General features: G+C 39.3%; 81 protein-coding genes and 9 pseudogenes. 58 read left to right on the top strand and 32 right to left on the bottom strand.

The window, feature by feature from the left end; translation table 11 throughout:
* Nucleotides 1-989: 989 nt before the first annotated feature.
* Nucleotides 990-2,267: a ubiquinone biosynthesis hydroxylase gene (locus ACFINE_RS03335; protein ID WP_375613161.1), complete on the bottom strand. Its 1,278-nt coding sequence runs from the start codon at nt 2,265-2,267 to the stop codon at nt 990-992.
* A gap of 732 nt (nt 2,268-2,999) precedes the next feature.
* On the opposite strand from ACFINE_RS03335, the gene ACFINE_RS03330 reads away from it, so the two are divergent.
* From ACFINE_RS03330 to ACFINE_RS03300, 7 genes and pseudogenes are all read left to right on the top strand, one after another.
* Nucleotides 3,000-5,441 carry a DNA translocase FtsK 4TM domain-containing protein gene (locus tag ACFINE_RS03330; protein WP_375621034.1) on the top strand — a complete coding sequence of 814 codons (2,442 nt, stop codon included), beginning with the start codon at nt 3,000-3,002 and terminating at the stop codon, nt 5,439-5,441.
* A 723-nt stretch (nt 5,442-6,164) separates the two neighbouring features.
* A pseudogene (locus ACFINE_RS03325) lies at nt 6,165-6,425 on the top strand (DNA translocase FtsK); the annotation flags it as partial.
* Between the two features lie 121 nt (nt 6,426-6,546).
* Nucleotides 6,547-7,155, top strand: coding sequence for an outer membrane lipoprotein carrier protein LolA (locus ACFINE_RS03320; protein ID WP_375621033.1), 609 nt, complete (start codon nt 6,547-6,549; stop codon nt 7,153-7,155).
* Between the two features lie 33 nt (nt 7,156-7,188).
* The gene (locus ACFINE_RS03315) at nt 7,189-8,004 is read left to right on the top strand and encodes an exodeoxyribonuclease III (RefSeq protein WP_375621032.1); all 816 of its coding nucleotides are present in this window, start codon (nt 7,189-7,191) and stop codon (nt 8,002-8,004) included.
* Between the two features lie 61 nt (nt 8,005-8,065).
* Nucleotides 8,066-9,547 carry an efflux transporter outer membrane subunit gene (locus tag ACFINE_RS03310; RefSeq protein ID WP_375621031.1) on the top strand — a complete coding sequence of 494 codons (1,482 nt, stop codon included), beginning with the start codon at nt 8,066-8,068 and terminating at the stop codon, nt 9,545-9,547.
* Nucleotides 9,544-10,770 (top strand): efflux RND transporter periplasmic adaptor subunit, encoded by a 1,227-nt coding sequence (locus tag ACFINE_RS03305; protein WP_375621030.1) that lies wholly within the window; start codon nt 9,544-9,546, stop codon nt 10,768-10,770. Before ACFINE_RS03310 ends, ACFINE_RS03305 begins: the two co-directional genes overlap by 4 nt.
* A 3-nt stretch (nt 10,771-10,773) precedes the next feature.
* The gene (locus ACFINE_RS03300; RefSeq protein WP_375621029.1) at nt 10,774-12,762 is read left to right on the top strand and encodes a MacB family efflux pump subunit; all 1,989 of its coding nucleotides are present in this window, start codon (nt 10,774-10,776) and stop codon (nt 12,760-12,762) included.
* 1,152 nt (nt 12,763-13,914) lie between these two features.
* Here ACFINE_RS03300 and ACFINE_RS03295 read toward each other — a convergent pair.
* Nucleotides 13,915-14,126 (bottom strand): annotated as a pseudogene (locus tag ACFINE_RS03295) (integrase); the annotation flags it as partial.
* A 730-nt stretch (nt 14,127-14,856) separates the two neighbouring features.
* On the opposite strand from ACFINE_RS03295, the gene ACFINE_RS03290 reads away from it, so the two are divergent.
* The gene (locus ACFINE_RS03290; RefSeq protein ID WP_375621028.1) at nt 14,857-19,809 is read left to right on the top strand and encodes a DEAD/DEAH box helicase; all 4,953 of its coding nucleotides are present in this window, start codon (nt 14,857-14,859) and stop codon (nt 19,807-19,809) included.
* 1,188 nt (nt 19,810-20,997) lie between these two features.
* The gene (locus tag ACFINE_RS03285) at nt 20,998-21,132 is read left to right on the top strand and encodes a hypothetical protein (RefSeq protein ID WP_375611713.1); all 135 of its coding nucleotides are present in this window, start codon (nt 20,998-21,000) and stop codon (nt 21,130-21,132) included.
* 19 nt (nt 21,133-21,151) lie between these two features.
* On the opposite strand, the gene ACFINE_RS03280 is transcribed toward ACFINE_RS03285, so the two are convergent.
* The 4 genes from ACFINE_RS03280 to acs form a co-directional block, all read right to left on the bottom strand.
* Complete coding sequence (locus ACFINE_RS03280) at nt 21,152-21,820, bottom strand: YdcF family protein (protein ID WP_375621027.1); 669 nt, start codon at nt 21,818-21,820, stop codon at nt 21,152-21,154.
* Nucleotides 21,821-21,824: 4 nt separating this feature from the next.
* Nucleotides 21,825-22,778 carry a cell division protein FtsX gene (locus tag ACFINE_RS03275; protein ID WP_375621026.1) on the bottom strand — a complete coding sequence of 318 codons (954 nt, stop codon included), beginning with the start codon at nt 22,776-22,778 and terminating at the stop codon, nt 21,825-21,827.
* A complete protein-coding gene (gene ftsE, locus ACFINE_RS03270) occupies nt 22,771-23,430 on the bottom strand; it encodes a cell division ATP-binding protein FtsE (RefSeq protein WP_273723097.1) in 660 nt (219 codons plus the stop codon). The genes ACFINE_RS03275 and ftsE overlap by 8 nt, the downstream gene beginning before the upstream one ends.
* A 535-nt stretch (nt 23,431-23,965) precedes the next feature.
* Nucleotides 23,966-25,909, bottom strand: a complete 1,944-nt coding sequence (gene acs, locus ACFINE_RS03265; RefSeq protein WP_375621025.1) for an acetate--CoA ligase — start codon at nt 25,907-25,909, stop codon at nt 23,966-23,968.
* 1,322 nt (nt 25,910-27,231) lie between these two features.
* On the opposite strand from acs, the gene ACFINE_RS03260 reads away from it, so the two are divergent.
* Complete coding sequence (locus tag ACFINE_RS03260; RefSeq protein WP_375621024.1) at nt 27,232-27,555, top strand: hypothetical protein; 324 nt, start codon at nt 27,232-27,234, stop codon at nt 27,553-27,555.
* A gap of 131 nt (nt 27,556-27,686) precedes the next feature.
* On the opposite strand, the gene ACFINE_RS03255 is transcribed toward ACFINE_RS03260, so the two are convergent.
* Nucleotides 27,687-28,376 carry a YggS family pyridoxal phosphate-dependent enzyme gene (locus ACFINE_RS03255; protein ID WP_375621023.1) on the bottom strand — a complete coding sequence of 230 codons (690 nt, stop codon included), beginning with the start codon at nt 28,374-28,376 and terminating at the stop codon, nt 27,687-27,689.
* Between the two features lie 167 nt (nt 28,377-28,543).
* On the opposite strand from ACFINE_RS03255, the gene leuS reads away from it, so the two are divergent.
* Together leuS and lptE are read left to right on the top strand one after the other, a co-directional pair.
* Nucleotides 28,544-31,186 carry a leucine--tRNA ligase gene (leuS, locus tag ACFINE_RS03250; RefSeq protein ID WP_375621052.1) on the top strand — a complete coding sequence of 881 codons (2,643 nt, stop codon included), beginning with the start codon at nt 28,544-28,546 and terminating at the stop codon, nt 31,184-31,186.
* Entirely contained in the window at nt 31,173-31,769 is a 597-nt protein-coding gene (gene lptE, locus ACFINE_RS03245) for an LPS assembly lipoprotein LptE (protein WP_375621022.1), read from the top strand. The genes leuS and lptE overlap by 14 nt, the downstream gene beginning before the upstream one ends.
* On the opposite strand, the gene fsa is transcribed toward lptE, so the two are convergent.
* A complete protein-coding gene (gene fsa, locus ACFINE_RS03240) occupies nt 31,766-32,419 on the bottom strand; it encodes a fructose-6-phosphate aldolase (protein WP_375621021.1) in 654 nt (217 codons plus the stop codon). The two genes, lptE and fsa, sit on opposite strands and share 4 nt — an antisense overlap.
* Before the next feature lie 1,150 nt (nt 32,420-33,569).
* Here fsa and ACFINE_RS03235 point away from each other — a divergent pair.
* The 8 genes from ACFINE_RS03235 (at nt 33,570) to ACFINE_RS03200 (ending at nt 44,716) form a co-directional block, all read left to right on the top strand.
* Nucleotides 33,570-35,765: a primosomal protein N' gene (locus ACFINE_RS03235; RefSeq protein ID WP_375621020.1), complete on the top strand. Its 2,196-nt coding sequence runs from the start codon at nt 33,570-33,572 to the stop codon at nt 35,763-35,765.
* A gap of 1,020 nt (nt 35,766-36,785) precedes the next feature.
* Nucleotides 36,786-37,367, top strand: coding sequence for an ATP synthase F1 subunit delta (atpH, locus tag ACFINE_RS03230; RefSeq protein WP_375621019.1), 582 nt, complete (start codon nt 36,786-36,788; stop codon nt 37,365-37,367).
* Entirely contained in the window at nt 37,367-38,902 is a 1,536-nt protein-coding gene (gene atpA, locus ACFINE_RS03225) for a F0F1 ATP synthase subunit alpha (protein WP_375621018.1), read from the top strand. The genes atpH and atpA overlap by 1 nt, the downstream gene beginning before the upstream one ends.
* Before the next feature lie 20 nt (nt 38,903-38,922).
* Nucleotides 38,923-39,855, top strand: coding sequence for a F0F1 ATP synthase subunit gamma (locus tag ACFINE_RS03220; protein ID WP_375621017.1), 933 nt, complete (start codon nt 38,923-38,925; stop codon nt 39,853-39,855).
* Nucleotides 39,856-39,874: 19 nt separating this feature from the next.
* A complete protein-coding gene (gene atpD, locus ACFINE_RS03215) occupies nt 39,875-41,500 on the top strand; it encodes a F0F1 ATP synthase subunit beta (RefSeq protein ID WP_375613176.1) in 1,626 nt (541 codons plus the stop codon).
* A 108-nt stretch (nt 41,501-41,608) separates the two neighbouring features.
* Nucleotides 41,609-42,025: an ATP synthase F1 subunit epsilon gene (gene atpC, locus ACFINE_RS03210; RefSeq protein ID WP_375611725.1), complete on the top strand. Its 417-nt coding sequence runs from the start codon at nt 41,609-41,611 to the stop codon at nt 42,023-42,025.
* A 23-nt stretch (nt 42,026-42,048) separates the two neighbouring features.
* Nucleotides 42,049-43,677, top strand: a complete 1,629-nt coding sequence (locus ACFINE_RS03205) for an MFS transporter (RefSeq protein WP_375621016.1) — start codon at nt 42,049-42,051, stop codon at nt 43,675-43,677.
* Between the two features lie 31 nt (nt 43,678-43,708).
* Nucleotides 43,709-44,716 (top strand): HlyD family secretion protein, encoded by a 1,008-nt coding sequence (locus ACFINE_RS03200; RefSeq protein WP_375611727.1) that lies wholly within the window; start codon nt 43,709-43,711, stop codon nt 44,714-44,716.
* A 467-nt stretch (nt 44,717-45,183) separates the two neighbouring features.
* Here ACFINE_RS03200 and ACFINE_RS03195 read toward each other — a convergent pair whose 3' ends face one another.
* Entirely contained in the window at nt 45,184-45,468 is a 285-nt protein-coding gene (locus tag ACFINE_RS03195) for a hypothetical protein (protein WP_375611728.1), read from the bottom strand.
* 850 nt (nt 45,469-46,318) lie between these two features.
* On the opposite strand from ACFINE_RS03195, the gene ispG reads away from it, so the two are divergent.
* The 3 genes from ispG to ACFINE_RS03180 all read left to right on the top strand — a co-directional run bounded on the left by ispG (nt 46,319) and on the right by ACFINE_RS03180 (nt 50,616).
* Nucleotides 46,319-47,560: a flavodoxin-dependent (E)-4-hydroxy-3-methylbut-2-enyl-diphosphate synthase gene (gene ispG / locus ACFINE_RS03190; protein WP_375621015.1), complete on the top strand. Its 1,242-nt coding sequence runs from the start codon at nt 46,319-46,321 to the stop codon at nt 47,558-47,560.
* A 501-nt stretch (nt 47,561-48,061) separates the two neighbouring features.
* Nucleotides 48,062-49,213, top strand: coding sequence for an MFS transporter (locus tag ACFINE_RS03185; protein WP_375621014.1), 1,152 nt, complete (start codon nt 48,062-48,064; stop codon nt 49,211-49,213).
* An 803-nt stretch (nt 49,214-50,016) separates the two neighbouring features.
* Nucleotides 50,017-50,616, top strand: coding sequence for a hypothetical protein (locus ACFINE_RS03180; RefSeq protein WP_375621013.1), 600 nt, complete (start codon nt 50,017-50,019; stop codon nt 50,614-50,616).
* A gap of 1,721 nt (nt 50,617-52,337) precedes the next feature.
* Here ACFINE_RS03180 and ACFINE_RS03175 read toward each other — a convergent pair.
* Entirely contained in the window at nt 52,338-53,240 is a 903-nt protein-coding gene (locus ACFINE_RS03175) for a polyprenyl synthetase family protein (RefSeq protein ID WP_375621012.1), read from the bottom strand.
* Nucleotides 53,241-53,665: 425 nt separating this feature from the next.
* Between ACFINE_RS03175 and rpmF the strand changes: the two genes are divergently transcribed.
* Together rpmF and ACFINE_RS03165 are read left to right on the top strand one after the other, a co-directional pair.
* Entirely contained in the window at nt 53,666-53,845 is a 180-nt protein-coding gene (gene rpmF, locus ACFINE_RS03170; protein WP_005774555.1) for a 50S ribosomal protein L32, read from the top strand.
* A 1,387-nt stretch (nt 53,846-55,232) separates the two neighbouring features.
* Nucleotides 55,233-55,982 (top strand): annotated as a pseudogene (locus ACFINE_RS03165) (tyrosine-type recombinase/integrase); the annotation flags it as partial.
* A gap of 331 nt (nt 55,983-56,313) precedes the next feature.
* Here the strand turns inward: ACFINE_RS03165 and ACFINE_RS03160 are convergent.
* The 4 genes from ACFINE_RS03160 to ACFINE_RS03145 form a co-directional block, all read right to left on the bottom strand.
* Complete coding sequence (locus ACFINE_RS03160) at nt 56,314-56,502, bottom strand: hypothetical protein (protein WP_375621011.1); 189 nt, start codon at nt 56,500-56,502, stop codon at nt 56,314-56,316.
* A 386-nt stretch (nt 56,503-56,888) separates the two neighbouring features.
* Entirely contained in the window at nt 56,889-57,473 is a 585-nt protein-coding gene (locus ACFINE_RS03155) for a CarD family transcriptional regulator (protein ID WP_273790499.1), read from the bottom strand.
* Between the two features lie 303 nt (nt 57,474-57,776).
* Entirely contained in the window at nt 57,777-58,118 is a 342-nt protein-coding gene (gene fdxA / locus ACFINE_RS03150) for a ferredoxin FdxA (protein WP_015856977.1), read from the bottom strand.
* 21 nt (nt 58,119-58,139) lie between these two features.
* The gene (locus ACFINE_RS03145) at nt 58,140-59,720 is read right to left on the bottom strand and encodes a hypothetical protein (RefSeq protein ID WP_375621010.1); all 1,581 of its coding nucleotides are present in this window, start codon (nt 59,718-59,720) and stop codon (nt 58,140-58,142) included.
* Nucleotides 59,721-60,296: 576 nt separating this feature from the next.
* Here ACFINE_RS03145 and ACFINE_RS03140 point away from each other — a divergent pair.
* Complete coding sequence (locus ACFINE_RS03140) at nt 60,297-61,208, top strand: RNA polymerase factor sigma-32 (RefSeq protein WP_015856975.1); 912 nt, start codon at nt 60,297-60,299, stop codon at nt 61,206-61,208.
* A gap of 305 nt (nt 61,209-61,513) precedes the next feature.
* Here ACFINE_RS03140 and ACFINE_RS03135 read toward each other — a convergent pair whose 3' ends face one another.
* Nucleotides 61,514-63,091 (bottom strand): M48 family metalloprotease, encoded by a 1,578-nt coding sequence (locus tag ACFINE_RS03135; RefSeq protein WP_375621009.1) that lies wholly within the window; start codon nt 63,089-63,091, stop codon nt 61,514-61,516.
* 147 nt (nt 63,092-63,238) lie between these two features.
* On the opposite strand from ACFINE_RS03135, the gene ACFINE_RS03130 reads away from it, so the two are divergent.
* The 4 genes and pseudogenes from ACFINE_RS03130 to rimJ all read left to right on the top strand — a co-directional run bounded on the left by ACFINE_RS03130 (nt 63,239) and on the right by rimJ (nt 67,358).
* Nucleotides 63,239-63,874 carry a thiamine diphosphokinase gene (locus ACFINE_RS03130; protein WP_375621008.1) on the top strand — a complete coding sequence of 212 codons (636 nt, stop codon included), beginning with the start codon at nt 63,239-63,241 and terminating at the stop codon, nt 63,872-63,874.
* A gap of 100 nt (nt 63,875-63,974) precedes the next feature.
* Nucleotides 63,975-64,361: a hypothetical protein gene (locus ACFINE_RS03125; protein ID WP_273790493.1), complete on the top strand. Its 387-nt coding sequence runs from the start codon at nt 63,975-63,977 to the stop codon at nt 64,359-64,361.
* Nucleotides 64,361-66,223 carry an ABC-F family ATP-binding cassette domain-containing protein gene (locus tag ACFINE_RS03120; RefSeq protein ID WP_375621051.1) on the top strand — a complete coding sequence of 621 codons (1,863 nt, stop codon included), beginning with the start codon at nt 64,361-64,363 and terminating at the stop codon, nt 66,221-66,223. The genes ACFINE_RS03125 and ACFINE_RS03120 overlap by 1 nt, the downstream gene beginning before the upstream one ends.
* A gap of 571 nt (nt 66,224-66,794) precedes the next feature.
* A pseudogene (rimJ, locus tag ACFINE_RS03115) lies at nt 66,795-67,358 on the top strand (ribosomal protein S5-alanine N-acetyltransferase).
* 538 nt (nt 67,359-67,896) lie between these two features.
* On the opposite strand, the gene ACFINE_RS03110 reads toward rimJ, so the two are convergent.
* Nucleotides 67,897-68,157 carry a DUF2312 domain-containing protein gene (locus tag ACFINE_RS03110; RefSeq protein WP_005774567.1) on the bottom strand — a complete coding sequence of 87 codons (261 nt, stop codon included), beginning with the start codon at nt 68,155-68,157 and terminating at the stop codon, nt 67,897-67,899.
* A 262-nt stretch (nt 68,158-68,419) separates the two neighbouring features.
* Here ACFINE_RS03110 and ACFINE_RS03105 point away from each other — a divergent pair, with 262 nt between their 5' ends.
* Both ACFINE_RS03105 and pyk read left to right on the top strand, forming a co-directional pair.
* The gene (locus ACFINE_RS03105; protein WP_273790491.1) at nt 68,420-68,908 is read left to right on the top strand and encodes a DUF1036 domain-containing protein; all 489 of its coding nucleotides are present in this window, start codon (nt 68,420-68,422) and stop codon (nt 68,906-68,908) included.
* On the top strand, nt 68,905-70,341 hold the full coding sequence (gene pyk / locus ACFINE_RS03100) for a pyruvate kinase (RefSeq protein WP_375621007.1): 1,437 nt from the start codon (nt 68,905-68,907) through the stop codon (nt 70,339-70,341). Before ACFINE_RS03105 ends, pyk begins: the two co-directional genes overlap by 4 nt.
* A gap of 1,481 nt (nt 70,342-71,822) precedes the next feature.
* On the opposite strand, the gene ACFINE_RS03095 is transcribed toward pyk, so the two are convergent.
* Together ACFINE_RS03095 and ACFINE_RS03090 are read right to left on the bottom strand one after the other, a co-directional pair.
* Nucleotides 71,823-72,212, bottom strand: coding sequence for a cell division protein ZapA (locus ACFINE_RS03095; RefSeq protein WP_375613188.1), 390 nt, complete (start codon nt 72,210-72,212; stop codon nt 71,823-71,825).
* A gap of 12 nt (nt 72,213-72,224) precedes the next feature.
* Entirely contained in the window at nt 72,225-72,500 is a 276-nt protein-coding gene (locus ACFINE_RS03090) for a DUF4164 domain-containing protein (RefSeq protein WP_005774573.1), read from the bottom strand.
* Nucleotides 72,501-72,834: 334 nt separating this feature from the next.
* Here ACFINE_RS03090 and tkt point away from each other — a divergent pair, with 334 nt between their 5' ends.
* From tkt to ACFINE_RS03065, 5 genes are all read left to right on the top strand, one after another.
* Nucleotides 72,835-74,841 (top strand): transketolase, encoded by a 2,007-nt coding sequence (gene tkt / locus ACFINE_RS03085; RefSeq protein WP_375621006.1) that lies wholly within the window; start codon nt 72,835-72,837, stop codon nt 74,839-74,841.
* 203 nt (nt 74,842-75,044) lie between these two features.
* Nucleotides 75,045-76,052, top strand: coding sequence for a type I glyceraldehyde-3-phosphate dehydrogenase (gene gap / locus ACFINE_RS03080; protein ID WP_375621005.1), 1,008 nt, complete (start codon nt 75,045-75,047; stop codon nt 76,050-76,052).
* Nucleotides 76,053-76,567: 515 nt separating this feature from the next.
* Entirely contained in the window at nt 76,568-77,761 is a 1,194-nt protein-coding gene (locus tag ACFINE_RS03075; protein ID WP_375621050.1) for a phosphoglycerate kinase, read from the top strand.
* A gap of 106 nt (nt 77,762-77,867) precedes the next feature.
* Nucleotides 77,868-78,899, top strand: a complete 1,032-nt coding sequence (locus tag ACFINE_RS03070; RefSeq protein ID WP_375621004.1) for a class I fructose-bisphosphate aldolase — start codon at nt 77,868-77,870, stop codon at nt 78,897-78,899.
* A gap of 662 nt (nt 78,900-79,561) precedes the next feature.
* Nucleotides 79,562-79,999 carry a hypothetical protein gene (locus ACFINE_RS03065; protein ID WP_375621003.1) on the top strand — a complete coding sequence of 146 codons (438 nt, stop codon included), beginning with the start codon at nt 79,562-79,564 and terminating at the stop codon, nt 79,997-79,999.
* Between the two features lie 1,939 nt (nt 80,000-81,938).
* Here ACFINE_RS03065 and ACFINE_RS03060 read toward each other — a convergent pair.
* A complete protein-coding gene (locus tag ACFINE_RS03060; RefSeq protein ID WP_375621002.1) occupies nt 81,939-83,729 on the bottom strand; it encodes an ABC transporter transmembrane domain-containing protein in 1,791 nt (596 codons plus the stop codon).
* A gap of 187 nt (nt 83,730-83,916) precedes the next feature.
* Between ACFINE_RS03060 and rpmE the strand changes: the two genes are divergently transcribed.
* From rpmE to ACFINE_RS03040, 4 genes and pseudogenes are all read left to right on the top strand, one after another.
* Entirely contained in the window at nt 83,917-84,138 is a 222-nt protein-coding gene (rpmE, locus tag ACFINE_RS03055) for a 50S ribosomal protein L31 (RefSeq protein WP_005774581.1), read from the top strand.
* Between the two features lie 285 nt (nt 84,139-84,423).
* On the top strand, nt 84,424-84,738 hold the full coding sequence (locus ACFINE_RS03050; RefSeq protein WP_375621001.1) for an ATP-binding cassette domain-containing protein: 315 nt from the start codon (nt 84,424-84,426) through the stop codon (nt 84,736-84,738).
* Nucleotides 84,739-84,835: 97 nt separating this feature from the next.
* Nucleotides 84,836-85,033 (top strand): annotated as a pseudogene (locus tag ACFINE_RS03045) (ABC transporter); the annotation flags it as partial.
* Between the two features lie 905 nt (nt 85,034-85,938).
* Entirely contained in the window at nt 85,939-87,216 is a 1,278-nt protein-coding gene (locus tag ACFINE_RS03040; protein ID WP_375621000.1) for a hypothetical protein, read from the top strand.
* Nucleotides 87,217-87,339: 123 nt separating this feature from the next.
* Here the strand turns inward: ACFINE_RS03040 and ACFINE_RS03035 are convergent.
* The 10 genes and pseudogenes from ACFINE_RS03035 to ACFINE_RS02990 form a co-directional block, all read right to left on the bottom strand.
* A pseudogene (locus ACFINE_RS03035) lies at nt 87,340-88,078 on the bottom strand (inositol monophosphatase family protein); the annotation flags it as partial.
* Between the two features lie 6 nt (nt 88,079-88,084).
* Nucleotides 88,085-88,876 carry an inositol monophosphatase family protein gene (locus ACFINE_RS03030; protein WP_375620999.1) on the bottom strand — a complete coding sequence of 264 codons (792 nt, stop codon included), beginning with the start codon at nt 88,874-88,876 and terminating at the stop codon, nt 88,085-88,087.
* An 11-nt stretch (nt 88,877-88,887) separates the two neighbouring features.
* Nucleotides 88,888-89,463: an elongation factor P gene (gene efp, locus ACFINE_RS03025; protein ID WP_015856958.1), complete on the bottom strand. Its 576-nt coding sequence runs from the start codon at nt 89,461-89,463 to the stop codon at nt 88,888-88,890.
* Between the two features lie 478 nt (nt 89,464-89,941).
* Nucleotides 89,942-90,292, bottom strand: a pseudogene (locus tag ACFINE_RS03020) (helix-turn-helix domain-containing protein).
* Between the two features lie 338 nt (nt 90,293-90,630).
* The gene (locus ACFINE_RS03015; RefSeq protein ID WP_375620998.1) at nt 90,631-91,029 is read right to left on the bottom strand and encodes a hypothetical protein; all 399 of its coding nucleotides are present in this window, start codon (nt 91,027-91,029) and stop codon (nt 90,631-90,633) included.
* A 630-nt stretch (nt 91,030-91,659) separates the two neighbouring features.
* Entirely contained in the window at nt 91,660-92,028 is a 369-nt protein-coding gene (locus ACFINE_RS03010; RefSeq protein WP_375620997.1) for a helix-turn-helix domain-containing protein, read from the bottom strand.
* A 375-nt stretch (nt 92,029-92,403) separates the two neighbouring features.
* Nucleotides 92,404-92,769, bottom strand: coding sequence for a helix-turn-helix domain-containing protein (locus ACFINE_RS03005; RefSeq protein ID WP_375620996.1), 366 nt, complete (start codon nt 92,767-92,769; stop codon nt 92,404-92,406).
* Nucleotides 92,770-93,375: 606 nt separating this feature from the next.
* Nucleotides 93,376-94,419 carry a tetratricopeptide repeat protein gene (locus tag ACFINE_RS03000; RefSeq protein ID WP_375620995.1) on the bottom strand — a complete coding sequence of 348 codons (1,044 nt, stop codon included), beginning with the start codon at nt 94,417-94,419 and terminating at the stop codon, nt 93,376-93,378.
* A 364-nt stretch (nt 94,420-94,783) separates the two neighbouring features.
* Complete coding sequence (locus ACFINE_RS02995; RefSeq protein WP_375620994.1) at nt 94,784-95,149, bottom strand: helix-turn-helix domain-containing protein; 366 nt, start codon at nt 95,147-95,149, stop codon at nt 94,784-94,786.
* 371 nt (nt 95,150-95,520) lie between these two features.
* Nucleotides 95,521-95,889: a helix-turn-helix domain-containing protein gene (locus ACFINE_RS02990; RefSeq protein WP_375620993.1), complete on the bottom strand. Its 369-nt coding sequence runs from the start codon at nt 95,887-95,889 to the stop codon at nt 95,521-95,523.
* A gap of 497 nt (nt 95,890-96,386) precedes the next feature.
* Between ACFINE_RS02990 and ACFINE_RS02985 the strand changes: the two genes are divergently transcribed.
* The gene (locus ACFINE_RS02985; protein WP_375620992.1) at nt 96,387-96,566 is read left to right on the top strand and encodes an antitoxin; all 180 of its coding nucleotides are present in this window, start codon (nt 96,387-96,389) and stop codon (nt 96,564-96,566) included.
* A complete protein-coding gene (locus tag ACFINE_RS02980) occupies nt 96,553-96,861 on the top strand; it encodes a type II toxin-antitoxin system RelE/ParE family toxin (protein ID WP_375620991.1) in 309 nt (102 codons plus the stop codon). Before ACFINE_RS02985 ends, ACFINE_RS02980 begins: the two co-directional genes overlap by 14 nt.
* 277 nt (nt 96,862-97,138) lie before the next feature.
* Here the strand turns inward: ACFINE_RS02980 and ACFINE_RS02975 are convergent, their stop codons facing one another.
* Together ACFINE_RS02975 and ACFINE_RS02970 are read right to left on the bottom strand one after the other, a co-directional pair.
* Nucleotides 97,139-97,876 carry a TIR domain-containing protein gene (locus ACFINE_RS02975; protein ID WP_375620990.1) on the bottom strand — a complete coding sequence of 246 codons (738 nt, stop codon included), beginning with the start codon at nt 97,874-97,876 and terminating at the stop codon, nt 97,139-97,141.
* A 311-nt stretch (nt 97,877-98,187) separates the two neighbouring features.
* Nucleotides 98,188-98,850: a thiamine phosphate synthase gene (locus tag ACFINE_RS02970; protein ID WP_375620989.1), complete on the bottom strand. Its 663-nt coding sequence runs from the start codon at nt 98,848-98,850 to the stop codon at nt 98,188-98,190.
* Nucleotides 98,851-99,214: 364 nt separating this feature from the next.
* Here ACFINE_RS02970 and ACFINE_RS02965 point away from each other — a divergent pair, with 364 nt between their 5' ends.
* The 12 genes and pseudogenes from ACFINE_RS02965 to tolB all read left to right on the top strand — a co-directional run bounded on the left by ACFINE_RS02965 (nt 99,215) and on the right by tolB (nt 111,333).
* Nucleotides 99,215-100,357: an OpgC family protein gene (locus ACFINE_RS02965; RefSeq protein ID WP_375620988.1), complete on the top strand. Its 1,143-nt coding sequence runs from the start codon at nt 99,215-99,217 to the stop codon at nt 100,355-100,357.
* A 180-nt stretch (nt 100,358-100,537) separates the two neighbouring features.
* Nucleotides 100,538-101,056 carry a DUF1465 family protein gene (locus ACFINE_RS02960; RefSeq protein WP_375620987.1) on the top strand — a complete coding sequence of 173 codons (519 nt, stop codon included), beginning with the start codon at nt 100,538-100,540 and terminating at the stop codon, nt 101,054-101,056.
* Nucleotides 101,057-101,078: 22 nt separating this feature from the next.
* Nucleotides 101,079-101,375 (top strand): annotated as a pseudogene (locus ACFINE_RS02955) (DUF1465 family protein); the annotation flags it as partial.
* Nucleotides 101,376-101,501: 126 nt separating this feature from the next.
* Nucleotides 101,502-101,624 carry a hypothetical protein gene (locus ACFINE_RS02950; RefSeq protein WP_375620986.1) on the top strand — a complete coding sequence of 41 codons (123 nt, stop codon included), beginning with the start codon at nt 101,502-101,504 and terminating at the stop codon, nt 101,622-101,624.
* Between the two features lie 973 nt (nt 101,625-102,597).
* Entirely contained in the window at nt 102,598-103,113 is a 516-nt protein-coding gene (ruvC, locus tag ACFINE_RS02945) for a crossover junction endodeoxyribonuclease RuvC (RefSeq protein WP_375620985.1), read from the top strand.
* 13 nt (nt 103,114-103,126) lie between these two features.
* Entirely contained in the window at nt 103,127-103,741 is a 615-nt protein-coding gene (gene ruvA / locus ACFINE_RS02940; protein ID WP_375620984.1) for a Holliday junction branch migration protein RuvA, read from the top strand.
* A gap of 13 nt (nt 103,742-103,754) precedes the next feature.
* A complete protein-coding gene (ruvB, locus tag ACFINE_RS02935; protein ID WP_375620983.1) occupies nt 103,755-104,849 on the top strand; it encodes a Holliday junction branch migration DNA helicase RuvB in 1,095 nt (364 codons plus the stop codon).
* 217 nt (nt 104,850-105,066) lie between these two features.
* Complete coding sequence (gene ybgC / locus ACFINE_RS02930) at nt 105,067-105,507, top strand: tol-pal system-associated acyl-CoA thioesterase (RefSeq protein ID WP_375611759.1); 441 nt, start codon at nt 105,067-105,069, stop codon at nt 105,505-105,507.
* A gap of 1,734 nt (nt 105,508-107,241) precedes the next feature.
* A complete protein-coding gene (gene tolQ / locus ACFINE_RS02925; protein WP_375611760.1) occupies nt 107,242-107,955 on the top strand; it encodes a protein TolQ in 714 nt (237 codons plus the stop codon).
* A 15-nt stretch (nt 107,956-107,970) separates the two neighbouring features.
* Nucleotides 107,971-108,423, top strand: coding sequence for a protein TolR (gene tolR, locus ACFINE_RS02920; protein ID WP_375620982.1), 453 nt, complete (start codon nt 107,971-107,973; stop codon nt 108,421-108,423).
* A gap of 106 nt (nt 108,424-108,529) precedes the next feature.
* A complete protein-coding gene (locus ACFINE_RS02915) occupies nt 108,530-109,969 on the top strand; it encodes a cell envelope biogenesis protein TolA (RefSeq protein ID WP_375620981.1) in 1,440 nt (479 codons plus the stop codon).
* A gap of 38 nt (nt 109,970-110,007) precedes the next feature.
* Entirely contained in the window at nt 110,008-111,333 is a 1,326-nt protein-coding gene (gene tolB, locus ACFINE_RS02910) for a Tol-Pal system beta propeller repeat protein TolB (protein WP_375620980.1), read from the top strand.
* Between the two features lie 1,064 nt (nt 111,334-112,397).
* On the opposite strand, the gene ACFINE_RS02905 is transcribed toward tolB, so the two are convergent.
* A complete protein-coding gene (locus ACFINE_RS02905) occupies nt 112,398-113,144 on the bottom strand; it encodes a YebC/PmpR family DNA-binding transcriptional regulator (RefSeq protein WP_375620979.1) in 747 nt (248 codons plus the stop codon).
* 367 nt (nt 113,145-113,511) lie between these two features.
* Between ACFINE_RS02905 and ACFINE_RS02900 the strand changes: the two genes are divergently transcribed.
* The 3 genes and pseudogenes from ACFINE_RS02900 to ACFINE_RS02890 all read left to right on the top strand — a co-directional run.
* On the top strand, nt 113,512-114,207 hold the full coding sequence (locus ACFINE_RS02900) for a DUF1013 domain-containing protein (protein WP_375611764.1): 696 nt from the start codon (nt 113,512-113,514) through the stop codon (nt 114,205-114,207).
* 202 nt (nt 114,208-114,409) lie between these two features.
* On the top strand, nt 114,410-114,931 hold the full coding sequence (gene pal, locus ACFINE_RS02895) for a peptidoglycan-associated lipoprotein Pal (protein WP_273790460.1): 522 nt from the start codon (nt 114,410-114,412) through the stop codon (nt 114,929-114,931).
* 52 nt (nt 114,932-114,983) lie between these two features.
* Nucleotides 114,984-115,343: pseudogene (locus ACFINE_RS02890) on the top strand (tol-pal system protein); the annotation flags it as partial.

Here is a 115,343-nt window from a genome sequence, read left to right as displayed (position 1 = left end):
AGAATTTATGACATATTTCTGAGCGTTTGTGATTAAAATTCATTTATGAGCGTTTATGAATAATGAATAAAGAGCGTATTTGAAAATAAAAGGATTGGATTATTTCTATTGAAGTTTATCTTCTTTTATGGTGTGAAATAGGGGGATGATATGCGGTTTTACAATTGTGTGTGATGGTATAGAGTACGGAATACTTTGTTATATATTGGAATATTTTTTCTAAAGTCGTGTGGTATTCCACAATAAGTTAAAGAGTTTGTCTGAGAAGCAGAATGCCCCAAACGGAATACATTTATGTTTCCAATTTACACGCTTTTTTAAAAGAAAAATTTTTCAATGCAACTAAGCTTATTTTATAGCGCTTCTCGTGAATAGTATAACGTAAAAGTCTCTATGAGCATATAAAATCCATTGTACACCACCATTTTTACTTCAATAAAAAGTATAAGCCGGTGCCATTATATACTTTACTCGCCTCCAATATTGCTAAAGTCCTTAGTTCTTGAGAGAGGGAGGCTTTTGTCGCTTTGTTTAATTGTTTTATTTATACGACACTTTCGCTTGTGATGTGCAAGCGAATGATTTTGATTGCTTCAACATGAGAGAGATTTGAAATAAGGGTATTTTATGATCTTTAGATTTCTCACTCAATATGAGAACAATGAACTTATTATTATAAATAAAAGTGTTGTGTGCTAAAAAGTCTTGTTTATTTTATTATGCCGTGAAATGGCTTCTTTTAAGGTGTGGTGATATAAAGCAACAACCTCTCTGAGATATTAAACGTTTTTTCAGTGTATGGTGAATATTCTTAGAATGTAGCTTGCTTGTCGAGTTTAATGTTAAGTGAAATATGGGAGGAGGAAGTCAAGAAAAAATTACTCGACAGGAATCCGGTTTGTAAACAGATTGGATGAGATAGGAATTTTTTGTTCTTTGAAGGAGGAAGGCAAAGGTTGTAAAAAAAGTGAAATAGTATGAATTTTTGCTTAAAGTGGGAAGCCGCGTAGAAGACGTGGGGCATTTGGAGAGAGTCCGGCAGCTTCTTGAATGAAGTATTTTTTTATTTTTGGTGCTTGATTAATGATTCCAAGGCCGGTATCGCGGAGCATCCGTAAAAGAAGGCTATCATTAGAAAAGAGTTTATTAAGCCAATCATTGCTTAAAGCCATACGGACAATTTCAAAACGTCTCCAGCTTTGATAGCGCTCTAAAGCCGTGAGGGAGCCAATGTCAAGACCTAGTCGTGCTGTTTCAATAATCACTTCAGCCAGCGCAGCGCTATCGCGTAATCCTAAATTGAGTCCTTGTCCTGCAATGGGGTGGATGGTATGGGCGGCATCGCCAACGAGAGCAAAACGTGGTTTAACGCATTGACGTGTTAAAGAAAGACTCAAAGGAAAAGCTTGACGTTCGCCATCCCAAGAGAGTTTGCCTAATCGATGGCCAATGCGTCTTTCGAGTTCTGTTTCAAAAATAAGTGTATCAGCTTTGAGATAATATTGCGCAGTTTTATGATCTTCATTCCACACAATGGCGGATCGGTTGCCTTTGAGAGGGAGAAGAGCAAAAGGACCGGCAGGTAAAAAATGTTGAATTGCTTGACCATTATGGGGTTTTTCATGTTCAACTGTGCAGATGATTGCTGTTTGTTTATAGGGATGAGAAAAATTTTTCAGACCAGCTTTTTGGCGTAATTTCGAATGGGCTCCGTCAGCTGCAATAAGCAATTTTGTTTGCCAAACCTCTTCATTATTTAAAGTGACGGTTGTATGTTGATCTTCTTGATGAAAATCAATGACACGGGTGTTTGTAATAACAGGGATATTGAGACCTTTGACACGTTTTTTTAAAGTGTTGATGAGTTCTCTATGCTCTACCATAGCAGCAAAGGGCTCGCCGGGATTAATGTCGCCTTCAAAGGTTAAAAGAGTGGGTTTGACAGGATCATTTGTGCTTGTATCTGTGATGATCATTGAATGAATGGGTTGCGCATAGAGTTTTATAGATTCCCAACATTGTAATTGTTTTAACATACGAATAGAAGCAGCAGCAAGGGCAATGGTTCGTATGTTAGAAGCAGCGGGATCTCCTTGTGGAGCAGCATCAACGATTTTTATTTTCAGATTAGGGGCTGTTTGCTTGAGTGCTATCGCTAGGGTTAAACCGACAGCTGCCCCCCCTGCAATGAGCAGATCACATTGTTTAGTTTTATGAGATTTAATTTTTTTATTGGGTTGTACATTTTTATTGCGATTAGAACACACAATACTTCTTCCATTGTTTATAGTTTGCTTTCTTTTAAAAAGAATATCTTTTTACATTGCTAAAATATCTTAACCTTTACTTTTCTCTCTGCTTTACAAAAACGAGGTTTCTTTTTAGCGCCAATCTGATGACAGATTGGTTTTTCAGAGTTTTTCTGCTTAATCATTTATGTGATTCATCTTACAGATTTATCGGATAAGCTTTTTTAAATATCTTCTTCAATTCTTTTTACACTTGGTTGATAAAAAAGAAAACTAAAAATAAACAAAGATGGTTGTGTATTTTTTTAGTTGTGTGAGTTGCTTCAGTATGCTTGTCCTGAAAGGGGCCATTTCGTTAGTATGATAGATAAAAATTGTGGTCATTCGTGATGGTTAAAACAGTATTCATATTTTGCCGTTATCATGGTGTAGCGTAAAAAATATTATTTGTTTAGGAAGGTGCCTATAGCACCCATGTAACACTTTACACATGAGGTGTTTTTTGGTTGATCGTTTGATAAATATTCAGGGAGAGCTTTTTGTGCGCCTTATGAACGATTGTCTCTTAGGGTGGTGGGTATATGAATGATATGAAGTGGTTAGAAGGTAGAACGCGCTAGATAAGAAGTCGGATTGTTTACAGGCGATTTGTTTACAAATCGGCACAGAGTTTAAGCTTCATTCTTTTTTAAGAGAGAGAGGGAGTTATAACTCTTTAAAATATGAAAGTTTTGTATTTGGAATTGATAGATGCACCGAGGTTCTTCTCCTTATGATTCATTAGAAGTGCGAAATTCTCAAGGTTCGCGTCTTATTGAGATGTTTTTACGTCAGATAGGAGTATTTATTGGGCTCGGGCTTTTGGGCTTTATTATTTTTTGTGTGTTTGCTTTGGCGACGTGGAATGTTGCGGACCCATCTTTAACCCATGCAAGTACAAATGAGGTTACAAACCTTATGGGGTGGATGGGGGCAATTTTTTCAGATTTTATTATGCAGTTTTTTGGCTTGGCCAGTCTTTCTGTTTTGTTGCCACCGTTATTTTGGTCTTTTCTCTTGTTGGCGCAAAAGAATATCTACAATTTGACTTTGCGCTTTTTTTTATGGGTGCTATCAACGATTTGTTTTTTAATTGCTTTTGCCCTTATGTCACCTGTTGCTTCTTTTACTTATTGGCCATTGCCAATGGGATTGGGAGGGGTTTTAGGAGATAAAGTTTTAAGTGTTGCTTCTTCAGTCTTTCCTCTTTTTCTTTCTCCTCCTTACACGGTGTTTTTCAGTGTTGTTTTTATTCTTTTAGGTTTTTTCACCGCTGCTTTTGCTGGTAATGTGATATGGCGGCGTCGAACAAAGAAAAGAAAAGAAAAAAGCATTCCAAAAGACGAAATCATTAATCCAGTCTTTGAGTTGGAAGAAGATACGGAATATGCCGCAGAGGAGGATCGTGAAAATCATGTTTTTTTTGCGACAACTTGTGGCGCTCTTTTGCATCTTTTTTATTTTTTACAAGCGCGTTTTTTTCGTTTATTCTGTTTCAAAAGGCGTTTTCAGAGTAAAGGGCAAGGAAAGCCATTTGATCGGATTGAGCCAACTTTTTTAGGTGAAAAAGTAAAGTGTGAGGAAAATCAAAATAAAGCCTATGTTTCTCCTGTTAAAAATCGAAAGTTTTTAACAGCTTCTTCAAAGGGTGGTTTTGTTCTTCCTCTTGTAGATTATCTTTCGGTTCCACCACCGTCTGTTAAGGATGCAAAACTTTCTCCTGCTGTTTTAAGAGCAAATTCTCAGGAGCTTGAAGGGGTTTTGTTAGATTTTGGGGTCAAAGGAAAAATTATAGATGCTTGTCCTGGACCGGTGGTAACTTTGTATGAATTTGAACCGGCTGCAGGCATTAAGTCTTCCCGTATCATTGGTTTGGCAGATGATATTGCACGCTCGATGCGTGCGATTTCGGCGCGTGTTGCGGTGGTTCCAGGACGTAATGTTATTGGAATAGAACTGCCTAATGCAAAGCGTGAGATGGTTTATTTACGAGAAATGTTGCAGGCGCAAGAATTTATTGACAGCAAAGCCAAGCTAGGACTTGCTTTGGGTAAGACAATCGGGGGGGAAGCTGTTGTTGCAGATTTAGCAAAAATGCCCCATCTTTTGGTTGCTGGTACAACAGGATCGGGAAAGTCTGTTGCTATCAATACAATGATTTTATCATTGCTTTATCGTATGACACCTGAACAATGTCGTCTCATTATGGTGGACCCGAAAATGCTTGAGCTTTCGGTTTACGATGGCATTCCCCATTTATTAACACCCGTGGTGACGGATCCTAAAAAAGCCGTGATTGCTTTAAAGTGGGCTGTTCGTGAAATGGAAGAGCGCTATAGTAAAATGTCAAAACTAGGCGTTCGTAATATTGATGGGTTTAATGCACGTCTTAGGGAAGCTGCAAGTCAGGGAGAGACAATGGTGCGGACAATTCAAGTTGGATTTGATCGTGAGACTGGTGAGCCTCTTTATGAAACGGAAACACTTGATTTTAGTCCTATGCCCTATATTGTTGTCATTATTGATGAAATGGCTGATTTGATGATGGTTGCTGGTAAAGATATTGAAGGAGCGGTTCAACGTTTAGCACAAATGGCACGTGCTGCCGGTATCCATGTAATTATGGCGACACAGCGTCCTTCCGTCGATGTTATTACTGGGACGATCAAAGCCAATTTTCCTACACGTATTTCTTTTTCTGTGAGTTCAAAAATTGATAGCCGAACAATTTTAGGCGAACAGGGGGCCGAGCAATTATTGGGACAAGGAGATATGCTCTTTATGATGGGAGGAGGACGTATTCAGCGTGTGCATGGGCCTTTTGTTGCGGATGATGAAGTGGAGCAGGTTGTTGCGCATCTCAAAGAGCAAGCACGACCTGATTATTTAGAAACAATTACGCAAGAAGTTGAAGAGGATGGTGCTGATGTTTCTTTGTCTTCTCCTTCAGAAGATGATCCCTATAGTCAAGCTGTTGCTATTGTGCTTCGTGATCGTAAGGCTTCAACCTCTTATATTCAACGCCGTTTAGGCATTGGTTATAACCGCGCTGCGACATTGATTGAGAGGATGGAAGAAGAAGGTATTATTAGTCCAGCAAATCACGCAGGGAAACGAGAAATTTTAGTGCCTGCTGAAGAAGAGCGCTTTTGAAAAATCTTTATAGTTGTTTTTTATAATACCTTATAAAATAAGTGTTTATCCTATTGTATCGTAGAAAGTCTGCATTTTCATATACCAGCTCTCAATTTGCGATAGCTCCTTGGTACTTAAGACTCCTTATAAGGGGATTCTTTATCTTATATAACTTTTATCCATACACCAACCTTGCTTGTAATGTGCAAGCAAATGATTTGAATTGATTTAATATGAGAGAGTATGTGATGAGAGAATCTTATTGTATTTGGCGTTATGATTTAAGTTAAAAAGATAAATTGTTATAAATCAATATCTTGGTATAAAATAATGTCATTGCGAGTGTAGAGGGGGGTAAAAGCATGTAAGGTTTGGTATTTAAGTGTCTTTTTAAGTGCGCTCTAAATATTTAGGGCAAGGCTGATCTGTCGAGTCTTAATATAAATGAATTATATGGGGTGGGAAGCTAAGTGAAATTTGCTAAACTCCAAACTGTTTACAGAGTGGTTCGGATGAAGATTTTTATTCTTTTGGGTGGGAAGGAAGTCAAAAAAGCATTTTTGACACTTAAAAGAGCTTTCAGGTTCGCGAGTAATATGTTTAGTCCTTAATCCATTATGTCTTGACTATAATTTATGTTGCTTCATAGATTAGGGGTGGGAAAGAATATATTATGCGTTTAGAAAATCAGCAGAAAAGCAGGAAAATTTGATGATTTCGGAAACTTAAACGCAGACTGGTTATTTGGAAACGATACCGCAAGAAATAAAAAAGGATGTTTCTTTAGCTTTTTCTTTAGCAGATGATTCCTATTGTCAAGCTGTTGCTATTATGCTTCGTGATCGTAAGGCTTCAACTTCTTATATTCAATGTTGTTTAGGCATTGGTTATAATCGTGCCGCCACATTGATCGAAAGGATGGAAGAAGAAGGCACCATTAGTCCAGCTAATGATATAGGTAAGCGAAAAGTTTTGGAGACTGTCGAAGAAGAATACTTTTAAAAATCTTTTGATATTTTTTTCAAACAATATCTTTATCTTATAAAGAAGGGTATTTATTCGTCGTTGATCACTTAAGTTATGAATTATAAAGTCAATTAAGTATTGCTTGGGAGCATTTTTTATGAAAACGTCTTTTTTACTGCAAAGAAGAGTCTTTGGGTTGGTGGGAATTATTGTCTTTTGGTGTTTAACTTTTCCTGTTTTTTCGCAAGCATCTAATAAAGTGATAAAGGCGCAAAATGTTGTGAATCACTTTGCGGCAATCAAAACAATGACAGGTGATTTTATTCAGTTTAGTCCAAAGGGAAAAATGTCTCAGGGGACATTTTATTTAGAGCGCCCAGGGAAAATTCGTTTCATTTACAAAAAAATGCCTTTACAGATTATTTCAGATGGCCAATTTGTGGGTATTAACAATCGGGCTTTGAATACTTGGAACTTTTCACAACTTTCGCAAACGCCAATGAAATTTTTGTTGGATGATAAAATTGATGTATCTTCTGGGCGCTTGTTCGCATTTCGCGAAGATCCAGGGGCTGTAACGATTGTTCTGCGTGATAAAACGATTGGGGCAGGGCAAATAAGGATGGTTTTTGATTCTAAAGGCTCTGCTTTGCGACAGTGGACAATTGTTGACCAACAAAATTTGGAAACTACTGTGCAGATTATGAATGTGCGGACAGACGTCCGGTTCGCTAATGGGATGTTTGCACTTCCTTCGAAGAAATGAAAAAAGAGTGTTACGTCATTGGGATTAAAACAAATGTTCTTTCGTATTGCGACTTGGAATATTAATTCTATTCGTTTGCGTCTTGCACAGGTTTTTCAGTATTTGGAACTCTTTTCCACAGATGTTTTGTGTCTACAGGAAACAAAATGTCCAGATGCTTTATTTCCAGTGGAGGCTTTTGAAGCAGCGGGTTATAAGCATATCGCATTGAGTGGACAAAAATCTTATAACGGGGTGGCTATTGTTTCTCGTTTGCCTTTTAAAAAGGTAGAAAAACGTTTTTTTTGTCAAAACCAAGATTGCCGTTATATCTCAGTTATTGTGGAAGCCCATGGGAGAAGCTTGCGGATTCATAATTTTTATGTTCCTGCTGGGGGAGATATCCCTGATGCTGATGTGAATGAAAAGTTTCGTCATAAGCTTGATTTTTTAGAAGGAATGTCCTCCATTCGTGCGGATCAAGGCGATGGTCTTTCTTCTCTTTTGGTGGGAGATTTAAATATTGCTCCTTTGGCAGAGGATGTTTGGTCTCATCAGCAATTGTTGAAGGTTGTAAGCCATACTCCCATTGAAACCGAGCGTTTACAGGATTTGTGTTGTCAAGGTGGATGGGTTGATCTGATGCGGTTGCATATTCCTGTTCCTACCAAGCTTTACACATGGTGGAGTTATCGTGCTCGCGATTGGGCATTTACCGATTATGGGCGGCGGCTTGACCATGTTTGGTCTTCTCAAGATTTAGCCCCTTTTGTTGTAGATCTTTCGATTTTTCGTGATGCGCGCGGATGGGAACGTCCTTCAGATCATATTCCTGTGCAAACTGTATTTGATTTTTCACGTCAAGTTTGAAATAAGAGGTAAATAAAGTATTAATATTAAATAATGATTCTGAAAGAATGCGGGAGACTGGATGTATATCAGAAATCTCAAATGGGGCGCTTCTCGTGGATTATTTTTTAGTGTCTTGTTGTGTTTGCTTTTGTCAGGATGTATGGTTGGTCCTAATTACCAGAAAACATCTTTTCGTGTTCCAGCAGTTTGGGGAGAAAAATCTGCACAGACTGCAGGGCAGCCCATTGCGCTTGCCGGATGGTGGCGGCATTTGAATGATCCTGTTCTAGATGCGTTAATGGATTACGCGATTTCTGGAAATAATAATGTTGCTGTTGCCAAAGCTCGGGTACGTGAGGCGCGTGCGGGTTTAGGACAGGTTGTGGGAACTCTTTTGCCAAATGTGTCCAATTCAATTTCAGGAACCCGTAGTCGTTCTGGACAGTCTGATGCATTGTTCAACCAGTATAGTAGTGGTTTTGATGCAAGCTGGGAGCTTGATTTTTTTGGTGGGCATAAACGTGCGGTTGAAGCGGCGCGTTATGGCCTTGATGCGGCTGTGGAAGATATGCGCGCTACCATGGTGACATTACTAGGAGATGTGGCAACAAATTATGTGCAAATGCGTGGCTGGCAACAAAAGTTGTTTATTGTGCGGCAAATTGCTGTATCACAACGTAAAACTTATGAACTGATGCGCGCTAGATTAACAGCTGGTGATGTTTCTGAGCTTGATGTTTCAAATGCGCAAGCACAAATGGCAAATACAGAAGCAGATATATCACAGATGGAAGCGAATTTAGCAATGAGCGTTCATCGCCTTTCTGTCTTAACTGGTCGTGTGCCTACGGCATTGAAGGATCTTTTACAAAAAAATGCTAAGCATGCAAAGATTCCACAACCACGCTGGCCGATACCAGCAGGAATTCCAGCCGATATTTTGTTAACACGTCCAGATTTGCGACGGGCAGAGCGTCAATATGCGCAAGCGACAGCACGGATTGGTCAACGTGAAGCAGATCGTTATCCATCACTTACTTTAACAGGTAATATTTCGACAGCAGCAACGGCAATTGATCAATTATGGAAAAATTCAACGATTGGCTGGTCTTTTGGACCTGGTCTTCGTTTTCCTCTTTTTAATGGAGGTCAGGTCGAGGCTTCTATTGCGGTAGCGCGCGCGCAGCGTGATCAAGCTTTTATTACTTATCGAGCTGCTGTGTTGGAAGCTTTAGAAGATGTAGAAAATGCGCTTGTAAGATTAACGAAGGAACATCAACGCTTAGAAAAGCTAATCGTTGCGAATAAAGCTTCTCTTCATTCCTTAAAACTTTCACGGAACCTTTTTGAGAATGGAAATACTAGTTTTCTTGAATTGTTAAATGCTGATCGCTCTTATTATTCTGCACAAATGGCGCTTAAAGATAGCCGTGTTTCTTTGGTTACGCAATATATCACGTTGATGAAAGCATTGGGGGGGGGCTGGGATGGCGTTGTTGATGTATCGCGTCCAGAAGTCGTTGATAATGCACCTCGTTCGCGTGCAAAGGTAGGGAAATGAAAAAAAACTTACTCAAAAATTTCATTACAAAACACAAAAAACTTTCCTTCTTTTTAACTGCTATATTTCTCATTCTCTTGCTGTTATGGTTACGTTCTGTTTTTTTTGGAACATCTACTCCAACTTATATAACAGCGGTGGTGAAACGTGGGGATATTGAGGAAAGTGTTTTAGCTTCTGGTCTTGTACGTCCTTACCGGTTGGTGGCTGTTGGTGCGCGAGCAACAGGGCGTGTGGTGTCAATGCATGTTTCCCCTGGAAGTGTTGTGAAAGAAGGCGATCTCTTGGCAGAAATTGATCCTACAGATCAGGAAAATGATTTAAAAAGAAAAAAAGCAGCATTATCGCATTATTATGCGAGTTTGGTAGAACAAGAAGCCTATCTTTCTCTTGCACAGAAAAATTTAGAGCGTCAGAAAAAAATGATTGAAACACGGGCGATTTCACGGGCGAACCTCGATGAGGCTGCGACACAGGTGAAAATACGCGAGGCGCAAATTGAACAACTTCGTCAGCAGATTGTGCAAGCACAAATTGATGTGGAGAGTGCAGAGGTTAATTTAGGTTATACACGCATCACTGCCCCTGCAGCGGGAACGGTTTTGGCAACAGTTGTGGAAGAAGGGCAGAATGTGAATGCGGTTCAGTCGGCGCCAACAATTGTTATTTTGGGTGATTTATCAAAGATGACGATTAAGGCGCAAATCTCAGAAGCAGATATTCTTAAAGTCCGAGCTGGACAACCACTTTATTTTACAGTTTTAGGTAATTCACAGCGTCGTTATGAAGGCGTTTTAGAAAAAGTAGAGCCGGCTCCTGAAACAATTCGTGCTGATGTGAGTATTAATCCTGGTATGGTGAGTGGTTCTAGTGCTTTAATATCATCGGCTATCTATTACAATGGAATTCTACATGTTGATAATGCGGACAATTTTTTGCGAACCTATATGACTGCTCAAGTTCATATTATCTTAGGGCGCGCACAGAATGTCTTGTTGGTTCCAAGTAATGCTTTACGCGATGAGACAAGAGAGCGTAAAGCATGGGTTTCTGTTTTGGTGGGGGAAAATAAGTTGGTTACTAAACAGGTGAGCGTTGGGTTGAATAATAAGGTTATGGCAGAGATTATTTCAGGACTTAACGAGGGTGATGTCGTCGTCACCAGTTCGTCTGATGGATTGATGCCCGAGTCTTCTAACATGCATAGCGAAGACGAGAGTTAAAGCATGAGCACAAATCAAGCAGATGCTGTCTTCGTCTTGGAAAATATTGTGCGCAAATTTCCTGCGGGCGAAGCGTTTGTTACCGTTTTGAAAAACATCAATCTTACCATTAAACGTGGTGAAATGGTGGCAATTGTAGGTGCTTCCGGTTCAGGTAAATCTACCTTGATGAATATTTTAGGCTGTCTTGACCGCCCAACTTCTGGCCGTTATTGGATCTCTGGTAAAGAAATAGCTTCCCTTTCTGCGGATGAATTGTCGGCTTTGCGACGTAATCATTTTGGTTTTATTTTTCAGCGTTACCATTTGTTGAATGAATTGACAGCTCTTGGTAATGTTGAAATTCCGGCTATTTATGCGGGAAGTGCCGTGGAAGCAAGGAAACAGCGGGCACAGGATCTTTTAACACGTTTGGGCATGGGTGATCGGATAAATCATCGTCCAAATCAGCTGTCCGGTGGTCAGCAACAACGTGTTTCTATTGCTCGGGCGCTCATGAATAATGCGGAGGTCATTCTTGCAGATGAACCAACTGGTGCATTGGACAAAAAGAGTGGGCAAGAAGTATTGCATATTTTGGATGAACTTCATCAAGAGGGACGTACTATTATCATTGTAACCCATGATATGCAGGTGGCTGAAAGAGCAGAGCGTATTATCGAAATCAGTGATGGGGAAATTATTGCTGATAAGCGGTCAAGGGTTGCAAAAACAAAAGTTGGTGGAAAATCTCTTCAGGAACAACAAAATCTAAAAGGCCAACAAAAACTGGGCTTTTTTCGTTCTTTTGTTGAGCGATTCCGTGAGGCGTTTGTGATGGCTCTGTTGGCAATGAATGCACATCGCATGCGGACTTTTCTAACAATGCTTGGGGTGATTATCGGTATTGGGGCGATTATTGCTATGGTGGCTTTAGGGAATGGTACACGAGAGAAAATTCTGGAAAATTTTAAAAGTTTGGGTGCTAATACATTAACCATTTTTCCTGGCAAAAGTTTTTCTGATCCACAAGCAGAAAAAATAACCAGTTTGGTTGAAGCTGATGCAGAAGCCTTGTCTGGGTTACCTTATGTTTCTGGTGTAACACCTCAGATTTCAACAAGCTCAAAAGTGCGTTTTGGTGCAGTTGAAGTCAATGCTGTCATTGTGGGGGTGGGAGAACAATTCTTTCAGATACAGGGGCTTAAAGTTTTCAAAGGACAGTTTTTTGATCAAAAAAGTGTCCATGATCGGGCGGTTGATCTCGTGATTGAAAAAGAAGCATTGTCTGTTCTTTTTCCCCATAGCCATGAAAGCCCTCTTGGCAAAGTGGTGCATGTGGGTAATGTTCCAGCGCGTATTATTGGTGTTGTTGATTCGCAAAATCACGCAAATGGAAATGCATCAAATACATTACAGCTTTATTTGCCCTATACAACAGTGCAAACGCGTTTTCTTGGTACAACAGAAGTTCGTGCAATTACTGTTAGGATTGCTGATGATGTCGATTCACATTTAGCGGAAAACATGGTGAAACGTTTTCTCATTATGCGGCATGGTGGAGAAGATTTTTTCATTAGAAATTCAGAATTCTTTCGTGAACGTATCATGGAGAGTACACATATCTTAACACTTTTAATTTCTTCAATTGCAGCGATTTCCCTGATTGTAGGTGGTATTGGGGTGATGAATATTATGCTGGTCACCGTTTCTGAGCGGATCAATGAAATTGGTGTGCGTATGGCAGTTGGTGCACGCCAAAGTGATATTTTGCAGCAGTTTCTCATTGAAGCGGTGTTGGTTTGTGTCATTGGTGGTGGTTTGGGGATCTTGCTTGGGCTTTCTATCGGTGGCTTGTTTCTTCTGTTTAAGGCACCTATCCATCTTATCTATACCATTGAATCGATCATTATGTCTCTTACTTTTTCAACCCTCATAGGAATATGTTTTGGCTTTTCTCCAGCGCGGCAAGCTTCACGGCTTGACCCTGTTGTCGCTCTTTCACGCGATTAAGCTTTATCAATTGGGGCATGTTTGTTCGTGATGCTTTCCACTGGATGAAGCATTTATGAAGCGAAACATGAATGGAAAAAGTTTAGCATTATTTGCTGCTCTATTTTAGAAAACGCTTTGTTCATTAAGTGGAGCGTACCACTAGAGGTGAACGTTTTATAGGGCACCCCATCATGTGAGATATGGTAGGCATATAAGCCTTATTGAGGCATTAAATGTTTTGAGAATGCATGATGAATATTTTTAAATCTTTCTTGTCGAGTCTTATGGAAGTAAATCCTATTAAGGAGAAGTTAAATGGAACCCGTTAGAATGAGATTGCTTGCAGACTGAATTTTGTTAAAAATTCTCGTCTTCTGAGATGTGAAGAGGAGAACAAATGAAATATACTGCGCGACGATTCTTAAGATTTAATCTAAAAAGAGGCGGGGGAAGTGAATAGTATATTTGCTAACAAACAAAAGAACAAAAAAGAAGGTTGATGCCAAAAACAGCTTAAACCTCCGTTCTTCCAAAAAAATGAACTGATATCGAGATAGTTGAGCAGTTTAAGAGGTTTCGTTTAGTCTTTTTAAGATTTTCGGAAAAGAGGTTATGAGGATTTCTCACTTTTAGTTTTGCAGAGGGTGGTGCAAATTATAGGTGTTTAGGTTTATGCAAATAAATTATGATCGTGCTCAAGTTTTAAAATGTGACCTAAGACACAGCCATTTTCTGTTCCTTTATGCGAGTAACTTAGCTTTCTTTAGAATATTTTGTTTAAGGCATCGCTTTTTTCTGCCTTATCTCATGATTTTGAAGCTGAAGGATAAACAAGCCATTTGAGTTTCTAGGGTAAGGATGCCGTCAGATACTCGGTAGGGGGCGTGATCTTAAGAACTAATACCGTGAGATGCGGGTTTGATTTCATGAGTTTGGTGAGGAAGACAAAAAGTTTGAGAGGCGGATAGCTTCTTATTTTGAATGATGTATGAATGAAAAGGGTTTTCATTCATTGAATAAAGAATAAGCTCATATTCAGCAGGTGTGAGATGAAGTAAGAGCATCGTAATACCAAGCTGCAGTTATGTTGCTAAAGAATATAATGGCCGCTAGTGATGAGCAATGGTATGTCTAGTTGGTATGGTATTCTCCCTCCTGCTACAAGTCCGATACAGAGCGCCATTGTGTTGCACATTGACACTCTTGTTTTAAAGAAACATTTCTCAAGGTATCCAAGCCTATTTTGCGACGCTGTTCATGGTAAATCTATTGAGCACCTCCATCTTTACGCTTATGAAGTAATAAGCCGGACACCATCATTATATTTGCCAGCTCGTGGGTGTTGCGATAGACCTTGCATTAAGACGGTTCATAAGAGCCATTTTTAGTCATTTCTTGTACAGTTTTTCTCCACACACTCATCCCGCTTGTGATGTGCAAGCGGGTGGTTTTGATTGATTCAAGATAAACAGATTTGAAATGAGAAAATCTTACGTTATTCAGAGTTCTAATTTAATATGAATGACGCTATATTATCATTATAAATCAATATATTGTACATATAAAAAAGAATTCTAAAACCACCCGCTATAAAGTATAAGAAGCGAATAATTAATCTACGAAAGAACAAAAGACAAAAAAATATTTCAAAAATCAATATTTTGAATATCACAACTAATATTTTGCGTATTTATAGTGAAATTATATGCATGATCGTTCGTAAAATGCGCTGTTTTGTGTGTGGAGTTTCTTCCTTGGTATCTTGTGTGTTCGCAGGTGTCCTATCCATTTCCTCCTCTCATTCTTAAGCTAAATCCTAAAATTATTGCGCACTTTATTGTGTATTCTTAACAAAAGGCAAAAAATATTTTCAAAATCATCACGCCTTACCGTTTATTTCCATAGGGATATAGACATCAATAAATGCATCATATGATTTGGGGGATACTCAAAAAGATCAAAAGATTCTCTCTTGTTGATTTAATTAAGCATAGAAGAAATGTCTTAAAATCAAGCAATTTTAAGCTTTTTTAAGTTTTTTGGGTAGAACAAGAGGCATTGACGAATTGGTTTAGATTCGATAGTTGAAGGTATTTTTCATTGGGGAGAAGCATGACGCTGCAATCGCTTTTACAGACATATCGTGATGAAGCGCGTACCGAACGAGATAAAGGTACATATTTTGAGCGTTTTGCTCTTGCTTATCTGATACATGATCCTCTTCAGTCTGGGTGTTATGAGAAGGTTCAAACCTTTAAAGATTGGGCTCGTGAAAATGCTTGGGATGGTCGGGATACCGGTATTGATCTTGTGGCAAAGCTTCGTGATGAAGAGGGATTTGCAGCAATCCAATGTAAATTTTATGATGCAGCTTATCGGATTAGAAAAGCAGATATTGATAGTTTTATTTCGGCATCAGGGAAAGCTCCATTCAAGCGGCGTGTTATTATAGATAGTACTGAAAGTACTTGGAGTGATAACGCTGAAACAATGATACGGGGGCAGGATATTCCTGTTATACGGATTAATCTTTCCGATATACAACAAAGTCCGATCCGTTGGGAAACTTTTGCAGCCCAGGGCAAAGTTGTTTTGGAGGATAAAAAGAAGTTGCGTCCACATCAATTGGAAGCATTGCGTGATGTGCGTACTGGGCTTGCTCAAGCAGATCGGGGGAAGCTTATTATGGCTTGTGGTACTGGTAAGACATTTATCAGTCTTAAAATTGCTGAGGATTTGGCGGGTGAAGGCAAGTTTGTTTTGTTTCTTGTTCCTTCCTTGGCACTGATGTCACAGACGGTTCGTGAATGGACAACGGATGCAGGAATCGGATTGAGATCTTTTGCTGTTTGTTCCGATACACAAGTAGGAAAGCGTCGTAAAAATAGTGATGATGTTGCTGAAATTGATGTGTTTGATCTTGCTTTTCCGGCGACAACCGATGCTGCTAAACTTGCAGAACAGGTGGCGAAGAGTGTTGCAGATAAGATGACCGTGGTGTTTGCAACCTATCAATCTATTCAGGTGATTGCTGATGCTCAGAAAAACTATGGTTTGCCAACATTTGATCTTATCATTTGTGATGAAGCGCACCGTACAACAGGGGCAACGCTGGTGGGCGAGGATGAATCCAATTTTGTTAAGGTGCATTCTAATGATGTTATTTGCGCCAAGAAACGCCTTTATATGACAGCGACACCACGCATTTTTGGTGATAACGCAAAAAGTCGCGCGAATGAAGTTAATGCCGTTCTTGCTTCGATGGATGATGAAAAGCTTTTTGGTAAAACACTTTTTTATCGGGGTTTTTCATGGGCAGTACAAAATGATCTTTTAACAGATTATAAGGTTATTGTCTTAGCAATGGACGAAAAATTGGTCAGTTCCGCTGTTCAGAAGCGCCTTAGTGATAGCGATACTGAGCTTATTCTTGATGATGCAACAAAGATTATTGGCTGTTATAAGGCTTTGACAAAACAAAATATGAAGGCTGATGTTGGTGCGGATTTATATCCTATGCATCGTGCTTTAGCGTTTTGTAAAACTATTAAAAGTTCTGAACTTGTGCGTGATGAGTTTTCTACGGTTGTTAGAGAATATCTTGATTATACGAAAGAGGATACAGAAAATGAGCATTTTCTGAAGTGTGAAATTGAGCATGTTGATGGCACTTTTAATGCGAAGGATCGTGGTGCATTACTTGACTGGTTGAAAGCTGATAGTGGTGAGGATGTTTGTCGTATTTTGACCAATGCTCGGTGTTTGTCTGAGGGGGTGGATGTTCCGGCTCTTGATGCGATCATGTTTTTAAATCCACGCAAAAGCCAGATTGATGTTGTGCAAGCGGTTGGGCGGGTGATGCGTCGCTCTGAAGGTAAAAAGATGGGATATGTCATTTTGCCAATTGGTATTCCTCCTGATACTCCAGTGGAACAGGCTTTGAACAACAATGATAAATATCGGGTTATCTGGCAAATTTTAAATGCTTTGCGTGCGCATGATGATCGTTTTGATGCGACGATTAATAAGGCATCCCTCGGGCAAGATATCAGCAATGTGATTGAGATTATTGGTGTCACGCAGAGCACTGAGTTACAGGCTGTTACGGCTGTTGTAGACAATCTTCCGGTTCGCTCACAGCCTGCACGAGCGGGAATTGGAAGTCTGGAGCATGATTGCTTTCTTACAGAGCAGGTAAACGAGGAGTTTTCTTTCTGCGTAGATGAACTTTCTCGTGCGATTTTGGCAAAGATCGTTAAGAAATGTGGGACACGTGATTATTGGGAGGATTGGGCGAGCAATATTGCTGAAATTGCTAAGAATCATATCACGCGCTTAACAGGCATTCTGGCAGAGCCAAATACTGAGGCGCGTCAAGCCTTTGACAGGTTTGTGGCAGAACTGCGTGATGACTTAAATGATGCTGTTACAGAAGCTGATGCGATTGAGATGTTGGCACAGCATATTATCACGCGTCCTGTCTTTCAGGTGTTGTTTGAAGGCTATCAGTTCACACGTGAGAATCCTGTCTCGCGTGCTATGCAGCGTATGCTTGATGTGCTTGATGAGGCAAATCTTGATAAGGAATCCAAAGATCTGGAAAAATTTTACGCAAGTGTAAAATTACGAGCCAGTGGCATTACGGATCCAAAAGCAAAACAGAGGTTGATTGTAGAGCTTTATGATAAGTTTTTTCGTTATGCTTTTCCACGCACTGTAGAAAAACTAGGCATTGTTTATACCCCCGTCGAGGTTGTGGATTTTATTTTGCACTCTGTCAATGATGTCTTAGAGCAAGAATTTGGGCAAACGCTTGGCTCACCGGGTGTGCACATCATGGATCCTTTTACTGGAACGGGTACTTTTATCACGCGGCTTTTACAATCGGGTCTGATAAAGCCAGAAGAAGTGAAACACAAATTTTGTCGTGAAATTCATGCCAATGAAATCGTGCTTTTAGCCTATTATATTGCAGCCATTAATATTGAGACGACCTATCATGGTCTGATGGGGGGCGATTATGTTCCGTTTGAGGGAATTTGTTTAACCGATACATTCCAGCTTTATGAGCAAGAAAAAGACCTGATCAGTGATTTGCTGGTGGATAACAGTACACGTCGGGCGCACCAGAAGGAACTGGATATTCGTGTTATTGTTGGCAACCCCCCTTATTCTTCTGGACAAAAAAGTGAAAACGACAATGCGCAGAATATTGGCTATCCTAAATTGGATCGTCGCATTCGTGAAACCTATGCCGCTCAATCTAAAGCAAGCAATGTTAATGGACTTTATGACAGTTATATTCGTGCCATTCGTTGGGCAAGTGACCGTATAAAAGACTGTGGTGTTATTGGTTTTGTGACAAATGCAGGTTTTATCAGTAGTTACTCTACGGATGGTTTACGAAAATGTTTAATCGAGGAATTTAGCAGCCTTTATATTTTCCATTTGCGGGGGAATCAACGAACTTCTGGAGAGCTCTCTCGAAAGGAGGGGGGAAAGATTTTTGGTTCTGGGTCTCGCGCACCTATTGCGATTTCCATTTTGGTTAAAAATCCGGATGCACAACAGCATGGGAAAATATATTTTCGTGATATTGGAGATTATCTCACAGCAAAAGAAAAGCTCCGTGAACTTCAGAGGTTGGGGAGTATTAGTGGTATCACACGTGAACACAGCTGGCAGATGATTACACCTGATGAGCATGGCGATTGGCTGAATCAGCGCAATAATGATTTTGAAAAATTTCTAGCCTTAGGTGACAAGAAAGGCAGTGATAAAAGGCTCTTTGAAAATTTTTCTGGCGGTATACAAACTAGTCGTGATGCTTGGACATATAACTCAAGTCGTGAAGCTTTAGCAAAGAATATGAGCAATATGATTGCTTTTTATAACAGTGAAGTAGAGCGTTTTAATGCTGCGTATCTACATTCTGATCGCAAAGCACGTGCAAATGCTGTGAACGATTTTGTCAATACAGATTCTAGAAAGATTAGTTGGAGTAGTAGCCTTAAAGAAGAATTAATAAGGGGGAAAGCTTTTAAATTTAAAGATACGTATATTACCCAGAGCCTTTATCGTCCTTTTACACAACAGTGGCTCTATTACAATCGTGTTTTTAACCATAGAGTTTTACAAATGCCACGTATTTTTCCTCTGGAACAAGCGGCTGAAAATAAGGTGATACAAGTTACGGGAATTGGAGCAAGCAGTGGCTTTTCTGTTCTGATGACTAAGAATTTATCTAATCTTCATGCAATGGATACTGGTCAATGTTTTCCACGGTATGTTTATGAAGATGCTGTGTCCTTGAAAAATAAGGAGGGGGATCAGGTTCATTTGTTTGCAAATTTTGCAGAGGAAAGCAAAGAAACTGGTTTAGAGCGGCGTGATGCTCTTACGGACGAAGGGTTGGCTTATTTTAAGGCAGCTTATCCTGGTGAAATGATAACAAAGGATGATTTGTTTTATTATGTTTATGGGATTTTGCATTCTGAAGATTATCGTGCTCGTTATGCGCATAATCTGTCTAAACAATTGCCGCGTATTCCAACAGTTAAAAAGGTAGAGGATTTTTGGGCTTTTGTTACAGCGGGGCGCAAGCTTGGTGATTTGCATATGAATTATGAAGAGGTTGAACCCTATCCCGTTACCTATAAACAGGGTGATCCAAGAACTTGGGTGATTTCTGATGAGAAGGGTTTTTATCGTGTTGAAGCAATGAAATTTGCTGGTAAGCGTGGTGCTATTGACAAAACCACCGTGGTTTATAATGCGAATATCACGATGCAGAATATTCCTCTTGAAGCTTATGAGTATGTGATCAATGGCAGGCCTGCTCTTGAATGGGTTATGGAGCGGCAGGTTGTCAAAACGGATAAAGCGAGTGGGATTGTGAATGATGCCAATCGCTATGCTGTTGAAACGGTGGGTAATCCAGCTTATCCATTGGAATTGTTTCAGCGGGTTATTACTGTAAGCTTGGAAACAATGAAAATTGTGCGCAACCTGCCAAAATTGGAAGTGAGAGAAACTGAAAAGGTTAAATTATCCATTGTGCGGTAAAATAGCGCTGTGTCGTAACAAACTGGCACTATCACACACCTTGTCAGCTCGTGGGTATTGCGACAGCCCTTGGCACTTGAGACAAGTCCATAAGAGGCATGTCTTTCTTGTACAGTTTTACGCTGCGCAGGCTCTCTTCCTTTGTGATGTGCAAGTCCTATGTGATGTGCAAGAAAATGGTTTTGATTGATTTAATAGAGAGCAGATTTGAAATGAGAGAATCTGATGATATTGAGAGCTCTCATTCAAGTTGTAGCGTAATAAATTTTCATTATAAATCAATATATTGTATGTGATAAAGCACCTTAGGCAGTGAGGTCGCTAAAATTATGACGCATGAGCTTTAGCGGCAGTGATGAATATTCTCAGGCAGGGTTTTCTTATCGAGCTTTATGTGAGTAAACCATATAAATGGGGAAGCTGAGTGGAACCTGTCCAGAGAAAGTGGATTGTTTACAAATCGTTGCTAATAAGAATCGTCGCCTTTTGAGATGTTGAGAGGAAATGAAAATTCTCATGAAATCTGTCTTTTGAGGTGTTCTGATATTGAAGTGAGCAGGTGGAACGCGTTAGACAAGAAGCTGAGTTATTATTGTTTACAGATCAATAGAGTTTAAAAATTTTCGTTCTTTTTGGGGATGAAACCAGACAAAAGGTGATCTTAGAGAGCGAAATGATTTCAAAAAAGATTGCGATAAAAAACGTAGGGTATTTGTCGCGGTGTGCGTTTTGAGCTTATTCCTATCTGTGATCTAAAATGCTCTTATGAAGACGCTTTGTATAATGAAGAGATTGTTTCTAATGTATTGATTTATAATGATAGTTTAACCTTCTCTCTGTTGAATGAGAAATCTAACTATTATAAATTTTCTTATTTTAAATCTATTAAAATTATTTTTTTGCATGTCATACAAGGTTGGTATGTTCGTGTTTAAGAAAGGGGTAATGCATGCCTCTTACCAATCATCCCAAGAGGTTTAAGAGCTATCGTAATACTTGGGGGGTGGCAAAATATAGGGTGAGGCGGTTTGCATTTTTTATGAAGGGTAAGACAGTGGTATAAATAGATTTTTATGACAAGTCTGGAAATCTTATGGCTGTCTGGGGGCTCTATTTACAAGAGCTTATATATTGGGATGGTATGTACAGATCCGCGCTGTGAGATATGTTTGGGATGTAAGAGATGTTTTGGGTGAACGTGCAAATACAGTGACACGTGCATTGGGATGTTCTGCGTTGTATGAGGGTAAGCTCTGTCGAGCTTTTATAGAGGCAACTCGTGTGGAAGGGTATGAAGCGGTTCGTGGGTGGCAAGGTTTTTAAAAAGTCAGAAGGATAAAGATTAGAATGCGGTTCTGATATAGACTTGGAGCGTTTTAATATATTGGAATATAAGAATGCGGATTTGATTGATCTGTTGTATTGCGCTTTCAGCATTGTTCTTTTTAACAGGATAGGCAATGAAATGGATATCAGGCATTAAATATTTAAGTTCTCGCATTGAGCGCCACACATGGTAATCATGGGTGACGATATAAAGGGTTCTATAGTGGTGTTTTTTGATCCAAGCGGCGCTTTCTTCGGCGTTTCCTCTGGTGTTAATCGCTTGATGCCCAATGTCAATACAACAGGAGATAAGCCGTGGGGTAATATGCATGTTGTGCATGAGACTTTTCAGATTGGTTGTGGTGTTTACGCCACTGATGAGGAGACGTGAACCAAACCCCCTTTGTAAGAGATTAAGTCCTGTCTCTATTCGGTTTTCTCCACCTGTAAGCACGATAATGGCATCCGCTTTGGGGAGAGGTGTTGGGGGAGAAAGTCGTTCAGTTTTTTCAGAAAAAATGATAAAACCGCTCCAGAAAATGAAAACAATGATTGAAAGAGTAAGGGTTGTCGGTGGAAAATAGCGAAATAAAAAGCAGGGAGACCAACTATTATAGTGGGGCCGTTTTGGAAGAGGACGTTCTAAATTTTTTTGCATCAATGAGTTGGGGCTGTTGTGAGTCATAAAATTAAAATAAACCGTTTTCACATTGATCGATTTTTTTCAGTTGCGCTAAAATAGTCATGCGGTTGGTAAGGGTGGTGAGAAAAGAAACGAAAATAATAAGCAGAGTGATTTTTCCGTAGGGGATGGAACTTATGGAAAGATGTCCAAACAAAGCTGTTACTTGGCTAGCTTCTACTCTTCCCAAGTTATAATTCGTCCAGAAGCAAAAGGCTGAAAACAGAAATATGCTTGTAAGACCACCATATAAAGCACCACGCAGCGCAGTTTTAAAAAAATGCCAGTCAAATTGGCGCGCAATGAAAAGAGTTTCAGTACCAAGGAAATATAAGACATTGATAATATGTGCATTTTCTGCCAATGCATTGCGGGTGGCAAAAATGATGGTGAGGATAAGAGAGCCTAAAACCAATGCTAAAATTGAAAAACCAATGAAAACAGTGGTGTGTGCCATGGTCGCAAAACGATGAACCCAAACACGGTGATCATCAAATTGACCTCCTGGAATTTGGGTTTTAATGGCGTGATTAATGGCTGAAAAATTGATTTTTTCATCCCCATTCAGGGTCACAATGATGAGGCGGGGAAGGGGTAGTTCATTGACATTGAAGCCTGTTCCAAGCCATGGCTCCAGTAACTTTTCTGTAGCTTTTTGGTCAACAATTTTTGCATCTTGTACACCAGAAAATGTTTTAACCAATTGTACGGCATCACGGAGTGCTTTGTTGATATCAACATTGTCAATGGGGCGTATTTGTATTGTTGCTTCATAGCTAATCTGATTACTCCAATTTTGGGCGGCACGTTGGACCAAATCAACACCGATTAAGGTGAGGCTTGAAAGAAATGTCATAATAGCAATCACGGCAACTAATGCTTTTCCAGAAATATTACCACTGGGAATAATCGCTGTTGTATTTTTTTTATTGCTTGTAAAAATGGGGAAAGACTTATTCATGAATCGTCATCCGTCCGTTATGGAGAAGCATACGTCGTGCTGCAACTTGTTCCATTAAGGCAATATCATGGGTAGCAATGATAACAGCTGTTCCAAAACGATTTAATTCAATAAACAAACGCAGTAGGCGTTTTGCCAAGGGCGGATCGACATTTCCGGTGGGTTCATCGGCAAGTAGAATTTCAGGTTGATCAATGAGTGCGCGTGCAATGGCTACCCTTTGTTTTTCCCCACCGGAAAGAACCGGTGGTAAAACATGAATATGATCTCCAAGACCTACCCAACAGAGAAGATCTTCCACTTCACTGCGATAGGTTGCTTCTTCTTGTCCTTTAATGCGTAAAGGTAAGGAGACATTTTCATAAGTGGTCATGTGGTCGAGTAAACGAAAATCTTGAAAAACCACCCCGATACGTTGTCGCAGCGCAGGGAGCTCTTGTCGTTTGAGCAATGCTGTGTCTGTTCCAAAGAGATCAATATGACCGCGGGTGGGTTTGAGTGCCAAAAACATAAGACGCATCAGCGACGTTTTCCCTGCTCCAGAGGCACCTGTGAGAAATTGAAATGATCCAGGAGGAATATGAAAGCTAATATCACGAAGGACCTCAGGGCCCATTCCATAGCGTAGGCCGACATTTTCAAAATGAATCACTTTTTATTATTACTCCTGATTTTATATTGCATCATTTATTCTAAAAACTCTTACTTTCATTGCTTTAGATTTTTGTTGTAAGCTTGTTTATTTTAGATTTCATGGTTTTCAATATTTTTTATACACCCTCGTTATAGATAAATATTTTTGCTCAAGAATATTATCACTTATACTTTCTTTTTTTAGCCTTATTTATGATTTTAGCAGGAATTTCAAAGGGATTCTAGCATAAACATCAGAACTATTTTTCCTTCTTACTCAGAGGCTTTTTTTGCATTGAGTGGACATTAGGTGATTTTAAAAAGCTATGTTGCTCTTTTTATCTTACTTTCTTATTCTTGTTCGCATCCCAATCCTGAGGTTTTTGCTTAAATTATTTCTTACCTGTTATGAAAAAAAGCGTTTGTTGTTAGAATGATTGAGCTTCTCGTGAATTGTTTTATTTTTTATTCTCCTCGGTGGTTTTCGTAATAATGCTGAGATAATTTTAGCAAAAAAAACAAAAACCACCGTATGTTGTATTGCGTCGTGTTTTTTAGTTTTGTCGGTTGGCAATTAGATCTTCAACAACTTGTGGTTCGGCAAGGGTTGAAATATCTCCGAGAGTATCAAAATCGTTTTCAGCGATTTTTCGTAAAATACGTCTCATAATTTTCCCTGATCGCGTTTTGGGAAGCTGTGGAGCAAACTGAATTTTATCCAATATGGCAATAGAACCTATTTCTTGTCTCACATGCTTGATAAGGTCTTTTTGCAATTCTTCACTTGGCGCTGTTCCTTCCATGAGGGTCACAAAACTATAAATTCCTTGCCCTTTAATGGGATGCGGGTAACCCACAATAGCTGCTTCTGATACAGCGGGATGAGAAACAAGAGCCGATTCAATTTCAGCAGTTCCTAATCTGTGCCCAGAGACATTGAGAATGTCATCAACTCGTCCTGTGATCCAATAATAACCGTCGCTATCGCGCCTACAGCTATCGCCTGAAAAATATTTTCCTTTATAGGAGGAAAAATAAGTTTGAATAAAGCGTTCATGATCCTTATAAAGTGTGCGCATTTGTCCGGGCCATGAATCACTGATACAAAGAGTGCCTTCTGCTTCACCTTCTAAAACATTGCCTTGGGCATCAACAATTTGGGGTTGAACACCAAAGAAAGGACGTGTGGCCGATCCTGCTTTGAGGGGGGTTGCACCGGGCAAGGGTGTGATCATATGCCCTCCTGTTTCCGTTTGCCACCATGTATCGAGAATCGGACAACGGTCATTTCCAATTATATGATAAAACCATTCCCATGCTTCTGGGTTAATCGGTTCGCCTACCGTGCCTAAAAGACGCAACGACGTCCTGTCTGAGTGTTCAACAAACGAATTTCCTGCTCCCATTAAGGCGCGGATAGCTGTTGGTGCGGTGTAGAGTGTATTGACTTGATGCTTGTCGACAATTTCCCAGAATCTGCCTTTGTCAGGAAAGGTTGGTGTGCCTTCAAACATTAAAGTGGTCGCACCATTACATAAAGGTCCATAAACCAAGTAAGAATGGCCGGTTATCCAACCAATATCAGCCGTACACCAGTAAACTTCATCGGGGTGGTAATCAAAAACATATTGGTGAGTCATCGAGGCAAAAACAAGATAGCCTGCTGTGGTATGCAAAACACCTTTAGGTTTGCCGGTGGAGCCTGAAGTATAAAGAATAAAAAGCGGATCTTCAGCATTCATGGGTTCTGCTGGACAAGCTGTTTTGGCATGAGCTATCTCTTCGTGGTACCAAAAATCACGCCCCTCTACCCATTGAATGGGTCCACAAGTCCGCCGTATAACCATGACTTGGTCCACCTGCACGTTTTGGCGCGCGGCTATCTCAATGGCATGGTCAACGTTGTCTTTTAAGTTGATCCGTTTGCCGCCACGCAAGCCGTGATCAGCGGTAATCATAAAGGTTGATTCACAATCGACAAGGCGTCCTGCTATTGCTTCAGCAGAAAAGCCAGCAAAAATAACCGAATGAATAGCTCCAATGCGAGCACAAGCAAGCATGGCATAGGCTGCTTCGGGAATCATAGGAAGATAAATGGTTACTTTATCGCCTTTCTTAATGCCACGACTTTTCAAAAGATTAGCAAAACGACAAACATGTTCATAAAGCTCGTTATAGGTTATTTTTTTATCATGATAAGGATTATCTCCTTCCCAAATGAGCGCGATTTTGTCTCCATGGGTTTTCAGGTGGCGATCAATGCAATTATAGGTAACATTTGTTATCCCATCTTCGTACCATTGAATGGAGACATCTCCGTTAAAAGAAGTGTTTTTTACTTTTGTAAAAGGTTTAAACCATTCAATGCGTTGACCATGTTTGGCCCAGAAGCTTTCTGGATCATTGATGCTTTCTCGATACCATTGTTGATAAGTTTCCTCATCGAGTAAAGTATTTTTTTTGATCTCTTCTGATATTGGATAAATTTTTTCAGTCATGTTTCCCTCTTTTTATTGTTTGGAAAAATCTGCCTCTGTATTTTTGTATGGTTATATTTGTGGCAGAGTTTTCCCAAAAGCTTTTCATTGTGAGGTTAGACTAAATGACAAAGATTAGAATAGTCAATTTTTAAAATCTGATACGTTTTTCTTAAAAAGGTATTTTATGCTTTTAGGATATTCAAATATGGCAAAGACTATTGCGGTATAGAGCTTTTTATAAACGCACAAAGGCACTAAAAAATATCATATAAAAAGGGAGATGAAGGTGCTTTATTGATTATCGCTTTAAATGTTTTTTATTTTGTATTCCCTTATTAAAAAAAGAATAAGTTTATTAATAATTAATTAAACCAAAATATCAAAAATAATGAAAAGAATTACTGTATATAAAGTTTATTTTATAGTTACTTTCCAACTGTAACTACCACTTTTAAAAACCAATAGCATATATAGGGATAAAGACAATGAGAATACAAAACATTCTTACGATTTCATAACAAATATTCATTATAAAAAAATCCTGATTATAAGATGTGATCCACAATAGATATCTCTGAAAATTATTTTATGCACAGATGTAGATATTTAATTTTGGTATATTCTTACAAATATACTTACAAAATTATTTAATTTCAGAGATATCTTTGTCGCCATATGACCGAATGTGTTGAATGAACCAAAAATATTAATTCTCCTTAATTATCCACATTAAAAGTAGTATCACAATGATACATTTCAAATGGTTATTACGTATTTTAGATCATTGTCAAAGATAAATTTTAAAAATGGAAATAAAAATACTATATAAATCATATATATGTTATGTATATATTAATATTTTTCTTAAAAAGATAATAATATTATTTACAATATTTTAAAATATAAGAAATACCCCATGGTTTTTCTTAATTAAAGTTTAAAATCAGAAAAATTGCGCATATGAAAAGTTGAAGTTTTTCTCTTTGTTTACGAGAAAGATAAAGAAATAATGATAAAGAAATATCGTTATTGGGATCGATCTCATTGCCATTGTTTTGCCTACATGTATTATGCGCATATGCATGGGATTCGTTCTTTTATTTTTCAGGCGAATATTAACCGTATTTTATGCTTTGTAGAGCATGGAAAGCCTCTATGCTATCGTTGATCTTATAGATTGCTAGCATGTTGTTTAGCGCGGCTCTTGGTGCTCTATTGGGTATTTGAGATGTTTATTTTGCTCAAGTGACTTACATGAAAGAGTTTTGTTACTGTATTATGCAGCCATAAGCCTCTTTTGCCTGCTTTACGCCATTGGCATGCGGGGAAATTGTTTACGCATGTTGGAGAAGTTAAGAGAATGCGTGATTTTCAATGAAAATCATTGCGATAATCGTATTCAATATTCTTTTGCTATTAGTGATTTTGCGACAGTTTTTTCATTCATGCTCAACGCCCCTCTTATCATTTTGCTTTTATATAAGGATTTATTTTTTATGTTGCTTTTGCTGGAGAGGCGGTCAGAGGGGAGTAAAGTAGAAGCAATGTGCGATAATATGAGAGCAAAATTGCAATGCTATCTTGAAGCTATTGTATGTGTTGTGGATGTGCCGGTGAGAAATTTGAGAAGACCAGCTTTTTTGCTTATTTTGCTAACAGGATGAAAGAAGGACTGAAATCTTTTTTGCTAGAATTGCTCTTTTATTGATATTGAAGTAAATATTTTTTCTCATTTCTGCTGTTTTTGGCTTGTTCGTAGAATTTTCAATGGGAATTTATATGAGGGGAAATTGCTTTACACAGGGCGTTTTCCAAATAAAGCGGAGCCAATGCGAAGGACATTAGAGCCAAACTGTAGAGCGGTTTTGAAGTCACTGGACATACCCATGGAAAGCTTTGGAAGACCTGCTTGTTTTGCTAATTTTGCTAAGAGCGCGAAATAGGGGCCGGGGTTTTCGTCGACAGGGGGAATGCCCATAAGTCCGATGATATCAAGTCCATAATTGTTTTTGCATTGAGAAACAAAAGGGATCACTTCTTGTGGTGCGATACCACTTTTTTGCGGTTCTAAGCCAATATTGACTTGAACATAGCAGGGAAGATGCCTTTTTTGCTTTTGCATTTCTTCCATCAAAACTTTGGCTATTTTTTCACGATCAACCGTTTGGATGACATCAAAAAGTTTGACAGCTTCAGCGGCTTTATTCGATTGTAGGGGACCGATGAGATGGAGTTTAATATTTTCAAATTGTTGACGTAACCCGAGCCATTTTTGTGCTGCTTCTTGTACGCGGTTTTCTGCAAACAAAGATTGGCCTGCTTGCAAAAGGGGTCGTATATCAATAGCAGAAACAGTTTTTGAAACAGCGATAAGTTCAATTTCTTCTACAGGGCGTTGTAACTCTTGACATGTTTCAGCAATGTCTTTTTGAAGGTTTTGCCATGCTTCAATGGAAGGGGCATCGAGGGGCGTTTGTGTATTCATGTTTTTGTGCTTTACCTTTTTTGTTCAAGAGTTGGTCGTTTTTTTTTAAAGTTTTATAAAATACTTAGGGAAATATTTCACGAAAATGTTGACGATGAGGTTAATCCATGGTCAAGCATAATAAAACAAGTTTTTTGGTTCAGTTTTATTAAAAGAGTATAATGGGAATGACGATTGAGCATTATAAGATAGGCGAACGCTATAATCCACGTGCGAGAGAAAAAAAATGGCAAGAAATTTGGGATGAAAAGAAAATTTTTCAGACTGTCCAAGAAGATGCTCGTGAAAAATATTATGTTTTAGAGATGTTTCCTTACCCTTCTGGGCGCATTCACATGGGGCATGTGCGCAATTATGCCATGGGGGATGTGGTTGCACGCTATAAACGCGCCAAGGGGTTTAATGTCCTTCATCCCATGGGGTGGGACGCTTTTGGGATGCCGGCTGAAAATGCTGCTATGCAAAATAAAGTGCACCCTAAAACTTGGACTTATCAAAATATTGCGGTGATGCGTGGGCAATTAAAGCAATTAGGGCTCTCGATAGATTGGACTCGGGAATTTGCGACTTGTGATGTGGAATATTACCACCGCCAACAAATGTTGTTCCTTGATTTCTATCAAAAGGGGTTGGTAGCACGTAAAGTGGCTAAGGTGAATTGGGATCCTGTTGATCATACTGTTTTGGCCAATGAACAGGTTGTTGATGGGCGGGGATGGCGTTCTGGTGCGTTGGTGGAACAACGTGAGTTGACGCAGTGGTTTTTCAAAATTAGCGACTTTAGTGAAGATCTCTTGGCAGGGCTTGAAGAGCTGAACCAATGGCCGGAAAAAGTTCGCACCATGCAAAAAAATTGGATTGGAAAATCACAAGGTTTGCTGATTCGTTGGGCTTTAAAGTCGGCGGGTGATGCTGATGATGTTTGTGAGAAATTTGATGAGGTTGTTTGTTATTCAACGCGTCCTGATACACTGTTTGGCGCTTCCTTTTTGGCTCTGTCTGTTGATCATCCTATTGCACAAGCTTTGGCAAAAAAAGACAAAGCGTTGAGTGCTTTTATTGAAAATTGTCGGTGTGGTGGAACGACAACGGCAGCACTTGAAACAGCTGAAAAACAAGGGTTTCTCACGCCCCTTTTGGCTGTTCATCCTTTCGATTCAACAGTACATATTCCCGTTTATATCGCGAATTTTGTGCTTATGGATTATGGAACAGGGGTTGTTTTTGGTTGTCCAGCTCATGATCAGAGAGATTTCGATTTTGCGCGTAAATATGATCTTCCAATAAAACCCGTGGTTTTGCCAAAAGGAGAGCAAGCAGAAGATTTTGTTATTACTGAAACACCTTATACGGGTGATGGGGTGATGATCAATTCTAGTTTTTTGGATGGTTTGACACCCCGACAAGCTTTTGAAGAAGCTGCTAAAAAGCTTGAAAAACAAATGCTCAATGGGCAACCGCAAGGGAAGAAAACAGTGCAATTTCGTTTGCGTGATTGGGGGATTTCGCGTCAACGTTATTGGGGGTGCCCCATTCCGATGATCCATTGTACAACTTGTGGGGTTGTTCCTGTTCCACGTGCTAATTTACCGGTTGTGTTGCCTGATGATGTTACTTTTGATCAACCAGGAAATCCTCTTGCACGACATGAAACATGGCAGAATGTTACTTGTCCTTCCTGTGGTCAACCTGCCAAACGCGAAACCGATACCATGGATACATTTGTTGACTCTTCTTGGTATTATGCACGCTTTACGGCTCCTTTTGCGCAGGGACCTGTTGACAAACAAGCAACAGCTGAATGGTTGCCTGTGCAACAATATATTGGTGGAATTGAGCATGCCATTTTGCATCTTCTTTATGCACGCTTTTTTATGCGTGCTATGAAATTGGTCGGTCATGTGACGGTAGATGAGCCTTTTAAGGGGCTTTTTACCCAAGGTATGGTGGTGCATGAAACCTATCGAGATGGTAAAGGGTGGGTTTCTCCAGCAGAAATTTCGATTGTTGAAAAAGATGGAAAGCGGTGTGCTTATAAATTAACCGATCAAAGTGAAGTGACGATTGGTTTGATTGAGAAAATGTCAAAATCAAAAAAGAATGTCGTTGATCCTGATGATATTATTGCATCTTATGGCGCTGATACTGTGCGTTGGTTTGTGTTGTCAGATTCTCCTCCCGAGCGGGATGTCATTTGGACAGAATCTGGTGTTGAAGGTGCACATCGCTTTGTACAGCGTGTTTGGCGCCATGTGGCTGTGAGTGCTTCTATTTTAAAGGATGTGGCGCCTTGTGCAGGGCATCAGGGAGCGGCTTTGGAACTCTCAAAGGTCGCACATCGCACGCTTTGCGCTGTAGAAGATGATTTGGAAAAATTCGCTTTTAATCGGGCTATTGCACGCCTTTATGAATTCTTGAATATTATGGCGCCGTTGTTAAATAGGATAGAAAGTGTTGACGATGAAATGAAAGCTTCTTTACGTCAAGCTATGGATTTTTTTCTTGCTATGATTGCACCCATGATGCCCCATTTAGCAGAAGAATGTCATGCTGCTTTAGGGGGAAAAAATTTAATATCTGCGCTTGCTTGGCCTATTTATGATCCCACGTTAACCGTTGCGGAATGCTATACTTTGCCAGTACAAATTAATGGTAAAAAACGTGGTGAGGTGAGCGTTGCAGCAACTGCTGATGAGGTGATGATTAAAGAAGCGGTTTTGGCGTTAGATTTTGTAAAGGCGCAGCTGATTGAAAAGCCTGTGAAAAAAATCATTGTTGTTCCACAAAGGATTGTGAATGTCGTTTTTTAGAAGTTCTATTCTTGTCATTTTAGCTGGTGTATTCACACTGTTGTGTGGATGCAAAGTTGAACCGCTTTACCGTCAAGAGTTGCAGAGTGCAATGACAATGGATTCTGCTTCTTATGGGAATCCTGCTTCTGGACAAGCTTCTTTGGGATTAGCGCAAAAGCTTGCTTCTATTGTTGTGGAAGAACCTTCGGATCGTTTTGGACAAATGGTGCGCAATCATCTTCTATTTCTTTTGTATGGAAATGGTGCTAAACCTTCTCTACCTGCTTATCAATTGGCATTGCAGATATCCGTCTTTACCAGAGAATCGATGCAGATAGAGGTTGATTTCGAGAAAAAGAGAAAGGGACGACCTTCTGTTGGAACTGTTATGAGCAGAGCTTCTTACACTTTGCAGGATATGAAAAATACTCTTGTTGCAAAAGGAACAGCAATGATGAATGCATCTTTTGAGCGACTTCGTCAAGAATATGCAACGCTGCAAGCAGAAGAAGATGCAAAAAAACGTGTTGCGGAAGAGTTGGCTGAACAGATCTTTTTGTTACTTTCAAAAGATCTTTCCAATAAAAATTCTAGATATTAAGCAATATTTTGTCCTGTTTTTTTCCAGTCGTCGAGGAATATTTGCAACCCTTTGTCGGTGAGAGGGTGTTTGACCAGTGCTTTTAAGATTGCTGGTGGAACTGTTGCAATGTCAGCACCACTGAGTGCTGCTTCTTTGACATGATTAACGGTGCGGATTGAAGCGGCCAAGATTTGTGTTTCAAAGTTATAGTTATCATAAATTGTGCGAATTTCATGAAGCAGTTCACTTCCATCATTTCCACAATCATCAAGTCTACCAATAAAAGGTGAAACGAATGTTGCGCCTGCTTTGGCGGCTAATAAGGCTTGATTGGCAGAAAAACAAAGTGTGAGATTTGTTTTTAGTCCTGCTGCTGTGAGGGCTTTACAGGCTTTTAATCCATCGAGTGTTAAAGGAAGCTTGATACAAATATTGTCGGCAACCTTTGCTAAAACAGCTGCTTCTTTCATCATGTTTTCAAATTCTGTTGCTGCAACTTCAGCAGAAACAGGTCCGCTAACGAGAGCACAAATTTCTTTTGTAACATCAAGAATATTGCGTCCTGATTTTAGGATAAGAGAGGGATTGGTTGTGACACCATCAACAAGGCTTAAATTCTGTAACTCTTGAATTTCTTCAATATTGGCGCTATCCACAAAAAATTTCATCTCTAACCTCTTCTTTTTAGCTTTATCCTATTTTTTGTTATGCGCTATTGTTGACTGCAAAAGCAAGAGAAAGAATTAATATCTGTGTAAAGAACAAGAATGCTATGGTGTTAATCATGTACCCGTTTTCGGTAAAGAAATATGATTTATCGTTTCCACACCTATTTCATAGTGTTGCTCGTGATAAGGCATAGAATTCATTGCGTACCAACATTTTTGCGTATTGGCATCTTTGCGTAGCGGTGTTTTTATATTTATGGAAATAAGCTAGCATTATCAAACACTTTGCTCATTTCCTATTTGCGATTGCTCTTGATATTTGAGAGTGCATCATAAGATACCTTCCTTTTTTAGGGGGTATGTTTAACTTTGTTTTTGATGAAAGCGGATGGATTTATTTTGTCGTAAAACACTGTTGAAGAACGCCTGTAAAATTTTACGCATGAAGGGTTTTTTATGGTCAATTACATTGATTTATTCTGTGTTCTCCATTCTTCAACAATACGCTTTTGTGCTGCTTGTATTGTTGCTTGATTCTCAATCAAGCTGAAAGATGTATACACGTGTTTTCACGTTTTGGCACAAAGCCAAGGTGAATATTGTAACGGCTCCATTTGCAATATTATTCTCCCTATAATTAAAATCATGGGATACTCTTTACATCAATAAGGATTTACAAATGTTCCTCGATGGGGTTGAAATGAGAAAAATTCATCGTATTGAGGGTTTTATTACAATAGGTAAAATGATGATTATATCTTTATAAATCAGTTTGTTGAAGATAAATTGAGATATGAGGCGGTAAAAAAATAAACGTGTGTGTTGGGAAGAGGTCACACTATGGGATCGCTTTGTTGAAGGATGCACTTAACCGATAGCATGTTGAATGCTTAATAGTGATGCGCTTTATTTACACAGAAGAATGGCGCTGGTTTTTTTGCTATAGAGTTTTTTGTTATAGACGATGAGATTGGTTCTTTTACTGGCACTTTGGTGATGAAATGAGTATTAAAAAGAATTTTTGTTAGAAAAGTGTTGTAATCGGGGGGATTGAATCCTGCAATGAATTTTATAAGAGTGTTTAAAGATTAAGGTTTAGGCCTGTTGGTGCTCAATAGGTCGTAGATTGGTTTAAAAGATGAATTCAAACATGATAGAGGAAAAGATTGTATCCGTATTGGTTCCTCTTCCTGTTGCTCACGCTTATAGTTATAAAGTTCCATCTTCTATGGAGGTGAACGTTGGTTCCTTTGTTCGGGTTCCGTTGATGGGGCGTGAGCTTTGCGGTTTTGTTGTGGATGTTGGAGAGCAGACAGCCGATGGGCAAAAGTCTGCTCCTGTGGCGCGTGAAAAATTACGCTTTCTTCTTCATGTTTTTGATTGTCCCCCATTAAAGGCAGAAATGATCACATTTTTGCGTTTTGTTAGTCGCTATACAATGGCACCTTTTGGTCTTGTAGCACGATTGGTTTTGTCGGTACCGGCTGCTTTAGAGCCGGAAGCGCAGATGCTGGGTTTGCGATATTGTGGTGGAAATGTAGAACGTCTCACACCAGCGCGGTCACGGGTTTTGGAATTGGTGCGTAATGAGAAGATATGGACAGGTTCTGGTCTGGCACATGCGGCTGGAACTTCGGTTTCTGTTGTTGAAGGTTTAAAAGCGCTAGGAATTTTTGAAGATGTTAAGGTTCCTGCTCCTGATCTTGTGGCAATGCCTGATCCTGATTTTTGTCCCCCTCAGTTGCAGGGAGCGCAAAGTGAAGCAGCAACATTATTGCGGGAAGGTGTTTTATCTTCTCAGTTTCAAGTTTTTTTGCTTGATGGTGTTACGGGATCAGGAAAGACAGAAGTTTATTTTGAAGCGGTCGCTCAAGCTTTCAAAGGGGGCAAGCAGGTTTTAATTTTATTGCCGGAAATTGCTTTAACACAGCAGTTTTTAGATCGTTTTTATGCACGTTTTGGCGCTGTGGCAGCAGAATGGCATTCTGATTTGACGCCACGTCGTAGAGAACGCGTCTGGCGGCAAGTTGCAGAAGGGCGGGTGCGTGTCGTTGCGGGGGCTCGTTCAGCACTTTTTCTTCCCTTTCATGAGCTTGGCTTGATTGTTGTCGATGAAGAGCACGATAGCGCTTATAAACAAGAAGAGCGCATTTTTTATCATGCGCGTGATATGGCTGTTGCACGGGGCTCTTTTGAGCATTTTCCTGTTATTTTATCTTCAGCCACACCGTCGATTGAAAGCCAAGCCAATGTTTTAAAAGGGCGTTATCAAAAGGTGCATTTACCTTCCCGTTTTAAAGAAGCTGCACTTCCACAGTTGCGGGTGGTTGATATGCGCCAAGGGGGGGTGCAAAAGGGGCGCTTTATTTCCTTTGCTCTTGAAAGGGCTTTAAAACAAACGCTTGATAAGGGCGAACAAGCTCTTCTTTTTCTTAATCGTCGTGGTTATGCACCTTTGACTTTATGCCGAATTTGCGGACATCGTTTTCATTGTACCGATTGTTCAAGTTGGTTGGTAGAACATCGTGCGCAAGGGCAACTGAAATGTCATCATTGTGGATATCATGAACCACTTCCTGAAGCCTGTCCTGAATGCGGAACCTTAGATCATCTTGTGGCTTGCGGACCAGGTGTGGAAAGAATTGCCGAAGAAACACAAATGCTTTTTCCTCAAGCGCGATCATTGATCCTTTCAACAGATCTCAAAGGAGGGATTGGGAAGTTGCGAAGCGAATTACAAGCCATTGCCAATGGCGATGTGGACATTATTATTGGAACACAGTTGGTCGCTAAAGGACATCATTTTCCCAAGCTCTCTCTGGTTGGTGTTATTGATGCTGATCTTGGTCTTGCCAATGGCGATTTACGCGCAAGTGAACGTACCTATCAGCTGCTTTCTCAAGTTACCGGAAGAGCAGGGCGTGTGGGATTGAAAAGTTTAGGATTATTGCAAACTTATCAACCAGATCATCCGGTCATCAAAGCCTTACTTGCATGCCAGCCAGAAGATTTTTACACACGTGAGATTGCAGCGCGTCAGCATTATCATTTGCCCCCCTATGGGCGGCTTGCCTCTTTGATTGTGTCTGCACAACAGCGCCAAGCAGCAGAATATTATGCGCGCGCATTGCGTCAGGCAGCGCCACGGGAAAAAAATATCTCGGTTATGGGACCAGCAGAAGCGCCTTTGGCTTTGGTTCGGGGGCGTTATCGTTTTCGGCTTTTGCTGCAAGGACAGCGTTCTTTTGATATACAAGGGTTTATACGTGCAATGCTTAGCGGTACACCCAAAATGCCCAGTTCCGTTCGGGTTCAAATTGATATTGATCCGCAAAGTTTTTTCTAAAACCAGTATCGCATAAAGTGAAGGTCTCTTTGCTTAAGGTGCTTTACTTGAACTCTTATATTATTCAGAATAAGCATCTAGGCAGCAAAATATGATACATGTCCATTGCATTAAGTGGAGCCACGGGAAAAAATATCTTTGTTATAGAACCAGCAGAAGGGCCTCTCTTCTTCGAGGGCACTATCATTTCGGCTTTTACTTCTTTTTTGTATGAGGGACAGTATTCTTTTGATAGGCGGATTATAAGGGCTGAAAATGCTTAGTTGTACACCCAAAATACCCAATTCTATTCGCGTTCAAATTGATATTGATCTATGTTTCTTCTAAAATCAGTGCAATATAGTGCCATATAAAGTGAAGCTACGCGGGCTTAATGAAGGGCGTGATTTTGATAAAAAAATTTGAAAAGAGAGAATTTGTCGATATTTGAAGCTTATCCGGTATGAAAAATGATATATTATCATTATAAATCAATGTTTTGTATATTTAAAGAGTGTGCTTACAAGAAAATATTACTTGGTGAAATTTTTTAAAAGGAGTGGGTATTTGAAGAAAAAAGAGCAATGTTTTCTTTAATTTTTAGGAGGATATTCATTGTTTTTTCTTTCTTATCAGTTTGAAATAATAGACTTTTTCAATCGCAGCTGCATCTCATTAAAGGTCTTGTGGTGATAAAGGGAGTGTTTTTTTATGGTGACAAGAGCGTTTGGTGGCAAGGGCATTTGAAGAAAAATCAAAGAGAGTGAAAAAATCGCTCAGAGAATGTCAAAAAGAGGCATAAAAAAACTGTGATGCCATCCTGTATATCTAAAAAAAATGCTTTTCAAAAATATTTTGAATATTTTATTAAAATTTTTAAAAAGCAGCGATTTGTGGTGTTGCGAGTCGGCTATGTCTATGCTAGAAACCAAGTGATTTTTGTTCTAGGTTTTAAGAAAAAGATTCTTAAGATTGAGAATGTCTGTTTCATTTCATCTGATAACTATCAGAGAGTCGCTCAAGGGAAAGAGGCGGTATTTCGTGTCGGATTCATTTTCTCTCATACCGCTGCCGTTGGTAGATCAACGCTATGCGCAAGCGCTTTTTGATTGCGTTCAAGAAGCCGGAAACGTTGAAAAGGTTGAAAAGGCAGTAGAGGATCTTTTGCTTGTTTTGGAGCATAAGGATTTAAAACGCTTTGTGCTTAGTCCATTCTTTTCAGTTAAAGAACAAATTAAGGTGATGCAATCTGTTTGTGCAAACATCAAATTTGCTGATAAAAATGCAGGGCAGGTCATTGGTAATTTTTTACGCGTTATTGCCACAAACCGTAGGCTTAGTGCTGTATTTGGTATTTTACGTGCTTTCCAGCATTGTGTTGCACGCGCTCGTAGGCAGGTTACTGCGCAAATTGTTTCTGCGCGCCCCTTAAGTTCTCAACAAAGACAAGAGTTGTGTGAGGCTTTGGAAGGTGTTGTTGGAGGAAAAGTCTTGCTGCACATCATTGTGGATCCAACAATTCTTGGTGGATTAATCGTTCGTGTGGGGTCGTCTCAAATTGATACGTCTCTTCTCACAAAATTGTCTTCACTTAAGCTTGCATTGAAAAAAGAGGTCAGCTGATGGATATTAGACCATCTGAAATTTCAAAAATTCTAAAAGAGCAAATCAAAAACTTTGACCAAAAGGCTGAGGTTTCAGAAATTGGTTGGGTTCTCTCTGTAGGGGATGGTATTGCTCGCGTTTATGGTTTGGATAATGTCCAAGCAGGGGAAATGGTCGCCTTTCCAAACGGTGTGCGTGGTATGGCACTCAATTTGGAAGTTGATAATGTTGGTGTGGTCATTTTTGGCTCAGATCGTGATATTCGTGAAGGTGATTGTGTAAAGCGGTTAGGTGCTATCGTCGATGTTCCTGTGGGTCCCGCTTTGCTTGGGCGTGTGGTTGATGCGTTGGGAAACCCTATCGATGGTAAGGGGCCCATTAAAGCAACAGAGCGTCGTCGTGTCGATGTTAAGGCTCCTGGAATTATTCCGCGTCAGTCTGTCCATGAACCGATGTCGACTGGATTGAAAGCGATTGACGCACTCATCCCTATTGGACGGGGGCAGCGTGAATTGGTGATTGGTGATCGCCAAACAGGAAAAACAGCAATTTTGCTCGATACATTTTTAAACCAAAAACCTTTTCATGAAAAAGGGGCTGGACGAGAGCAAGATAAAGTTTATTGTATTTATGTGGCTATCGGTCAAAAACGTTCGACGGTGGCACAGTTCGTTAAAGTTTTAGAAGAACGTGGAGCGCTGGAATATTCTATTATTGTTGCAGCGACTGCTTCTGATCCAGCACCACTGCAATTTATTGCACCTCTTGCTGGGTGTGCTATGGGCGAATATTTCCGTGATAATGGGCAACATGCTTTGATCGGTTATGATGATTTATCAAAGCAAGCGGTAGCGTATCGTCAAATGTCTCTTTTGTTGCGTCGTCCACCAGGGCGTGAAGCTTATCCGGGTGATGTTTTCTATTTGCATTCGCGTCTTTTAGAGCGGGCTGCAAAGCTGAATGCGGAAAATGGATCGGGGTCGTTGACAGCTTTGCCGGTCATTGAAACGCAAGCAAATGATGTGTCTGCTTATATTCCTACAAATGTTATTTCCATTACCGATGGGCAAATTTTTCTAGAGACTAATTTGTTTTATCAAGGAATTCGTCCTGCTGTAAATGTTGGTCTTTCTGTATCACGTGTTGGTTCAGCAGCGCAAATTAAAGCCATGAAGCAAGTGGCTGGTTCGATCAAAGGTGAATTGGCACAATATCGTGAAATGGCAGCTTTTGCGCAGTTTGGCTCTGATTTGGATGCATCAACCCAGCGCCTTTTGAATCGGGGAGCACGCTTAACAGAGATTTTGAAGCAGCCGCAATTTTCTCCTCTCAAAACAGAAGAGCAGGTGGTGGTTATTTTCGCGGGTGTGAATGGCTATCTTGATTCTCTAGCGGTTTCTGATGTCGCACGGTTTGAACAGGGGCTTTTGGTGCTTTTGCGGAGTGATTATCAAGATCTCTTAAAGGCAATTGCTGAGCAAAAACAGATAACAGATGAACTGAAAGATAAGTTGATAACTGTCCTTAACACTTATGCGAAAAATTTTTCGTGATGAATTGATGGAATGCTTGAATGGCTTCACTAAAGGATCTTAGAGACCGTATCGCTTCGGTTAAAGCAACACAGAAAATTACCAAAGCTATGCAGATGGTTGCGGCAGCAAGGTTGCATCGTGCCCAAGAGGCGGCGCAATCGGCACGCCCTTACGCAAAAAAGATGGCTGATATTTTAACCAGTGTTGCTGCTGATGTAGATGGTGTTGATGCACCGGCTCTTATGCGTGGTACGGGGCGCGATGATGTGCATCTCTTGGTGGTGTGTACGGCTGAACGCGGTTTATGTGGGGCTTTTAATGTGCAAATCGCTCGTCGTGCTCGTGAGCAGATTAAAGCCCTCTTGGCAGCTGGTAAAATTGTGAAAATTATCACTGTGGGTAAAAAGGGTGCCGATATTTTATCGCGTGATTACAAAAGTTTGATGATTGATCACATTGATTTACATGCGGTAAAGCGAATTGGTTTTGCCGAGGCGGTGATGATTAGTCAATGCATTGTTGATTTGTTCAATGAAGGCGCTTTCGATGTCTGTACGTTGTTTTATTCTGAATTTGTTTCCGTGATTAATCAGCGTCCAACAGCTTTTGGCTTGATCCCAATGGGGACTCCAAAAGCAGCTGTTGAGGCAATGGATATAGATGTTGTGGAGCAAAAAGAGACAAGCAAAGGTTCACAGTCAACGGTTTGTGAGGCGATTGTTTATGAGTATGAACCTGATGCTGCGTCTCTTTTAGAGGCCCTTGTACCACGTAATCTTTCGGTGCAAATCTTTCGGGCTTTGCTAGAAAATGTTGCTGGTGAAATGGGCGCCAAGATGACAGCTATGGATAATGCATCGCGCAATGCGGGTGAAATGATTAGTAAATTGACGGTGGCTTATAATCGTCAACGTCAAGCACAGATTACGACAGAATTGATCGAAATTATTGCGGGCGCTGAAGCGCTTTAAATGGAGAAGGTAAAGATTGATGGTAAAAGCAGTAACCTCAAGCAAAGGAACAGAAAAAGGTGAAAAAAAGAAACCAGCTGCTCGTTCCAGCGTGAAAAAAGCCGCTTCGAAATCTCAAGTGGATGTAAAGGCTTCCTCTGTACCTGCGCGTGATGCAGCTAAAGATACACCTGTAAAAAAAGATACATCCGCAAAAAAAGAAGAGCATGCAAAAGGCGCTGTTGGTGAAATCAAGCAGATTATTGGTGCTGTCGTTGATGTGCAATTTGAAGGTGAATTGCCAAAAATTCTCAACGCTTTGGAAACAGAGAATTTAGGCAATCGCTTGGTATTAGAAGTTGCGCAGCATTTGGGTGAAAATACTGTGCGTACGATTGCTATGGATACGACTGATGGTTTGATGCGGGGCCAAAAGGTTGTGGATACAGGCACACAAATTAGCGTTCCTGTAGGAGAAGCAACGTTGGGACGTATTATGAATGTGATTGGGGAACCGGTGGATAATGTGGGACCAATCGCTTCAACCAAAACACGTTCTATTCACCAAGAGGCACCTGAATATGTTGAACAATCGACTGTTTCGGAAATTCTCGTAACCGGTATTAAAGTCGTGGATTTGTTAGCCCCTTATTCTAAAGGGGGTAAAATTGGCTTGTTTGGTGGTGCTGGTGTTGGAAAAACCGTTCTCATTATGGAGCTTATAAACAATATTGCAAAGGCACATGGTGGCTATTCTGTATTTGCTGGTGTGGGAGAACGTACACGTGAAGGAAATGATCTTTATTATGAAATGATCGAAAGCCGCGTGAATGTGAATCCAAAAGAGAATAATGGTTCAACGGAAGGGTCAAAGTGTGCCCTTGTTTACGGGCAAATGAATGAACCACCAGGAGCGCGTGCGCGTGTGGCTCTTTCAGGATTGACAATTGCAGAAAGTTTCCGTGATGAAGGACAAGATGTTCTCTTCTTTGTGGATAATATTTTCCGTTTCACGCAAGCAGGAGCTGAGGTATCTGCTCTTTTAGGGCGTATTCCTTCTGCTGTTGGGTATCAGCCGACTTTGGCAACAGATATGGGGGCGTTGCAAGAACGTATTACCAGTACAAAAACAGGCTCTATTACTTCCGTTCAGGCAATTTATGTTCCGGCAGATGACTTGACGGATCCGGCGCCGGCAGCGTCTTTTGCTCATTTGGATGCAACAACTGTTCTTTCGCGCTCTATTGCGGAAAAGGGGATTTATCCAGCGGTTGATCCGCTTGACTCTTTCTCGCGTATGTTGGATCCATTGATTGTGGGGGAAGAGCATTACACGGTTGCTTGTCAAGTGCAAACCATTTTACAACGTTATAGAGCGCTTCAGGATATTATTGCTATTCTTGGAATGGATGAACTTTCTGAAGATGACAAATTGCTGGTGGGGCGGGCACGTAAAATTGAACGTTTCCTTTCGCAACCTTTCCATGTTGCGGAAGCCTTTACTGGTTCGCCGGGGAAACTCGTTCCTTTGGAAGAGACAATCAAAGGCTTTAAGGGGCTTTGTGCTGGCGATTACGATGATTTGCCAGAAGCTGCTTTTTATATGGTTGGTTCGATTGATGAAGCACTTGAAAAAGGAAAGCGTCTCATGGCAGAGGCTTCTTAGTAAGAAGCTTCTTATTCAAGAGAAAACTGTCATGGGTATTTTTCGTTAAAAAGGACGAGTCGTTGGAGAAAACGGAGAGTCCTTATATCGGGTATTTTGGAGACTTTTGTGGAAAACAATAGAGAAGAGCATTTTTTATTTGAGCTTGTATCGCCTGAAAAAATTGTGTTTTCAGAGCAGGTAGTGTCTGTTGTTCTTCCTTCAGCCTCAGGTTATTTGACAGTTATGGCGCATCATGCGCCATTGGTGGCAAGTATTGTGTTGGGCAGTGTTCGTGTTCGCACCTCTGTGGGTGAAAAATTATTTGTTGTATGCGGGGGTGTTGCAAATATTACCTTTTCAGGCTGCTCTTTATTGGTAGAGCACGTTGTGGCTGTAGAGAATCTTTCTTTTGATGTATTAGAACAGCAGATTTTGCAGATTCAAGCGACGTTAGAAGGAGGGACAAGTGATGAGGACAATCATAAAATAGAGGCTTTTTTCCAGCAGTTGTCAGCTGATGGTGCTGTGTTGATAGAAGCGTAGCAGAGTATACAGGAAAAGATGACATGAGCGGAAAAAAGAGTACGGTTGTGTCTGCTAAAAGGAGTGCAAAACCTTTTCCTCGTCCTGGTCGTGTCTTTGCGGGACCTTTGCCAAAGTGCTTTGTTTATATTTTTGCTTCTCTTATTTTGCAATGGGCTTATGGTTTAGGGGCTAATATTGTTCAGTCTAACATTGTCCATCTTACGGGTGATTTTCATGCAACTTTGGCCGAGACGACATGGCTGGTAGCGGCTTATATGGCGCCAAATGTGAGTGTAGCGATTATGTTGATCAAAATCCGCTATCAATTTGGGCTGCGCGCTTTTGCTGAATTATCAATTCTTGGCTTTGTTTTGGTTTGCGTGTTGCAGCTCTTTGTTACGGATTTGCGTTCTGCATTGATTATTCGCTTTTTTGCTGGGATTGCTGCTGCTCCTTTGGCTTCGCTTGCACTGCTTTATATGATGGAGGCTTTTGCTCCAGCAAAGAAGTTTACTGTTGGTCTTAGTTTGAATTATATGAATGCGGCTTTAGCGGCACCTTTATCACGTTTGATTTCTCCTGATTTGCTGGAAAATGGTGGTTTTTCCAGTCTTTCCGCTCTGGAAATGGGGTTGGTTCTTATCAGCTTGGTCTGTATCTATACTTTGCCTCTTACTCCTGTTGTGCGTAGTAAGGTTATTCAAAAATTAGATTGGATAAGCTATGGTTTGATTGCTCTTGGTCTTGGATTAAATGCTGTGATCATGTCTGTTGGCATATTGTATTGGTGGTATGAAGCACCATGGATTGGTTGGGGGCTCGCACTTGCTATTTTCTCGTTGGCTATTGCTATTATTATTGAGCTTAATAGAGAAAAACCGTTGATTGATCTCCGTTGGATTTTCAGTAAAGAAATGGTCCAATCTGTTTTTATTTTATTTATTTTTCATGTTTTTTTATTGGAGCGGTCAAATTTGCCCGTAGGGTTTTTTAATCTTTTTGGTTTGCTCAATCGTGAGATGGCGCCCATGTATCTTGCGGTGACATTAGGGATTCTGTTAGGGGGGGCTGTTTGTGTCTTTTTTTTACGGGCGGGGCGTGAGGATTATTTTTATTTGTTGTCTTTGGGTTGTTTGGCGTTAGGAGCTTATTTAGATAGTCATGTAAACCATTTAACGCGCCCACAAGATATGATGTTGAGCCAAGGGTTGGTGAGTTTTAGTTATGCACTTTTTTTGCCTCCGGCTCTTTTCAAAGGGTTTGTGATCGCTGGTGAGCGAGGACCGCGTTACGTTTTAAGTTTTATTGCTGTTTTTTTGCTAACGCAAGTGACAGGGGGATTGATGGGGTCGGCTTTTTTTGGCAGCCTTCAGTTTTATTTTGCCCATAAGAACTTTGAGTCCTTAACACAAAATATTATTATTACTGATCCGCTTATTTCTGGTGAGATGAATACTTTATTTTCGCCTTCTTATGGTGTTTCTGTTCCCAATGGCTTGAGAAGTGAGCAGGGTACTTCTATGTTGATAGAGAAATTTAAGTTAACAGCAAATATTTTTGCTTATGATGACGTTTTTCGGCTTTATTTTTATATTTCAATGGTTGTATTCGTTATTTTTCTTGTCACAATGATTGTTAAGTCATGCTCTTTGCGTGCATTAGAAAAGTAGAGTAATGTCATAGAAAGAGGGGTGCAAAAAAATGATAAAAAAATTACGGTCAAAAGCTACGATTGTTGCATTCCTATCGGGCATTACGGGTGTTTTGCTGATTTTGTGGGCTTGGAGGCTTCCTCCTTTTGTGAGTAACATTCAAATAACGGATAATGCTTCTATTAAGGGCAATGTTACTCTGGTTAGTTCACAGATCTCTGGGGTGATTGCACGGATTTATGTGCAAGATTATCAACGTGTTGAAAAGGGAATGCTGCTTTTTGAGCTCGATGATTCTCTTTTTCGGCAGCAGCTTGCACGGGCACAGGCTGTTCTCGATTCAAAAAATGCAAAACTGGCAAGTATTGAATTACAAGCACAGCTTTTGCAGGGCGAAATTAATACAGCAGAGGTGGAATTGGCGCGTTCACGAGCATTTTCCAATGTTGTTCCAGATAGTAAAAAGTTAGGTTTTGGTGATGCGGCAAGTTCTGTTTCTCGTCCTCTTTCACAACTCTTGACAGCTCTCGAAACAAAACGCCAATTGCAAAAACAATTGGATCTTGAACGGCAAAGTTTACAGTCAGAAATTGCGGGAGCGAAGGTGAGTGTTGAGTTGGCAAAACTTAATCTCGATCACACAAAGATTTTATCTCCTCGAACAGGCTATATTGGATTAGTTGGAGCGCGGGTAGGGCAATATGTTATGCCGGGGACACAATTGGTCTCTGTTATTTCTGATGATATTTGGATTATTGCTAATTATAAGGAAACGCAACTTTCTCAGATGCGTGTGGGACAACCGGTTGTTTTTTCTGTTGATGCATTGAACAACAAAAAGTTAACAGGGCGTGTGGTTCGTTTTGCACCTGCTACAGGCTCAGAGTTTTCATTGTTAAAAACGGATACGACAATTGGTAATTTTATCAAAATTGCGCAACGTATTTCAGTACGGATTGCTTTAGATCCTGGGCAGGAAGGAATTGAAAAACTCATTCCTGGCATGTCCGTGGTTACCTATGTAGATACTTCGCAGCGAGTCGATTCTGGAGGATGAAATTTTGGGTTTTTTCAGTTTAATTTTTGCGTCATTTACTTATAGCAAGTGGTTGTTTACATTGGAAGATTTCGTTTGGTTTGCTATACTACATGTTTTAAAGCTCTTAGGCTTCTTATACTTTTATGTCATGATGTAAAATAATGTTCCTTAGAATATTAAAGCGCATGCATCTTTACTCACTTCCATTTCTTTTGAACTAACTCAGTAGGGGGGGAGTATTGGAAGCTTTGCCTGTGGTTTTGCACAACACTGTCCTTTGAGGTGTGGTGTCACCGCATGTTTGGAAGATGGGGGTAGGGGGGATGCCAGATAAAAAACTGGATTATAGACTGGGTCGGATGGGAAACTTATCCTTTTGGGAGAGGGCGTAAAGTTAGGAGGAAGACGTAAAGTTTATATTTTGTAAACCATAAAAATGCCCGTTTTGAGGCGGGCATTAAAAGGGAAGGTTATTGGTTGTGTTATTAATTTTTACGGATCAGTAAGAAGCTTACTAAAACGACTCCTGCTGCTAATGCGAGGGTTTTTTTAGGATTTTCTTTCGCTTTTTTCTTTAATTCTGTAGCATGTTCGTTGAGGTGATAAAGTGCGTGACGGCCTTTTTGTTTCCATGTGTTAAACAGCTCAGAAATGTTTTCAAAGCTATCATTTTGAAAACTCCAATGATTTACGGGGACCAGCTCTCTTTTTAATTGTGCTATACGTTTTTTAATTTTAGCATTTTTTCTATGGGGTGAAAATAGACACATTTATTGACTCCTTCATGTGTTAAATTGTTGCGTGACAGTTGGAATTGTGTTTGGGGTTTTGCTATAACGGCTTGAACATTGAAAGGTTGCATTGATAATGCCGCGCGTGGGTGAGATGAGAATTAAAAGTTTGGGTTTAATGAGGCATTTCTTAATGTACTTGAGTTCATTTCGTGATGGTGTTTGTTAAGGATGTAAGGTAAAAATTTTTACAAAATGGTGTAAGATTCATTCATAAAGATGGTGGGCGATGTCTTCATTTTTTTGTTTGTTTAAAGTGTTGGGATAGCTTTTGGCACTTGAAATAGTTTATAAGGAGTTTTTATCTATCTATTCTCTTGTGGCTGTAGGGAGTGGTATTGATTGATTCAATTAAGAAGATTTAAAATGAGGAAATCTTACGATATTTGGGGTTGCTATTCAAATTTGTAAAAAATAGATTATTATAAATCAATATGTTGGATTAATTTGGCGATGTCTTTCATGCATTTTTAAAAATTGCGCTTTGATAGGCGTTATCTGTTGTGTTGTAAAACATTGTTTTGTGGTGACGTTGATTAAGGTATCGGCATGCAACTTAAAAATACAGTATTGTCTCTGTTTTGTTTCAGTTTCTTTTTGAAGCAACCAAGTGTAGAAGTATAAACTTGAACAGAAGTAGTAGAACTTATCCGGTGCGTCTATAGAATGAATCTACCTATGAATTGTATTGCATCAGTGTTAGTAGGTAGAACCTTTTGAGAGCAATCTGTTAAGATTGGTGGGCGGTGTAATTTTCGTCCTTTGAAGCGCGGAGGAAGTCAATGTAAATAATGATTGATAGCGCAGGTTTTAAAAATTTGAGGACTTGATGAGTACGACCTATTTTTTATCTAAACCACTTGAGCGTCGTCGATCTGTTGGTGTTGCTGTTGGTGATGTGATTATTGGGGGGCAGAGCCCGATAGTTGTACAGTCAATGACCAATACAGATACCGCTGATGTTGATGCAACTGTTTCTCAAGTAGCTGCTCTTTGGCAAGCTGGTTCACAATTGGTTCGAATTACTGTTGATCGCGATGAAGCGGCGGCAGCTGTACCAAAAATACGGGAGCGATTGGAGAGGTTAGGATTTTTTATCCCATTGGTGGGGGATTTTCATTATATTGGCCATAAGCTTTTATCAGAGCATCCTGCGTGTGCTGAGGCGCTTGCAAAATATCGCATCAATCCTGGAAATGTTGGTTTTGGCGCAAAAAAAGATCGTCAATTTGCAGAAATTATTGAGATTGCTTGTCGGTATCATAAACCTATTCGCATTGGCGTGAATTGGGGCTCTCTTGATAATGCGTTGTTAACACGGCTTATGAATGAAAATGCACAGCAAGAAAATCCTTTATCGGTTGCTGAAGTGATGCGGGAAACTGTTGTGCAGTCTGCTCTGCAATCGGCTCTTTGGGCTGAAGAGATGGGATTGGGACGTGATAAAATTATTCTTTCTGCTAAAGTGAGTGATGTCCAAGATCTTATTGCTGTTTATACCACCTTGGCGGCGCGTTGTGATTATGCTCTTCATTTGGGATTAACGGAAGCTGGGATGGGAACAAAGGGCATTGTTGCTTCTTCGGTGGCTTTGGGTATTTTATTACAGCAAGGGATTGGTGATACGATACGAATTTCCTTAACACCAAAACCTGGTGGTGATCGGACACGAGAAGTAAAGGTGGGGCAAGAACTTTTGCAAGTGATGGGGTTTCGGCAATTTTTGCCTGTTGTTGCGGCTTGTCCTGGTTGTGGGCGCACAACCTCAACGGTCTTTCAACAATTGGCACAAAAAATTGAAGCAGATTTATACAAAAATATGCCTGTTTGGCGTGAAAAATACCCTGGCGTTGAAAGCTTGAAGGTTGCTGTGATGGGATGTATCGTCAATGGACCGGGGGAGTCAAAGCATGCGGATATTGGAATCTCTTTGCCTGGAGTGGGGGAAAGTCCTGCGGCACCTGTTTTTATTGAGGGACAAAAGGTAAAAATTTTACGGGGTGATCACATTGCTGAAGAATTTGAAGCGCTTTTGAGTGATTATATTCATACACGCTTTGGGCAAGGTTGAGGTAAAAATCGCATAAGGTTGAAGTAAAAAGGGTGTGTCGTTTTTTTTAAAACAAGCTGTCTTCAATGTGAAGATGGTGCTGTTGTATGCTGCTTTAGCTATGGTCAATACTGTTGTTGGTTGCTTATTATTTTAGGTAAAACCAGATGATATGCCTGTTTTAGAATCAGAAGCTTATGAAGGATATTAATGAGTTTGAGTGTGTTAAGACTATTAAGCAAAACGATATGAATACTTTAAATAGATCCGTAAATGTTGTTGCTGGTTTTTTGGCTGCTCTTGAGACAGTAAAATATTTAACGGATTCTTCAAATATCAAATTATAGAAAGAACATTGTTTATTGATTTTTCAGGCATTTTCCCAGCATTTTTGGGGTATCAAATTGATAGGATTGGAAATCCTTATAGCGATTATAGTCCTATTTGTCGTAAAATGTAAGCTTTTATATTGATATAAAATGATGTATACGGGTGCCTTTTTTGGCGTTATTGGGGGAGTGCATGACAAGTATATTAGCGTTTGGCTTTTTATTTAACGGTATAAGGATTTTAACTGGCGCCTTTATTGTCTTTTATATGCTTGAAAAAGGCTTAACGCTTATTGATATAGGTGTCATTAAGTCGTTTCAGGCTTTTATTATGATGGTTACCGATATTCCTCTGGGATATTTTGCTGATCGAAAAAGTTATAAAATATCGATCGTTTTGGCAGCGGCTTTTGCTGCCACATGGCTCTTTCTCATGGGATTTTCTACAAGCTTTTATGGTTTTCTTTTGGCAGAAACTTTTAATGCCTTATCGCTGACATTAATTGCTGGAGCCTATAATGCTTTACTTGTTCAATATGCAAAAGAAAAATTGACATCCACTAAAAAAGTGCTTGGTTCCAGCTCTCAATATAATTACATCGGCATGTTTATATTCAGTTTGATCGGTGCTTATTTTGCTGATTATTCGAGCCAATATATATGGTATATCGCGGCGTTTTTAATGTTGATGACAACACTATTTGGTTTGTTTTTTCTTGATGACTTGAAGGGGGAGAAAAAACCAAATAAAGCGAATTCTCTCATTTGTGAAGCTAAGGAGATGTTATCTATTTTTATTAAAGTTCCTTATATCTCTTTATGCTTTTATTTTTCATTGATTTTTTTCAATATATTCTCGCAGTATTGGCAGTGGATATTTAAAGATCATAATATTAATGTCACTTATTTTGATCTTGGTGTGACATTTTCATTGATATTGCTCTCTCAGCTCTTGGCTAGTTTTCTCTTTACAAAACTAAGTGAAAGAGTGAATTTTATTTTACTGTTGTTTCTTTCGGCTTTACTGATTTCTACAGTCGCTTTCTTTGAACCAAGAAAAGAAATGGCTGTCATTTTAGTCTGTATGATTTTTTATCTCATTAAGTATACATATCTTCGTGTAGAAGTTATCTTGCACGATAGTATTAGTGATCATTTCAGGGCTACATATGAATCTTTCTTGTCAACCGTTGGGAGATTTAGCTTATTGGTATTTTTTTACATGAGTGCGTATATGGTCAATATATTTGGCTTTTTCTCACTCGTTTATATTTTTGCTATTTATTTATTGATTTACTTGTTGGCGGTATTTTTTTTAGAAGGAACTCTCAAAAAAGTTCAGTGAAAATATTAACTTATTACGATACGTATTTTATAGGGTTTCATAGTGGGGCAAGGCTCTGATTTATTAAGGCGCATCGTTGTTTTTTCATGTTGAATGAGAAAGCTGAATAGTCTCAGTTATTCTTATTTAAAATCTATGTATGTTGAAGCAATCAAAGTCATCTGCTTGTACGTTATAAGTGGGCGTGGCATAATAATCGTTAAAAGGGAAATAAAAATGCTGCTCATGAATATTGCACAAAGAGTTGCTGATAAGATTGGACGCTGATAAAGAAAATGATTGTGCCAGATTATATGCTTATTAAGGAATGGTGATGAAGCAGTTTTCCCCATTTTCATTGGTTCCTTGCTGCTAACCCTTTATCTCATTAGAGCTAATTTAAGCAGTCGGACAATTTATAGCCTGTCCGCATAAGAATTCCCGTATGATCGATTTTGATATTTTGATGATCTATTTTATTGTTGGTATATTTAGCGGATTTTACCATTGCCTCCTTTAAAATATCAATCATCTTGTTGAGATAATTTTTTTACGTTGTACATTCTCATTTTTGAGTATTTTCTCTTTGATTGTGGCGTTAGCTCTGTATTTTCTGATGTTAGAAAATACTCTTAATCCAGATAATAAACTTATCTATGGAAACTTTGAATGATAGCCCCCTCTTTGAGAGGGAATAAAACCAAGTACAGAAATATTGTTGAGTACAATTTGCTACAAATAAGCCACAAGAAACCAGCACATATTGATATATTTGATAGGAATCTGTTAAGCTGTACAAATTATGGTTATTAAAAGGTAAAGCGATGAAATCGTTATCCATAACGCATGTTGTAACATTTATAACTCTTTTTTCTGTATTGGTATTGTTGGGATGTACGCGCGTAGATAGTCTAGAGCAGTATAATAAACTTTACGAAGAATATATAAGTGAAAAATACGAGGCTTTTGAACATTTTCAAAAGCAGGAACAAGCAAGAAATTTCGTTTATAGCCGTGGTTATCAGAATATCGCGCCCAAATTTGATATTATATGGCATCGTCACATACTTATTGTTTTATGTGGACGCTTTGTTAATTTATTACGCGGTGATTATAATGAGGAGATGTCATGGGCAATGCTACCCAATGTCATAAGCAGTTTGCGTTATGACTATAATTGGAGAGAAAGCGATTTTATCTGGGCTTATAATATGTCTATGAATTCTACCGACCCCATGATTAATTATGCGAAAAAATTTCTTAATTCTTCAAGTGGAAATGGTATTAGCCCAACAACACAAATTATTGACCTTGTGTCTAGTATGAGAGCTGGTCATAGTGAAAATACTAAACAAATAGCACGTTTTTGCATAGAGCTCCGCACGATATATGACATGATGCAACCAAGAGGAATTTACAAATGACATTTAACGAGCAAAGTTCTCTCGAAGGATATTAAATGGCTATAATAGTCTTAATAATCGCGGCATTTTCTTATCCATGTTGCATATTTGTTCATTATGGCTTCAAAAGGTGGACATATTTTCCAGCTTTGGCAACAGGTATAGGTTCATTTACAATGATGCTTTTCATCTTAATAAGAAAACTGCACTTAAAGGAGGAAATTTGCACTTGGGTTGAAAAAACGACTTATCACAAATTAGATTGCGCTTTTATATATAATAATAAGGACTTTTTTTATCTTTCTGTTGCAATGATCATTCTCTGTTTAATCTTATCAATTCTCTTTTTATGTGATGAATTGAATCAACGAGATAAAGAGCGTGATGAATTAAAGTTGTATAGTGACCATGATTATTATTAAATTGAAGTTATTACACACTTTTGTAAATAAAAATGTTTCTGCTTTTGAAGGAGCGTGCCGACACAATCATTCACTTTGCTAGCTCCTAATGTTGTGGACAGCCCATGGCTTTTAAGCCGGTTCATAAGAGGCATTTTTTAGTTCTTTCTTTGATGTTTTGCTCCACACGGCTTTTCCCGCTTGTGAGGTGCAAGCAAGTGATTTTGATTGATTTAACATACACAGATTTGAAATGAAAGAATCTTACGGTATTTAGGGTTCTTATTCAAGTTGAAAAACATGAATTATCATTATAAATCAAATGTTTTATATCTTTCTTGCTAAGAAAAGAGAGATCGGTAATAATATTTTTTTTTGTCTTTCGTGTTATTGAAATTGATGACTTTATTTATCCTGTTATGCCGTAACATACCGTCATTTGAAGGGTAGTGAAGGTATCCTGTTTGATACATTAAGTATTTTAAGAAGTGCATGGTGAATATTCTTAAGTCTTGTTTATCGCGTCTTTAGTTTAAGTGAATCGCATGCGTGGAAAACGAGAGAAACCTACTCGGTAGGACACTAGACTGTTTACAGAGTAGATTAGGTTAAAAGATTTTGTTCTTTGAGGGTGGCATAAAAATCAAAATAGCCATTATGTTCATTTTTTTCTGATATTTTAAATACGAGTTTCAAAAAAATGATGCTTAAACTAAACAATCAGCACTTTTGTAAAAGTGTTTTTAGAGAGCAAGCAATACACGACTGAATTTACAGAATGTAACCATATTTGATCTTTTACAACAAGATAGCGTGGAAAGGCATAAAAATTACGACTCTTTACTGAGGGCAGTGTACTCCTAGGGTTGGCAATAAACAACAGATGACTTTGATAAGGCTACAAAGCCAATCGGCATTTTTATTGTTTTTTGCGGGTTTATAAAATGCCTTGTTGTATACTTATTCTGTTTATTTTTGCCTTATCGTTAGAAGATTAAAGACATAAAGGAGAAAACGAGTTTTCCTCTTTCCGGTTGTTTTTTATTCGGCTTTAAAGCATCCACTGTAATATCTTTTAAAACATGGTGATTACGCATTGTTTTACATTTTGTTTCTTTTAGTCTTTAATGGAAGGCATTTTTCATGCAAAATAGGATACCTAGAATGCATTTGTGTTATAAATTTACGCGGCTTGTTTTAATGAAATTCCTCTTAAGATTTGTCGCACCCATTTCATGATAAGGACTATAATGGAGATTAATGGTAATGTTTCTTGGAAAAGTCTATTATGCATTCAATAAATATGACGGTGTACACTATGTACAATAGGGTGGATGAAGTTTAATTTTGGCGTATTGCACTAAAGTGTGCTGCTTGTTGGAGGGGGAGTGCTTTAGCGCCAAAAGGATGTAAGAATGCTTCTGCTTTACTGATGAGTGTATCTCGCTTTTTTTGGGTTTCTTTAATGCCGTAAAGGTGAACAAAAGTGGCTTTTTGTGCCGTTTCATCTTTCCCAGCCGTTTTTCCTAGGGTTTGCGTGTTGGCGGTGACATCAAGAAGGTCATCGGTTAATTGAAAAGCTAAACCAAGATAGGTACCAAAATCAGTAAGTTTTTCAGTTAATTCTTTAGATGCATTGCCAATGATGGCACCTGCTTGGCAAGCAAAGCTTATCAGGGCTGCTGTTTTCATGTGTTGTAGAGTGATGATGTCAGTACTTTCTTGCGGTCTTTTTTCAGCTTCAAGGTCCAGCATTTGTCCACCTAACATACCGCCAAGTCCTGCCGATTGTGCAAGAGATGTGATCAGCTTGATTCTAATATCTGTAGATAGATTACTAGCTTTATGGGCAATGATTTCAAAGGCAAATGTTAAGAGGGCATTGCCTGCTAGAATTGCTGTTGCTTCATCAAATGCTATATGGACGGTGGGTTTTCCACGCCGGAGTATATCGTTATCCATAGCGGGAAGATCATCATGAATGAGCGAATAACAATGGATACATTCTAAGGCACACGCAACATCAAGAGAATGTTCTACAGGGACATCAAAAAGTGCAGCACTTTGAATTACAAGAAAAGGACGCAAGCGTTTTCCACCGTTCAGCACACCATAGCGCATGGCTTTGATTAAATTTTTAGGGCGTGAAATTTCACCATTTTGGATTTGATCACTTAACAGGGTATCAAGCCGCTTTTCAACGGTATGTCCATGTTTTGCAAGAAGGGTGGTAAATTCGTGCATTCTTGCTTCCTTTGTTTTTACAAAAATGAAATTATGAAGTTTAAAGAGAAAGGTTGTCGCTTTTTCTTGTTTTCATAAATTGGCGTCGTTTTTTATTAAAAATCAACTTCTCTTTTTATCCGTATCTCTACTGTATGCGCAAATCCCTTTTTAAACCAAATAAAAATTGAATGAAGGGCTTATAAAAAAGCTTTCATTGGTGTATAAAATTCTCAAATTTTGCAGTGTTTTTGATATTCATTTGATTATTGTGACACCATTTTTGATAATAAGAAGGTCATTTTTAGTAAGAGGAGGATCATTTTGACATTGCCTCTTCTTTTTTATCAGTGTATAATATCTTCAAATTTTATGGTGTTTTTAAATGAAGCATTGTCATTTTTGACATTGCTTTTTCTGTTTTAATGGATTTGGAGTGTCTTTTTATGGCTGTACCTAAACGAAAAACCTCTCCAGCGAAGAGGGGCATGCGCCGTTCGGCTGATGCTCTGAAGGCGCCGACTTATATCGAAGATAAAAATTCTGGTGAATTACGTCGTCCTCATCACATTGATTTGAAAACGGGAATGTATCGTGGGCGTTCCGTTTTAGTAGTTAAAGACTGAGCGTTTTCTTTCTTTTCCAGAGGTCAACTTTTTTATTTCATCGATCAATGCACGCTTGGGGCGTGCATTTTCGCTTTAAGATGAATGTTGAGGTTCCCTTGCGTCGTCTTCTATCGATGTGGAATAGGGAATGTATCGTGGATGTTCCGTTTTAGAGGTTATAAAACTTTAGCGTTTTCTTTCTTTTCCAGTGGTGAACTTCTTTTATTTCATTAGTGAATGCATTGGGTAAGATGCGTTTTTCACTTTTTCTTGAGAACATGTGTGGGATAAAGTTTTGCTGTAGAGAAATGATTCTATTGTGGGAGATGATTTTCTTGTTTTCTTGAGAGGCTATAAGGGATTGCTTGTATCAGTGTCTTTTATGATGACTTCGTTAAGAGCTTGGGTATTGATATAAGTTAGCTCAGTAATAAAATCATTTTGTATCGCACTTAATCTTTATTGACTGTAGAGAGAATCCTATTAGACCGTAAAATATCGTCGTTTAAGGCGGTTGATCCATGTAAGGCTTTAAGCATACCGGTGTTTTTTATGAGAATATTTAAGGCAATGGTTTGTCTATAGGCTTATATTGTGACATGTGATTCTCCTTAAAAAAATAGAGATCGACATCACATTGATTTATAAAGATCATTTGTTGTTTTGCGCCTTGAATGGAAGGTCTATCGTAGGATTTTCTCATTTCAAATTTTCCCCCATGTTGAATCAATGACAATCACTTGCTTTTCGGTCACAAGTGGGGCTGGCATGTGGGTGAAAACTCTATAAAAAAGGAAAAATGTTTATAATGAATATTTTCAAATGTAAGAATTGTTGTAACATTGGGGTTAAGTGTATGCTGATGCCAGCGTGCTTTCTTATGAGCAGAAAAGAGAAAACCGTTACAAGACAGAAGGTGTACACATTCAATAACCTTTAGTGCTTTTTATGATAAAGGTATATGAGACTTTTCTATGAATATCACGCTGTATTTTCATGTTTTTGAACTAAGAATTGTCTATATATTTTTCTTATTTTTGTGAATATAAGGGATTTGTTGCGAACAGCTTGTAAAAATAAGTAAACTTAAAACCAAATATGTTATGTGTGGGGGTGAGCAAAGTATTTTATCAAAGCCGGTACGACTCTCCAGTTCATAGCTGGTTTATGAATGATTTTATGGTGTTGCTTACCTAAGTTTATGATTTTTTGTTATCTGTTCATAATTAGACAACATATTGATTTATATATATAATTCACTCATTTCAAATCTCTCTATCTAGAATCAATCAAAACCACTCGTTTGCACGTCACAAGTGGGATGAGTGTGTGGATAAAATTTGTATAAGAAAGAACTAAAAATGGTTCTTATGAAGAGTCTTAAGAGCCAAGGGTTGTCGCAACATTGGGGGCTAGCAAATATAATGATGGTGCCGGCTTGCTTCTTCATAAACGTAAAGATGGTGGTGCTCAATGGCTTTATCGTTATACCATTCATGGTCGGCGCCGTGAAATGGGCTTGGGTGCCTTGCGAGATGTTTTTTTAAAACAAGCCCGTGAATTGGCAACTGGATGGTGGGCTGTTTTACGTGAGGGGCGTGATCCCATTAAAGAACGTGAGAAACAAAAGCGTGAGGCAATGCGCAATCTCCATTATTTAAAAGATATCGTGTTGGATGCTTTTGAAAGCCGTAAAGCTGAATTAAAAAATGATGGTGAGGCTTGTGATTGGTTTTCACCCTTACACCTTTATATTTTCCCCAAATTAGGCTGTCTGCCTGTTTCAGAGATTACGCAAACAGAGATACGCAATACCCTTGCCTCTATTTGGCATACAAAAGCTGCAACAGCAGATAAAGCACTGAAGCGTCTTAATCTTTGTCTCAAACATGCGGTTGCATTGGGTGTGGATGTTGATTTACAAGCAACGATAAAAGCACGCGCGCTCTTAAGGTAAGCAACGTCATAAAACTATTAATAGACTAGCCATGGATTGGAAAGAAGTCACTGCCTTTTATCAGTTACTCTGTAAAACATAACATAACTGGCTTTGCGTTTGCTTGTCCTGATAGGCGTTCGTACTAATCCTTTGCGTCATATTCGTGAAGATCAGATTGAAGATGATAACTGGACAATTCCTGCTGAGAATATCCAATCTTTAGCGGTCTGTTTAAAATAGAGATTGAGACTTTTAAGAGTTCTATGAATCGTTCTAGATTTTTTGTGTTCGATTGGAATAAGAATATTGCGTATATCTCGTAATCTCTGAAATAAGAAACCTCATTTGGGAAAAATATGAAATTGAAAGGGGCAATGCTAACGTTCATTTTTATTGTTATTTTTTAAGTTAGTTTTACAGCTTTCAAAAGTATTTGGAATGCCTTTTACAGAATGGAGATGATGGTTTTAGTTCATGCTTTTTTTATCGCGTTCTTTAATGGGGGGAATGCTTCTCATGCAAAATAGAGCGCCCAAGACAAAATATCTTATGTTGTACTGTCACGCATTTTTTTAAAGGAATATTTTTCAATATTTGTGGCATCCATTTTATGACGGCGTTTTTGAATGTTACAATGGTTTTGTAGAAGGGGGTCAATGGTAAAGTTTCGGTGTAGTGTATAAACGGCACTATGATCTTTACGCTTAATAAAAAAGCAAGCCCCGCCCTTACACATCTTGCCAGATTCCAATGTTGGTATATCCTTTGGTGTTTGAGACAGTGTCTCGCTCTTTTTGTACAGTTTTTACCCACAGATCAACTCCACTTGTGATTGACAAGCAAGTGATTTGATTGCTTCAACATGAGAGAAATTTGAAATGAGAAATCTTACCATATTCAAGATTCTAATTTAATAATGAATAATGCTAGATTATGATGATTAATCAGTTTATTATCTATGAAGAAAGAAAATGAGGAAGAGGAATTTGTCGAAAAGTTAGATTGTTTATAGATTGGCGCTGGTTAAGAAACTTTGTCCTTAAGGGCAGAGAGGATGTTAAAAAATAAAACCAGCTTTTCGCTGGTTTTATCGAAATATCATCATTATGATGAAAGAGTGTATTATGCAGCGTAGACAGCTTTACTGTTTTCATCTGTTTCTTCTCTCTCAGTTTTAAACTCGCGTTCCGGCTTGTTGGAGAGATGCATCTCTATGAGATTGATAGCTTCTGTTTCAGAAAGACTATTAATAACCGCAATTTCGCGGGCCATTCTTTCAAGAGCAGCTGTATAAAGTTGGCGCTCAGAGTAAGATTGTTCAGGTTGTAGATTAGAGCGGAAAAGATCACGGACCACTTCAGCGATACAAATAAGATCTCCTGAGTTGATTTTAGCATCATATTCTTGTGCACGACGTGACCACATGGTCCGTTTAACGCGTGCTTTTCCGCGTAAAACTTTTAAGGCACGTTCGACAGAATCACTAGCAGATAATTTACGCATTCCAACGGAAAGGGCTTTTGCAATGGGGACTTTGACATCCATCTTATCTTTCGCGAAATGAATGACAAAAAGTTTTAATTTATGTCCTGCAACTTCTTGATCTTCAATCGCTATAATTTGTCCTACTCCATGCGTAGGGTAGACGATATATTCAGAGGTTGCAAATTCTTTGGTCTTGGAAGACGTTCCATGTTGGGATGCCATATTTTAGTTTACTCCCTTATGATCAACAAATGTATCGGAAAACAGGTTATAAACCTGAGGGTTGAGTTTTCTTTAACCAAGTATATTGTACCAATTAAGTGAGCATAAAAGCCGAGTACTTTTAAATCAAAAAAAAATACACCGCTTTACTATAACAAGCAAAGAAAAATACTTAGAAAGATGATCATGTTAAAATAACACTAACATCAAAATTTAAAAGAATCAATCATTTCGCTTAAGGATTTTTTATTTTTACAAGAGAAGTCTTTCAATCGTTGAAGGAGGAGAGTGTACACTTTATCATTACTCTTCGCCACTTCCTGGATTTTCTGAAAAATACTTTTCTAATTTATTTGGAACACCATCCATTTCTTTTGCTTGAGGAAGAGGATCTTTTTTGGTGGTTAGATTAGGCCATTTGTTTGCATAATGAAGATTGAGTTCTAACCACTTTTCTAATCCTGGTTCTGTATCAGGTAAAATCGCTTCTGCTGGGCATTCTGGCACGCAAACACCACAATCGATGCATTCATCGGGGTGAATAACAAGCATATTTTCCCCTTCATAAAAACAATCAACTGGGCAGACTTCAACGCAATCCGTATATTTGCAGTGAATGCAGTTGTCGGTTACTACGTGGGTCAAGATCAAACTCCATTTGTTACTTTAATTCTCTTTAGAGGAAAGTGTGTGCGTGTTTTTATGATTGGTGAGTTGATCGCGTAGTACAGCTAGTTTCGCAAAAGGTGAATCAGGATTAAGGCGCTTTTCTTTTTGAAAGGGCTTATGATTTGCATGTTTTCCTTGGGATTTGTGGAACTTATGAGAGCGTTTTGCTTGTGATGGTGCTTCTTGAGGGGAATTTTCATTTTTGTATTCCGCTTTTTTTACAGCGTTCTTCGATTTATTTTGCCACTTATTTCCTAATTTATCACGTTTTTTTTGTGCATGGTGGGGGAATTGATGCTTATAATGCCATAACAAAATAACTTTATCTTCTTCTGTAGAGCGCGGGGATTTGGCAAAATTCCCAACAGGTTCAGCTGCTGGTAAACGATTGGTTTTATGGAGATGTTTTTCAATACCAGAGGATGAAGTGTTTGGGAATGAGGTATTTTTTTCTTCTCGTGTTGTTTCTAAATCGCTTATTGTTTGCCATTGACTTCCAACGCATTCTGCTGCAGGAACATCTTGCATTGCCCTATTGACAGGGGAAGAGGCTTGGTGTGCAAAGAGATTTTGTTCAAAAACAGTATTGCTTATGCTGTACGATTGATAACCAAGTCCTTTGAGGATTTCTTCCATATCGTTTCCATTGGCCCCAAGAATGGACATCATGGCTGGTGTAACAAAAAAACTTTTGCCATCATAGGCTCCATCGGGTTTAGGATCACTTCCTTGTTTCCAATGAAGTGCGGGACGGATGAGATTGGCAAGACGTTCTAAAATATCAATCCGTACAGCACGTTGTCCTAAGATTCGGTAGCCGGCTAATTGATAAAATTGGCGGTTATAGGTAGGGTCAACAATTAAAGAGGTTCGACCAGCAGATAATGCTGAAAAAACTTCACCCAAACCAGTTTGATCTTGTCCCGCATTTTGAAGATTCCACAGGAGAGTAATGGCTTGAACCGGAGCAGGTTTAAGCATTCCGGCAACATAGATATGAAAAGCGCCAAAACGCACGCCTAGACGCCGAAGAACGGCACGTGATTCTTGCGCAAGGTTTTTGACAATGTCTAAGACTTCGCGGCGTGGTAAAATCCCTAAAGAGTTAAAAAGTTGTAAAGCAAGGCTGTTTGTTGAATCCGTTAAATTATCAGCATTGCGCAAATCAAACAGGGGTTTTAAAGTCGTTTCAAAATGAAAGGTGACAAAGCGTTCTAATCGTTTCACAACGTTATTGCGGGATTCTCCCGTGAGTTGTTCATCTGCTAAAACAATCAGTTTTGGTTTAAAAAAATCTTCTGTTGCTACAAGTTGTCCTACGGGTTGACCAATCCAGCGCACAATTCCATCAGAACTAAGGGTAAAATCTCCATTTGCAGAAGCACAAAAACGTGTCGCGCGTTTGGAAAAAGCAAGAATCAAATTCTCATTCTCTGTTGAAATTTGCTTCTCAGCTATTTGATCGGTACTGTTTTTGTTGGCATAAAAACGAAAACCTTCAAATTTACCCCTTCCGTGTTTTTCAATGAGAATATCATCTTGAAGAATCTCATTCTGTTGAACAATCTTGCTATCCATGATCATTTTCTTTCTCAGTGTGACACTGGTCAAAAGCTTTTTGCGACAATTTCATAATGGTGCTCTTTCTTTAACACGTTTGTTGCGTTTGCTTCAATCACTCTTGTCATTTTTTGCTGTTTCTTTGCGCCTTTAAAACTTGAATGATTCTTTTTTCATTCAGTTTTCATTCAGTTTGGATGCTTTATATTTGCAAATTACACTTATTAGTTGTATTGTAAAGCTAAAAGCATAAATAAATTCTTCAATTTAAAAGGAAACGGAACCGGTTATCAAAAAACGGCATTTCTTTTGCATGATCACTTTATTTTTTTGCTGTTTTGTCATGAAAAGTGAAGAGAAAGTTTTTTCAAATATTTCATAGGCTAAAAGGCATATTGTAAAGGCATTTTGCAGGTGAAATTGTGTCTTATGTCAAGAAGTTTTACCATGACAGTAAAAAAAACAATTGCGATTATAAAATTACACGTTAAAGTAGTGGTCACAGAAGTTAACAACTTTTGCGTTCTTTTTAAGCGAAGAACAATGATGTCGTTGCCAAATCAATTTTGATAATTTTAATCGCAAGGGGTTATTATGGGTAATCTTTCAAATGCTGTTTATAAAAGCAGCAAAAATTATAGCGATGCAGACAAAAGCTTAGGACGTAATATGATGCGTTCTGCTATGCAAGCACCTTATCTTGAACGACAAAAAGAGCATGATTTGGCTCTGCGGTGGAAAGACAAACGTGATGATGATGCCATGCATCAAATTGCAGCGGCTCATATGCGTTTAGTGATTGCTATTGCTAATCGCTTTAAACGTTTCAAAATGCCATTGGGGGATTTGGTACAAGAAGGGTATGTGGGACTATTGGAAGCAGCTGCACGTTTTGAACCTGATCGGGAAGTGCGTTTTTCAACATATGCAACGTGGTGGATACGCGCTTCTATTCAAGATTATATTTTGCGAAATTGGTCAATCGTTCGAGGGGGAACGAGTTCTTCGCAAAAAGCACTTTTCTTTAATCTTCGGCGTTTGCGTGCAAAACTGATACAAGATGATAGTGCTTTGTCAAAACAGGATATTTTTCGCACAATCGCTGAAAAACTCGGTGTTTCCGTGCGCGATGTTGAAACGATGGATTTTCGTTTTTCCAGTTCTGATAATTCCTTGAGTGTTTCTGTTTCTGAGAACAGTGATAATCCCATTGCTAAGATGGATGTTTTGGTGGATGATAGTCCTCTTCCTGATGCTTTAATTGAGCAAGTCATTGATGGTCAACGGCGTACACAATGGCTTTACGATGCGTTGCAAATTCTCAACGAACGGGAGTTGGAAATTATTCGCTTTCGTCGCTTAAATGAAGAGGGGGCGACTCTCGAAGTTTTAGGTGAAAAGTTAGGAATCTCGAAAGAGCGCGTGCGTCAAATTGAAGCTAGGGCTTTGCAAAAATTGCGTTCTGCTCTCCTTACGGTTCATTCAGAAGACGCTTACGATATATAAGCAGTGAAAGGCTTTGGGGGGGGAGGAAAGAGAATGTATTAAGTGGGGGCATATGAGAATATGATAAAGTCAGTTTTAGGGGGTGTTCATATTTGTTTAGGAATATGCCTCCTTGGGGGCGCTACTGATAAACAGAGGAAGATAGGGGGCTGTTAGTTGGAGGAAATATATATCAAACGGAGACCTATAAAGGCATGATGAAGTTGGATTTTAAAGTGTTCCTCTTTATTTTCGAATATGCTTTAAGGGGGAGGGCGTGATAGAGACAGAAAAGAATCAAAACTGTAACGGATGAGAAGAAAGGCTTATTCTGTAATAATTTTCACTTTTGTACCTGCGGGTAAAGTTTGCGTTGGTGAGAGGGCGTTGAGGATGCGAAAGAGTTTTTCTTTATATGGTGTGTATTGCATTTTATCTGCAAGATTGGCAACGGTTTCTCCTTGTTTAACACGGACAACACGGATTTTTAAGGGCTGCAATTTTTTTAACTGTGAAGATGAAAGAGAATGAAAGCTTTGTAGCGTTTTTTGGGCAACCTCTGCAAAATTTCGAGAATTATATGGAGCGGCCGTCAAAAAACGAAAGATGTGGTTGTTGAATGGAATGACAACCACATCAAATTGCCATTGATCATTGGTAGCATAGGCCCGCGCTCCAAGTAAACTTTGGCTTTGGGATTCTTGGCGCATAAATTCTTGATTGGGGAGCCCTTGAATTGTGATGGGGCGGATAGATGATTGATCTAGACCGATAATCCAGCCGCTTTTCAAATAATCACTCGCAGATATTTCAGCAGGATGTGGAATAGCATCAAAACGAATCGCAATTTTATCTGGTCCACTGGCCCAAACAGTGTGTGCTGAATGTTCTATTGTAAAATTGTTTGGAACAGAAAAAGCTATGCGCAATTGTGGGTGAATAAATTGGTTGCCTCGTACAAAACCTGTATAAAAGCCTCCTCCAAAAATTATGCCATCAATGCTTTTGAGAAAAGAATCATGATCGGATATTTTACTATTCCCTTTACTGATTTTACGCGCTTTTTCTATCGCAAGCCGAATGCGTTGAGGGGTAGTTGGGTGAGAGGCTAAAAAATCTAGAGAGGCATTTTGGGTGCCAGAGATATTACGAAAAGCACTGTAGGCTTCCATTGTTTGAAGAAAGCGTGGTGAAGCAAAAGGATCATATCCTGATTGTTGGAGCATTTCGAGCGCAAGGGAGTCAGCTTCCAGCTCTTGATTGCGGGAAAATTGCGCGAGTTGTTGCTTGTTTTGCATAGGGTTATGAAGTTTTTTGCCAATAGAAGAAAGAAGACGTGAAGACATGTGATTGGTCATCTTTAATTGGGCTTCTTTTTGCAGGCGTAAAATGCCATGATTGGCTCTGATATGTGCTATCTCATGGGCTAAAATGGCTGCAACTTCTGAAGAATCATTGGCTAATGCCAGCATACCACGAGTGATGTAGATCGAGCCGTTGGGGAGCGCAAAAGCATTGATAGTTTCTGAGTTTAAAATTGTTACAGAATAGCTTTGATGAGAACTATGGGACGCAACTGCTAGTTTACGGACAATCTTTGCTAAAAGCTGTTCAAGTTTTGCATCATGATAAGCGCCACCATACATTTGCAAAATACGTGGGTGTTGCAGAGCGCTTAATGTGACATAGATATTGTGGTTGTTGGTACGTTTGATCGTTTTAGAAGAAGTGGAAGAAAGCCTATCATTTTGAGAAAGTGGTGTATGACAAGCCGAAAGGAGAAACGTTAGACTTATGAAAGTTGCTTTATACAGGCAAGAGCGAAAAAGAAAATTGCGGTGAAAAATGGGGTGCGTTGGACCATGGTGCACATTATTTCTGCAGAGTAATTTGGCAAATTGCATTTGTATCTTTGTATCGTATGTTTTTTTAAGAAAGGCATTAGGGATAAGGATTCGTTTGGCTATATCATGCTTTTTGTTTATAAAAAATGACTCTCACTTATAAAAAGATGCACTGTAAAGAAAATTTTGTGAAAGGCAAAGTATGGCATGACAACATTTACGATATTATTAAATGGGGATGTTCATATCACTGATCGTTTGCTTAATCAAATTCAAAACAGTCGGGTAATTGCTGCTGATGGTGGTATGCGTCATGCGGCAGCGCTTAATGTGACGCCTGAGTTGTGGTTAGGGGATTTTGATTCATCAGATGAGAACTTAATACGTCAATATAGTCATGTTCCGCGTGAAGTTTTTCCCTCTGATAAAGATATGACAGATAGTGCTCTGGCATGTGAAAGAGCGCTGCAAAATGGCGCTAAAAAGCTTATTTTGTGTGGTGCTTTGGGAGGGGAGCGAAGTGATCATAGCCTTTCTCATATGACGCAAGCGTTGATGATGGCTGAAAGGGGTATTTCAGTGTTGTTGACAAGCGGTTTGGAAGAAGGTTGGCCGGTTTTGTCAAAACCTTGTTCGTATGATTTGCCTAAGGGATGTTTGTTTAGTATTATCGGTTTTTCTGATTTAAAAAGTTTGACTCTTAAAGGGGTAAAATGGCCAATTTGTGACAAAAATGTGTCATTTGGCTCTTCTTTAACACTTTCTAACCGTATTTGTGGAACCTTTTCTTGCCATTTAGGTTCTGGAAAAGCTATATTGTTAGCGTCTGTACCTATTCCATAAAGCTCTTCCAATATATTTTGAATAAGGCAGGGGGGGGCCTAGTGATGAAGTGCCGACATAAACGATATATGTATTGATCTTGAGAAGGAAAGGTTTTGATATGTTAAAATCAATTTTTAAAGTGGCCGTTGTTTCAGCCATTGGTTTCAGTTCAGTCGCTTGTACTACAAACGATGAACGCGTTGCACGTTACGGCGTAGGAGGAGCAGCAATCGGTGCTTTGGCTGGAACTGCTATTGCTGGAAGTACGCCTGGAGCAGCACTTACCGGTGCAGCATTTGGTGCTTTGGCTGGAACAGTAACAGGTGCAGCTGCAAATCAAAGAAAACAACAAAGACAGGTATCACAATTGTGCACGTATCGTGGTCGTAGAGGGCATGTTTACCAAGCACCTTGTGGACAGAGAGTCCCTGTACGGCAATTGTGTGCTTACCGTGATGCAAGAGGGGTGATGTATAAAGCACCTTGTCCGCGCCGCGTTCGTTAATGGCGGTGCCGCTTCTGCGGCTTGACCGCATTTTCTTAAATTTTGGAAAAACGCCTTTGCTCAATCAAGCTTCTTTATCGGTTGAGCAGGGGGCGCGTATTGCGCTGGTCGGCCGTAATGGTTGTGGAAAGTCGACCTTATTAAAAATTGCCGCAGGAATATTAGAACCTCATGGTGGCGAAATTTTTCGCCACCCGCGAGTAACGCTCCGTTATGTCTCACAAAATCCGGATTGTTCAGGATTTGAAGATATTAATGCTTATATGGAAGCGGGGCTGGATGATATATCTGATGTTCAGTGGATTAATACGCTTCGCACAAATTTAGGGTTTTCTGGGACGGAAAAATTGGAAACGCTTTCGGGAGGCGAAAAGCGGCGTGTTTCATTGTTACGGGCCATTGCTGCAAAACCCGATATTTTGTTCTTAGATGAACCAACCAATCATCTTGATTTACCAACTATTGAATGGCTGGAAGCTGTTTTGGCTTCTTTGCGTTCAGCGATTGTGGTGATTTCCCATGATCGACGATTTTTAGAAAATGTTACACGGTCAACGGTATGGCTTGATCGTGGCACAACCAAAAGACTGGAAAAGCGTTTTTCTGAGTTTGAAAATTGGCGTGATAAAGCACTGGAAGAAGAAGCCATCGAACAGCATAAATTGGGGCGCCAAATTGCTCGTGAAGAGCAATGGTTGCGTTATGGCGTGAGCGCACGGCGTAAGCGTAATGTACGGCGCTTAGGCGAATTAAAAGACTTAAGACAGCGTCATCAAACCTATAAAGGGCAGCCAGGAAATGCACTTTTGACAGCAGCAAAAAGTCATGATTCTGGGCAATTGGTGCTTGAAGCAAAGAAAATTTCAAAATCCTATGGTGATCGCATTATCGTGAAAGATTTCTCTTTGCGCATTCAGCGGGGTGATCGAATCGGTTTGGTAGGACCCAATGGAATCGGAAAGACAACGCTCCTTTCTGCATTAATTGGGCAAGAAGCCGTGGATAGTGGAACGGTGAGGCATGGCTATAACCTCTCTATGGCATTGCTTGATCAGCAACGTATTTTAAATGAAGAAGAAACTTTAGCGCATTATTTAACGGGGGGAAGAGGTGATACTCTTGTGATCAATGGGTTGGAGCGGCATGTGGTTTCTTATATGAAAGACTTTTTATTTTTACCGGAACAAGCTCGCACTCCCCTTAAAGAATTTTCAGGGGGAGAAAGAGCACGCCTCATGCTTGCACGACTTCTTTCTCGTCCTGCAAACTTTTTGATTCTTGATGAACCGACCAATGATTTGGATATGGAAACTTTGGATTTGTTGCAAGAATTTATTGCTGATTTTGCGGGGACAGTATTGTTGGTCAGCCATGACAGAGACTTTTTAGATCGTACTGTAACGCATATGTTGGCACCTCAAGGTGATGGTCATTGGGTTTTGTATGCGGGCGGCTATAGTGATATGATGGCGCAAAACCAGCATGCTCTTCGCTTACAACGCAAAAGAACAGAATTATCGCAACGTAAAGCACCTTCAAAATCTCATGCGGGAGAGCTTTCAAAGCAGGACACATCAACAGATGATCGCTTGATAGGGCGGGAGAAAAAAACACGAAGTAAATTGTCTTATAAGCAGGTTTATGCATTGGAAAAATTGCCTGAAGAAATTGCTGTTTTACAGGACGAAATCAAAAAAATTGAGCAAGAACTCTCTGATCCAGCCCTTTATCGCAGTGATAAAGAGCGTTTTGAGCGTTTATCAACAACGTTGGAAAAAAAGAAAAATACTTGCACACAAAAAGAAGAAGAATGGTTAGAACTTGAAATTTTACGCGAAGAAATGGAAGCGTGTTCACGGTAATGTTTCAGATATTAATATCTAAACATTTTAATTCGTATTGCATCATCGCTTTTCTTTAATTTGTTACAAGAGTTTGTGGCTGATTTAGCGGGAACAGTGTTGTTGACGAGTTATGGCAGAGACTTTTTAGATTGCACTGTAACATATAGCATCTCAAGGCGATGGTCATTAGGATTTGTATATGGGGGGACAGTGATATGATAGCGCAAAACAAACATGCTCTGAGCTTACAAGGCAAAGAAACAAAACTACCTTTGCCGTGAGTTTTTTCAAAATTTCGTATATGGAAATATGCCAGTTCCATTGCATACCTTGCCAGTCCCCAATGTTGCTATAGCGCCCCTTGGAATTTGAGAGCATTCATAAGAAACATGCCCTTGTCTTTACCTTATATCCTAAATACACCACCCCCGCTTATGATGGAAAAGCAAATGATCCTCATTAATTCTAACGTAAGAAGTGTTGTGATGAGGAAAGCTTACTGTATTTGATGTTATAATTTAAGTTTAAAAATGATGATTTGTTAAGATAAATCAACGTGTTATTGCAACATTTCTAGGAGGAGAAAATGATGGCAATTAAAACAAAGCGAACAATTTCCACATTGATCAGTTTAGAAGATGCAGCTGAACTGTCTTCTTATTTCCTCCGTAATGCGAATCATCTGCGTCCTTTTGAACCTGTTAGATCTGATGGTTACCACAGCCTAACAGCTTGGGAAACACGAGCCAATGCATTTGCTTATGAAAGCGCACAGGGACAAGCATACCGATATGCTGTACGATTAAAAAATGAAAACACAGTCATCGGTGTTGTGAATTTTACAAATGTGGTTCGGGGTGTTTTTCAAGCCTGTCATCTTGGTTTTTCTCTTGATGAAAAATAACAAGGCAAAGGTCTCATGTTTGAGAGTTTATCGGCTCTAATACGCCATATCTTTCATGTTTATCATCTGCATAGAGTGATGGCAAATTATAGACCTGAGAACATAAAAAGCGAACGTTTATTAAAACGCCTTCATTTTGAAAAAGAAGGCTATGCCAAAGACTATTTGATGATTTCTGGAAAATGGAGAGATCACATTCTAACCTCTCGAATCAATGATCTTTATGAGTCCGTTAATAGATTCGAATAAAGTTTTGTTAAGGGTCTTTTTATCAAATGTGTAAATATGCTGCACTTTTCCCTATCCTAAAAGACGAAGATCCTTAACCACCTCTTCTTTTGTAAACAGTTCAGACTCTCGTTTAGCGGATTTCAACGGCTGACCGCTTTCATATGTTTCTTTGCGTAGATAATAAATTGATTTATCATCATAATTCATTTTTTTCAATTTGAAGAGAGTCCTCAATATCGGAAGACTTTCTCATTTCAAATTTATTGATGTTTAATCATAAAAACACCTCTCTTGCACATCACAAACTGAGTTGGCATAGGTTGGCATACAAGTGAGGGTTTATGTGGATAAAAATTATTGAAGAACAAGAATAAAAATTCTCTGTATAAATCCTTTTAAATGTGAGGGCTGTTGCAATATTGTGTATTCTGTGACCGATAGTCTCGTTACAAGTTACACAAACGGCTTATTGTTGGGTGAAATTTTTATACATTCATTTATTTTTTGCCATTTGTATTTTCTTTTCTTAAGAAAATTTCCAATGTTATCAATGGTTTTAATTCATACCAAGCGCATTTTTATAAAGTTCAATGATTGCTTCTTCTTCCATTCTTTCATGCTCTTCTTTTTTACGCAGCCGTATAATGCTTCGAACAGCTTTACTATCAAAACCAGAGCCTTTAAGTTCAGTGTAAACGTCTTTAATATCATCAGAAATGGTTTTTTTCTCTTCTTCTAGTCGTTCAATACGTTCGATAAAAGAGCGTAATTGGTTTACGGATATAGCGTGTGTTTGATCGGTTACTGTATCGTTCATTGTATTTTTCTCCAAGTTATATATTTTAAGTTGTTTTTCGACGACGAATTTATGTTAAAAAAGCTTGAAAACAAAAAGTAAATCAAGCTACACAGCTTTTTTACAAATTGACTTTAAATATTTTGTAAAATTTTTAAGATATATGCATTGATAAAAGGGCTATAAAAAGAAAAATATAAAAATATACGTTTTAGATTTGAAAAGCTTTAAAAAAAGAAATGTGTAATTTGTTTTGAGAATTTGGCATTATAGAGGAAGTTTTGTGATTTTAAAAAAGCGATATTGGGTGTTTCAGAAAGGATTAAAAGTTTTTCTCTTGAGCATTTTGCTCTTGTTTCCCCTTGTTGTTTTTGCAAAAGCTGACTTTAGAGTTTGTAATACAACCCAACAGTCTGTAGGGGTTGCTCTTGGATATCGTACATTTTCAGGGTGGGTGAGCGAAGGCTGGTGGACGGTACCAGTGACGGAATGTAAAACTTTAATTGAGGGGCCCCTTGCTTCACGGTTTTATTATTTTTATGCGGAAGGGGCACAAAAAAAAGGGAACTGGGCAGGCTCTGTGACCATGTGTGTGCAAGATAGCCAATTTACTATTCAAGGGGTTCATGATTGTTTCCCTCGAGGATATCAAAAGGCTGAATTTAAAGAGATCGATACCGGAAATCAAACCAGTTGGATGGTACAGTTGACGGATGAGTCTTTGTTAAACAATTCAGTTATACCTTCTCTTTCAGGAAATTCTCCACCGTGAAACGTGCACGTAAAGTAAAAATTATTGCGACTCTTGGTCCTTCTTCTTTTTCTCGTTTGATGATTGAGAAGCTTTTTAGGGCAGGAGCAGACGTTTTTCGTCTTAATATGAGCCATACTGATCGTGATATGCTGGGTGATTTGGTCGAGTCTATACGAGAAGTTGAAAAAACAGTTCGACGCCCCATTGGTATTTTGGTGGATCTTCAGGGGCCAAAACTGCGTGTGGGGCGTTTTGCTAAGGGGCAAGAAGATTTGCGTGTTGGGCAAAGCTTTACATTAGATAATCGCGATGTTCTTGGTGATGCACAGCGTGTTTTTTTCCCTCATGAGGATGTATTTTCGGCTGTTAAACCAGGGGACCGGTTGTTGATTGATGATGGAAGGGTGGAACTGCGTGCGCAAGTTTGTGATGATCACTTTGTACAGTGTCGCGTGGTTGCTGGTACCCGTATTTCTGATCGAAAGGGTGTCAGTTTTCCCGATACAATTTTGCCTTTTGATTCGATGACGTCAAAAGATAAGGAGGATCTTCAGGCTCTTTTACAGCAGCCTGTTGATTGGGTTGCTCTTTCTTTTATTCAACGTCCAGAAGATATTATGGCGGTGCGTCAGTTGACGAAAAGTAAGGTGTCTTTGATGGCTAAAATCGAAAAGCCTCAAGCCTTGGAGCATATAGAGAAGATTATTGAAATTTCCGATGGTATTATGATTGCACGGGGTGATCTCGGTGTGGAAATGCCTCTGGAAAAGGTCCCTGCTCTTCAGATGGAGTTGATAAAAGCTTGTCGTTTAGCTGGAAAACCGGTTGTGGTGGCAACACAAATGCTCGAATCAATGATCACATCTCCTGTTCCCACACGCGCAGAAGTGTCGGATGTTGCTACAGCAGTTTATGCAGGAACAGATGCGGTGATGTTGTCTGCTGAATCTGCTTCTGGTCGTTATCCTGAAGAAGCTGTGCTTATGATGGACCGAATCGCGCGACAAATCGAACAGGATCACACTTATGCCGCTCAGGTTGGAGCACAACATCCAGCACCAGAATCAACAGGAACGGATGCGATTTCTCTTGCTGCGCGTCAGATTGCTGAAACACTTGCTCTATCCGCTATCGTTGCCTATACGGCTTCAGGAACAACGGGGGTGCGCGCCTCTCGTGAACGCCCTAATAGACCGATTATTGCTTTATCGCCCATTGTGGAAACAGCAAGGCGTTTGGCTTTAGTTTGGGGGCTTCATTGTGTGGTCACGCAAGATGCTCGCAATTTAGAAGATATGGTTGATCGAGCAGCAGCCATTGCATTTCAGGAAGGCTTTTGCCAAGGAGGGGATCGTTTCCTTGTAACAGCCGGTGTTCCTCTTGGAACGCCCGGTGCGACAAATCTCTTGCGTATTGCTTCTGTCTCTCAAGATGGAACGAAAGGGATTTGAGCCGTTTACGCATGGTGTTTTTTCATGCGCCTTTGAACAGGCTTTAAAAACAACGGGTGTGCGCTTCTTGTGAATGCCTCCATAGACCCATTATTCTTTTATCTCCTATCGTAAGATAGCAAGGTGTTGCATTAGGTCGTCCAGTTTGGGGATGGAAGCAGATGCGGTGATGTTGTCTGTTGATTTTGTTTTAGTTCTGAGGAAACTGCTTTTACGGTAGGCATTTAATGGGAGCCCCCCTTTTATTTCATTGAGACAGATTGGGGATTGCTTTATTGATGTTTATACGAGCGAGATGTTTATTGATAATGAGAGTTCATTCTTTCGCTTTTTGGATAAGAGCCTTGAAATTTTTCCCATTTTAAACTTTTGCAAACAGAATTGAATAAAATTAAAATTATGTGCCTAAAAAATCGTACTGGTATGTTATGAGAAAAAGTGATGGGTGAATGTGTTTTTAAAATATGCTTTGTCGAAGCATTTGCAACATATTGATTTATAATGATAATTTATCGTTATTAAACTTGAATTAGAACCCCGAATTCCGTAAGATTCTCTTAAATTTATTTATGTTTTGTTAATCATAACTCTTTGTTTGTACATCACAAGCGGGTGGGTTTTATGGGAAAAAGCTGTACAAGAAAGGCGTCCCTCTTATGAATCGTTTTACGAGCCAAGGGGGCTATCGCAATATTGAGGGCTGACTATAATGATGATGCCGACTTGCTCTTTCTTTTATTAAGCTTGGAGATTTTGAGGGGTGGGGAGAGAAATATGGATTATTTGTTATAAGGATAAAAATAGCGGTAGAGGATGTTTTCAAGAGCTATTATTGTTGTTTATGATGTTTGAGGTTGTATGAGATTAACATACTCTTCGGGTTTGACTTTTTTCCTGCTCTAAAGGATGAAAATACTTAATTCACGCTGGTTTATAAATGATACGGTTCTTTTCGGTGGGTTTCATCGGATGGACATCTCAGGTGCAAAGACTCCATGGTGCTTATAGTATCAAATAGCGGTGTTTTATGGTATAATAGATAAGGTTATTTTTTAATATATATTGAATCTGCTTGATATTATCTAAGGGGCAAGGATTTTTGGGCATGCATTCATAGGGAATATGAATATAGCTCTTTTTTTCGAAGGGTGCTTTATTTGTTTGTTGCTGTTGTCATTTATATGATTTTTTTTACAATGATGTTTGTTTTGTTATCTTATTGCGCTGTTAAAAGACATCTCATTTAAAGTGTGGTGATATAAGGCAGCCTCCTTGATATAGGAAGCGTTTGTGCGGAGGTGAAATATTCAGGGTAGGGCTTTCTTGTTGAGGTTTAAGTTAATCCCATAAGTCGTGAGTAGCTGGAATCCTTCCTATAAAAAACCAGACTGTTTACAGACTGGTGTGGGTTTAAGAATTTTTATCCTGTGAGATGTGGCGGACAAGTCAAATCTCTGGTTTATTACGCGCTGATGTACTTTTTAGAAATCTTCCTGTTCCTGTTCTTGTTCTTGAAGGTTTGTGCGGTTTTGATCATCTTTGAGCAATTGGTTGGTGAGATTTTCAATGCGTTGTGTGGTGTCACGCATAATTTTCCCCATGGTGCGGTCTCTTTCGTTGTGGAGTCGTAAAAGAGTATTGTAGTCTTCTTGTAATTTTTTATTTTCTCGTTTTATTTCTTCCATTTCATCAATAATCATTATGCCAGCCATAACCGATAAACGATGGTCGCCAATTTCACCAAAATTGTTCTTTAAATGTGTGATATATTGATCCAATTGAGCAGCAAGCGCAATAAGACGACGTTCTTGTCCTTTGTCACAAGCCATGCGATAAACTTTACCATCAATGGTAACGGAAACAGTTTCCATACATTCAAACCTTTATCTATCAATGACAACACGAATTGTTTCCATTGCTTTAATAAGACGTTTGGAAACTTCTTTGTTTACGGACTCTAAGCGTTCAATTTGGGCTTCAGCTTTGTCAAGCGCTTGGGCAAGATGGCTGCGGTCAGCATTCATTCGTTGGATTTCTTCTTCCCATTCGTTATTTTTATCAATAACGGCATTGCGGTTTATTATGGTGATCTCTAAAGTTCTAAGTGCCTTTTCTAGGTGCTCTAAAGCATCTTGTAGAACTGTAGTCTCTTGGTTCATTGCTTTTATCCTTTGGGTAATTGTATCCTTTATCAATGTGTTATGCAAAAACGAATCACTTTCACTCTTGTGTTGTGTGCATTTTATTTTTAAGTATGTAGGATATTTTAGCAAGCAAAGCAGGGGATAGATATAAATTAAAAGCTGGATTTTTTGCGCGTATTGGCATAAATGACATGGATATACAGAACGCGTGAGGGGAATGTTATTAATATTATTGAAGTGGTGGCAAAAAGTCTCACGCTAATGGTTAGAAAATAGTATTTCTTGAGAATTTTAAGAGAATACGGAAAAAGCAACAGAATAACGTATTTAACGAAATGGTCGATTATTCATGACAAACACCCACCAACAGAATCAGATGGCCAATGCTATCCGTTTTCTTGCTATTGATGCGATTGAAAAAGCAAATTCTGGTCATCCGGGCTTGCCAATGGGAGCAGCCGATATTGCTACGGTTCTTTATACAAGATTCCTTGCTCATGACCCCAAAAAACCTCGCTGGCCTAACCGTGATCGTTTTGTGTTATCAGCAGGACATGGGTCTATGTTGCTTTATGCTCTCTTGTATCTTTCTGGTTATGAAGATATTGGCATTGAAGATCTCAAAAATTTTCGCCAATTAGGAGCAAAGCTTGCTGGGCATCCAGAATATGGGCATGTGGCAGGAATCGAAACAACGACTGGTCCTCTCGGACAAGGATTGGCTAATGCCGTGGGGATGGCTCTTGGAGAGCGTTTGCAAAATGCCCGTTTTGGTGATCTTATCAACCATTACACTTATGCGTTGGTGGGCGATGGATGCCTTATGGAAGGGATATCTCAAGAAGCACTTTCCCTTGCCGGTCATTTGAAACTCAATAAGCTTATTGTGTTGTGGGACGATAATAATATTTCTATCGATGGAAAGATTTCCCTTGCTGACAGTACAGATCAGATTGCGCGTTTTAAGGCATCTGGTTGGGAGACACATAAAGTCAATGGGCATGATCAAGCAGCAATTGCGCGAGCTATTGAGGCGGCACAAAATTCCGATAAACCAACTTTGATCGCTTGTAAAACAACAATTGGCTTTGGAGCACCCAATAAAGCGGGTACCAATAAAATTCATGGAGCCCCTTTGGGCGCACGAGAAATCACTGAAACCCGTATCGCGTTAGGGTGGGATGCTGAGCCTTTCGTTATTCCAGCCGATATTCTCGATAATTGGCGCTTGGCTAGTCTCAATGCTGCTAAAAAACGCCAAAAATGGGAAGAAAAATTTGCTGATCTTCCTGTCTCAGAGCGTGTGGAGTTTGAAAGATTGATGCGGGGCGATCTCGTGGGCGGATTTGATGGCGCTATTGATACTTATAAACAGAAATTGGTTGAAGAGCGCCCCGTTGTTGCTACGCGTAAAGCTTCGGAAATGGCTCTTGAAGTGATCAATGAGGTCGTTGTTGAGACTATTGGTGGTTCGGCTGATTTAACCGGATCTAATAATACAAAAAGCAGCCAGATGAAAAGTATCTCTGCTGAAGATTTTTCAGGGCGCTATCTGCATTATGGAATTCGCGAACATGCAATGGGAGCTGTGATGAATGGTCTTGCCCTTTATGGCGGCTTTATTCCTTATGGGGGAACCTTTTTATGCTTTTCTGACTATATGCGTCCTGCTATGCGTTTGTCTTCTCTCATGGGGTTGCGGGTGATTTATGTCATGACTCATGATTCTATTGGTCTTGGTGAAGATGGTCCGACCCATCAACCCGTAGAGCATTTGGCTTGCCTGCGTGCAATGCCTAATCATTTTGTGTTCCGTCCTGCCGATGCTATGGAGACAGTTGAGTGTTGGCAATTGGCTTTGAAAGCATGCGGGACGCCTTCTACCTTGGCTTTAAGTCGACAAAATCTACCGCTTTTGCGTCAAGAGTATGAAGAAGAAAATCTCTGTATGCTTGGTGCTTATGAATTCCTAACAGCTAGCGATGATGCACAAGTGACGCTGTTTGCTTCTGGTTCAGAATTGCAAATTGCAGTGGAGGCACATGCGGTGTTAGAAGAAAAAGGCATCCCAACGCGTGTGGTTTCTGTGCCTTGTTTTGAACTTTTTTCTCAACAATCTCTCTCCTATCAGCGTGCTCTCATTGGAGATGCACCGATTAAAATTGCCATTGAAGCTGCTGTCGCCCAAGGATGGGATCGTTTTATTGGCTGTGATGGTGTGTTTATTGGTATGGAGGGCTTTGGGGCAAGTGGAACAATTGATGCCCTTTATGCGCATTTTGGTATTACTTGGGAAAATGTCGTTGCCACCGTTGAAAAAGAGCTGGAAAAGATCAAAGAGGAAAAGACAAAGTGACAGCTTGTGTTGTCATGAATGGGGTGATTGTAGGGCATCATATTCTGTGCAGTGCTGTGGATGATCTTGTGCATTATTGTGGATAAGTGAGTGAGTGATCAAGATATTGACATTGTGGGAATTAATGATTTTGGATTGGTGAAATACCCATTTATTGTGTTTTAAATGTTGTGCTTTTAAAAATTGATGAGGAAACATGTGAAATGACAGTTCGTGTTGCAATTAATGGGTTTGGTCGTATTGGTCGCAATATTTTACGTGCGCTTGTGGAAAGTGGACGACAAGATATTGAAGTGGTTGCAATTAATGATTTGGGATCGGTGGAAACAAATGCCCATTTATTACGCTATGATTCAGTTCATGGGCGTTTCCCTGGGATCGTTAAGGTGGTAGGGGATGCTATTGATGTGGGAGGTGGTTTAATAAAGGTATGCGCAGAGCGTGATCCTGCTCAATTGCCTTGGAAAGATTTGGATATCGATATTGCTTTGGAATGTACGGGTATTTTTACTGCGCGTGATAAAGCAAGTGCTCATTTAGATGCGGGGGCAAAGCGTGTTCTTATTTCTGCGCCTTCTGAAGGAGCAGATCTTACGGTCGTCTATGGGGTTAATCATCAATCTTTAAGCAGCGAGCATCGCGTTGTTTCAAATGCTTCTTGTACAACCAATTGTTTGGCGCCTGTTGCACAAGTTTTACACAATACGGTGGGCATTGAAAAGGGCTTTATGACAACAATCCATTCTTATACGGGTGATCAACCTGTATTGGATACAATGCATCGGGACCTTTATCGTGCACGTGCGGCAGCTCTTTCTATGATTCCTACCTCAACAGGAGCGGCAAAAGCTGTGGGATTGGTCTTGCCAGAATTAAAGGGATTGCTTGATGGTGTATCGATTCGTGTTCCGACCCCTAATGTTTCTGTGGTTGATTTGACATTTATCGCTAAGCGTTCCACAACAATCGAAGAAATTAATACAGCTATTGCTACTGCTGCACAGGGTTCTTTGAAGGGCGTTTTGGACACTACAGAAGAGAAACTCGTGAGTTGTGATTTTAATCATAATCCTCATTCAGCTATTTTCCACAATGATCAAACCAAAGTGATTGATGGTAAGCTCTGTCGCGTTCTGGTTTGGTATGATAATGAATGGGGCTTTTCTAACCGTATGAGTGATACGGCAGTGGCTTTTGCTCAGACAATATAAGAGGACCTCAGGGTCCTCTTTTTATAAGGAAAAGTCTCATTTTTGTGCAATTTTGAGAAAAACAGTTAGAGGCTGTTGTTCTCATGCGCTAGAGAGAAGAGGCTATTGAAAAATTGATGATGTGTTTTGTTTTAATACTGTGTCAATACGTGCTTTTAAAAGATGCATGAAAGAGTAAACTTTGAAAAAGTAAGATCTGAACGAGATACCCTTTGAGAAAACGTTAGAAAACAGGAGATGTAAACTCTTTTTCCTAGAAGTAAAAGGAAGCTTTAATAGAGATCAAGTTGAGCCAATGCATTTGTTTGCCACAATGGAATATGAAGATTAAGAGCAATGGTGGGCTTTTGTACATTTGACGATAAAAGCTTTGGATTTTTATTAAGCAAAGGGTGAGAGATAGGCTGTCGTGGATCTCTTGTAAAAGCAAAGAGGGGGATAAGTGGAAAGAAAAGTGGGCAGGGTTGTTGGATGCGTTTTTATTTGAAACAATGGAAAGTGAAGAGGAAGCAGTGATGGGGTTTCGTACACTTGATGATGTTGATGTTTTGGGTAAACGTGTTCTGGTGCGCGTAGATTTTAATGTTCCTATGGCGCAAGGTAAGGTATGCGATGAGACGCGTCTTGTACGACATAAAGAGACACTCGTTGAGCTGCAAAAGCGTGGTGCTAAACTTATTCTGCTTTCTCATTGTGGTCGCCCCAAAGGAAAGGTAGAGCAAGAGTTTTCACTCCGTCCTGTTGTGCAAGTGCTGGAAAAGATCATTAATCAGCCGGTTGCTTTTGCTCCGGACTGTATCGGTTCGGCGGTGCAGGTTGCAGTTGAGTCATTACAAAATGGTGGTGTTTTACTGCTTGAAAATGTTCGTTTTTATGCTGGTGAAGAAAAGAATGATTGTTCTTTTGCAGAAGCTTTGGCTCATAATGGAGATCTCTATGTCAATGATGCTTTTTCAGTTTCTCATCGTGCCCATGCTTCGGTGGAGGGAATAACGCATTTGTTGCCTTCTTATGCAGGACGGTCTTTGCAAGGTGAATTGCAGGCATTAGAAAAAGGACTTGGCAATCCAGCACGTCCTGTGGTTGCTCTTGTGGGAGGAGCAAAGGTTTCTAGTAAGCTTTTTGTGCTCAATCATTTGGTGGAAAAAGTTGACTCCTTAATTATTGGTGGGGGGATGGCTAATAGTTTTTTAGCTGCGCAAGGTATCCATGTAGGGAAATCACTGTGTGAACATGCATTGATGGAAACGATAAAAAAAATCATTAAAAAAGCGCAAGAGTGTCACTGTACGCTTCTGCTCCCTCAGGATGCTGTTGTGGGATTTCGTTTTGAAAAAGATGCACCGCATCGTCTTTATGACATTGAAGATATTCCACAAGATGGCATGATATTGGATATTGGGACGCGCTCTATTGCGCATATCAATACTGCGATAGATGAAGCTGCTACTCTTGTGTGGAATGGACCCCTTGGTGTTTTTGAGATGCCTCCCTTTGATAAGGGAACCATTGCCGTTGCACGCCATGCAGCAGAACGTAGTTTGACGGGAAATTTGGTTTCAATTGCGGGAGGGGGCGATACGGTTTTTGCCCTTAATCATGCCGGTGTTGCCAATGATTTTACTTATCTCTCAACTGCTGGAGGAGCTTTTTTGGAATGGATGGAAGGTAAGGTTCTTCCTGGTATTCTTGCTCTTATGCAGGCTTAAAGGGCTTCTTTGAAGGGAAGGTTAAAGAAAAGCTATACAATCGTGTAGAGTGTTTTGATAGTGTTGCGCATTTTTAGAAATTAAGACAAAATAAGAGGAATTTTTTATGAATGAACGGCTTGAAGATATTGCACTTGCTTTGGTGCATGCGGGTAAAGGTATTTTGGCGGCAGATGAAAGTACGGCGACCATTGGAAAGCGTTTTGAAAGCATTGGTGTTGAATCCAATGAAGATAAGCGCCGTGCTTATCGTGAAATGCTTTTTAGTACAAAAGAAGCGATGGAAAACGCCATCTCTGGGGTTATTTTATTTGATGAAACCATTCGGCAAAAAGCATCAATTGGGAAAATGTTGACGGATCTTATTCGGGATTCAGGCGCTTTGCCAGGGATTAAAGTTGATACCGGTGCAAAACCCTTGGCTGCTTTTCCCCAAGAAACAATTACCGAAGGGTTGGATGGTCTTCGTGAGCGGCTAAAAGATTATTATGCTTTGGGAGCACGTTTTGCTAAATGGCGGGCGGTAATTGCTATTGATGAACACACTTTGCCAACAAGAGGCGCCATAAGACAAAATGCACAAGCTCTTGCACGCTATGCTGCCTTATGTCAGGAGTTCAATATTGTGCCCATTGTTGAGCCGGAAGTGTTGATGGATGGATCATCGTGTGGGCATTCAATTACACGCTGCTTTGAGGTGACACGCACTGTTTTGCAGGCTGTCTTTAAAGAATTGTTTGAAGCTCGTGTTCTTTTGGAGGGGATGATTTTAAAACCCAATATGGTGATTGATGGAAAGGATGCTCGCAAGGCTTCTGTTGAAGAAGTTGCTGAAAAGACTGTCCAGGTGCTTAAACAGACTGTTCCTGCCGCTGTTCCCGGAATTGCTTTTCTTTCTGGAGGACAGTCTGATCAGGAAGCAACGGCGCATTTATCTGCTATGAATTCTTTGGGCGCATTGCCTTGGAAATTGACCTTTTCCTATGGACGCGCATTGCAAGCAGCTGCCTTAAAAGCATGGGCTGGAAAAGATGAGAATATTGCTGTTGCACAGAAGGCATTTAGTCATCGGGCTCGGATGAACCATCTTGCGGCTTTGGGACAATGGACAAAAGAACAAGAAAAAGCGTGCGATTGAAGCACAAGCTCTGTTCTTAAATGCGGAGAGATTTTTCATATTTCTGCGTGATTTTTTGGGTGCCCTCATCATGATAAAAATGGCGGGGGCATTTTAGGCTTAAAAGCTTTCTCAGAGAGTTTTTTCCTTGGACCTTTTAAAAGTCTTTAATGGGTGCTATCGAGAGATAAGATTGCGGGAGAGGTGCAATTTCGAGAAGGGGAGATAATGCTAGGAAATTTGTGAATGCACAGCACTTTAGTATGGTGTCGTTCATGAGGTGGTACTTACTTTTTGAGTGAAAATCATAAAGCTCATACTGTATTGAAGAGTTTGATATTGTGATATTTTTTCTTTTTCATGTTATCATTACTTGTCATCAGCAGAATTCATTTGATTGCAGTTTTAAAGGTGGATTAAGCGGGTAGATTAGAGAGTTGCGATTTCTGAGCGGATTGGAATACAGCTTATGAAGCTTTTCTGCATCAGGGTAGCTTCTTCTTCAATGGGGGTAGACTTTCTATTGGCGAACGAATTGAATAACTCTTGCGAAAGAAAATAGATTTGCCCCTCAATAAAACACCTATTTTTTCGTTAAAATGGATAAATTTTTCTTGTATTTTTTGATGATATAATTAAAAGTAATTAACTTCATAGCATCTTGGCTTAAAACGGGGGGAGTTGTGGACGGTATATCTTCTAAAAATAACAGTATATCTTCTAAGAATACAAGCATCAAAAGAAAAAATCAATACGCAGAACAGAGCTTTTCTGCAATTATGATGCGAAAATTGTGCAATATGGTGCGTGGGGTATTCGAAGGGATCTTTACAGTATTTACTTTCATAATTTTTATTATCTTGCTCAACATACGTGGACCGGTTCATACCGCATTAAAAGTCTTTGGGTCGGTGAGTGGAATAGGGTGCTTTTTCTTTTTTGTCGGATACCTCTTAGAACGCCGTGACGCAACAGCAGATGAAGCCGGTATATCGTTCGCATTACTCTTAACAATTCTTGAAGGCGTTTCTTCTATTTGCTGCCTGTCTGCTAGTTGGGGTTACGATGCTCTCTTATTCCGTTTAGCACCTCCTGGGTATGTTCTTATTCTCCCTGAATAAATAGGGTGCAATTCGTTTGCATACAAATCAAAATGAGAGGCTGTCTGCCTCTCAAATTCTTAATAATCGCTCTCCAAAATCATAACATCAAACCCGCGTTTAATGAAGGGACTAACAAGCTTTGGGTCCTTAAGCCTCAAGGTAACCCTTTACAAATTGCGCCTATCGGCATCCTTGACCTTAAGACACTCAAACGGCTTATTTTGTTTTTCTCATGTATGATATAAGGGGAAAGCTTCTCATCGTGCCTAAATGGTAACTTATCGTGTGTTAAATGGAAAAATGAGAAAAAGCATCTTTATGCAATATAATCCAATTATGATTTATTGATTTGAAGATAAAGGGTTTAAAGCCTTCTACAAGACTGATACGATAAAAGGGGGAAGTTGCCTATTCTTAGAAACTAAGGCGTATTTTAGGTGCTCTTGATATAGCTATCTCACCAAATGGTTTTGAAGACTTATCCTTTTAGCTCTATTCACTAAAAGGTTATTTTGAGGGGGCTTGGCTAATGAATGTAAAGGAAAATTAGCACGTAATATTTCGCTTTGCTGGTATAGATGCTGAATGAGTTAATTATCTAGAGGATCACTGAAGAGGGAGCGCTAAAAAATCGTGAAAATCTTCCGTACTTCGGTGAATTCGTGGTTGAAGATATAATCGTAGAACTTGGCTTATCTGTTCCTGAAACAGCTGCATGGTTTGAAATGGTTAGGGTGTCAGTTCTGCATATGCTTGGCTCGCTATACAAAAAAAATTATGATTTAGTGCAAGCTTTAAAACATAAATACCCTAAAGATATATCCTCTTTGTACATGTTCTTATCATCGTTAAAATGCTTTCTTAAAGCACGACAGGGGGTGCTATAAAGTTGAGGGCTGTAAAATATATGGGGCTTGGAGGGGGTGAGAAGATGGTATTCAATCGAAGTACTCTATCCTTATTTTATGGGCTATGACTGAAAGAGAGAGCTGGAGAGACGATTTGTGAGCAAAGAGACGTTGTTTTGAGGTTGCGTGTCTGCAAGAGCAGAACAGTGGTCGTGGTGATATTTAAAAACAATAAATTTGGTAAAATTTTACAATTTTGCCAAAAGCCAGTTTATTATAAAAGCTGTTGCTCATGTGCTCTCACAAAGTTATAAGAAGCCAAAAAGTGCTAAAAGAGTCTTTGCTCTTTTTCAATAATATGGATCTGCAAACAGTGTTCAAAAAGTGTTCGTTTTTTTGAAAGAGAAGAAAAGGATATTCTTGCAATAGAGAGAAGCGTATTTGTGAATTACAATTTGTCATGATTTTCGGTAAACACTATTATTTATAGCGGTGAGAGAGGGTATGAAAAGTTTTTCATATTCAGTTTTTTTAAAGAGTGTGGTCAGTCTTTAGGGTAGTGCTTGTGTCCCTAGAGCCTATCAAGTGAGCCCGCATAAAGGCTTCAAGAAAGCGAGCACCTATTATACTTTTTGCCAGCGTATACTCTTTTGTCAGCGCCCCAATGTTTTGACAGCCCTTAGAACGTAAAGGGGCAAGGGAGGTATTTCATTCCTTTCTTGTACCGTTTTACTCCACACGCCAACTCTGCTTGTGATGAGCAAGCCAAGAGATTTTGTTTGATTCACTATGAGGGTTTGACATGAGAAAATCCTATGGTATTCATGATCTTTCATGAAAAACAATGAATTATCCTTATAAATCAACGTGACAGTGCTGTTATGAAGAGAACTCCTTGCACATCTTAATAGCCCATAGCGATTAACTTGGTATTATTTTATATTCTGTACACAGAAGTGTCTTTATAAAAATACTCCATCTTGCGCAGAAAAAAGAAAAACATCTCAATGCTTGCTTTTCTTTTTTCCATGAGAGATTTAAATTGATAAGCCTGTCTGAAAAAAGTGCTGTTTATGCCCTTAAAGATATTACTCTTGTATCAAGATTACTTATTCGGGTGAAAATTGGAGTTTTGCGAGGTAAGCATAAACGCCATTTTTTGCCACAAGTTCGGCATGGGTTCCTTCTTCCACAAGGGCGCCTTTATCCATAACAAGAATGCGATCTGCTTTTAAAATTGTTGCCAAACGATGTGCAATGACCAAGGTTGTGCGGTTTTGCATCAACCCTTCTAAGGCGTCTTGCACCAACTTTTCACTGTTCGCATCTAAAGCAGATGTTGCTTCATCAAGCAGCAACAAGGGTGCATTTCTTAAAATTGCCCGCGCAATACCAATGCGTTGTTTTTGCCCCCCAGAAAGCATGGTACCGCGTTCTCCTACTTGCGTATCCAAGCCATCTGGTAAAGCTTGAATAAATTCAAGTGCATTAGCCGCTTTAGCAGCAGCAAGGATTTCTTCTTCATGGGTATTTTCAGTTCCAAAAATAATATTATCACGCAATGTTCCATCAAAAATAGCAACATCTTGTGGAACATAGGAAATTGCACTACGTAAATCTTGTAAAGAAAGGCGATTAATTTCTATGCCATCCAACCGAATTGTTCCATTTGTCGGGTCATAAAAACGAAGGATCAAAGAAAAAATGCTGCTTTTTCCTGCTCCGGAAGCCCCAACAAAAGCAACCGTTTCGCCTGCTTTTACAGAAAATGAAAGCGAGCGTAAAACCTTCTCTTGTGGTCTAGAAGGATAGGTAAAATCAACCTGATCAAAAACAAGTTCACCTCGAACAGGTTGCTCTAATGATAAAGCATTTTTAGGAGCTACAATAGTAGGTTGTTCTTGTAACAATTCGGCAAGCCGTTCAGCAGCGCCGGCTGCTTGGATTAATTCTGCTCCCAGTTCCGATAATTGCGCAAAAGTAGAAGCTCCAAAAACCGCATAAAGGACAAATTGCCCTAATGTCCCTCCTGTCATCGTTCCATTCAAAACATCACGCGATCCAATCCATAAAACAGCAACCACACTGCTAAAAACCAAAAAAATTGCAAACCCCGTAAAAAAGGAGCGCAAGATTACAGAAGCACGTGCTGTTTGAAAAGCACGTTCTATCAATTGTGAAAAACGTATTGTAACGAGTTTTTCAGCGGTAAAAGCTTGCACAGTGCGAATAGCACTTACCTGCTCTGTAGCAACAGCATTGGCATCTGCGAGACGATCTTGCGCCGCGCGGGTACGAGAGCGAACTTTACGTCCAAAGACTACTAAGGGAATGGCCACAACAGGAATAGCAGCTAAAACCAACAAAGACAATTTAGCATTGGTGATCACCATCATTACGACGGCTCCGATCACGATAATCAGCTGACGCAATGCGGTAGAGGCGGTAGAGCCCACAGCTAATTTTATTTGTGTGGTATCTGTTAGAAGCCTTGAAACAATCTCTCCTGAATGTGACCGATCAAAAAAAGCAGGAGAAAGTTTCATAATATGGACAAACACATCACGCCGTAAATCGGCAACAATCCGTTCTCCTAAGGTGATAACACAGTAATAACGGGCTGCTGAAGCAAATGCGAGAAACAAGGCTAAGATAAACAAAATTCCAAAGTAAAAATTGATATGTCCATGGCTTGAAGTAGAAAACCCATGATCAAACATTTGGCGGATAGCCACAGGCAAAGCTAATGTGACTAGAGCAGCAACAGATAACGCTAGAAAAGCAAAGATAAACAACCAACGATAGCGCAAAAGATAAGGAACAAAAATTGCAAGCGAAGAGAATGAAGATTTTTTAGGGGAAGACTTTGTCGATTTTTCTGAACGAGAACGTAATGTCATAAAATTTTGCTCACTGTATTGGATTTGTAACACTTGATACAATGATGTATCTTGAACACTTGTTTTTTGATGCGTGCTCAGTTATAGGAATAAATACTTTAAATCAATGTATCAAAAAGACAAAGGAAGTGCACTTAAAAAAACAAGCAAGTGCTATTTCATTCTATAAACGCAAAAGGTTTGACGCATGAAAGCGAATATTCACCCCAACTATCATAAAATTACCGTTGTTATGACGGATGGAACCCAATATACGACGCGCTCTACTTGGGGAAAAGAAGGCGATACTCTTAATCTAGATATTGATCCAAGAACGCATCCGGCATGGACAGGTGGCTCCCAAACACTCGTAGATCGTGGTGGTCGTCTTTCTAAATTCAAAAATCGTTTTGGTAATATTGGCATGTAAAAGCCTCCTTTTTATGGGGAACAAGGGTTTTAAACAAATCGATTGCAAACGATGAGTTTTTTATCCTATCAAAGAGTGCACTTTAAATATTAATTCAAAAACGCATCCGACATAAACAGATGGGTCTTAAATACTTATAAATCATTGTGGTTGCGTTTTTAAATTCAAAAATCATTTTGAATATATGCATAAATCCTTTCTTCCCTAGAGTATAAAGACTTGAAATAAAATAATTGTAAACTTTTCTTCTTTTTTGGAACTGAACATACCCATGGAGAGGAAATTTTGGCCGCTTCTAAAGCGGCCAATGCATTTGAATTTATTCAAGCTTTACCAGATGGCTTGGATACGCAAGTAGAAGAACGTGGTACCATGCTTTCTGGGGGGCAAAAACAACGCATTGGTATTGCACGCGCGATTTTAAGAAATGCAGCCCTCTTACTGCAAGCCGGCACCATCATTATATTTGCCAACTCGTGGATGTTGCTACAGCCCTTGGCACTTGAGATAATTTATTATAGGCATTTTAAGTTCTTTCTTAATAGTTTTTTATTCACGTGGGCTCTCTCCGCTTGGTACGTGCAAAAAACATGGTTTTGATTGGTTCACCATGGAACAGGTTTGAAATGAGAGAATCTTACGGTATTCGGGATTCTCATTCAACCTATAAAATAATGAATTATTATTATAAATCAAAATGTTGCTGCTTGATGAAGCAACATTTTCTTTAGATGCAAACAGTGAAAAGTTAGTGCAAAATGCCTTAGAAGGATTGATGCAAAATTGTACAACCTTGGTCATTGCCCATCGTTTGGCAACAATTTTAAAAGCTGATCGTATTCTCGTGATAGATAAAGGCGCTTTTGTGGAAGAAGGAACACACAACTCATTATAAAAAAATAATGTTTATGCGCATTTGGCTAAACTGCAATTCTCATCTGAGTAAGTGATCTTGATACAAGAGCAGTATTTTTAAGGGCATAAACAGCACTCTTTTCAGACAGGCTTATCAATTTGAAACTCTCATGGAAAAAAGAAAGGCAAGCATTGAGATGTTTTTCTTTTTTAATAGGCTGTTCTTTTTTTTTTGCCTGAGATGAAGTATTTTTATAAAGACACTTCTGTGTATAGAATATAAAACGATATCCAGTTAAATCGCTATGGACTATTAAGATGAGCGAGGAGTTCTCTTCATAACAGCACTGTCACGTTGATTTATAAGGATAACTCATTGTTTTTCATGAAAGATCTTACATGGAATTTCTCGTTTCAAATTTGATTATGTTGCATTAGTCAAAACCATGTCTCTTGCATATACCAAGCAGGGAAGATTGCGTGAAGTAAAAATACTTAAAGAAAGAATAAGTCCTCTTCATGAAGCGTCCCAAGTTTTAGGGGCTGTAGTAATATTGAGGGGATTAGGAAAGTGTATGATGATGTCGCTTTACTAAAAAAGAGCCGATAAATGAGCAGAGAGACGCTTTTTATCAATTTTATAAAACAAGGTGAGCACGCAGCCATGTTTTGCTGTGTTAGGCTTTTGAGTACTTTGAACCAATATTGTGGGAGTGCATTTTAAGAATTATAAAGCTCTTCTTAAAAGTGCATAAATCATTAGAGCAGTACAATTAAATACAAATTGTTTTATTTTACCAATAAAAATATCTATATTTTGTGTGTTGTTTTTATTAAAATATAATATGTAGTGATTTTCAAATCATATGTACACATAATGATACAATATTGAGAAATCGATAAAAGAGCTGCGTTAAATATTGGTGAAAATAAAAGAAAGCAAGAATGAGTGATCACGATACTTTCATAGTTATAGTAGGAATAGTTATAATAGGGAGCATAATCTATAGTCTTTGGTTAGCAAATTATCAGAAAAAGCAATTAAATGAACAACTTGAACAGTTTGAAAAATTACTGCAGCTAAAAGATCGAGAGTGCGCGATATACCAAGATATTATTGCACAATGGGAACAAAGGCTTGTTAAAAAAACTCAAAAAATATCGCCAAAATGGATTAAACAATGGGATGAAGAAGTAAAGGAATGGGAAAGGAGTATATTAGAGATAAAAAAAATTGGATACATTTCTGAATCTTATGAATCTAAAAAACAGCAGCATCCAATGGTACAAGATATTTGTGCTCAAGGATATGTAGATATATTTTTTCTCTATGAAAAGGCGCTGGAAGTAGAATTTACTGATGAACATATCAAAAAAATAAATGAATTAATGATGCGTCCAATTTTTAAAGAAACTTATCCTAAAGTTGTGCGATTCATGAGACAGAATGGTGTCACATTACGAAAGTTTGTGGATCCTTTGACGAAAAAAAAGCGCTATAAGCCTACAATGCTGTTGTTTCATTGGTGGTTATATATGATTGATGATATGATTACAGCTGAATACGAACAGCAACAAAAGGATAAAGCTTCAGGGCTCTATCGTGACTTAGCATCTCTGGAAATTTACTTTGAAGACATACCTAAATATACTGAATATGAAACGCTAAAAAAACTGGGAGGATTTGGGAGTATGCCTGGTGACAGTAGTGTACTGTGCATTTGTAAAAGAGAGCTTCTATCCTTATTGTATGATGTTTCCAGTGATTATAAGACGGCAAGAGAAACTTTCATTTACTATAAGATGCTTATTGATACGGTGAAAGAAGGATATATTGCCTTTGATAAAAGTTGTTGTTACTCTACGGTTGAAAGGGCAATGGAGGTTTGTAAAGAGAGAGATAAAGAAGAGAAAAAAGACCTAGTCCTTGATGAAAAGATACCAACATTTGAAGAAGCTTACAAATTAGGCGTTAAAGAGTGGATGAAATCATCAAATGAGAAATGCGATAACCGATTGATCTTTTGGGAGAAGCTTGTTGAGGAAAAAAAGTTAAAAGAAAAATTAAAAGTTATCTTTGGGGATAAGAAGATAAAGGCGCTGAAAGAGGCTATTGAAAAAGATAAAGAGCAGCTTGCAAGTGAAATGCAGAAAGCAATTTTGGAAAACAAAGATTTTTGTTACTATAAATCTCGAGAGTATTTCATAGACTATCTGAGATAATGGTTAAATGAAGGGGGGGGGAATGGCTGTATAAATCAATGGATTTGCTAAAATTTCTGTTGTCATGTAGAGGTGAAAACTATGAGAGGCATATGTGATAGCCCTTAGCAGAGAGGGGATATTTTAAATTATAGTCAATCTTTTTTGCTGTGTAGGCGGTGATTTCTTAAGAGAAGTAGGGGAGAATGTTGGCTTCTGATGTCGTTGTTGCTTCTTGGGGCGTTTTGTTGTGATGATATTTTTTTTGCGAAATATATCGCTGCTACCTTCTTTATCGGTGACAAAACCACCGTTTTTGCGAACCATTAGTATGCTGGTAGTTTTATTAAAAATGTGCAGGTTATCTTCCCAAAAACCATCGGTTTTTCCCGCGGTACCATAAGATAAACTCAAGAGCAGCGCTAAGACAGTGCAGTCCAGTAACTTCCATCATTATATTGCGTAATTCAATAAGATAGGTTCCATGACCTGGGCGACCAAAATGAGGCATGGGCCTGTAGCAATGACACAATCTTCCAGTCTGCGTCGAGCAGAAACGCGACAGCGTCGGTTATTGAAAAAAGCACCATACCCGCGTTCTGCGGTGAAGAGTTCATCACTCACGGGATTGTAAATGACACTACCAACGATTTTTCCTTGGCTTTCTAAGGCAATGGAAACAGCAAAAAAAGGAATGCCATGGAGAAAATTTGTGGTGCCATCTCAAAGGGTCAACAATAAAACGGTGTTGTGAATCTTCTCCAGTGATTTCTTCTGACTCTTCCATCAGAAAACCAAATTTGGGGTGCGCTTTGCTTAATTCATTTAAAATAATTTTTTCCGCTTTGCGATCTGCTTGGCTGAGGTAATCTGCTGGATTTTTTTAGGCTTAAATGCCTTTTTTGAGGGTTTTTTCTAATTTTAGGCGAATGTGTTCATTGCCGGCAATGATATTTTTTTTGCGAAATATATTGTTGCCGCCTTCTTTATCGGTGACAAAACCACCGGCTTCACGAACCATCAGTATTCCAGCAGCCATATCCCAAATTTGCAGGTTATCTTCCCAAAAGCCATCGGTTCTTCCAGCAGCCACATAAGCTAAATCAAGAGCAGCAGCCCCAAAACGGCGAAGTCCGGCAACCTCTGCCATCACATTACGTAATTCAATAAGGTAGGTTCCATGATTTGGGCGACCAAAATGAGGCATTCCTGTGGCAATGACACAATCTTCTAGTCTGCGTCGAGCAGAAACGCGACAGCGGCGGTCATTGAAAAAAGCACCACACCCGCGTTCTGCGGTGAAGAGTTCATCATTCACGGGATTGTAAATGACACCACCAACGATTTTTCCTTGGCTTTCTAAGGCAATGGAAACAGCAAAAAAAGGAATGCCATGGAGAAAATTTGTGGTGCCATCTAAAGGGTCAACAATAAAACGGTGTTGTGAATCTTCTCCAATGATTTCTTCTGACTCTTCCATCAGAAAACCAAATTTGGGGCGCGCCTTGCTTAGTTCATTGAAAATAATTTTTTCCGCTTTGCGATCTGCTTGGCTGACATAATCTGCTGGTCCTTTCAAAGACACTTGCAAATTTTGCACTTCACCGTAATCACGTACCAACGAGCGTCCTGCTTTCATTGCAGCTTGCACCATGACATTCATGACTGCAGAATGGGCCATTTTTTATTCCTTTATTTATCTTTTTCATTTGCACGACGCAAATAAATCAACTCATTGGTGTCTACAATGATACGTTCACCAGCATTCATAAAGGGGGGAACAAGAATACGAATTCCGTTTTCAAGAATGGCGGGTTTATAAGAGGAGGTAACCGTTTGTCCTTTGATGGCAGGATCGGCTTCTGCAATCGTGACAGCAACTTGATCAGGAAGTGAGATGCCAATAGGCTTTTCTTGATAAAGTTCAACTGTGACAGTCATCCCATCTTGGAGAAAAGCAGCACGTTCACCAACAAAATCCTTTTGAAGTTCTAGTTGTTCATAAGATTCTGAATCCATAAAGACCAAAGCATCCCCTTGTTGATAAAGAAAGGTGAAATCTTTTTGTTCAAGGCGCACGCGTTCAACTGTCTCAGCAGCGCGAAATCGCTCATTAAGTTTTGTACCATCAATCAAATTTTTCATTTCAACTTGGTTAAATGCACCACCTTTTCCTGGTTTTACAGCGTTGCATTTAACAGCAACCCATAAGCTTCCTTGATGTTCGATCACATTACCAGGGCGAATTTCATTGCCATTAATTTTCATCGTTTCTATCCAATTCTATTCTTGCAAAAAGAACTCTCTTGTTGTCTTTATGGCGCTTTTCTTTGCTGCCTTTAACGGTCAAGCTCTTTTGTTATTTTCGGGCTAAAATCCCTTTGATTAACCTTGCTGCTCTCTCATGGTCCTGTGTGCTCTTTATGGGCTTTCTCCTGCTTTTTGCAAAGAGAAAAGCTTAAGTAAAAAAGAACCTTTATGTATTTTTGCTTTTCAGCTCTTTGCAAGACCATAAAAAGCGCTCAGACGCAAGCTTTTTAAAAATTTGCACAAAAATTTTTTAGAATTTTGGGGGAAATTTATCCCGTTGTGTCGTAAAATATCATCATTGATGGCAATGATATAATTGATGGTAATGATATAAGTTCCCTAAAACCATGAGGTGTTTTTAATTAAGAATATGTGAATACGGAGTTTATTATGAGTGTCTCATGGGATAGAGCGTGGTGTGTGTTATCGCGGGGTGTTAGCTTTCATTTTGATCAGAGAGTAATTGTAAAAAGGCTCTTTGTTTTATCGAGGTTAGGACTCTAAATTTTTTTAAAAGCAGGTATTTTTCTGTACTTGATGCGATTTCATCATGGTGGTATGGGGGCTGTTGTTTTGTTAAGATATCAGCATAGAAAAAGGAAAGTGGAACATTTGAGATAGCGGCAATTTATTTTAAGCGCCCTGCGCTGACACGATTTAAGCCGTTTTCATATTTCTGGATTTGTTGGAAAGTGGCACCTAAATGTTAACCTAATGTTTTTTGAGACATTTTAAGCATTTTTCGTCTCAAACGAATTTTTTTGCCAATGAATTTGCCACTGAAAATGTCGTTATAAGGATTTTACCAAGCCCCTAGAAAATGCTACACGGGATATAGAAAACTCTTCAGCTGCTTCAATCACAGATAGTCCAAGTTTTGCATTTACATCTTCGCGTAACAATTCACTAGGGTGTGGGGCATTTTCATTATTTTTAGTATTCTTCTTTTCTTAAATCTCAAAGCTATAATTTACATTATTTTGTATTGTCACAATCTATAATAAAATTTATCCACTCTGGCTAAAAATGAGGTTTTTTATTGAGGTGCAAATCTCTTTGCCTTTCGCAAGAGCTTTTAAGTCTTTACGTGTAAAATATAGAGTATGTTTACATTAAATAGCGGGTTCATCTGGGCTGAGTATTTATATAAGAACGCGGCTCTCCGTTCACGTTATACTGAAAAAGAGACACTATAGTGCTACTATTTAATCTTATTCTATAACTCAAATTCACACCCATGTTTTGTTGCTTTTGAGGTTGATCTGTATAGATCACATTATATCCATTCCGTCGCAACAGATTGATAAATAAAGGAGTAAAGTTGTCTGCTGTATTATTTTTCTTTATAAGAAGTGTGGTTGTAGCTGGTGGTAAAAACCCTTTGTTACCGCTAATAAATTTGTTAGCAACTAATTGTGCCTGACGCTTTGTAAGACTTTGATCAACATAATTTGATGAATAACTGCCTACAGATGCGCAACCAGCCACCAACACAACCGGTGACAGCAATAAATATTTTAACATCTTTAATTCCCCTTACTTATTGTTGCTCTTTATTTGCGAAGCTCCTCTTCCAGAAATAAGAGCAACTTTACGCATAGCACATTAACAACATATCGGTATCTAATCAATCGGTTAATTAATCAATGAATAATGGTTTCAGCTGTAAAGGCTGCTTGAAGTGCTTCTGGTGGCGTATATTTTAATAAACTGCTGCTTTTAGTGATTATGATAAAAAAGCAATTTTTTGCGTTTGCATGTTAAGATCATGTCCTCCATCTCTATTATAAAATGATGTGTTAAGTGTTATTCCAGATTGATCAAAAAAATTTTCAAGCATTGCTTTTTAAGGGCTATCTTTTTTTAAATACGTATGAATGTTTATTCTGTTTTTTTAAATACTATCGTTTGAGGTGTGGTGCTATAAGACATAAAACTTTGCACATGTGATGTTTTTATGAGAGTGTGTGGTGAATATTTGAGGGGGAGCTTGTCCGGATAATTTTGTGAAATGAACCACATAAAATGGGAAGCTAAAAGAGTTCTGTTCTGAGAAGACGGATTGTTTCCCAACCGGATAGGGAAGGGGCTTCTGTCCTTTGAGGGGTGGGAGGCAAGTTAAGAACAGAGAGTGTAGTGCTCTATGTCATGATGTTAAAAGCTTTCATTTTGATCAGAGAGTAATTGTAAAATGGCTCTTTGTTTTATCGAGGTTAGAACTCTAAATCTTTTGAGCAGCAGGTATTCTTCTGTACTTGATGCGATTTCATCATGAGGGTATGGGGGCTGTTGTTTTGCTGAGGTGTCCGCATAGAAAAAGACAAGTGGAACATTTAAGATATCGGCAATTTCTTTTAAACGCCCTGCGCTGACACGATTTAAGCCGTTTTCATATTTCTGGATTTGTTGGAAAGTAACACCTAAATGTTGACCTAATGTTTTTTGAGACATTTTTAGCATTTTTCGTCTCAAACGAATTTTTTTGCCAACGAAAATGTCATTATCAAGATTTTTGGCTCGCATTTTAAAGCCCCCGCCGGTTGCGAGCGCCCTCGCGTTGGTATTCCGGGAGCTTGAAAATACTGAGTTCTAGTCAGCCTTTTTGCTTTTAGTGCTTAAAGCACCTGGACATAGCAAAAACTCCCGGAATTCCGGGATACCCACAAAGTGGGTTCATCTTTACGCTAGAACTTAGGGTTTTCAAGGCCCCTTTTGGTCGTTGCGTATGCGACCAAAACATCTTTTAATTCATAAAGTAATTTCAGGAAATTTACAATAAAAATTAAAATAGCGTCTCTTAACGTGTCGTTTCTTAAAATGGAGGGGTGGCATGTTTTGCATTTAAGCAATAAAGTGTTCACAAGGGGGGCTTTGAATAGCGTACGCTATCGCGTGATGTTAGCTTGCATTCTCATCAGAGATCAGCTGTAAAAAGGCTTTCTTTTTTACCGTTGTTAGAACTCTAAATCTTTTGAGCAGCAGGTATTCTTCTGTACTTGATGCGATTTCATCATGAGGGTATGGGAGCTGTTGTTTTGCTGAGGTGTCCGCATAGAAAAAGACAAGTGGAACATTTAAGATATCGGCAATTTCTTTTAAACGCCCTGCGCTGACACGATTTAAGCCGTTTTCATATTTCTGGATTTGTTGGAAAGTAACACCTAAATGTTGACCTAATGTTTTTTGAGACATTTTTAGCATTTTTCGTCTCAAACGAATTTTTTTGCCAACGAAAATGTCATTATCAAGATTTTTGGCTCGCATTTTAAAGCCCCCTCCGAGTGCGAGCGCCCTCGCATTGGTATTCCGGGAGTTAAAAACACTGAGTCCGAATCAGCATTTTGCTTTTAGTGCTTAAAGCACCTGGACATAGCAAAATCTCCCGGAATTCCGGGATACCCACAGAGTGGGTTCATTTTTATGTATCGGACCTTAGGGTTTTTAATCCCCGTTGATCGTTGCGTATACGATCAAAAATACCTTTAAATATGTAAAGTAATTTCGGAGGCTTGGCAATAAAAAATAGTTTTTTTATAAGAGACGGCGTGTTTTTCGTCCAAGCAAAAAGAATGAAAAAATAGAGCTTGCGGAATTTTCGGGATAGTCTAGCTCTTTTGCTTATTGGATATTGTTTGTTAAGCAAATGATACCAGTGCGTTTTCTTTACCAATGAAAATGTCATTATCAAGATTTTTGGCTCGCATTTTAAAGCCCCCGCCGGTTGCGAGCGCCCTCGCGTTGGTATTCCGGGAGTCTAAAAACACTGACCTCGAATCAGCCTTTTTGCTTTTAGTGCTTAAAGCACCTGGACAGAGCAAAATCTCCCGGAATTTCTATAAATTTTATCTTTTTGAAGCAGAGAGGAGTATTTTAAAAAACAGGAAGGAGCTTTATTGCTTCTTTGTGCGCTTTTTCTAGTTGTGTCTTGTCCATGCCTTGGAGCATTATTTCAAGATCAGGAGCTTGCATTTTTGCTTCCTTTGCGAGCATATACCATGCCGCTGCCATTATTATATCGCCTTTTGTTCCTGTGCCATCTCGATAAAGCCTTGCAAGGGAAATCTGTGCTGGTGCAATCATGTTGACGGCATTTCTGTGAAGTAAATGAAAAGCACGCTGAAAATCTGTTTCTCCTCCACGCCCCTGTACAAGCCATTGTGCTAAATGAAGTTGAGCTTTTAAGTGGTTGTTTTGAGCTGCTACTTCCATGAGCTTGCGGGCATTGCGATCATCTTTTGGTCGCTTTAATGTGCCTAAGGAAAGAATTTTTGCAGCAGAAAAAGCCGCTTCAGCATCCCCAAGAGCAGCACCTTTTAAGTACCATTTTAAGGCTTGCTCTATTGCTTCATTTTCACGACTTTGGGAAGAAACACCAGGGAGAGCTTGTTTTTCCTGTGAGGCTTTATAAAGAAGCAGTTGTCCATAATAAAAATAGGCTTCCTTGACGCCTGCTTTGACAGCTTTTTGAATGAATTGCGCACCAAGTTCTTGATTTTGTTTTATAAAGTTACCATCGAACAACATAAGTCCATAGCGTAGTTGTGCTTGGGGTTCCCCCTGTTTTGCAGCGCGTTCAAACCATAAAGCAGCACGCGCACCGTCAATAGGAACAGCACATCCTTCCATATAAATTCGGGCAAGAAGAGTTTGTGCAAAAGGATCATTTTTTTCAGCACGTCGGAGTGCTTCACGAAAAGCTTTTAAATAATAACCTTGGATGTAATAGTCATAGGCTTGGTCATAGTCTCCAGCTTTTAAGGGCTGAAAGGGTTCTTGAGTGTTTGAAGCTTCTTGAATCGTATTGAAAGAGCTTTCAGAATTTGAGATTTCTTCAGTGTTTCCCGCTGAACTTACAGCAGAACTTGCAAGCCCAATCACGCCTAAGATAAGCAGCTTCACGCTTCTCTTGATCATGGTGTTTTCTCCTCATTACCGATCAGAATTTTCACATTTTTTTTTCATCATTACAAGCCGTATAAGAATCTCATTTCTATATTACTTTTTATCTCTCAGTTTTTCGTCTTGGTTCAAGGTAGGGTTGGGTAAGTTAAAAAAGTAGCATAAATGTCGACGAGAGACAGACTGTTTAAAACAGTTCTGTTAAAAATAATACAGTCCTGTTAAAAATAATAATGATGAGGGGTTATCGTATGTAAAGATGCTTATCTTCTATTATATCAATGGCTTATCCCCCTAAAATGAAAAAATGCTTACAATGGAGGTTGCTTTTTAAAATACGTATGAATGCTTATGAATAGCGCACGCTATTCATGTGATGTTAGCTTGCATTCTCATCAGAGATCAGTTGTAAAAAGGCTTTCTTTTTTACCGTTGTTAGAACTCTAAATCTTTTGAGCAGCAGGTATTCCTCTGTGTTTGATGCGATTTCATCATGATGATACGGGGGCTGGTGTTTTGTAATGATATCGGCATAAAAAAAGGAAAGTGGAACATTCAAAATATCAGAAATTTCCATTAAACGCCCTGCGCTGACACGATTTAAGCCGTTTTCATATTTTTGAATTTGTTGGAAAGTGACACCTAAAGCGTGCCCTAAAGTTGTTTGAGACATTTTTAGCATTTTTCGTTTCAAACGAATTTTTTTGCCAATAAAAAGATCAATATTAAGATTTTGAGATTGCATTTTTCCCCGCCGGTTGCGAGCGCCCTCGCATGAGTATTCCGGGAGCTTGAAAGTACTGAAATCTAATCAGCTTTTTTTGCTTTTAGTGCTTAAAGCACCTGGACATAGCAAAAACTCCCGGAATTCCGGGATACCCACAAAGTGGGGTAAATTCATGTTTAGATTTTCGGGCTTTCAAGACCCTCTTGGTCGTTGCGTATGCGACCAAAACATCTTTTAATTCATAAAGTAATTTTAGGAAATTTACAATAAAAATTAAAATAGTGTCTCTTAACGTGTCGTTTCTTAAAATGGAGGGGTGGCATGTTTTGCATTCAAGCAATAAAGCGTTCACAAAGGGGACTTTGAATAGCGCACGCTATCGCGTGATGTTAGCTTGCATTCTCATCAGAGATCAGCTGTAAAAAGGCTTTCTGTTTTATCGAGGTTAGAACTCTAAATCTTTTGAGCAGCAGGTATTCCTCTGTGCTTGATGCGATTTCTTCATGGTGGTATGGGGGCTGTTGTTTTGTAATGATATCCGCGTAAAAAAAAAAGGCAATGGGAACATTCAAAATATCAGAAATTTCCATTAAACGCCCTGCGCTGACACGATTTAAGCCGTTTTCATATTTTTGAATTTGTTGGAAGCTGACGCCTAAAGCGTGCCCTAAAGTTGTTTGAGACATTTTTAGCATTTTTCGTCTCAAACGAATTTTTTTGCCAGTAAAAAGATCAATATTAAGATTTTGAGATTGCATTTTTCCGCGCCGGTTGCGAGCGCCCTCGCATGAGTATTCCGGGAGTCTGAAAACACTGAATCCGAGTCAGCATTTTGCTTTTAGTGCTGAGAAGCACCTGGACATAGCAAAATCTCCCGGAATTCCGGGATACCCACAGGAGTGGGTTTATTTTTACGCTCGGATCTAGGGTTTTCAGTTCCCTTTTGGTCGTTGCGTATGCGACCAAAACATCTTTTAATTCATAAAGTAATTTCAGGAAATTTACAATAAAAATAGTTTTTTACTTACAAAATTTGTTTTTTACTGAGAGGCTATCTGCCTCTTAAACCTTTCTGGAATGATTGTCAAAATCATGACAACAGCCCCCGTGTTTTTTGAGAGGGTTAAAAAGCCTTAAGTTTTAAGATCAAAAGAACTTTGGACGCTTAAAAGTTAAACATTTTCAATTCGCTAGTATTGACAACATAGCCAAGAGTAATTATCTTCAATATTCAGGAATAGAAAGGACATATATTATGAAGACCACCCTTTCTCCGCTAATTTCAGAGTTCGAAACCGTTGAACAGGAAAGCAGCTACACTGCATGGCTGCGCGATAAGGTAGCGAGCAGTCTTGCAAATCCATATCCTCCTATTCCGCATGATGAGGTTATGGCTGAAATGGAAGTTATAATCAGTCAGCTTGAAGCTGAATAGGAAAAGTGATGCTTCCGGTTGTTTGGTTGTCTTCGGCGCGCGACGATTTGCGTCAGATGTTACCTATATTGCTCGCGAGAATCCATCTGCTGCGCGCCGAATGAAAAGGTTTTTGGAAGCATCCGTACTGCCATTGGCAGAACATCCATATTTATACAGACAGAGTGAGAAGGTATTAGGATTACGAGAAATTGTAGCGCATCCAAATTACCTTATATTGTATCGAGTAGCTGCACATCAAATCGAAATTGTAGCTGTAGTACATGCCCGACGTGAATTTCCTATTTTTCTTTAATCTAATGAGAGGCTATCTGCTTCTTAAATCTCTCTGGAACAATTACCAAAATCATGACAACAGCCTCCGTGTTTATCAAAGGGATTAAAATGATTTCTTCTATGGTAATGAATTTACACGCGGTCTCTTCATTAAAATTTGCACAATCGCTTGCTGTTTGAATAAGGGGGGGGTGATCGTTTCTCTGTGCTATAGGATGTGTGTCTGTGGAATGTGGTGGGGTGTCTTGTGGTTTTGGGCGTGCGCTTTAAAAAATAAACATAAGCATTATTCAAATTTACTTTAATGCATGAATTGTATCTGTATTAAAAGAGAAATCAGCTTTTTGTAAGCGCTTAATAAGTTTGGGAAATGTTTCGTTTACGTGTTCTTTAAAAGAAAGGTAGTAAACTCCACCAACATCTGAAAGCATTTCAATGCCTTCTTTTTGTAGAATAGCAATCCTCTCAAGAGGAAGTGTGGCAGCTAACATGCCCATTTCGAAAATAACGTTTTGTCGTGCACGGGGTTGAATTTTTTCTGCACCTTGAGATATAGCATAACCCATGTCATCATGCGTGAGGAGTACAATACCAAAACTTATAGAACTGTCACAAATTTCTTTTTTCAAAGTTTGAATGATGGGTAAACCATTACCACTCGTGTTTTGTAAGATGTATGGTTCGAGACCAAGCTTGAGAAGAACATTTTCAAGCTCCGTTAAGGCATAACAATCATGACCATGAACGATAAAAATTTTTTTATTTGAAGGATTGGAGGCAGTTTTTGAGGAAGGAATCGTTGATGTTTCTTCTATATACTTTGCTAAATCTTCTATTAACTTTTGTTTTATGTTTTCTTTGCCTTGAACGTTGATTGTTCCTGTGCTTTCATACCAATTAATAACGCCTCCTTCGGAGGTTTTGATCTGATATCCTTTAGAAGAATTAAGTGATAGAGACTTAATTTCTATGATTTTATATCCAGCTTTTTTAACTATATCTTTAAGGTCTTCGAAGGTGCCGCTATATTTCACTGTTTATATTCTTTCAATATCGCTGTTTATTAATATAAAATGTTGATTTATTTTTATAACTATTTGAATTTAAATAGCTTTATGATTTCATTTTCTTATACAATGCACAAAAAGAGACGGTCACCTTCCATTCAATTGATTGAAACGTGGGAAAACTTGACTAAATGATGGGAAATTTTACTGCGTGATGAAGCGATCTGATTGAATTGTGAATGAACGAAACGAATTTTTCTCCTATTTGTATATGCCGTTATGTGCTCTATATAAGAAGCACGAAAGTTAACGCTTTATTTATAAATTCTCCTCCTATATTACAAGGGGGTTTTCTCACATTTTTCTTGCATTGTTTTAAGCAGTATTAAGGGGTTGTCGTTCCCCAAAATGACTTCTTCTACAGCAATGAATTCACATCCAGTCTTTAAGACTTCATCAAAGGTTGAAAAATCGCTTCCTGCTTGGATAATGGCGGGGGTTTGCATAATTTCTGCCCACCATGTTGCTAACTGGAGATTGCGGGGGTGCGCTTGGGGTTTTTTATCAGCACCGAGTTTTCCAAAGAACAGGTAATCAACACCTGTTTCCGCTGCAAGCATAGCACTATGGCGATTGCGTAGATTGCCAAAGCCTATGATTTTTTGTTCCTTTTGCTGATTTTTGAAGCTTTCAAGAGCGTTAAGATCATCTTCTATGTGCAATCCATCAGCCTTTATGCGCCCAGCAATGCGGCTGTCATCAGCGATGAGAAGGGCTGCGTCATGATGTTGAATATCTTCTGCGTAAGTTTGCGCTTGTTGTTGTAAAAAAGAGCTATCATCTTTCAACTTTTCAGAATCATGGAGGATGACGCATGCAAAAGACTTTGTTTGCAAAATTTGCTGCAAAAATGTTTTTGGGGTGTTGCGCCGAACATCAAGTGTTAAAATCAACTGAGGGAAAAGAGGTGGATCAATTGGTTTATTTTTTTGTTCTGTCATGTCAAATCCCTGTTTCTTAGAAAAAATAACGCTTAAAAATTAAAGTTTCATTCTATTATGCTTATTTGCGATGAAAGTGACCACCATTTTCACGTAATTTAAAGGATTTGTGGGTGTGTGGAAGCCTGTTTATGAGAAATGAGAGTGTTTTTAAGCATAATATGTCGCCTTTTTGTTGTGATACACGTATGGACGCTTTTCGTTCTTTTGCCTTTAAAAAACTTTTGCTTTTAAAAAAATAAACGCTTAAAATGAAACTTGACTCTTAAAAATTAAAATTTCATTCTGTTCATGCTTGTTGGCAATAAGGGTAAGCACCATTTTATGGGACTTCAAGGGGGGTGCAACGTGTGGGAGTCCACTGATGAAGTACCAAGGTATTCTTGAGCATAATACTCAATCTTTTCGCCGTGATACACGCATTGACGTTTTTCGTTCTTTGGCCTTATTGACGATTTTCATCAACCATATTCCCAGAACGATCTATGAGTCTTTTACTCATAGAAATTTCGGTTTTTCTGATTGTGCAGAAGTGTTTGTTTTGCTTTCAGGGATTGCTCTTGGGTTAAGCTTTCATGGACGATTACAGCAAAAATCCTTTGCTTTTATTATCCGAAAACTTTGGTACAGAGCTCTGCAGCTCTATGGTGCATATCTTTTTACTACTTTTGTCACGTTAAGTCTTTTTTTTGCTGCCTTTTTATTATGGCGAACAGAAAAACTTTTATCGATGAACAATGTGGGACTCTTTTTTAAAGAGCCTGGTATCGCATTTTTGAGTACCTTAAGCTTTGGGCATCAATTGGGATATAATAATATTCTTCCTCTTTATATCGTTTTGATGTTTTTTGCGCCTTTTATCCTTTATTTGAGTTGTAAGCAGACAAAATGGCTGCTTTTGGGCTCCTTTACACTGTATCTTATCTGCGGATTTTATAAAATTGCTCCTCCTTCTTATCCTTTAAAGGGAAAGTGGTTTTTAAATCCTTTGTCTTGGCAATTCTTATTTGTCATAGGATTGACCAGTACTTTAGCGCTTAAACAAGGAAAAAAAATCGCTTTTCAGTCTTTTTGGATTGTTTGTGCGGCAGCGTATCTCTTGTTGGCGCTGTCATGGGTTCGCTTAAATTGGTGGGGCATTTTGGGGTGGCTTGGCTGGTCTTCCCCATTGTTGAACTTTAATAAAACCTTTTTAAGCTTGCCACGTTTACTCCATGTTCTTGCATTAGCCTTTCTCATTCTTTCTTTGCCGCGCATCAATAAATGGTTTTATGTCTCTCCAAAACATCCTTTAGCAATTTTAGGAAAACATAGTTTACCGGTCTTTGTAACGGGAACCATTTTTGCGATGTTTGGACAAATTGTAAAAACAGTGATGACAGAAACGTTTTTTTCCGATACCCTCTTAATAATAACGGGTATTGCTTTGCAATTTGGAGTCGCTTATTATTGTGAAAAACGGCAATCTTGGCAGTGGTCCTTTTCAAGGAAAATGATCCGTTTATAAAAAATATTCCTGTAGTGTTTGTTGGGCACGTTAACCTTAGTATAAAAAGTGCGTTGCGCAAAAAAATTAAAAGAGGTAGCAGTTTTAAAAAAAAGCGTTCTATACAGCAACAAAAGAAACTTTTTAATACTCTATTCGTTAAGGGGTGTGATTTTGTGCTGATACTTGGAGTATAAAAGCGTGAGTGTACATAAACGTCCATATGATGAACCTATTATCATGATTGAGCATAATGCTTTTGAAAATGCTTTTAATCGTCTCTATGAAGAAACAATGGCGCTGATTGAAAAAACCGCAGCGTATATTGACTCAGAAGGGAAATTAGTAGCACGCTCTCTTTCGGCAGAGGTTTCTGCAGTTTATGCGAAAGAGGCTATGTATTTAAGTACACGACTTATGCAAATCGCTTCTCAACTCCTTCTTCTTCGCGCAGAGCGTGAAGGGGAAATGTCATCAGAACAAATAAAAAAAGAAATTGTAAAAGTATCTCTTCATACACCGACATTGGAACTTGAAACCCCTCATTGGCAAGAACTGCCAGAAACTTTTCGCCAATTTGTTTCTCATTCATTGCGTTTAGAAGCGCGCATAACCTATATGCGTGCTGGGTGGGAAACTGCGGCCTCCTCTGCTCTAGAAGATGATAATCCAGTAGGAAAACAAATCGAATTGCTCAAAACAGCCTTTGGGCGTTCTTAGAGAGACTCCCCTTGCTTTGTGCGAAGGAGAAATATCATCAGAACAAATAAAAAAAAGAAATTGTAAAAGTGTCACTTCATACACCGACATTGGAACTTGAAACCCCTCATTGGCATGAATTGCCAGAAACTTTCCGTCAATTTGTTCTCGTTCATTACGTTTAGAAGCGTGCATAACCTATATGCGTGCTGGGTGGGAAACTGGGGCCTCCTCTGCTCTAGAAGATGATAATCCAGTAGGAAAACAAATCGAATTGCTCAAAACAGCTTTTGGGTATTCTGAGAAAAATAGCTCCTTGCTTCTTTCTTGCGATATTTAGAGCAGTATATCCATTTTTTACAACCAAAATTTCACAACTAAAACCAAACTAGAGTGCTTTTTTCTGCCTAATTTCTATTTGAGCGTAGGAAATATCTTGAGCTTATAGCTGAGAGAGGGATAGGTATTGATTGCGAATTATGGCATGGGATGGAGTATGGTTGGTTTTGTGGGAAATCGACTTTGGTTGATTGCAGCTGGAACACTTTCTGTTGATCTATCGTGTGATTTTGTTTTGGCTCTGAGATAGAGCAGGGGCTTGTACATCAATTTATTTATGCTCTATAATTTATGCCTATAAAGCTGCTGTAAAGTGTGTGTTAATGAGGATGATACACATTGTTGCAGTTTTGGGGCTTCTTTTGTTTTGAATGGAAGTTATTTTCCCTCGCGTAAAATAAAATATCCAAAATAAAGTGCCATATAATGAATGCCCCATGGGTTCCCTGTGCCCCCATGCAATGTCCCTCTCTATGCAATGTCATTGTGGTGTGATGAGTATATTCAAAAACACCTCTCAGTTCTTATTCACATTCGTTGAGCCTCTCTCATTTTTACGCTTGCAAAGGAAAAAGCCGGCACTATCATCATCTTTGCCAGTCCCCAATGTTGCAACAGCCTTTGGAACTTGAGACAATTCATTAGAGGCATTTTTAGTCCTTTCTTGTATAGTTTTACTCTATACGGCAATCCCACGTTTCATATGTAAGAGAATGGTTTTGATTGATTCAAGATAAACAGACTTGTAATGAGAAAATTTTAGGATATTCGGGATTCTTATGCAACATACAAAATAATTAATTATCATTATAAATCAATGCGTTGATTTATAATGATAGCGTCATGCTATAATGTAAAAAGTTTTCGTAAAGTGTGTACCATCCATTGCATAGCCTCTTTACACTTATGAATGTGCAATCCAGCACTCTCTATTTGCTCGCTTGCGATGTTTAACCGTTATGGCGTTGGATATGATATAGAAAGGGAATTTTTATGCTTTAGAGGGTGCTTGCTTGTGATGTGTGAATGGTTTTGATTGATTTCAGTTATGCTTCATAAAGTGTGTTCCATAAAGATGCTGTTCGTTGTGTGTTATAATTGTATAAATTTGGGGGATATGATTATCTTTTTACTGGTTTTGTCTTGGGTTGTTGTTTTCTTTGTGGTCGTGTCTTTATTCACATCTTTATTCACAAGGGGGAAAAGTGTATAGACTGTAGTTTATGGCAGAGACGATTCGTATTATAGGCATTGATCCCGGATTACGGCGTACAGGGTGGGGCGTTATCGATGTTGCGGGTAATCGTCTTCAGTTTATTGCAGCAGGGACGGTTTCTTCTGATGTACAGTGTGCGCTGGCTTCCAGACTATGTCAGATCCACAAAGGTCTTTCAGAGGTTGTGCATCAATTTATGCCCCATGAAGCTGCTGTAGAACATGTGTTTGTCAACAAAGATGCTACAGCAACTTTAAAACTTGGGCAAGCGCGTGCAATTGCACTGCTGGTTCCTGCGCAAGCAAATCTTCCTGTTTTTGAATATGCGCCCAACAAAGTGAAAAAATCAGTTATTGGGGTTGGACATGGGGCTAAAGAACAAATCCATATGATGGTCAAAGTTCTCCTCCCACGGGCTGAATTTGATAGCAGTGATGCGGCTGATGCTCTTGCTCTTTCTCTTTGTCATAGTATGCACCGTAACAGTATTGACCGATCTTATCAGGCAAGGATGGCGATATGAGTGGGGTGGCAACATGATTGGCAAATTAAAGGGCACTCTTGAACATATCTTTGATGATCATATCCTTCTTGATGTTCACGGTGTGGGGTATGTTGTTTTTGTGTCAAATCGGCTGCGTCCTTCTTTACCCTCTGTTGGGGAGGCGTTAAGCCTTTTTATTGAAACGCATGTTCGGGAAGACGCAATCCGCCTTTTTGGTTTTACTACAAGAGCTGAACAGGAGTGGTTTTGTCTTCTACAAAATGTTCCTGGAGTAGGAGCAAAGGTTGCTTTGGCAATCTTGGGTACTTTATCGCCAGATGAACTTGCACAGGCTATTGCTTTAAACGATGTTGCGATGATTAGTCGAGCGCCGGGCGTTGGTAAAAAAGTCAGTGAAAGAATTGTGGGTGAACTGAAAAGTAAAACACTCCCCTTTGAACAAGCGGTCAAGACTGTTTCGGTTTCTCAGCGTGAGATGACCAATCAACCTGCGCATGATGCGCTTTCCGCGTTGATGAAGCTAGGGTTTGAACGGGAGCATGCATCCCGTGCTCTTGCTCTTGCGATGAACGCTCTTGAGGGGGAAACTGTTTCTTCTGCCCTGCTGATCCGCCATAGTCTCAAATTGCTTTCTTCTCCTACTTAAAATCAAGGTAACAATGCATAAAGATGAAGATAAACGCCTTCTGGGTTCCGCCTCCCTTCCTAACGATCCAGATCGTTCCTTGAGGCCACAAGTTCTCGATGACTTTATTGGTCAAGAAGCGGCACGGGCTAATTTAAAAATATTTATTGAAGCAGCAAAAACGCGGCAAGAAGCGCTGGATCATGTTTTGTTTGTAGGACCACCGGGGTTAGGAAAAACAACGCTTTCACAGATTATGGCAAAAGAATTAGGCGTTAATTTTCGCTCTACTTCAGGGCCGGTCATCGCTAAAGCAGGAGATTTAGCCGCTCTCTTGACCAATCTTGAAGAACGTGATGTCTTGTTTATTGATGAAATTCATCGCTTAAATCCGGCGATTGAGGAAATTCTTTATCCAGCCATGGAAGATTATCAACTGGATTTGATCATTGGGGAGGGGCCGGCCGCACGCTCGGTGAAAATTGATCTGGCTAAATTTACTTTGGTAGCGGCAACCACACGTTTGGGGCTTTTGACCACACCGCTGAGAGACCGTTTTGGTATTCCAATTCGTCTCAATTTTTATACGATAGAAGAATTGGAATATATTGTGCAGCGTAATGCACGACTTTTTGCCGTCAAGATCAGTGATGATGGTGCTCATGAAATTGCACGCCGAGCACGGGGAACCCCGCGCATTGCCGGACGGCTTTTACGGCGCGTTTGTGATTTTGCTTTGGTTAAACAAGCAAAACAAATTGACCAAAAAATCGCCGATGAAGCGCTTTCGCGCCTTGAAGTCGATTATCTTGGGCTTGATCCGCTTGATCGTCGCTACTTGCTCCTGATTGCGGAAACTTTTTTAGGGGGACCGGTGGGGATTGAAACAATTGCTGCTGCTTTATCAGAACCACGCGATGCCATTGAAGATATTGTTGAACCGTATTTGCTCCAACAAGGTTTTATTCAAAGAACCGCTCGTGGACGCATTCTAACTGAAAAGGCTTGGAGCCATTTAGGGCTTTCTGCTCCAGCCTCTACAACGTCTATACAAAGGCGTTCTCAACTTTCTGATGCTCAAGACAATTCATCACTTCAGACATCTTTATGGGATGGGGAAGATGACTAAGGCATTCTCTTTATTAAAAGAAACTATGTGAATATTTTATAGCAAGGTCATAAAATACAAGAGACGTGCCTTCTTTTAGCATATTCTGGCTAAAAAGGTTTGGCACTATTAAAGATTTTTTGCTTTTGCTTTTCACAACTTCAACACAAAAATGTGTTCAATCTTTTGATTGATAGATAATTTGCTATATTAGATGATTTTATGGGATATGAAGTCGATGACAGAAATAACACCTTTTAAGAGCAATCATACAAACGCTTTTCATAATTTTCAGGTCCGCGTTTATGTTGCGGATACAGATTTTTCCGGTGTAGTTTATCATGCGCGTTATCTTGAGTTTTTTGAACGAGGACGTTCAGAGTTTTTACGCGATACCGGTTTTAATAATAAGATGTTAGCAGCAGGGGGTGAGGGGGAAAAACTGTTTTTTGTTGTTCGTCATATGGAAATTAATTTTTCAAGACCAGCTAAAATTGATCATCTTTTAGTTGTTAAAACACGTGTTACTCATATCCAAGGGGCCCGCTTTTTTATGGAGCAATCTATTTTGCATGAGATGACCACGTTGGTAACAGCCAAAGTTGAAATTGCTCTGATTAATGAGGAGGCAAAACCGCGACGTTTACCCAAAGAACTTTTTGCAAAAATGCTTGGTTAAAAGTGTGATTCATTGAAACAGCCGCTTCAGGAGAGATCAGCAGATATAAAGTAATCTATAATCTAAGACTATACATTTATTATAGCCTAAATGTTTTTCAATAAGGTTATATGATACAGAAAAAGAAAACAGCTCTGCTACAACACTACAATAAATTGAAGATGATATTTCACAAAATTAAACACGCCTCATCCATGTTATGATTCAAAAACAATGTCGCCTCATCCATTTTCTGCTATAAACTCAAGATATTTTCTTTCTTTTGAAGAAAGGTTTGTTGGCATCGGAAAGCAGCGAAAAGGTACAAAATATAAAAAGAAATAAAAATGGATTAAGATTTATTTTTATAAAAATGCACATACCCAGCGCAATATTGCAATAAAGTGATAATAAGCCATTAGGTCGAAAATTGTCTCAAAACACCCAAAGGGTGTTTTTAAGCAATTTGATTTGTTTTTTTACTGGATTGTCATTTGGCATCACAAGAGCGCGTGTTTCATCCATTTCTATCTATAATGCATCACTTTATGTGCTATAATGCGCGATTTATGTGCGCTTCTAAACGTAGTGAATGAGTGAGAGATCAATGTATACAAAGCAGAAATGCATTCTTGCATTTAAAGTTTCAAAAGCATATTATTCTATATAATATATTGACTTAAAAAGATATATTATCACTTCTCACGGGCACAAACCCCAATAGAGGAATAGAATAAAATACTTTCATTTCAGATCTGTTCATGTTGAAACAATTAAAATCATTTGCTTATACATCATAAGAGAACAATATAAACCATTGAAAAAATTGTAAAAATGTTCCTTATGGATCATTCTCAATGCAATAATGATCAAATATCGCAAGTGAGCAAAGAGAGCGAAGAAGCCGGTTTTGATGAGGTAAAAATGTGAAAAGGCTTTTTTCATGTCACAGAAGCTTGTACGTTATACCAAGGTGCCAGAGAGATGATAGGCATTGAAAGGGGCTAATTCACAACACAATGAGATTACATGAGACTTACACTAGATTATATAGGACTTATAGGGGGCCTAGGTGAGGTGCATTGTTGTGAGGCGTTTTAGGGTGGTTTAGTGTCGTTTTTTGTGCCCGATGGTGTGATCTTATTAAAGAATGAGAGAAACAATAGCCTGAGGCAAAGCGTCATCTTTTATGATGATAACATATTTATTTACAATGATAATTCATTGCGTTGTCACTTTCAGATAATTCTGAAACTTGTAAAACTTTTTCTTTTCAAGCTCTATTGCCGCGAATTAATCAAAAACATTTTCTTACATGTCACAAGCGGAGTTGGTGAGTGGGTACAAAAACACTTAAGAAAGGAATAAATGCCTCTTATGAATCTTTTCAAGTGCTAAGACTTATTGCAGCATTTTAAGCTAGAAACGCGTATGATGATTTAGCGTTCTTTTCATAAGCGTAAAGATGGTGGTGCATAATAGATTTTATATCATGCATTTTTATATCTTTTATTTTTATAGCATTTATGGAGAAATCCTGATCGTTATATTTTTCATAAATGCTGTTGTGAAATGAGAGGGGCGTGCATTGAGGGATGTCTCTCGTCATCACTTTTTAAGGAAATTTAAGAAACAAGTCTTGTTTTAGCGCATGGATTTATGTGAGACTAGAGTCTTTACTTAAATTTAGAAACTATAAAATAATCTGTTTTATAAATTTTAAAAATGCATCTTTCATTTAGAGGGACAAAAATTATGCCGCATTTAGAACTAACGAATCCAGAAACAATTGGAATGTTGCATTTGTTTATGCAAGCGAGTTGGATCGTGAAAGGTGTTATGATCGGGTTGCTGCTCGCTTCTATCTGGAGTTGGGCAATTATTTTTGATAAAATTTTTACGTATCGGAGAATACGGCGTGAAATAAAGCAGTTTGAACGCACATTTTGGTCTGGCAAAGCGCTAGAAGATCTTTATGCATCATGCAAAAGTCAACGTACCAATAGTATATCCGCAGTTTTTATGGCAGCAATGGTTGAATGGAAAAAATCTCTTGAAAAAGGGACCCATACATCGAAAAGTTTGCAGAGCAGAATTGATAAGGCTATGGATTTGACGCTGGGACGTGAAAGTGAAAAAATAGAATCAAAATTAAGTTTTCTTGCGACACTGGGATCTGCGGGACCTTTTATCGGACTTTTTGGAACAGTTATTGGTATTATGGAGTCTTTTCTTTCTATTTCAGCTTCTCAAAATACATCACTTGCCATTGTCGCGCCAGGGATTGCAGAAGCGCTTTTGGCAACCGCTATTGGTTTGTTTGCAGCAATTCCAGCTGTTATTGCTTATAACAAGTTGACTCATGAAAGTGCGCGCATCATTGCACAAATAGAAAATTTTGCCGATGAATTTTCAACAATTGTATCGCGGCGTATTGATGAAACACGCACAGCACCTTCCTCTTTATAAAAAGGATCTTATCCCATGGGCTTTTCTGTTGCTTCTTCTTCTCGCAAAAATACACGTAGGCGGCATCATTCACGAAGCCAACTGATGAGTGAGATCAATGTCACTCCTTTTGTGGATGTCATGCTGGTCTTGTTGATTATTTTTATGGTCTCTGCCCCCCTTTTAGTGAACGGTGTTCCTCTAGATTTGCCTCGTAGTCAAGCGGGTCCCGTACGAGCTCAAAAAACACCTCTTACGGTTTCACTTGACGCGCAAGGGCGCTTTGCCATTAATCAAGATTATTATGAAACGTCACAGTCCCTGATTGCACACCTGAAAACTCTTCTGGAAGCAGATGCTACACAAAAAGATCAACGGGTTTTTGTACGGGTTGCTAAAACTGTTGAATATCAGCAAGTATTAAAACTGCTGGCGGATATTCAAAAAACGGGGTTTTCTCAAGTTGCGTTAGCAAGTTTAGCACAATAAATAATAAGTAATAAAATTGCGTATAACCGGTTGTTCTTAATTTTTTTTAAAAGAGCATAGAGTGATTAAAAATGAAAAAATGTAAGGCGTAAATAAGGCATAAAGAATGAACAAAGACTCTTATCATAGTATGAAACGAGGCTTGGCTTTATCCCTTGTGGTCCATGTCATTTTTCTCAGTTGGGGAGCTATTCAGTTTACAAGCTCTGTCTCTTTACCACAACCATTGGAAGCAATTCCCATTACTCTTGCTCCTTTGGTGGACGAGTTTTCTTCTCAACAAGGAGCCGTGAAGGCTCCTATACGTGCAATCCCTGCCGTCAAACCAACTATGCAACCACAAGAGAAAGAAGATGCACGCCATATTGGAGAGGGACAAATAGATAGTCTTGCACCATTTCAACCAAAGGAAAAGCTGCGTCCCGTTGAAACAGCATCGTCACCATCAAGCGAGAACACGTCAGAAACATTTGCACCAGAACTTACAAAACCAGAATTATTAGAAGCAAAAACAGAAGAGATTTCAAAAGAACCAGAGAATGAGCTCAAGGTTGCGTCTGAGATACCTTTGAAAGTACCGGAAGATGCGCTCAAGGTTGCGCCTGAGATGCCTGTGAGAGTACCGGAAGATGAGCCCAAGGTTGCGCCTGAGATGCCTGTGAGAGTACCGGAAGATGAGCCTAAGGTTGCGCCTGAGATGCCTGTAAGAGTACCGGAAGATGCGTCAAAGCTTGCACCTGAGATGCCTTTGGAGGCACCGGAGGATGCGCCTAAGGTTGCGCCTGAGATGCCTTTGGAGGCACTGGAGGATGCACCCAAGGTTGCGCCTGAGATGCCTTTGAGAGTGCCGGAAGATGCCTCTAAGGTTGCGCTCAAGCCTGCACACAAAAATGAAGAGATGGTATCGCCAAAAGAATTGACTCCAACGGTACAAAAAGTACCGGCAGAGCAGGTGGTTCATCAAGTTCCCAAAATTGTGCTTCCAGAAAAAATTCTTCTTCCACAGTTGAAACCAAAATTTGACGAAGAATCTACAATGAAAAATAAGGCTGCATTGAATCAAAAGACGCCAAAGCTTAACAAGAAAAACCAAGAGAAACAGACCATTGAAGATATTTTAGCTCTGGAGGAAAATAATTTGCTCAATCGTGCCCGGTCACAAGGAGGGGGAGCAAAACGTTCTCATACACCAGAAGCTTTGGGTGCAAGAAAAAACATTAATGATACCACAAAAATGGCACAAACATTGGTCAATATTGCGGGGGGATGTATTCAACAGAAGCTTAAACTTGTGGCGCTTGGCGGCGATTTAAAAAATCGTCCGGTCGTGCGGTTGCGATTTTATTTAGACCGTGAAGGGATGGTTGTGGGCGATCCTATCATTGATCCCGTAAGCGGCCTTGAGAGTCAACAAGCTATTATGATAAGGCAGGTGTATGCTGCTGTCTTTTCATGCCAACCTTATGCAGATCTCCCACGTGATCAATATGATCTATGGGGGCAAGGTTTTGACTTTAATGTTGATCCCCTCCAAGAAATAAGATGATAAACGAGAAAAAAGCGCTTAACGAAAGGACACATTCCATGATGACTATAACGAGACATAAAGTTTTTGCTTGGTTTATTGTCACTTGTGGGTTGTGGCTTTCAAGTATTTCATCGGGTTATGCGCAATTGAAAGGAACTATTTCGAGCGCTGATTTTAATCCCATTCCCATTGCAATTACAGACTTTATTTCCAATGATTCGATTGGGTTGAAAATATCTGCTGTGGTGACAGCCGATCTCGAACGGTCGGGGCTGTTTTTACCGCTTGATAAAGCAAATTTTTTTGAAAACATTTCTAATCCTAATAAACAACCACATTTTGCTTCTTGGCAGAAAATAAAAGCGCAAGGTTTAGTTACTGGGCAAGTCATGAGAGAAATCGATGGACGTTTGAGGGTCGATTTTCGTTTATGGGATGTGTTTGGACAAAGACAATTGAAAGGACGGCGTTTTTATACTGCGACAGAACGTTGGCGGCGTGTGGCACATATGATCGCAGATGAGATCTATAGTGAAATGACAGGAGAAAGTGGTTATTTTGATACAAGGATTGTTTTTATCGATGAAACAGGTCCTCAAAATGCACGCATTAAACGTTTAGCAATGATGGATCAAGATGGAGCAAATTTGATTTATATGTCTGATGGAAGTGAATTGGTGCTTACACCGCGGTTTTCACCAAAAAGACAAGAATTGACCTATATGGCTTACGAGGACAATCAAGTACCTCATGTTTATCTCCAACAAATTGAAATGGGGCAAAGAGAGTTGATCGGAACGTTTAATAACATGACAATTGCTCCGCGTTTTTCTTCTGATGGACAAAAAGTTATCATGAGTTTGTTACAAAATGATGGGAGTGCCAATCTTTACACTATGGATTTACGAACCCGTACGATGACGCGACTTACAACAACTTCTGCTATTGATACTTCTGCTTCTTATTCACCGGATGGAAAACAAATTGTCTTTTCTTCAGATCGTAGTGGAAAGCCGCAAATCTATAAAATGAATGCGGATGGGAGTGATATTCAGCGTATTTCTTCAAACGATGGGAGTTATTCAACACCTATTTGGTCTCCACGGGGTGACTATATCGCCTTTACAAAACAATTAAGCGGACAATTTTCTATCGGTGTTATGCGCCCTGATGGACAAGGAGAACGAATTTTAACCACAGGGTTTCACAATGAAGGACCAACGTGGGCCCCTAATGGTCGTGTGCTGATGTTCTTTCGCAAAAATCCCGGTATGGGACCAAAAATTTATACGATTGATATTACGGGTCGCAATGAACGTCAATTACCCACCCCCAATGATGCTTCAGATCCAGCATGGTCGCCTTTGCTCAATATACAGTAAAACAAAATGCTTAAAAAAACAGAAGATAGAAGGAATATAGTCTATACAGTCTCAAGTTTACACAATCTCAATAGTTTTTAATTATTTAAAAGAAGGAATTGATTATAGTGGGTATGGGGAGTTATGTAGATTTCATCTATCATCTATGGTTGTTGATCGATAATGGAATTTCCTTGGGGGAAAATGCTTAAAAAAATTCAAAACAAGACCTTGAAAAAATAGAGTCGAAAATTCTGAGGTCTCTAGAGTTCAACTTTTTATTCAAAGTGTCGCTATATATATTTTTTTAAACTTCTTCTTCGATTTTGTTTGTGAAGAGTCCTCTTGTCAGGGGGGCTGTTGCTCTCTGATGTGTTTTATTCAAGTACGCGGTTGTTTTAGATCTGAATATTGATTGATTGGTAAGAGCAAAAGGACAGATTTTTAAGATAAATGACGTTATTTTAGAAATATACGATGCCATAAAGTCAAAAATTTATCTGCAACGGATTAGAGAGATGTACCGGCTTTTTGTACAATACTTTGCTAAACAATCAGCTCTGGCTTTCCATTTGCTTATTTTTATTCTGTGATGTTGTAAAAACACTGCTCTTTGAGGTGTGGGGATATAGGGCGTATAAATCTCCTTGATATATTCTAAGTGTTTTTTAAGTGCGTAGCGAATATTTAGGGGAATGCATGTTTGTTGAGCCTTAAGTTTCAAGTGAATTTCATGAGTGATTCGTCATAGGAATACGTCAAGAAACCCCTAATTGTTTAGAGGCTAGATCATTTCATTACTTGAGAGCGGAGAGAGGAGGTTAATCTTAAAGAACAAAAAGATAAAATAGAGAGGGGATATAGGGATAATCTTTGGGGCATGTAAGAAAGGCGTGAGGCTACAGAGTTTTGGATGCTTTTCTTTTTGGGATTATGTTTTCTGCGATTGATTGTGGTTTCTTGTTGCATCAATGGCTTACCCCGCTATTGACGCGGGGCTTTTATATGTGCGGATAAAGAGGAGGGGTGACAGATGCTTTTGAAGCCCTCATGCATGAAGAGAAGGCTTATGCAAATGATGGGAATTATACAGACAATTTTGCCAAAATCTCATCACTGACATCAAAATTTGCATAAACATTTTGCACATCATCATCTTCTTCTAATGTTGAAATTAGTCGTAAAACAGACAAAGCTTTTTCTTCATCTATTGGTGCAAGGGTGGTGGCTTTCCAAATCGTTTTAATCGATTCTGCTTCACCAAGTTTTGCTTCAAGTGTTTTGGAAACTTCACCAATATCTTCAAATGCGCAGGTAATATGATGTCCGGTTTCTTCTGATTGCACATCTTCGGCACCGGCTTCAATTGCTGCATCCATGATGTTATCGGCTGTTCCTGCTTCTGGCTTATAGACTATTTCACCAATCCGATTAAACATGAAACTGACCGATCCTGTTTCCCCTAAGGCTCCTCCTGATTTTGTGAAGGCGGCGCGCACATTTGAAGCGGTGCGGTTGCGGTTATCAGTTAAAGCTTCAACAATGACGGCAACGCCGCCTGGTCCATAGCCCTCATAGCGTACTTCATCATAATTTTCGACATCGGCGCCTGACGCTTTTTTAATCGCGCGTTCAATATTATCTTTCGGCATCGATTGTGCTTTGGCATTTTGAACAGCCAGCCTTAAACGTGGGTTCATGGCTGGATCAGGAGCACCTTGTTTTGCTGCTACGGTAATTTCGCGCGCAAGCTTAGAAAATATTTTCGAGCGCATTGCATCTTGACGCCCTTTACGGTGCATAATATTCTTAAATTGTGAATGGCCTGCCATAGTTTTCCTTCCTATTTGAGGGCTTTTTTGCCAGTTGGATACTCCTTAGAATTTAAGGCGATAAAGCACGCATCCCACCAGAATAAATGTGCCACAGCATGAGGTGAAATAATCGAATAAACCCTTTATAAGAAAATTCATCTTAAAGGTAAAGACACCTTAGTTGAGGATCATTACAAGAGAGATCTCTTGTCGTTGAGCAAAAATAACGCTATAACAGAATGTAATCTCATAGCAAAATGGTTTATTCCATGCCGCACTTTGTTTTAGGAGTGGTTGGAGAGACCTAAACATATAAAAAGTTCCAGTGCTCTTGAGTGGGCGGTAACCTGCCTCATAGAAGAGGCGCAGAAGAGGATTTATAAAAATGGCAACGCAACTTTTGATGCCCAAAGCAACAGCTGTTTGGTTGGTTGATAATACAGCTCTTTCTTTTGATCAGATTGCAGAATTTTGTAAATTGCATGTCTTGGAAGTAAAAGCTATTGCCGATGGTGATGCGGCTTATGGTATTAAAGGTTTAGATCCGATTAGTTCTGGGCAATTGACGCGCAGTGAAATTGCACGGGTGGAGGCTGATCAAAACGCACGATTGAAAATTTCTCAATCTAGGGTGCATATTCCTGAAAAAAAACGTAAAGGGGCGCGCTATATCCCTCTTTCTCGACGCCAAGATCGTCCCAATGGTATCCTATGGTTGGTGACGAACCATCCCGAGTTGAAAGATGCACAAATTGCACGGTTGATTGGGACAACAAAAGCGACAATTGAACAAATCCGCCTTAGAACCCATTGGAATAGTGCAAATTTGGTTCCTCTTGATCCTGTAGGGCTTGGTTTGTGTTCGCAAATCGATTTAGATTTTGAGCTCCAGCGTGCGGCGAAAAATCGTCCTGTTGCTGCAGAAGAAGATAGGTCGTTGCTTCCCGCTTCTGTGACGGAAAACGCTGCTCTAGAGGAAAATGAGAGTGAAGAAAATCTGCATAAGACTTTTGACGCTGATAAAGTTTTTGCAAAGCTGAACGCGCTGCAAAAAAATCGTCAAGATCAAGATGATGCATAAAAAGCCATGACGCATAAGGGAAACATTTTTTATGGAAATGTTAGAGGAATGGCCAAAGAGAAGAAAAATTGGCAGAGACTCAAAAGTAAAAATGAGGACGAAAAAACAGAAAAAATTTCTTCTTCATTAGGAATTAACGGTTATTCTTAAAAATATTTTTAAGAATTGACCCTTCTTTACGAAATTCAAGGAGAAACGGACTATGCGCTCTACCAAAAAAACCATCTCTCATTCCTTAGCTATCCTCTTTCTTTTCTCACTATGCCTGGGTGGGTGTGGCAAAAAAAATGTTGGTGCACTTAACGGTATGAATGGCGCTTATATGAATGATGCTGGTTTGAATCAGATGTCACCAGGTTCAGGACAAGAATTTACGGTTAATGTGGGTGATCGCGTGTTTTTTGGTCTCGATTCTTCTTCACTTGATGCTGATGCTGAACGTATTTTAACGCGCCAAGCAGAATGGTTGCTTCATTATCCTTATTATTCTATTATGATCGAAGGTCATGCTGATGAGAGGGGAACACGTGAATATAACTTGGCACTTGGACAGCGCCGTGCTGTTGCTGTGCGAAACTATTTGGTGTCTCTTGGTGTGTCCGCACAACGGATTCAAACAATTTCTTACGGAAAAGAAAGACCTGTAGCAGTATGTGATGATATTTCCTGTTGGAATCAAAATCGACGTGCTGTGACAACGTTGAATGACATGAATAGTCATTAAAAAGAAGATTGTTTGTTTCAACTATTTAATAAGCTCTTAAGGGGAAAAAAGAATGTATCGTAAAATCAATTGGAAAACACTCTTTTATATGGGGGTTTTCATAGCTTGTTCTACTTCACTTGTTCAAAGTGCGGCACGAAAGGCTTCCGAATATCCTGCACATGATACGGATAAAGTTGATGCAGTTGATAAGGCAACTGATGACGTGAAGAAAGCACCTGAAGCAGCCGATAAAGCAGCATCTGATGCGGCGGAAAAAGCCACTGACGCTGTTGATAAGGCTGTCGATGCTGTGAAAGAAGCACCTGAAGCAGCTGATAAAGCAGCATCTGATGCAGCGGAAAAAGCCACTGACGCTGTTGATAAGACTGTCAATGCAGTGAAAGAAGCACCTGAAGCAGCTGATAAAGCA

The organism is Bartonella sp. AA97HXZ (assembly GCF_042196985.1).
Lineage (GTDB): Bacteria > Pseudomonadota > Alphaproteobacteria > Rhizobiales > Rhizobiaceae > Bartonella.
Note: the sequence above shows the minus strand (reverse complement) of the source record. Positions and strands in the feature narration are given on the sequence as shown.

Coding starts and splice junctions, on each gene's coding strand:
- ACFINE_RS03330 (WP_375621034.1), top strand. CDS start 3,000: ATGCACCGAGGTTCTTCTCCTTATGATTCATTAGAAGTGCGAAATTCT.
- ACFINE_RS03320 (WP_375621033.1), top strand. CDS start 6,547: ATGAAAACGTCTTTTTTACTGCAAAGAAGAGTCTTTGGGTTGGTGGGA.
- ACFINE_RS03315 (WP_375621032.1), top strand. CDS start 7,189: ATGTTCTTTCGTATTGCGACTTGGAATATTAATTCTATTCGTTTGCGT.
- ACFINE_RS03310 (WP_375621031.1), top strand. CDS start 8,066: ATGTATATCAGAAATCTCAAATGGGGCGCTTCTCGTGGATTATTTTTT.
- ACFINE_RS03305 (WP_375621030.1), top strand. CDS start 9,544: ATGAAAAAAAACTTACTCAAAAATTTCATTACAAAACACAAAAAACTT.
- ACFINE_RS03300 (WP_375621029.1), top strand. CDS start 10,774: ATGAGCACAAATCAAGCAGATGCTGTCTTCGTCTTGGAAAATATTGTG.
- ACFINE_RS03290 (WP_375621028.1), top strand. CDS start 14,857: ATGACGCTGCAATCGCTTTTACAGACATATCGTGATGAAGCGCGTACC.
- ACFINE_RS03280 (WP_375621027.1), bottom strand. CDS start 21,820: ATGACTCACAACAGCCCCAACTCATTGATGCAAAAAAATTTAGAACGT.
- ACFINE_RS03275 (WP_375621026.1), bottom strand. CDS start 22,778: ATGAATAAGTCTTTCCCCATTTTTACAAGCAATAAAAAAAATACAACA.
- acs (WP_375621025.1), bottom strand. CDS start 25,909: ATGACTGAAAAAATTTATCCAATATCAGAAGAGATCAAAAAAAATACT.
- ACFINE_RS03260 (WP_375621024.1), top strand. CDS start 27,232: ATGTTGGAGAAGTTAAGAGAATGCGTGATTTTCAATGAAAATCATTGC.
- ACFINE_RS03255 (WP_375621023.1), bottom strand. CDS start 28,376: ATGAATACACAAACGCCCCTCGATGCCCCTTCCATTGAAGCATGGCAA.
- leuS (WP_375621052.1), top strand. CDS start 28,544: ATGACGATTGAGCATTATAAGATAGGCGAACGCTATAATCCACGTGCG.
- lptE (WP_375621022.1), top strand. CDS start 31,173: ATGTCGTTTTTTAGAAGTTCTATTCTTGTCATTTTAGCTGGTGTATTC.
- fsa (WP_375621021.1), bottom strand. CDS start 32,419: ATGAAATTTTTTGTGGATAGCGCCAATATTGAAGAAATTCAAGAGTTA.
- ACFINE_RS03235 (WP_375621020.1), top strand. CDS start 33,570: ATGATAGAGGAAAAGATTGTATCCGTATTGGTTCCTCTTCCTGTTGCT.
- atpA (WP_375621018.1), top strand. CDS start 37,367: ATGGATATTAGACCATCTGAAATTTCAAAAATTCTAAAAGAGCAAATC.
- ACFINE_RS03220 (WP_375621017.1), top strand. CDS start 38,923: ATGGCTTCACTAAAGGATCTTAGAGACCGTATCGCTTCGGTTAAAGCA.
- atpD (WP_375613176.1), top strand. CDS start 39,875: ATGGTAAAAGCAGTAACCTCAAGCAAAGGAACAGAAAAAGGTGAAAAA.
- ACFINE_RS03205 (WP_375621016.1), top strand. CDS start 42,049: ATGAGCGGAAAAAAGAGTACGGTTGTGTCTGCTAAAAGGAGTGCAAAA.
- ACFINE_RS03200 (WP_375611727.1), top strand. CDS start 43,709: ATGATAAAAAAATTACGGTCAAAAGCTACGATTGTTGCATTCCTATCG.
- ACFINE_RS03195 (WP_375611728.1), bottom strand. CDS start 45,468: ATGTGTCTATTTTCACCCCATAGAAAAAATGCTAAAATTAAAAAACGT.
- ispG (WP_375621015.1), top strand. CDS start 46,319: ATGAGTACGACCTATTTTTTATCTAAACCACTTGAGCGTCGTCGATCT.
- ACFINE_RS03185 (WP_375621014.1), top strand. CDS start 48,062: ATGACAAGTATATTAGCGTTTGGCTTTTTATTTAACGGTATAAGGATT.
- ACFINE_RS03180 (WP_375621013.1), top strand. CDS start 50,017: ATGAAATCGTTATCCATAACGCATGTTGTAACATTTATAACTCTTTTT.
- ACFINE_RS03175 (WP_375621012.1), bottom strand. CDS start 53,240: ATGCACGAATTTACCACCCTTCTTGCAAAACATGGACATACCGTTGAA.
- rpmF (WP_005774555.1), top strand. CDS start 53,666: ATGGCTGTACCTAAACGAAAAACCTCTCCAGCGAAGAGGGGCATGCGC.
- ACFINE_RS03160 (WP_375621011.1), bottom strand. CDS start 56,502: ATGTGTAAGGGCGGGGCTTGCTTTTTTATTAAGCGTAAAGATCATAGT.
- ACFINE_RS03155 (WP_273790499.1), bottom strand. CDS start 57,473: ATGGCATCCCAACATGGAACGTCTTCCAAGACCAAAGAATTTGCAACC.
- ACFINE_RS03145 (WP_375621010.1), bottom strand. CDS start 59,720: ATGGATAGCAAGATTGTTCAACAGAATGAGATTCTTCAAGATGATATT.
- ACFINE_RS03140 (WP_015856975.1), top strand. CDS start 60,297: ATGGGTAATCTTTCAAATGCTGTTTATAAAAGCAGCAAAAATTATAGC.
- ACFINE_RS03135 (WP_375621009.1), bottom strand. CDS start 63,091: ATGCAATTTGCCAAATTACTCTGCAGAAATAATGTGCACCATGGTCCA.
- ACFINE_RS03130 (WP_375621008.1), top strand. CDS start 63,239: ATGACAACATTTACGATATTATTAAATGGGGATGTTCATATCACTGAT.
- ACFINE_RS03125 (WP_273790493.1), top strand. CDS start 63,975: ATGTTAAAATCAATTTTTAAAGTGGCCGTTGTTTCAGCCATTGGTTTC.
- ACFINE_RS03120 (WP_375621051.1), top strand. CDS start 64,361: ATGGCGGTGCCGCTTCTGCGGCTTGACCGCATTTTCTTAAATTTTGGA.
- ACFINE_RS03110 (WP_005774567.1), bottom strand. CDS start 68,157: ATGAACGATACAGTAACCGATCAAACACACGCTATATCCGTAAACCAA.
- ACFINE_RS03095 (WP_375613188.1), bottom strand. CDS start 72,212: ATGGAAACTGTTTCCGTTACCATTGATGGTAAAGTTTATCGCATGGCT.
- ACFINE_RS03090 (WP_005774573.1), bottom strand. CDS start 72,500: ATGAACCAAGAGACTACAGTTCTACAAGATGCTTTAGAGCACCTAGAA.
- tkt (WP_375621006.1), top strand. CDS start 72,835: ATGACAAACACCCACCAACAGAATCAGATGGCCAATGCTATCCGTTTT.
- gap (WP_375621005.1), top strand. CDS start 75,045: ATGACAGTTCGTGTTGCAATTAATGGGTTTGGTCGTATTGGTCGCAAT.
- ACFINE_RS03075 (WP_375621050.1), top strand. CDS start 76,568: ATGGGGTTTCGTACACTTGATGATGTTGATGTTTTGGGTAAACGTGTT.
- ACFINE_RS03070 (WP_375621004.1), top strand. CDS start 77,868: ATGAATGAACGGCTTGAAGATATTGCACTTGCTTTGGTGCATGCGGGT.
- ACFINE_RS03060 (WP_375621002.1), bottom strand. CDS start 83,729: ATGACATTACGTTCTCGTTCAGAAAAATCGACAAAGTCTTCCCCTAAA.
- rpmE (WP_005774581.1), top strand. CDS start 83,917: ATGAAAGCGAATATTCACCCCAACTATCATAAAATTACCGTTGTTATG.
- ACFINE_RS03040 (WP_375621000.1), top strand. CDS start 85,939: ATGAGTGATCACGATACTTTCATAGTTATAGTAGGAATAGTTATAATA.
- ACFINE_RS03030 (WP_375620999.1), bottom strand. CDS start 88,876: ATGGCCCATTCTGCAGTCATGAATGTCATGGTGCAAGCTGCAATGAAA.
- efp (WP_015856958.1), bottom strand. CDS start 89,463: ATGAAAATTAATGGCAATGAAATTCGCCCTGGTAATGTGATCGAACAT.
- ACFINE_RS03015 (WP_375620998.1), bottom strand. CDS start 91,029: ATGTTAAAATATTTATTGCTGTCACCGGTTGTGTTGGTGGCTGGTTGC.
- ACFINE_RS03010 (WP_375620997.1), bottom strand. CDS start 92,028: ATGCGAGCCAAAAATCTTGATAATGACATTTTCGTTGGCAAAAAAATT.
- ACFINE_RS03005 (WP_375620996.1), bottom strand. CDS start 92,769: ATGCGAGCCAAAAATCTTGATAATGACATTTTCGTTGGCAAAAAAATT.
- ACFINE_RS03000 (WP_375620995.1), bottom strand. CDS start 94,419: ATGATCAAGAGAAGCGTGAAGCTGCTTATCTTAGGCGTGATTGGGCTT.
- ACFINE_RS02995 (WP_375620994.1), bottom strand. CDS start 95,149: ATGCAATCTCAAAATCTTAATATTGATCTTTTTATTGGCAAAAAAATT.
- ACFINE_RS02990 (WP_375620993.1), bottom strand. CDS start 95,889: ATGCAATCTCAAAATCTTAATATTGATCTTTTTACTGGCAAAAAAATT.
- ACFINE_RS02985 (WP_375620992.1), top strand. CDS start 96,387: ATGAAGACCACCCTTTCTCCGCTAATTTCAGAGTTCGAAACCGTTGAA.
- ACFINE_RS02970 (WP_375620989.1), bottom strand. CDS start 98,850: ATGACAGAACAAAAAAATAAACCAATTGATCCACCTCTTTTCCCTCAG.
- ACFINE_RS02965 (WP_375620988.1), top strand. CDS start 99,215: ATGAAGTACCAAGGTATTCTTGAGCATAATACTCAATCTTTTCGCCGT.
- ruvC (WP_375620985.1), top strand. CDS start 102,598: ATGGCAGAGACGATTCGTATTATAGGCATTGATCCCGGATTACGGCGT.
- ruvA (WP_375620984.1), top strand. CDS start 103,127: ATGATTGGCAAATTAAAGGGCACTCTTGAACATATCTTTGATGATCAT.
- ruvB (WP_375620983.1), top strand. CDS start 103,755: ATGCATAAAGATGAAGATAAACGCCTTCTGGGTTCCGCCTCCCTTCCT.
- ybgC (WP_375611759.1), top strand. CDS start 105,067: ATGACAGAAATAACACCTTTTAAGAGCAATCATACAAACGCTTTTCAT.
- tolQ (WP_375611760.1), top strand. CDS start 107,242: ATGCCGCATTTAGAACTAACGAATCCAGAAACAATTGGAATGTTGCAT.
- tolR (WP_375620982.1), top strand. CDS start 107,971: ATGGGCTTTTCTGTTGCTTCTTCTTCTCGCAAAAATACACGTAGGCGG.
- ACFINE_RS02915 (WP_375620981.1), top strand. CDS start 108,530: ATGAACAAAGACTCTTATCATAGTATGAAACGAGGCTTGGCTTTATCC.
- tolB (WP_375620980.1), top strand. CDS start 110,008: ATGATGACTATAACGAGACATAAAGTTTTTGCTTGGTTTATTGTCACT.
- ACFINE_RS02905 (WP_375620979.1), bottom strand. CDS start 113,144: ATGGCAGGCCATTCACAATTTAAGAATATTATGCACCGTAAAGGGCGT.
- ACFINE_RS02900 (WP_375611764.1), top strand. CDS start 113,512: ATGGCAACGCAACTTTTGATGCCCAAAGCAACAGCTGTTTGGTTGGTT.
- pal (WP_273790460.1), top strand. CDS start 114,410: ATGCGCTCTACCAAAAAAACCATCTCTCATTCCTTAGCTATCCTCTTT.